Genomic DNA, 115,343 nt, shown 5'->3' with positions numbered 1-115,343 from the left:
TTGTATGGTTAAATTTCTAGCTTGTTCAGTCGAGAGTCCGCCTTGTATTCCGGCTTCGATCATCGATTCGATGAGATAATAGACGTAAGCAGGACCACTGCCGGAAACACCCGTCACGATATCCATCTGCTTCTCCTCAACAATGCTGACGACGCCGATGGCTTCGAACATATTTAACGCGATCTGTTGCTGGATCGCATTCACGCTTGCTGAGAAGCACATGCCCGTTGCTCCAAGCCCAATCGTACTTGACGTATTTGGCATCGTACGAACGATTGGATTATGAGACTCGAGCAGCTCCTGCATAGTTCCGATCGATAATCCAGCAATGACCGAAATGATAAGCTGTTGCGGATTTACGAGTGGGCGTATCTCCATTAACGCCTCGGCTGCATCTTTTGGTTTCATAGCAAGTACGATGATCGATGCTTCGCGTAGAGCTTGCTCTTTTGCCGTGGGTTCATTCGTCGTCTGCACGTGATAGCGCGCTTCAAGCTCATGAAGACGTGCTTGGTTCTGCCGATTGAGCAGGGTCATTTGCTCTGGGGCAGCGATATTTTTATCGAGTAAGCCTCGAACGATTGCTTCCGCAATCGAGCCTGCGCCGTAGAAGCAGATTTGCTGTCCTACGATGGATGATTTCATAGCTACTTCACCTGATTCTTCTTAAAATAGTAAGTTCGATTACAACATAATTCGATATTATTATCGGATCTGGCCCGTGCCGTAAATCCGATATTTCGTCGACGTCAACGCAGGGAGGCCCATCGGACCGCGTGCATGTAGTTTCTGGGTACTAATGCCGATCTCGGCACCGAAGCCGAATTCGTAACCATCCGTGAATCGTGTGGAAGCATTATGGTAGACCGCAGCAGCATCAACTTCTTGCAAGAAACGTTCTGCATGTGCCGTGGTCTCCGTCACGATACATTCGGAATGCATGGTTCCAAATTGACGGATATGCTCCAATGCTTCGTCGAGATCGTTCACTACTTTAATGTTCAAAATATAATCGTTATATTCGGTCGCATAGTCTTGCTCCGTAGCGTTCTGATCGAGCTGGATATAACGCGCTGTACGCTCACAGCCACGTAATTCAACGTTGTTGCTGCGCAATTGCTCCGCAATCGAGGTCAAATGAGCTCCAGCGAAATCTTCATGAACGAGCAGGGTTTCCATCGAGTTACAGACGGAAGGACGTTGGACTTTTGCGTTGATCACAATCGGTGCGGCCATGTCAAGCTTCGCCGTTGCGTCTAGATACGTATGGCAGATGCCTGCGCCAGTCTCGATCACAGGAACTGTCGCGTTCTGGACGACATTTTGAATCAAGGAGGCGCCGCCGCGAGGAATAACGACATCCAGCAGTCCGTTCAGCTTCAGCATTTCATCAACGGATGCGCGATTTGTATCTTCAATCAATTGAAGGGCTGCTACTGGAATGGCTGAATTCGCAAGAGCTTGCTGCAACACCTCGACGATGCGTTTGTTGGAGCTGATCGCAGATGAACCACCGCGCAGAACGACGGCATTTCCCGTCTTAAGACAGAGGCCTGCTGCATCGACCGTTACATTGGGACGCGCTTCATAGATGATCCCGATAACGCCAAGTGGAACTCGAATTTTCTCAATCTTCAGTCCATTGGGTCTCTCGATATGCTCGAGTTCATCACCGATGGGATCCGGTAGTTCTACAATTTGACGTAACCCTTCCGCCATCCCCGCAATTCGGGATTCATTCAATGCGAGTCGGTCAAGTAGCGAAGAGCTTGTGCCATTCGCACGACCACGTTCTAAATCTTCTTGGTTCGCTGCAATAATCGAATGCTGCTCCTCGATCAGCGCGTCTGCCATTTTCATCAAAGCATCATTTTTCTCCGCTGCAGTCAAACGATTAAGTGTAACTAGCGTTCCTTTGGCTAACGACGATTTCTCCCGAACTTCACTCATATTCTTCAGCCTCCCTAATGGTTAATCCTAGTTCATTTCAATGAAATCCATTCATCTCGGTGGATCACTTCGATGCGAGGAACCTCGATACGTTTCTGTACTTCATCGGTGCTCAGCCCTGCGACGTTCCGCATTTGGGCAGCTGAATAATTGACGACCCCGCGCCCCACCAATTGGCTATGGAGATTGTATACTTCGATCACATCACCCGCATGAAAGTCGCCATCCACTTCTCGCACACCCACGGGGAGCAAGCTTTTGCCTCCTGCTAACAGGGCTTGTTCGGCGCCTGCATCTACACAGACTCTTCCGCTCGGTGTGGAATGGAAGCCTAGCCACTGTTTCTTCGTGGAGAGCGAATGGAGCTGTGTATCGAAATACGTTCCACGTCCGTGTCCCTGCGAAGCCATATCGAGGTCACCCGGCTCAAGAACACGACCTACGAATGCCGGCACACCGCCACGCATCGCGATACGCGCAGCTTCAACCTTGGAGCGCATGCCGCCCGTACCCACGAGAGATCCAGAGCCACCGGCACCTGCGATAATATCCTCGTTGATCTCTTGAACACGCTCAATGCGCACTGCATCGGGGTTATTTCGAGGGTCAGCGGTATATAGACCATCTGTATCCGTAATGATTATGAGTCCTGTTGCTCGAACGAGGTTCGCAACCAAGGCTGATAATGTATCGTTGTCACCGAACTTCAGCTCATCCACGGATACGGTGTCATTCTCATTAATGATCGGGATGATCCCTTGCTTCAATAACTCTTCTATCGTCATTTGTGCATTCTGAATACGCTGCCGATTACTAAAGTCCGATCGGGTTAGTAGAATTTGAGCTGCACCGATCTGCTGTGCACCAAATGCCTCCTGGTATGCACGCATTAGCAGTGCTTGCCCGACAGCGGCAGCAGCTTGCTTCTCATGCAGCAGCTTGGGCCGCGTTGTATATCCGATTTGTCGAAACCCTGCGGCCACGGCACCTGAGGTAACGAGTAAGACCTGAGCACCAGAAGCGTGGAGCGCTGCTAACTCGCTGGTGAAGAAGTCGACTTTTGAACGATTCAGTCCACCCTCGTCGGAAGTGAGGGAGCTGCTGCCAATCTTGACTACAATACGCTGCATTTCATCACATCCTTATTCATTTGAAAATCAATGCATATATAACAAAAAAAGCTTTCGTCCTTTACACATAAAGGACGAAAGCTTCTGCTTCCGCGGTACCACCTTAATTGATGAATTGCTCATCCAACTTGAACGCCTTGTAACAGAAGGCACTGTTCAGCTTTTCAGCCGACCGTTCGAGGATAGGGTTCTGAAAGCGTGGGCGGCAAGCTCTTACAGCCGATGAAGCTTGCTCTCTTATCGTCACGTCTCTTTCATACTGGTCCTGTCAATACGTTTAGATCTTCATTTCCTAATAGAATACATGGAAAATTGAGGTTTGTAAAGGGACGAATTCGGCGCTAAAAAAGGTCAAGTCGACCGATCCGTTCCACCGCTTCTTCAAGTCGAGATTCTGATGCCAAGAGACCAACGCGGACATAACCTTCGCCATGTTCACCGAAACCAATGCCAGGTGCGACGACGACATGCGCTTGTTCGAGCAGCAGGTCAGCGAATGAACTAGATGTATATCCTTCGGGAACCGGCAGCCAGCAGAAGAAGGACGCAGGCGTACGCACGGCTCTCCAGCCAATACGATCTAGCGCATCGTAAAGTGCATTCCGACGGCTTTCATACGTAGCGACAAGCTCTTCCACACAAGTCTGAGGAGCAGTAAGGGCCGTCGCTGCGGCCGCTTGAATGCCACCGAAGAGACTCACATAATAATGGTCCTGCATGAGATTAATTAGCTTGATGACTTCCGAATTGCCAAGTGCAAAGCCAACGCGCCACCCTGCCATATTATACGTTTTGGATAGTGTATAGAATTCGACGCCGACTTCCTTGGCACCCGGTAATTCTAGGAAGCTCTTCGGTTTTTTGCCGTCGAAACCGATCGCCCCATAGGCGAAATCACTCGCTACAACGATATTGTGCTGCCGAGCGAATTCGATGGTCTTTGTATAGAATGCTTCATCTGCGATGGCTCCGGTAGGATTGTTCGGATAATTTAAGAACATCAATTTGGCTTTTTCCAGCGATTCTGCAGGGATTGCACTGAAATCCGGAAGGAATTGATTTTGCGCAACGAGCGGCATGAATACCATTTCCGCACCTGCTAGTGCAACGCCGGACCAATAATCAGGGTATCCCGGATCAGGAACGAGACACACATCACCGGGATTGAGAAGAATTTGACTGATCTCGACAAGGCCTGTTTTGCCGCCGAATAGAATGGCAACCTCCGTCTCCGGGTCGAGCTCGACACCGTAATCTTCACGGTATCTTGTTGCAATGGCTTCTTTCAAGAAGCTGTATCCGCTAAATGGCGGGTATTTATGATACATCGGATTTGCAGCAGCTTCCTGCAAGGCCGATACAATGTGGGTAGGTGTAGGTTGATCAGGATTTCCTTGCCCTAAATTAATGACATCATGGCCTTCTGCTGCTTTCGCATTCGCGCGTTTCACAAGATTAGCGAAGAACTGGGTGGGCAGTCCTTGCATTCGCTTCGCGGGTTCAATGTGGACCGATGCTACGTTATCGCGTCTGTCCGGCTGCTCGCTTTTCTCTGTCGTTAACATGTCTTACTTCACTCCATATCCTTCGAGATGTACAATACACCTAATTTAGCACGATTTACCTAAGGTGTATAGAGTGAGAGACAAGGGTGAGATGCGGCATTACTGGGCTTTATCGACCATGGTAATGAACGGCTTCACATCTGCACTGAACGTGAGCAAGAAAGGTTTGCGTTCTTTATTAAAGACGAGGATAAGCGGATCTTTGGTTGGGCAATAGATCAAGAATATTTCGCTCACGACAAATGTGAGTCCTTTGAACTCTTTGGTGATTTCTTTCTTCAACGGCACTTTGTAAATAGATCCGCATTTGTCATCCAAGCTGAGCTGCGTCGATAATCCTGTTGCGGAATTCAGCCAAGACAGTGCTTCTTTCTGAAAGGCGTCATTGTTCGGAACAACCTTGACAATTTTCTCTGATTTCAACTCGAACTGCTGGACGGGCTGTAACTCATTGGGTTGAGCGATCGTTGCGGCAGCGTAGGATGGGGGCATGAACATTCCCATGCCTAACGCCATCAATAAGAAGCATAGAGCTAATGATTTGTACCATGGATTTCGTATCATTACATAGTCTCCTTTAGTCAGGTTTACAGGCTTCGGTTCTATAGTACCCATCTTGACAGTGAACCATCACACGTTATGATTATTACAAAGCATATTGGCATTTTTTATAAGGAGTTCGTATGGAACTAAGGGAAGGACGAGATCAATGAGCGAGCAAAAATGGAAGTTGTCCGTTCTGCAAATGGATGTTGCGATTGGGCAGCCAGATGAGAATTATAAGAAGGTGGAGCAGCTATTACAACAAGCAGTTCAGGTTGATGTGAAGCCGGACTGCATTCTATTACCTGAAATGTGGAATACAGGGTATGCCCTTGAGCAAATTCATGAGCTTGCGGATGTCCATGGGGAACGTACGAAGGCGTTAATTTCTTCATTCTGTAAGGAACATGAAGTGCATGTGATCGCAGGTTCCATCGCAGAACGTCGTGATGATCAGATCTACAACACGATCTATGTCTTTGACCGCGCTGGTGAAGTGGTGGCGGATTACTCCAAAATTCATTTGTTTCGTTTGATGGATGAAGAGAAGTATCTAGCTGAGGGCAATCATATCGGCATATTTGAAGCTGAAGGCGTGCAGGCTGGGATGATGATTTGTTATGATATTCGATTCCCGGAACTAGCACGGAAATTAGCTTTATCAGGTGTGAAAATATTGTTCGTGCCTGCTGAGTGGCCCAACCCGCGTCTGCATCATTGGCGTACCTTACTTACAGCGCGCGCCATTGAGAACCAAATGTACGTTGTATCCTGTAATCGTGTCGGTACGAGTGGTACAACGGAGTTTTTCGGTCATTCGATGATCATCGATCCGTGGGGCGAAGTATTGGTAGAAGGGCAAGGTCATGAAGAGATTCTTACAGCGACGATTAATTTGTCCTTAGTTGATGAAGTACGTGGCAGAATTCCTGTGTTCGAAGACCGCAGGCCGCAGCATTATTAGAATCGTATTGTTCCACACCAAAAAAGCTGCAATCCGCTCGCGGATTGCAGCTTTATCTTTATCATTGTTGCTTAACCCAAGCGTTAAGCGCTTCATGCTGCTGCCAGAGGTGCATATGTGATTGCACATATTGTACCATTTCATTTTTGAAGGCAGGCATTTTCTTCGATTGCAGTAAATGTTCAGACACGATTGGATGAGCTTGAACTGCCTCAGTCCACAGCGCAGTAAGCTGCGGTGTAATGCCATTCGCTAAATATTCGACGAGTACACGATTATAGACGAACGCAACTGATTTGTCCGAAGCGTAGGTCTCAATGAGATGTGTTGCGGATTTCAATTGATTCATTTCGACAAAAGATGTAATTAAAGGATTATGCACATGCAGATGATCTGTTGGATCAAGTCTGATAATTTCTTCGTTATGCAGAATTGCTTCTTTCATACGTCCAAGCTCCATGCACTTGCGAGCAAACCCTGCTTTGGAACGAAGGTATGGGCGAATTCGAACACTGCCCCATGCTTGTCCCTTGTTCTGTTCAATAAATGATGCTCCTAGTGCACTTACGCCAACGCGCATTCCTTCTTCATAATATCCGATAGCTTCCTCAGGTGTTGTCACAGCGCTCTCTGCAAGAATGTTGTATGCATCGCAATTATTCGCATCGAGCTCGAGCGCCTGCTTCGCAAGCTCCGTACGACGAGCAGGTGAAGGCTCTTCCCAAGCTTCGTAGAGCAATTCTTGTGCTTCTTCAGCAACAGTTTCCGTCTTCATGCCTTGAGTTATCTTCCCTTGATTGATAAGCTGTAGCATATAGTCTTTGGCTTCATCAATCGAAGCGAATTTCTGCTCTGCAAGAAGCTTTTCGATATGATGCATTTTAGACTCCGTTAGCATATGACGAAGTTGTGGGATGCGTTGATCTAACGGATCATAGCACGGATGCTCATTCATATATTCGCGAATTTGCTGAACGCGTTGGGACACGGTTCCTGGGGATACACTATATTTCGTGCCAAGACTGGATTGAGTCACTTGCTCAAGACCATGCGTCTGGGCTACATAATATTCGATCGCCGCGGTTAACGTTTCTGCCTTCCGAATCGTCGGAGACGTCTGGGTTGCATAAGCGTGCCAGATATGAAGTGCTTCAGTTATTTGATCCCAGCTATAGCTGTCTTGCATATGCTCGACAATTTGCTCTGCGACCGTGTTGTAGGAAGGAGATTCTGCGAACCATTCTTCCACAAGAGCTTGGACGCTTTGAGCATTCTTCTGAGCGACAGGGATAATAATCTTCGTATCCTGACTTTGCTCCTCACTCTTGTTCATACAACATTTTTTGTACTTCTTACCGCTGCCGCATAGGCAGGGGTCATTTCTTCCAACTTTATGAATCACGAGTACGAGTACCTCCTAGAAAAAAGGGCTAAAAGGAAATTATAGCATATATTCCGATTTAAATAAATTCATATCGTTAAATCTTGTCGAAGGATGTGGGAAAATTGCGAAAAATAATGCTTATCATCGCGAGTGTCTGTCTTATAGTCGTCATCTCGGCCATGGTTTATGTACAAAAGCCTGCGTGGATATTCGGTCAGACGGCAGCACAACAGCCGACGATTCCGAATCACTCGGAACACACGGGGAACTCTTCTGTGAACCAATCTGATGAGGCAGTAGAGCCTGACCCTTCACCATCACCAGATCCCGCGGATCTTGAAATCCAAGCCCAGCTTACGTCCATGACGCTTGCTCAAAAAGCTGCTCAAATGATGATCGTCGATCTAGACACGCTACAACGCGAAGCCGATCAGGCGGCGGGATCCCAACTTAGGAAACAGCAATATGCCGGGGTGATCTTGTTCCAACGCAATCTGAAATCAGCAGAACAGACCGTAAAGCTGATCACGGATTTGAAATCCGCTTCAACGAAGGTGCCGATCTGGGTTGCTATTGATCAGGAAGGCGGTGTGGTGACACGTCTCCCATGGCTGCCGCGATTTGCAGGCAATATGGCGCTAGGAGCAACAGGGAATGCGGACTACGCGGAGCAGACGGGTAAATTGATCGGGGAGCAGATCGAGTCGTTCGGGTTCAATCTCAACTTCGCGCCTTCATTAGATGTTAATAATAATCCCGACAACCCGGTCATTGGCATTCGATCGTTCGGCTCAGAGCCTAAAGAAGTTGCTGAGATGGGGATTGCTATGGTGAAAGGTTTGCAAGAGGTAGGGATGCCTTCCGTTGTGAAGCATTTCCCAGGGCATGGCGATACTTCGATGGATTCACATCTTGGACTACCCTCCATTCCATATGATCGAGATCGTCTAGATCAAGTAGAGCTTGTTCCATTTCGTGAGGCGATGAATCAAGGCGTGGATATGATGATGACAGCACATATTACATTCCCGAAGATTGAGAAGAAGACGGTTATTTCGAAAAAAGACGGCGCAAAAGTTCACATTCCTGCGACATTATCGCATACGTTTCTAACCAAGATTCTTCGAGAAGAGCTTGGATTTGAAGGCGTTATCGTAACTGATTCCTTAGAGATGCAAGCCATCTCATCGAATTTCGGTGATAAGGAGGCCATACTGCAGGCGGTTCAGGCTGGGGTTGATTTGTTATTGATGCCACCGAATCCCGATGCCTCCGTCAAGTGGCTAACAGACGCGGTAAAGCAGGGCGTCATTACAGAGGATCGTATCAATGCCAGTGTGGAGCGAATCTTGAAATTGAAACAAAAGTACGGCTTGCTAGAAGCCCATAAGCCAACCTCGTATGTTGATCAATTCCGCTTAGCTCAAAAGGCGATGCAAGACCAAGAAGCAAGGCAGACAGAGCTTGCAATTGCCGAGCATGCTGCGACACTGCTCAAGAATCAAGATCATCTATTGCCTTTCACGATCAATACAAACACTACATTATACATTCTAGGTCCATCGTCTTTACTGCCAGAAATGCAGCGACAGTTTAGTGCGATTATTGCGAAGGAAGGACAGGCTCGATTCAAGAAAATTGTCACCCTTCCTATCACAGGCGGATTAACAGCCGCACAGCAGCAGCAGATCGGAGCATCGGATTCGATCCTCCTCGTAACAAGGAATCTGAACACGGATAAGAAGCAGCGAGATGCGGTGCGCAAGGTATGGAATCAGCTTCGAAAAGCAAAGCAAAAAGCGGCCGTCCTCGCAGTCGGCGCGCCTTATGATATTCGATATATCCCTGATATTCCTGCATTCGTCGCTGTCTACGGGGATCGTGCAACGGCGAATCTGCCCGCAGGTGTTCGTACATTGCTCGGTTTGAATATGCCGACGGGTAAGCTACCCGTTCGAATTCCTGATCAAAGCGGTCAGACGTTGTTTGATGTAGGTTCAGGTTTATCTTATGAAGATTGAAATTGTTGTTGAATGGTCGTCTTGAACACTTCAATGAATGCTTCGGCGGCTTTGGAAAGATAACGTCCCCTCCGATAGGCAATAACGAGCGTTCGTTTGGGCGACGGATCTTCCAGCGGCAGATAGGTTGGGATGAACTCACTACGACGCGCACGTGCGATGAAGTGAGGGACGAATGCAATGCCCATGCCGGCGGCGACGAGCGACTGTACCGTCTCCATATTGCTGCTCTCAAAGACGATACGCGGTGTAAATCCAGCCGCTTGGCATAATTCAATCGTAATCTGACGGAAGCCTTGCCCTTTCTTCAGGATGATGAATGGCTCGTCCTTCAGATCTTCGATGCGGATGAGTCGTTCTGGATTGCAATTGGAGAGAGCAGCAAGGATGTGGTTCGGCGGCACGGCCAGATCGATTTTTTCCTCAATAACAGGCTCGTATGCCAAAGACGGCTCTTGGAGAGGCAAGGATAGCAGTGAGAAGTCGGTCTGACCGTTGGCCGTCAATTTCTCCAAATCTGCGGATGTATCCTCGACAAGAACCATTTCGATATCGGGATATTTCTCCTGAAAGACGGGCAGCACATGCGGCAAAATATGAGAACCCGTGATCGGCATACTTCCAACGACAACTTTTCCCGTTCGTGTATTGGAGATATCTGCCATTTCTTGCTTCAATTGATCGACGGCATCGATAATTTTCTGTGCTTGATTGATAAACGCTGCACCGGCATGCGTTAGCTCGACGGAGTTGGTGTTTCTTTGAAAAAGGAGGACGCCGATTTCCTTCTCGAGCTTCGAGAGCTGTTGACTAAGGGAAGGCTGTGCGATATGAAGCTTCTCGGCAGCCCGGGAGAAATTTCGCTCTGCGGCGATTTGAATGGCATATTGTAATTGACGTAATTCCATCTTAAGGGTCCCCTTCTTCGAATTGTTTACCACAATAGAATGGAAACTCGTCTAAATAAAACGGTATCGTTAATTCTATTTGGCATTAAAAACTATCTCTTAACGCGGTCACTCCTCTGCGAAGTACATCGAAAGAGTTTTTGTTATAACGAAAACCTATAACACTTATAGTTATTATATCTTGGAGCAATCGAAATGGAAATGCTATGATTCATTCAAAGAAAAGATTTGCGTACGGAAATCAGCAATAACCGCAAATCTATATGGTTTCGATTCGATGAAGAGGTGAATGATAATGGCGAAAAAGACGATGTTTGAGAAAATTTGGGAAAATCATGTGATTCATCAAGAGGAAGGCAAACCAAGTGTTTTGTATATTGATCTTCATTTGGTTCACGAAGTAACATCTCCACAAGCATTTGAAGGACTTCGCTTGTCCAATCGTAAAGTACGCCGTCCAGAGCTGACTTTTGCAACGATGGACCATAACGTACCGACGAAAGACCGTTTTAACATTACAGATCCCATCTCGAAGCAGCAAATCGATACACTATCGAAGAACTGTGCAGATTTCGGTGTCACTTGCTTTGACTTGAACAGCTTGGATCAAGGGGTTGTTCACGTAATGGGTCCAGAGCTTGGATTAACGCATCCAGGTAAAACGATCGTATGCGGCGACAGCCATACATCAACGCATGGCGCATTCGGCGCATTAGCATTCGGGATCGGTACGAGTGAAGTAGAACACGTACTTGCAACACAATGTCTACAACAAGCGAAAGCCAAAACGATGGAAGTTCGATTTGTCGGCAACCGTAAACCAGGCGTAACTGCGAAGGATATGATTCTTGGCGTTATCGCGAAATACGGTACAGACTTCGCAACAGGCTATGTTATCGAATACACAGGTGAAGCGATTCGTTCCTTGACGATGGAAGAACGTATGACGGTCTGCAACATGTCTATTGAAGCGGGTGCCAGAGCGGGTCTCATCGCACCGGATGAAGTAACATTCGAATACCTGCGCGGCCGTGAATACGCACCGCAAGGTGAAGCCTATGATCAAGCGGTAGCGGCTTGGAAACAGCTTGCATCCGATGATGGCGCAACGTATGACCTAGTTGTTGACTTCGATGTCGACAGCCTGATCCCTCAAGTGACTTGGGGAACAAGCCCAGGAATGGGTACAGATATTACGGCAACGGTACCGAATCCGAATGACTTCTCTTCCGAGAATGAACGTAAAGCAGCTGAAAAAGCTCTTGAATATATGGATCTGAAACCAGGTACACCTATTTCTGAGATCGGTATTGATTATGTCTTTATCGGATCTTGCACCAATGGTCGGATTGAAGATTTGCGCGCAGCAGCAGAAATTGCTCGGGGTTACCAAGTATCGAGCCATGTAACTGCGATTGTCGTTCCAGGTTCTGGTCGTGTTAAGATTCAAGCCGAGAAGGAAGGTTTGGACAAAATCTTCACAGCGGCAGGATTTGAATGGCGTGATGCAGGATGCAGTATGTGTCTTGCGATGAATCCAGACGTATTACAACCTGGACAACGTTGTGCTTCGACTTCGAACCGTAACTTTGAAGGACGTCAAGGACGCGGTGGTCGTACGCACTTGGTATCTCCAGCGATGGCAGCAGCAGCGGCTATCAAAGGACATTTCGTTGATGTACGTGATTGGGAACTAAAAGCAGCGAACTAATAGAATAGATTCGGAAGATGATGGACGAGAGGGGAAATAACGATGGAACCATTTAAACAGCTAACAGGGATTGTCGGACCGGTCGATCGCGTAAATGTGGATACGGACGCTATTATTCCAAAACAATTTTTGAAACGTATTGAGCGCTCTGGCTTCGGTCAATTTCTATTCTATGAATGGAGATTCCATGAGAATGGCGATGTGAATGCAGCGTTTGAATTGAACAAACCGCGCTACGAGGGAGCTTCCGTTATGGTCTCTCGCGTGAACTTCGGCTGCGGATCATCCCGTGAACATGCACCGTGGGCAATCTTGGATTATGGCTTCCGCTGCGTAATCGCGCCGTCTTTCGCAGATATTTTCTACAATAACTGCTTTAAGAACGGGATTCTACCAATCAAATTGTCAGAAGAGCAGGTGGAAGATTTGTTCAAGCGTACAGCGGAGCTCGAAGGTTACCAGCTGTCGGTTGATCTTGAGAATAAGAAAATTACAGATGAGTTCGGTCTGGAAATTCAATTCGACTTGGATGAGCATCGCCGTCAATTCTTGCTTCAAGGACTTGACGATATCGGTCTAACACTGCAGCACGAAGATAAAATCTCAGCTTACGAGCAAAAGCGTAATCTTGCATAAACGATCAATTTTTATCTATTGAATAGAAAGAGTTTCAATCCTTTCACAATTAGAGGGTTGAAGCTCTATTTTTTTTGTTTTATATTTACTATAACGCGCAACTTTTGTAAAGTTTTGGATGTCTATTCTTGTGAGAAGGTGTCATGTCTTATCATTTTTGTGTTGATAGAATATAAATCTATGAAGATCAGGAGAATCGGATGAGAAAAATAGGCGCTGTCGTTTTGTTCTGTTGGATGTTGTTCTTGTTGCCGAGTATGATGCATGCGGAAGCGGGGTTGCAGTTATATCTCAATGGAGAGTCTGTCTCGCCGTCTGCAGAAGCGCAAATGATTAAGGGGTCAACGATGATCCCGATCCGGGTTGTCGTCGAAGAGCTTGGCTTCCAGGTAGATTGGAATAAGAAGACGCGTATGGCCTCTATACATAATGATAAGAAGACGATTCAGCTCGTCGTTGATCAGAAATGGGCGACAGTGAACGATAAGAAAATCACACTGGATATGCCGCCGTCACTCAAAAAGGATACGACGCTTGTTCCGCTCCGTTTTGTCGGAGAACAGATGGGTCTCGTCGTCAATTGGGAAAGTGAGAGTAAATCGGTTTTTTTATTTTCCTCCGACTTTGGTTCCGATGTGACACAGCCCACGCCACCGACAACATTGCCAGAGCCAGACCAGGGCGGTGTAGTAGATCCTGCAAATTCAGGAGCATCGAGTGACAAGGATTTATCTGAAGAGGTGAAGATGGGTGAACTCACAGACGTACAGTCTGTCACATTCGAGGATAACCGTCTTATTATCGGCGTCAGTAAAGGCGGGTTACTGCCTAAGCAGGAACGGTTGACGAATCCGGATCGTGTTGTCATTGATGTGCCGAACGCGAAATTTGCAGATTCGTACTTCAAAAGCGCTACTTTTGGCATGAACGGACAAGGAGAAATCCAAGTGCCAAATCATGCCGTTGTCAGTAAAATCCGTTTCTCGCTCTTCTCCAACAATCCATCGACCGTGCGGATCGTGCTGGATTTGAACCAGAACCAAAATTTTAGTCTATATACCGCGAATGATCCCAACACAATCATCGTTGATTTTAATCAAGCGAATGTTGACGTAGGTACAAACCCAGGTGCGGGACAGCCTGTTACTCCAACGCAATCAGGCAAATATATCGTCGTCATAGATGCAGGGCATGGCGGTAATGATCCGGGCACGAGCAGCCCGAACAACCGACGCGAGAAAGATTTCAATCTACCAGTAGCCCTTAAAGTCGCAGATTTATTCCGTGATGACCCGAATGTTCAAATTATTCTGACGAGATCAGACGATACATATCCAACACTGACTGATCGTGTAGCGTTAGCGAAACAGGTTCAGGCGAACTTATTTGTGTCTATTCATGGGAATAGTATAGAGAACAAACCTACAATATCCGGGACAGAAACCTATTATACGCGAGAGGATGCCAGTAAAGCATTCGCACAAGTCATGCATGCCAAGCTGGTACAAGCGACACAGCTTCCTGATCGCGGTGTACGCCAGAAGAGCTTGCATGTGACGCGTGAGACGACTATGCCAGCCGTGTTGTTAGAGGTTGGGTACTTATCGAATCTCTCGGATGAGGCGGTGTTATTTACGGAAGAGTTCCAGAATCGCGTTGCGCAATCGATTAAAGACGGGATAAATGTGTATCTAGGATTTCAAGCATAATTTGATTTGATAGATTATGGAAGAGCTTCAATTCCTTTGGAGATAAAGGGTTGGGGCTCATTTTTTTGTTGAGTTACCGCAACTTTTGTCGACAAATGGACGTCTAATAATTTGTTAGGTGTCGAGGCTTTCGATACCGTTGTTCACGCAAGTAAATCTATGAAAAGCAGGGGTGAAGGATGAAGAAAATTGGTACATTGGTGTTTTTTTGTTTGATGTTGTTCATGTTACCGAGTTTAAGTCATGCGAGTGCGGGATTGCATTTGTATCTCAATGGTGTGTCACTCTCTCCGTCCGCAGAAGCGCAGATGATTAAGAGTACGACGATGATTCCAATTCGTGTAGTCGTTGAGGAACTTGGCTTCCAGGTTGACTGGAATAAGAAGACGCGCACGGTAACCATACATAATGACAAGAAGACGATAGAACTCGTAGTGTCCCAGAAATGGGCAACAGTCAATGGCAAGAAAGTAAATCTTGATGTAGCTCCAATCATTAAATCAGATACAACGCTCGTTCCCCTTCGTTTCGTTGGTGAGACGATGGGACTTGTTGTAGATTGGGAGAATGAGACCAAGTCGGTTTACCTCTTCACATCGGATTTTGGATCTGAAGTAACGCAGCCGAAGCCGCCGGTAACACAGCCGGACCCAGATCAAGGCGGTTCGACAGGTACAGGTGATTCAAAAGTTGAATTGTCCGAAATCCAGACGATGTCCTTTGAAGATAACCGATTGATTATTGGGGTGAGTAAAGGGGATCTGAAGCCAACACAGCAGCGGTTGACCGGTCCTGATCGTATCGTCGTCGATATTCCGAATTCAAAGTTCTCGGATGCCTTCTCGAAGACGCAGAATTTCGCCTCGAGTGGACAAGCTGAATTCATTGTTCAGGATCATCCTGTTGTTGAGAAAATCCGTTATTCGCAATATAGCGATAACCCAGCCACAGTTCGGGTCGTCATTGATATGAAACAAAGTCAAAACTTCTCCGTATATACAACGAAGGATCCTAACACAGTTGTCGTTGATCTGAATGGCAGCAGTCCGGATCCGGGAAAGGACGATGGAACGGGAACGCTCCCGCCGCACTCCGGCAAATATATCGTTGTGATTGATGCAGGGCATGGTGCGAAGGATCCTGGAGCGATCAGCCTTAATAAGCGGAATGAGAAGGATTTCAATCTTGCACAGGCGCTGAAGGTGGCAGAAGTGTTCAAGAACGATCCTGACGTAGAGATTATTCTCACACGTACAGACGATACGTTCTTGGAGCTTAAAGAGCGTGTTGCTTTTGCAAAGCAGCATCATGCGGACTTATTTGTTTCCATTCACGCGAACAGTATTAACAAGTCATCGATCAGTGGTACGGAGACGTATTACTCCAGAGATGATAGCAAGGCATTCGCGCAAGTGATGCACAACAACCTTGTAAAAGGCACCAGACTACCGGATCGAGGCGTTCGCAAACAAAGTCTGCATGTTACGCGTGAGACCAATATGCCGGCAAGTTTGTTAGAGGTAGGTTACTTAACGAATCAAACCGATGAATCGGCTCTCTACCAGGAAGATTTCCAGTATCGTGTGGCCCAATCCATTAAAGATGGGATTAAACAATATTTGGGATTAAAGTCCTAATACGAGGTGAGAATTTTGAAGAAAACGATTCTAGTACTTAGCACATTATTATTAACGATAGCCATTGCGGCTGGATGCGGACAGAAATCTGCCGATCCACAGCCGGGAGATCAGACTGAGGTTGTGCAGCCAGCTGAGCAGACATTGAAAATTCAATCATTCTATACGGATGATCAGATCTTGAATCTCGTACCGAAGGACACGGAAATCAAGTTCAGCGATGCGAAAGCTAAGTATCTGGCCGCATTGAAGACTTTGCAACAGACGGATGACGAGAAGCTGATTGCATTGTGGGATAAATCCGAATTCCTATCTGCAACGCTGAAAGATGATGGTGCATTAACCGTTGATGTGAAAATTCCGGAAGATGCGCATTTGGGTGCATCTGGAGAAGATTTGGCGCTTCAAGCGCTGCTCAAGACGAGCTTTCAGTTTGATGAAGTAAAAACAGTAGATATTCTTGTCGATGGAAAATCTGTCGATTCTTTGATGGGTCATGTCGAATTAGAACATCCTTTTAGCAGAAATTAAGAGAAAGAAGCAGGATCTTCCTGCTTCTTTGTTGAATTTATTATACTTAGCATTTTTTAATAGGTTACATAGAGAGAGGAGTCACATCATGTCTAAAAAGTTCGTCACATTGTTTCTATCAGCGGTTCTCGTATTCGGTGCGGCAGGAAGTGCATACGCAGCGGTAACACCGGCTAATGGAAATTCATCTACTTCGACAACGAATAGCAAAGATAATTCGACATCAGATGCGAATAAAGGGAACACAAGTAACACAAATAACAACACAAGCAACACAGGAAATACAAATAACACAAGTAATACTGGCAATACTGGAAATACAGGTACTACAAACGGATCTTCAACCAATACATCTATAGGCAGCGGCAGTGCCTTGTTTAGCGATGTCAAGAGTGGGTTCTGGGCAGAAAAGCATATTACGAAGCTTGCGCTAGAGAAGATTCTTCTTGGAAATAACGGCAAATTCAGACCAAACGATCCGGTTACGCAGCAAGAAGCGGTCACGATGGCGATTCGTTATATGAATCTAGAGAAGGATTTGGATGCGACTTCGTCTGTAGCGTTCCAGAGCGGATTCGTCGTGGACAACTACTTCAAACCGTATGTCGCGCTTGCGTTCTCCAAAGGTCTTCTTGATAAAAATGAAGAAATGACACCTGCAGGTTCGAAAGAGGCATGGGGCTCGAAAAAAGCTTCACGCGAATGGATCACGAAAATTCTCGTTCGCGCATTGAACAAACAGGCTGAAGCAAAGGTTGCGATGAATAAAGCAACGACATTCGCAGATAACAGCAAAATCTCCCCTTCCATGCTTGGCTATATTAATGTAGCCCTTGATCTGAAGCTCACGACGGGGATGGAAGGCAATAAATTCAACCCAGCAGGGAATGTAACGCGTGCGCAATTGGCTACTTTCTTCAGTCGTGGGGATCAACATACGAATATCAAATATGACAATGTCTATCAGGGTGTCATTACGAGCTTGTCGGATTCCGAGCTTAGCTTGTATGGAGAGGATGGCAAGATTCATAACTTTACGTTAAAAGGAACTTCCTATTACACAGCAGATTCGGAGACATCCGTACCTGCATCGACCGTACAAGCCTATACGAAAGTGAAAGTGATTGATACCCAAGGTACAGCAGGCTATGTTGAAGTGATCGATTCGAAGATTCAACTGGAATCCGTAGAGGGTAAATTCCAACGTCTGCATAGCACAGGTACGAAATTTACTGTTCTGAGCAATGATGATTATGTTACGTATGATTTTGATGCAGGCACAGCATTCTTGGATCAGAATGGCAAAGCGATGTCTGCGAAGGATATTGCGCCAGACAGTACGTTAGATATTAAGCGTGAGACGTTCTCCGGTCAGAAGAAAGTTGTTCTTGTTCAAGTGAAATCTGCACCCGTGAATAAGACAGGCGCAGGTACTGTGACGTCGATCGATGTTGCGAAACAGACATTCAAAGTAAGAGATGCATCCAACGTGGAAGAGACCTTGACGCTCTCGCCGGATGCCATGTTGCTCTATCAAGATCAACGTCTGAAAAGTCTAGCTGAAGTGAAAGTGAATGACGTTATTTCCTATGTCGTGAAGAATGGTCAAGTGACGCAGCTTGAAGTGAAGCAGACCAGTGCGAGAACCGTACGCGGTACATTAATCAACATCAGCACAGCGAATAAGCTGGTGACTTATGTGAAGGAAGGGACTTCCCGTCCGGAAGTGAATCTCCTCGCAGACAAAGTTGAAGTTGTAGTTGACGGCATCAAGACACCGACGATTGCAGATTTGATCGCGGATGATACGAATGGTGACGTGATTGAAATGACCATTACACCGGATGACCGTATCTCGAAAATCCAAGTCGTTGGTCGTAAAATGGAGCAGCTGCAAGAATTAACGGTAGCTGGATACAATCCCAAATTGCAATTGTTGACGGTAACGAATGCGAAAGGTAAAGCCTTCTCCTTCTACGCGACAGAGACGACGAAATTTGACTTTGGAACAGGGAATATTACGCTCAAAGATCTTGAAGCACAGCTTCCAGAGAAGACGAAAGTCAATCTGACTGTTCTTGGCGATAAAATTCTAACGTTGCAAAAAGTATATAAATATGATGGGAAATTACTCAGCTTGGATTCATGGAAACAGACGTTAACGCTTATGACAGATGCGGGTCAGACGATCACATTGCCATATGATAGCTCAGCGGTAGTATTCGTCTATGGTAAGAGCAGTGGCACATCGTTATCGGATGTGAAAGTTGGCGATATAATCTCGGCACAACTTCGCACAACGCAAGATAAAGTCGGCCGTATCTCCATTAAATCGCAAGCGCAATTCGAAGTCTATTCGGTTGATGCAAGCAGAAATATGCTCAAGATTAAATCCAGCACGGGATATATCGAACAAGTGAATGATGGTGTATCACTGCTCGATGAGAACGGTACAGCGCTCAAAGCATCGGATTTTGCTCCGGGCCAAATCGTAAATGTGAATTTTTCAGGAAATGTTCCTGAATTGGTTCGCAAAGTAACACTCACTTATGGTAAAGTGGAATCTATTGATGCTGCGAACTCCAAGATTACGCTGAAAGACTTCTCCGGTCAGAAGAAAGAAATGAAGCTGACGGCTAGCTATCAGATTATTCGCAATCAAGCGATCAGTACGAACATCAATAGCTTATCGACATCAGATCGTGTCGAAGTGCGTCTTGATGCGGATGGAAATACGGTTGTGCGTGTCTTAGATACGTTAAGCCGCAAATTCGCTCGCTACACCGCTTCTGCGAATGAAATTTATGTACAACGCGCGTCACTATCGGATAATAACTATAAATTCAATTTTGTGACGAATGTTTATGTTCATAAAGGGGATTCCCTATTAAATCTGCAGTCCTTGACTGATGCAGATCAAATTCTACTCGTCTTCAACAATAATCAGGTCATCGAGATTGAGAAATTGTAGGGATTAAATCAAATTACCTTTAGGCTGCATCTGAATGACCGTCTTGATGTGGAAGCCCCGCGTCAAGGCGGTTTTATGTTCAAGTAGAGGGGAGAATGAGACATGAATAACGCGACCGTGAGGCATATTTTGGATACCATTGGTGAAATGTTCCCTGATGCGCATTGTGAATTGAATCATTCAAATCCGTTCGAATTAGTGATTGCTGTATTGTTGTCAGCCCAGTGTACCGATGAAACGGTGAATAAGGTGACTGTGAATTTGTTCCAGAAATATCGGAGGCCTGAAGATTATATCGCGGTGCCGATCGAGGAATTAGAGCAAGATATTCGCCGCATTGGATTATTTCGCAGCAAAGCAAAACACATTCAACACTTGTGCATGATGCTACTAGAGCGTTATAATGGCGAAGTGCCCAAAGCGCATGATAAGCTTGTGGAGCTCCCAGGTGTGGGTCGAAAGACAGCGAATGTTGTCATGTCGAATGCATTTGGTGTTCCGGCGATCGCTGTCGATACGCATGTTGAACGTGTATCGAAACGACTTGGCCTTGCGAATTGGAAGGATTCCGTGCTTGAAGTGGAGAAAAAATTGATGCGACGTGTGCCCGAGGAAGAATGGACGCTCACGCATCATAGAATCATATTTTTCGGTCGATATCACTGCAAAGCGCAGAACCCGAAATGTGAAAGTTGTCCGTTGCTCAGCATTTGCCGTGAAGGCAAAAAACGTATGAAACCTATCCAAGTAAGGAAAGATAAGGATTAAAGCAATCTAACAAAGAAGAGGATGAATGACATGAAATGCATCTCAGTGTACACGGACAATTTCGAATTGTTCTCTGACATCTACGAGACCGTAATGGGGACGAACTTACAAGAAAACGAAGAGACTGAAATTGAAGGCGTAACGGTGAGTGATTCGGGAAGCGTGCCTGAACATTACCTTGAGAAAATGAAAGCAAAGCCTGAAGTTGTCGTGATGAAAGTCAAAGCGGGCAATATTACGATTCTACAACATGGAAAAGTTTTTGAAATCTTTATTCCAGAAGAACAAAATATGGTACACTAGAAACCGAAATCTTACGGAAAATTCAGGGAAACCGAATGCCGTGAGATTCGGTTTTATTTTTTGTCGGGGAGAATAGCGATGCGTGTACTTACTACTAACGAATTACAAAATGTTTACAAGTTAAGTCTAGAGCCGCTCGCAGCGCAGCTAGCAGAAGCGGGCGATGAGGTTCATGCAGGGAAAATGAAGGACCTGATGGAGAAGTGGGGACAGGCACAATTTACGATTGCGTTCTGTGGGCATTTCTCGGCAGGGAAATCGAGTCTGATTAACCGAATCTGCGGGAAACGTATTCTACCTTCGAGTCCGATCCCGACAAGCGCCAACTTGGTGCGGATTCACAATGGCCAGCCACAAGCGATAATTACGAAGATGCCGACGAAACCAGGCGCAGTAGGGGAGAAAATCTCTGTACCTCTCAATGATCTGGAAGCGTACTGCGTGAACGGGGTAGAATTTGAATCCGTTGATCTATATGAGCAAATTGCAATCCTTGGCGAACATGGGACGCTGCTCGATACGCCTGGTGTGGATTCAACAGATGATGCGCACCGGATGTCGACGGAGTCGGCACTGCATCTGGCTGACGTTGTATTCTATGTCATGGATTATAATCATGTCCAGTCCGAAATTAATTTTACGTTCGCGAAGCAATTGGCGGATTGGGGCAAGCCGATCTATCTGATCGTGAATCAAATTGACAAGCATCGAGAACGGGAGCTGTCCTTCGAAGCGTACCGTACGGGGGTGGAGCAGGCTTTTGCGGCATGGAACATTAAGCCGGCGGGTATTCTCTATCTGTCTCTGAAGCATCCAGAACATCCTCACGATGAGTGGGAGAAGCTAAACTGGTTGATGAGTGCCTTGATGACACGTCAGGAGGCATTGCGAGAGCATAGTATCATAGGTTCTGCGGCACAAGTCGTTGAAGCGCATTTGCGACTCTTTGCTTCGCAGCAGGAGCCAAAGAAGCAGGAATTGATGGATCGAATGGGAGGGTCCGAACAGGCATCTCGACTTGCAGAGGAGCTCGCAGCATTAGAGGCGGAAGAGCAGCGGTTAGCAGGTGAAGCAAGCAGCGTTCAAGCGCAGTTTAGGGAAGAACTGAATCGACTATTGGATCAGGCGAACATTATCCCTGCTCAGACGCGTGATTTGGCGGATACGTATCTGCAAAGTCGTAAACCGGGCTTCAAGGTCGGATTCTTGTTTACGGCGGGTAAGACGATCGAAGAGCAGACACGGCGCTTAAAGGCGCTGTATGATCATTTCATGGAGCAGGTTACTGCCCATGTTGATTGGCATGTGGGGGATTTGCTGCGGAAGCTCTCGGATCTATCCGGTGTGCCGGAAGCGGACTGGGCGTCGACGTTCGCTCAGGTGTCGAGGGAACTGACCCCGGAGTGGCTTGCAGCCGGTGTCAGCGAGGGTGCCTCGTTCACGAATGAATATACAATGAATTATTCGAAGCAGATCAGCACAGACGCCAAGGCGCTCTATCGCAAGCAGGCGCTAGCGATTGCGGAAGATTTGCTCGAGCAGCTGCGCCGAGGGCTGGAGGCGCAGGCTGCTGGTGTTCGCGAGCAGCATACGCAGCTGCTCGCCCGCTCGGCTGCGCTCGCAGAGCTGCGCAGCCTTGAGCACAGCGAGCGCGCGCACGCGAAGCGCATGCGTGCGCTCGGCGCGGCGCCGCAGGGCGCAGCCACATCCGGCATGCTGCCGGATGTGGCGCAGGCGCCTGCGCGCAGCAGCGCCGACGCGGCCGCTGCTGCGCCTGGCGCAGCTAGCGCTGCGGCACCGGCCGCGCCAGCGCAGCGCGCCACAGCGGCGCAGGCCGCGCCTGTGGCGGCGCCCGTGGCCAGCGCCGCTGCCCCCGCACGCGAGCACGCGCGCCAAGCGGCAGCGCGGCTGCGCAGCGCGCAGGCGCTGCTCGCGCCCTACCCCGCGATGAAATCGCTCGGGGCAGGGCTTGCGCGCAAAGCAGAGCGGCTCGAGGATAGCCGCTTCACGATCGCGTTGTTCGGCGCGTTTAGCGCAGGGAAGTCCTCCTTTGCCAATGCCCTCATTGGCGAGGACGTCCTGCCGGTATCGCCGAACCCGACGACGGCTGCCATCAATCAGTTGATGGCGCCAACCGAAGACTTTCCGCATGGAACCGCTGAGATTATCATGAAGACTCGCGATGCGATGCTCGAAGATATCGCCTTCTCGTTATCCATGCTTGGTCTTGAGATGCCGTCCGAAGGACGCCTGCTGGAGATCATCCGCAGCCTGAAGCCAGAGCAGGTACAGCCAGCGGGCCGACCGCATTACAGCTTCCTGAAGGCTGTCGCCAAAGGTTGGGTTGCTTCGGAATCACTTCTCGGACAGAGCTTCCAAGCGGATCTGCCGCGTTATCGAGCTTATGTCGCAGAGGAAGATAAATCCTGTTTTGTTAGCGTGATTCATCTGCATTACAGCTGTCCACTAACCGATCAAGGGATCGTCTTAGTGGATACACCGGGAGCGGATTCGATCAATGCGCGTCATACAGGTGTGTCGTTTAATTATATAAAGAATGCGGACGCGATTCTTTTTGTTACCTATTATAATCATGCATTCTCCCAAGCGGATCGGCAGTTCTTACAACAGCTTGGACGGGTGAAAGATGCATTTGAGCTTGATAAAATGTTCTTTATTGTAAATGCAGCGGATTTGGCGGGTTCTAATGACGAATTGCAGGGAGTATTAACTTATGTTGAGAACCAACTTTTGGAATATGGCATTCGGTTCCCAAGGTTATACCCTGTCTCTAGCCTTCAAGCCCTTGACGCAAAATTGAACAGCGATGAACCGGGATATATCGCATCGGGCCTACCTGCATTCGAGCAAGAATTTATTCGGTTTACGATTGAGGAGCTGGGACAATTGGCGATTCAATCGGGTGAGCAAGATCTTGTCCGAGCAGAGCGAATGATTCGTCAATGGATCGATGCGGCACAAGCGGATGAGCAAGAGAAGCAGCGCCAGCTTGCAGAGCTCCAACTTAGCGAACAGCAAGCGGGACAATATTGCGCCGGGTTACAACGGCAAGCTGCAGTCGATGCGCCGCTGCTGTCCAAAGAAACGCAAGAGCTGCTCTATTACGTGAAGCAACGGATTCGCTATCGGTTCAGTGATTTGTTTAATTATGCATTCAACCCGGCTACGCTGCGAAGTGACAGTCAGGATCTGAAGCTCGCGCTAAAGAGCTGTGTCCTTGAAATCCATCGACTGATCGCGTTGGAACTGTCTCAAGAGCTGCTTGCAACGACGATCCGAATTGAGCAAGCTGCGTTAAAAATGGCTGCACGCCATGCCGAACAAGCGATCCAAGACGTTCAGACCGTGCTGCCGTCCTTCGAGATGGGTGCGTTACTGTCACCACAGAGTTCTCCACCCGTTGTGGATGAGAACTTGCGTTCACCGGAAGTGGATTTCAGAGAAATCTGGTCCATTTTCAAAAATCCGAAGTCATTCTTCGAAGGGGAAGGCAAAGCGCGTCTTCGCCAAGTGATGGAATCGGCCTATGTGGATTCAATTCAAGCAGCTGTTCAGGAACATGAGCGTGGATTCGTCACCCATTACTCGGCATTCTCGGAACAAGTCCTTGAGCATTATGCAGCGCAAATGCATGATGCAGCATTAGAGCAATGCGAAGGGATTCGAAGCTCGTTAGTCCAACAGACGGATACGGAAAGCCTTGAGGAGCTTATACGAGCTCTTCGAACGGCATTATGATTTTAACCCAATTTTCAAAATGTCAAAGCCTCGTACAAAGCGTGTATTTGTACGGGGTTTTGTGTTTTTATGAATTGAATGTGCCAAAGAAAGCGATGTATTTGGATGATTTAAGAGAACATCGTACATTTGTTCCTTAATTCGCCATCACAATCTGGTTACAGGGATTAAATGACCTCAGATGCTCTTTGAAGTGATCTGAGCATGATGTTAAACTGCATGAAGTTAAAGAAGTTTTAACGAAAAAAGGAGAGAGAGAATGGACGTTTTCAGGAGACTTAAAACTTTTTACTGGCCGGAAAGACGTTTTCTCGGGTTATCGATTCTTTGCTTGGTTGTAGCAACGGCGTTAGGTCTGGTGTACCCCAACTTGCTGCGGATCATGATTGATGATGTGATCGGGAAAGAGAATTATGGCATCGTGTTACCGTTATCCCTAACCGTACTTGTTGTTGTCAGCATTAAAGGCTGCTTGCAATTTCTACACGGTTTCTTTGGAGGAAGATTAGGCAACCGGGTTGCTTACTCCATCCGCAACGCTTGTTATGAGAAGCTGCAGTATCTATCTTACCAGTACTATAACACGGCGAAGACTGGGGACTTGATGTCGCGTCTTACCGCCGATTTAGAAGCCCTACGTAACTTTGTAGGTTTTGGATTTGCCCAAATTCTTAACATGATCTTGATGGTCTTGTTCGGTACGATCATGATGGTGTCGATTAATTGGCAGCTCACGTTAATTACCATGGTCTGTATTCCATTGCTTGTCTACACGGCCATTCGATTCGAGAAGAAGATTCACCCAGCATTCCGCGAAATGCGTCAAGCGATGAGTCAGTTGACAACAGCGGTACAAGAGAACATTACAGGTGTTCGTACGGTGAAATCGTTCGCGCGTGAAGCACATGAAGTTGATAAGTTCGGTACGAAAAATGAACTGTACAAAGCGAATCAAATTCGTACTGCGATGCTCTGGGGAACCTACTTCCCTGTGATGGAAATTCTCGCTTGTATGAGTGTCGTCATCTTGTTAGGGTTTGGTGGCGTACAGGTAATCCAGAAAAGCTTGACACTTGGTGAGCTGGTTGCATTCTTCAGTATGATCTGGTACATTATCGGACCGATGTGGGGGATTGGATATCACATCAACAACTACACGCAGTCCAAAGCGTCCGGTGAGCGGATTCTTGAATTGCTGGATCAAACAGTCGATGTAGAGAACCGCGAAGATGCGATTCAATTGCATCCTGATCAAGTCAAAGGTCATGTCCGCTTTGAGAACGTTTCCTTCGGATACGGCGATGCACCGCATGCGGTACACAATATCTCGCTAGATGCGTCGCCTGGCAAAATTATCGGTCTACTCGGCGGTACGGGCGCAGGGAAATCGACGATCATCTCGCTCATTATGCGAGCTTATGATGTGCAAGAAGGTCGGGTAACACTCGATGGTGTCGATCTTCGTGATCTAGAAATCGAGAGCTTGCGCAGTCAAATTGCAACCGTATTCCAAGAAACATTCCTGTTCTCAGCGACCATCCGCAGCAACATCGCTTACGGGCTTCGTGATGTGACCGAAGAGCAAATCGAACGTGCCGCAAGACTTGCCAAGGCTCATGAATTTATTACTGAACTTCCTGAAGGCTACGACACGGTAGTTGGCGAACGGGGGATGGGACTTTCAGGCGGTCAGAAGCAGCGGATTGCTATTGCGCGTGCGATCCTGATCAATCCGAAGATTTTGATTCTTGACGATGCGACAAGCGCCGTTGATATGGAGACAGAGCATGAGATTCAAGCTGGTTTCCGTGAAGTGATGCAAGGCAGAACGACATTTATTATCGCGCATCGGATTTCCTCGTTACGTCATGCGGATGAGATCCTCGTCTTGGATCAAGGTCACGTCGTACAACGTGGTCGTCATGAAGAATTGATTGCAAAATCGGGTCCTTACCGTGATGTCTATGATATACAGTATGCGGATCGCGCGGAACTCGAAGCGATTGCATTAGGGAAGCAGGTGATATCATGAGTGTACAGGCGGAGAAGGCACAAACGAAGCGAGGCGTGAATCAGCGATTCATCTACCAAGATGATGACCAGATCGAGAAGTCGTTCAACTGGGCGCAGTTCACGAGATTATTCGCTTTTATGAAACCGTATGCGAAGCAGATGTTGCCGGTTATTATTGTGATGATGATTCTAGGAACCATTACACGACTTGCCGTGCCGCTCTTGATCAGTCTCGCGATTGATAAAGCGATTACGCCACAAATCGGTATCGATAATCCGAGTTATTCTTTGCTCTATACTTACACCGGTGTTGTGCTCGTGCTCTATATTATCCAATGGGCAGCGAATACGTACCGCATAAAATTTACGAACATTATCGGACAGCGTGTCATTTATGACCTACGTTCAGCATTGTTCAAGCATATACAGAAATTATCGTTCCGTTTCTATGACACAAGACCTGCGGGCTCCGTACTTGTACGGATAACGAATGACGTCAACTCGCTGCAAGACTTGTTCACGAACGGGGTCGTCAACTCAATGATTGACTGCGTGCAGCTCGCTGGGATTATCGTGATCCTATTGTTCTTGAACTGGAAGCTAGCGATTGCCGTGATGATTACAGTTCCGCTTATGTTCATCGTCTCGACGAAGCTGCGGAAGAAAATCCGTATGGCGTGGCAGGATGTTCGTGTGAAGCAATCACGTATTAACTCACATTTGAACGAAGCCATTCAAGGGATTCGTGTTACTCAAGCGTATACACAAGAGAAAGAAAACATCAGCTTCTTCACAGAAATGAATACCGTTAACCGCAAATCTTGGGACAGAGCTTCGGCGATGAACCAGACGTTCGGTCCTGTCATTGAGATCACCGGTGCGATCGGAACGTTCATCTTGTTTTTCTACGGGGCGTATCTTCTAAAGTCAGAAGCGATGACTGTAGGTTTGCTCGTAGCCTTCGCGAACTACGTCGGGAACTTCTGGGATCCGATTAACCGTCTTGGACAATTGTATTCGCAGCTGCTTGTTGCGATGGCATCTTCGGAGCGGATCTTCGAATATTTGGACGAAGTGCCGAATGTTGCGGAAGGCAAGGAAGCGAAGGAGTTACCGCCAATTCGCGGGGATGTGAATTTCAAGAACATTGTATTCGAATATGAGAAAGGCCGTCATGCCTTGAAAGGGATCTCCCTCGATGTCACAGCAGGTCAATCGATCGCTCTCGTCGGTCATACCGGTTCGGGTAAGAGTACGATCATCAACCTGTTAAGTCGGTTCTATGATCCGGTTGAGGGGCAGATTCTCGTGGACGGCATCGATATTCGCGATGTCACGATCGAGAGTCTACGCTCGCAAATCGGGATTGTGATGCAGGATACGTTTATTTTCTCCGGGTCGATCCGGGATAATATTCGATTCGGACGGTTGGATGCGACGGATGAGGAAGTCGAAGCGGCAGCCAAGGCGGTTAACGCACATGAGTTCATTACGAACATGCCTGACGGTTATGGTACGCAAGTCGAGGAACGTGGGAATGTCCTCTCCATGGGACAACGTCAGCTCTTGTCCTTTGCACGGGCTTTGCTAGCGAATCCACGTATTCTTATTCTGGATGAAGCGACTGCAAGTATCGATACCGAGACCGAAGTGAAAATTCAAGAAGCGCTGAAGACATTGCTGCAAGGACGTACATCCTTCATTATCGCGCACCGTCTCTCCACGATTCGTCATGCGGATCATATCGTTGTACTAGATCACGGAAGAATCCAAGAGCAAGGTACACATGAATCGTTAATGACGCAGCGAGGAACGTATTTCGGATTGATTGAAGCACAATATCGATTCTTATAGCATCATACGAGTTACTGAGACGCTTACCGCCCTCCTATGGGACGGTAAGCGTTTTTTGTCGTGCGATGCTTATGATCGAAAGCGCTGCCGATATTTGCTAGGTGAGATGCCTTCCAGCTTCGTGAAGCAGGAGGTGAAGTAAGCGCCTTGATTGAAACCGACTTCTTCAGCGACTCTCGCGATGGAGTCATCCGTCTGCAAGAGCAGCAGCTTTGATTGTTCGATGCGGTATCGCTGCAAATACTCCGTAGGTGAGCAGCCAAATTGCCGATGCATACAACGAGCGATATAGACAGGATGGAAATTCGTATCCTCACCGAGCCTGGCTGCCGAGATCTCCTCACGATAATGCTGCCTTAGGTAAGCGGCGGCAAGCTCTGCACAGTGCGTTGAAGTATTCGATCCCTGTGCTTTCATGGAAGCATAGAGGTGCTGAAGCAATTCTTGAAATACGACCTGCTGCTGCCAACGAACCTGCTGTGAATCAAGCCCTTGATCTAATGCAATCAATTGTTCGATCATGCCAAAAACTTTACTGGGTTGATCGAGTAAGGTAAATTGCGGCAAATACAGGTCAAAAGTACGAGTAAGAAATTTGGATACGGGTTTTCTGGAGATTTCGTCCGTGACCGGATCCATATGCTGGTGCTGCAAAAGTGACCAAGACCCGTCCGTCTGGAAATGCAGCCAGTAATAATCCGTAGCTACGTCACATGCAGCCGTGGCGTAATGATAACGGTCAGGCAGCAGAATGAGTGCATGATCTTTGCGTACCTCGAAGGTCTTTTGCTCCTCTCCCATATACAAGCAGCCGCTTTTAATGACGAGTAGGTCAAATACTTGGATATTCGAGCGGCTCGGGTGCTTCTGGCCTTTCAACAGGGTATGTGGTCCGCTTATTATATAATGCGGCAGCGGCGGGGCAATAAATTTAAGCATAGGCATCGGATCCCCTTTTTCGAGTCAGTTGCTAGGTTTGAATTTTATAAATTTACGTTGGTATCTTAATATTCAATTCACAGTATACCATTTATAATTTAGACGATCTATCATGTGCAAGATGAACATCAGGAGGTTTGTATTATCGATATGGAAGAGAAGAAATTTACATTGTGGGTGCTAGCTTGGCCTATATTTATTGAGGTTTTCTTGCAGTTTCTGCTGGGTACAGCAGACACGTTAATGGTGAGTCGGATATCGGACGATGCTGTTGCCGTTGTCGGCTTTTCCAATCAATTATTTAATGCGCTAATGATTCTGTTCACGACGATCGCGAGCGGCGCCGGGATTCTCATAGCTCAGAAAATCGGCTCAAGGCAGCAAGAGCATGCACGCACCATCGGTATGATGGCCCTGAACGTCGGGACTGCGATAGGGCTGCTGCTTAGCCTGCTGCTTATTTTCTTTCCTGTTCCGATTGCAAGAATGCTCCAAATGCCCGAACCATTGCTGCCGCTAGGGAAAATCTATATCTCCATCGTTGGTGGGGGGATGGTCCTGACGGCGATCATGTCGACGTTAAGTACGGTCATTCGCAGTACGGGGAATACGAAAGGCCCGATGTTCACGGCCATTGGGATGAATGTTGTTCATATCTTTTTTAACTATGCATTCATATTCGGCGCGTTCGGCTTCCCACAATGGGGGTTAACCGGAGTTGCGATCTCCACCTTGCTGAGCCGTATATTGGGCACGATATTGCTGTTCATGATGTTCTTGAATGCGTTTGAACGGCGGGTAAATTGGCGGGATTTATGGAGTTTCGATTCGAAGCTGTTCAAGGATGTCATCCGAATTGCTTGGCCGTTAGGCGTGAATATGGCAAGTTGGGTATTCTCGCAGCTCATTATTTTTTCCTTTATTTCGATGCTGGGTCCTAAAGAAATGGCAGCACGAACCTATATGAACACCCTTGAGTCCTTCTGCTTCTTGCTTGGATCCTCCGTCGCGATGGCATTGCAAATTCAAGTTGCGCATCTGTTTGGTGGTAAACGTACGGATGAGGCCTATCGGAGTGCTTACCGGGCACTGGGAATTGGTCTTGTACTTGTAACGGTGAATGCGTTCATTATTTATTTGTTCGGGCGACAATTTCTTGGCATTTTCACAACCGATCATGAAATTATTGCGCTTGGTGCATCGCTTCTTGGACTGAACCTGATCTTGCAGCCAGGCAAAATGATGAATATGGCGATGGGGAACTCGCTGAATGCGGTGGGGGATTCCAGGTATACGATGACGATTGCGATCCTCTCCATGTGGTCGATTGCGACAGGGTTGTCTTATGCTCTTGGCGTACATCTAGGATGGGGGCTCATCGGTATTTACTGTTGTATGATCACAGATGAGTATTTGCGGGGCATTCTGGTGTTGTTTCGTTGGAAAGGACAAAAGAAACTACGACATGCGGAACGGCCGGATCCTGTTCCACGTACGAAACGTATGCAATCGGAAGTGTTATAAGGCTTGCGCAGATGATAGAATAAGAGAAATGTTAATCTTATCAATTGCGAGGAACTTATGAATCAAATGAATCGAACAAAGATGACAAGTGAACTAATTATGGAGTTATGCGGGGCGGCGTCATGGAAACGGGGACAGGATGATTATGAAGCAGGGCGTGTCCAGCAGCTCACTTACCATGCTGAGATTATGAGTTATGAAGCCATCGTCTCTGGCAAAGCTAAGTACCATGTACAAATCCAGCTGGATCCATTCGGAGATATGGAGGCTGCGTGCGAATGTGCTGCATTCCAAAAGTATTATACCAACTGTCAACATATCGCGGCGGTAATGTTCGGCATGATGGCCTCTGAGCAGAACGGGGGAATGATCGACAATGGAGCAAATGACAGTCGAAATTCTCTTCCGTCGCAACGGCAGCTTATCCAGCAGAGGGATTTGCAAGGGAAGCGTCTACTGACGGATCAATTTCTAGCATTATTTGATTCACAGGAGCGGAAGGAATCGAACATCATGCCGCTTGAGATGCTGCAAGTTGAATTTGTATGTCATGCGATAACAGATCCTTTGCGGCCGTCGATTGTAACCCTTCAAATGCGGATGGGTCCCAAGAAGCTGTATACGGTGCAGACGATCAGGGAGTTCCTGAGACATCATGATGAAGGAGAACCTTTGGAATTTTCTCGCATGTTCACGTACGATCCAGCACAGCATTTTTTTCATGAACACGATCAAGCCGTCATTCAGATCTTAATGGAAATTGAACGGAATGAACGAATTTACCGAGACAGCTGGGGTGTAGAGCCGGCGTTGACTTCATATGATCAGGAGCGGGAACTAATCGTTCCGCCCCATCTGTGGGAGCAATTACTGCCTAAACTAGTGGATGCCGGAGCGATGTATGAACAGAACCATGTTAAGAAGGGTCAGCTCAACCTCGCGCAACCGGATGAACGACTACCGATGACGTTTCTGTTTCAAGATGGGGCCGCGAAGGGGTATTATTTGAATGCATTAGGGATTGATCAACTCCTGGTACTTGCGCCTTATGGATATGCCATCATGGATGGCAAATGGTACGCCATCAGGGATAGAGACGTGCAGCAGCTTGCGAGATTGCAACAGGTGATTCAGCACGAATCCACACTTCTCATATTGAAGGAGCAAATGGGTTCGTTCATGGAACGCGTACTGCCATTTTTGGATCACGTAGGCACTGTGCAGATTGAGGAGGGAATGAAGGACAAGCTCCAATACCTCCCTCTGCAAGCAAAAATGTATTTGGATCGCAGCGCAGAAGATCAGTTGATTGTGCGTGCGGAATTTGTATACGGCAGTCAGGTCATTGCACAGAAAACAGGCGAATCAAAATCTGCCATAAGCTCAGACGTCATTTTGTTACGCGATTCGGACAAAGAACGTTTGATCACGGCCTTAATCGAAAGTATTCCGGCGAAGCCATATCGGCAGGGATATTTGTTCGAGCATGAAGAAGATACGTACAACTTCTTGTATCATGTACTCCCTGAGCTTGAACGTTATTGTGAGATCTATGCGACAACCGCGGTGCAGGAAGTCATGTACACACCAAGTCGCTCTACAGCAGGTCCGCGAACAACTGTGAGCATGAAAGGGGAAGGGTCGTGGCTTGAAGTCGGGTTCCAAATGGATAATGTGGATCGGGAGGAAATACAGCTTCTGGTGCAAGCAATTATAGAGAAGAAGAAGTATTATCGTCTGAACAAGGGAACGTTCGTGAATTTGGATCAAGAGGCATTCCTTGAAGCAGGCCGTCTACTTGATCAATTGGGCGTTACCACATCCGATGTCCGCGGACCTCAAATTGCGCTGCCAGTGTTACGCGGATTACGATTACGCAATGAAGAAGAATATCAGGGTGTTCGATTCGGCAAGGAATTTCGTAACTTTGTGGACCAACTCCGGCATCTAGAAAGGCTGGAATTCGAAGTTCCAATGGGACTTGCTGCGACGCTTCGCGATTATCAGCACGATGGGTTCCAGTGGATGAAGACGCTCGATATGTATCAATTTGGCGGGATTCTTGCGGATGATATGGGTCTTGGGAAGACACTACAAAGCATCACCTTCATGTTATCTGAACAAGAGCAGGAGGAGGCGTTGCGGCGACCGATCTTAATCGTATGTCCAGCGTCCCTCGTCTATAATTGGGAACGAGAATGCAAGAAGTTCGCACCGAGCCTGCGTGTATCCGTCGTTGTTGGTGACAAAGAGGAGCGTGGAGCACAGATTGATACGTTGAACTCCGATCTGATCGTAAACGGTGGTCAGCGTCCTGATGTACTCATTACTTCGTATCCGCTCTTGCGGCGTGATATCGAACAATACGAGCAGCATACGTTCAGGGCTCTTTTCCTTGACGAAGCTCAAGCGATTAAGAATCATGCGTCCTTGACATCGAAGACCGTACGGCAGTTGAAGGCGCAGCAAAGATTCGCATTAACGGGTACGCCGATTGAGAATTCGCTTGAAGAATTATGGTCGATATTTGATGCTGTTTTCCCGGAATTATTCGGTTCTAAGCAAAAATTTCAAGAGCTTGCAACGGAGCAAGTTGCGCTTATGGTTCGACCATTTATCTTGCGTAGAATGAAGCGGGACGTTCTAACTGAGCTGCCAGAGAAAATTGAGACGCTGCAGGTCACGGAGTTGTCTGCGGAACAGAAGAAATTGTATACGGCTTATTTGGAGAAGCTGCGCAAGCAGACGAAGCAAGACATGCAACAGGAAGGCTTCCAGAAGAATCGGATGAAAATATTAGCCGGTCTGACGCGGCTCCGACAATTATGCTGCCATCCGGCGTTATTCGTCGAGGATTACGAAGGTTCATCGAGCAAAATGGAGCAGCTCTTCGATATTATTGAGGAATGTCTTGGCAGCGGCCGCAGAATGCTCATTTTCTCGCAATTTACAGGAATGCTCGATCTGATCAACGACATGTTAAGCCGAATGGGATTATCCTGCTTTTATTTGGCGGGTGATACGCCCGTGGAAGAGAGGCTGGACATGTGCAATCGATTCAATGACGGTGAGCATGACATCTTCTTGATTTCGCTCAAAGCAGGGGGGACCGGACTCAATCTGACAGGCGCAGATACGGTGATTTTGTATGACTTGTGGTGGAATCCTGCTGTCGAACAGCAAGCGACTGACCGAGCTCATCGTATGGGTCAGAAGAATGTGGTCCAAGTGATTCGCCTCGTATCGCAAGGCACGGTTGAAGAGAAGATGTATGAATTGCAGCAGAAGAAGAAAGATCTCATCGACGAAGTGATCACGACTGGCGAAGGTGCAGTTTCTTCTTTAACCGAAGATGATATTCGTGAATTATTGATGATATAGCATGATGTAGCCCCCTCCTATCTTAGTAAGATAAGCGGGGGCTATTCGTTGTTAAATAGCACGAATTAATCATTAAAGTCTACACGGTAGATGAACTCGAGCTGTTTATTGTTGAAGGAAGCGGGAACCATGGGCATAACGAAATTGCGCACGGATGTAATGAATTCGTTTTCAATTTGTGCTACGACACCAAGCATTCGTGATACGCGGGTGATCTTGTTCACACGCTTCATACGTAATTGTTCGAACCGTCTCAGCGCTTGCTCTACGGTTGACTGACGCCCTATTTCTTTGGCTAGTATGACGGCATCTTCGATGGCTTGGCACGCCCCTTGGCCTAAATTTGGTGTTGCAGCATGCGCTGCATCCCCGATCAGAGCAATTCGCCCTTTCGTAAATTGAGGCATCGGCTGTAAGTCCATGATCGGCTGATAAGAGATTTGGCCCGGGTCGCTTGCCCGCAGGACGTCGATCACACTTGAATGATACCCTTTAAAATGTTCGATTAATTCATCTAAAGTCTTGATTGCCATCTTGTTCATATGATCGTTGATACAAATGAACCAATAAGCTCTGCCACCTGAGAGCGGCACAATCCCTATACGACCGGCTGATCCCCATGTCTCTGTAGCATACTTATCATCAATCCCATCTGGTAATTGTGATATGACGCATGTCCAACAGCTGTACCCTGCCGAACGTATACGGGAAGTCGGGAATAATTGACTTCGAATCGAAGAATGGATGCCGTCAGCGCCAATGACAGCGTCTGCTTCGGCTGTTGTGCCATCCTGAAATCGTAGTATGGCTTTATTTTGGTTTTGTTCAATACCGATACATTTTTTCTCATATTTGATCGTATTCTTCGGATCGTCGATTTTACTTCGCAGCAATTCAAGCAGCTCCGATCGTAAGATGGAGATGTATTGCGCTTCATTCGAAGGCAGCAATGCGAAATTCGTTGTGTTCAGTTTGCGGCCTTTGGCGGAAATGAATTGTATTGAAGAAAGAGAACGACCTTGCTGCATGAATGCGCTTTTAAGATTAAGTTTGTCAAGGGCTTGAATGGCGTTTGAACCGATACCGAGCCCTGCGCCTGGAACGTAATTAGGATCCTGAGCATCATAGACAGTGGCTTGTATTCCTTGCTGCTGGAGCGCAATCGCGGTGCTTAACCCTGCAATGCCGCCGCCAGCAATGACGATGGATGGTTTTATGTTGATCGCCCACTTTCTTGTCAACGAAAATCTATAATTCTATCATATCATGAACTTGCAATTTTGGGGCATTCGAAGGACAATGGAGAATATTACGGTGTGGAGGTTCAGGAACAATGCTATCATCGCCTTATTCGAAATCCGCTACAAGAATGTTATTGCTCGGCTCAGGTGAGCTTGGCAAGGAAGTGATTATTGAAGCTCAACGTCTCGGGGTGGAGACGATTGCTGTGGATCGTTATGCGCATGCCCCCGCCATGCATGTCGCGCACCGCAGTTATGTTGTGAATATGCTGGATGGTGAAGAAATTCGCCGCATCATCGAAGCCGAGAAGCCAGATTTTATCGTCCCGGAGATTGAAGCGATTGCTACGGCGACGTTAGTGGAGTTAGAGCAAGAAGGATATCGTGTCATTCCTACAGCGAATGCAACGCGTCTGACAATGGATCGGGAAGGGATTCGTCGATTGGCAGCGGAAACGCTTCAGTTGCCTACGGCGAAATATGAATTCGCAGATAGCCTTGCAGAGCTACAAGAAGCTGTGGCTAAGATTGGAACGCCATGTGTGATCAAACCGCTTATGAGCTCCTCTGGCAAAGGGCAGAGCGTCTGCAGAACGCCAGAAGATGTGGAAGCTTGCTGGAATCTCGCGATGGAGGGTGGACGTGCGAAGAAAACCCGCGTTATTATCGAAGAATTTATAGCTTTTGAATCGGAAATTACGTTACTGACGGTTCGTTCTGTATCGGGAACAACCTATTGTCAGCCGATTGGGCATATTCAGAAGGATGGCGACTATGTCGAGTCATGGCAGCCGCATGCGATGACACCGGAAATGATCGCAGAAGCACAGCAGGTTGCGAAGACGATCACGGACGCGCTTGGTGGATATGGATTATATGGTGTTGAATTGTTCGTCACGAAGAATGGCATCGTATTTAGTGAAGTATCGCCGAGACCTCATGATACGGGTCTTGTTACGCTTGTGACCCAAGATCTCTCGGAGTTCGCACTGCATGTGCGTGCTATTCTTGGGTTTCCAATTCCTTCGATTCGCCTTCTAACGCCAGGGGCGTCGGCCACTGTAAAAGCAGATCGTGAATCCGATACGTTTTCTTTGCATGGTGTTGAAGAGGCGCTAGCGGGTGTGAATACGCAAGTCCGGCTCTTTGGCAAGCCGCAGACGAAGGTTGGTCGCCGGATGGCTGTCGCGCTTAGCTCGGCAGAGGATGTTGAGACAGCACGGATACAAGCGAAGGCAGCAGCGAGCAAAATAGAAGTAAAGTATGAATAATTAGTTATTTGCGATTAGAGGAGCGATCTCAAGAAGAAACAGTGCTTGGATGGCTCTTTTTCTTTTGCAAAACGGGAATGTATGTTCTATACTGAAGACCCAGACCTTTATTCATCAGCAGAATTTGCAAAATGCTGAAATAACGATTATTTTTAAATTTAAGTGCGTGTTCAAAAAGTCGGCTTTTCAGCACCGAGAAGGTTGCGAGAATCCGAAGAAGGAGGAACGGAGTTTAGGCAAAACCTAAATGAGTACCGGACTTCAAGGATGAACGCAAGATTCGATGTCGAATACGCTCCATGAAATACTACGTGATCAAAAGATGACTTTTTGAACAACCTCTTTAAAGATGGATTAGTTTAGTGTTCGCTGATGTGCTAGGAGGGATAAGATGAAATCGAATCGGATTTGGCGGTTGACGGCCATTACCGGTGTTGTATCAACTTTGCTATTAATGGTTGGATTTGGTTATGGTGTGAATGATATCCTGAACCCTAGGGGCGTCACGATGACAGATGAGGTGGCCCCGAAACCGCAAACGCCAACATCATCTGATTTATCACAGAAATCCACGATTCAAGTCACATCGATCGGGGATTCCTTGACACGCGGCACGGGTGATTCAACAGGGAATGGCTACGTTCGCAATGTTATCAGGATGCTCGGGGATAAATGGAATAAGCCTGTAAAATTGCTTAATAATCTAGGTATCAACGGACTGCGTGCGGATGAACTTGTACATAAATTGCAAGAGAAGGGCTTTAAGAATGCCATCATGGAATCGGACCTTATTTTGCTTACCATTGGCGGGAATGATCTGTTCAGTGGTGCAGTTGAGGGAGACTTTTCCTCTGAGTCCTTTGAGCTTGACAAGATGCTGGTGAAGGTCGATGACAGTGCGAAAGATTTGAAAACGATTCTTCTACAAATATCAGAACTGAATCCGAATGCCCGAATTGTCTATGTTGGATTATACAATCCATTAGCCGATATGAAAGATATGCGCCAAATTGGGAACACGGTAGTACAGCGATGGAACAATCTCGCGTATGCGACGATTAATAAACATCCGAATATGACATTAGTACCAACAGCGGATCTGTTCCAGAGCACGCTCTCCCAGGTGATGTCATCAGATCACTTCCATCCCAATGCGCTCGGATACGAACAAATTGCTACACGAATCGTACAAGGCATTGCGCCGTGAGGAGGGGGAAAATCTGTGCTTAAGGACGAGAATCCAGTAGTATTACAAGTTGATCAGGTGAAGAAACGGATCGGGAAGAAATGGATTATTCACGGCGTTTCCTTTGATGTGCGAGCAGGAGAAATCTTTGGATTTCTAGGCCCGAACGGATCGGGCAAGACAACGACCATTCGAATGTTAGTCGATTTGATCAAACCGACGGAAGGCCAAATCGAACTATGTGGTTACAATGTAAATCGTGACCCGGAACAAGCCCTCCAATATGTTGGTTGTATCGTAGAGAATCCTGAAGTGTATACCTATTTGACAGGTTGGGAGAATTTAGAGCATTTCGCGCGGATGCAGCCCGGGATTGATCATGTTCGGATTCAAGAAGTGGTCGATATCGTACGACTGGAGGGCCGTATTCACGATAAGGTGAAGACATACTCGCTTGGGATGCGGCAGCGTCTTGGCATTGCACAGGCATTGCTCGGTAGACCTAAGCTTCTTATCTTGGATGAGCCGACGAATGGTCTGGATCCGAAGGGCATCAAGGAGCTTCGTGCATTTATCCGTGAGCTGGCAGATCAAGGCATGGCTGTATTCGTCTCGAGTCATCTCTTGTCGGAGATTCAATTGATGTGTGATCGTGTTGCGATCATTAATCAAGGTCGAGTTCTTGCTGTAGGCGAGGTGAATGAGCTTATTGAAGAAGGAAGCAATTATGTGGTGTGGCATCTTGAGCCGGCGCAGGAAGGTCGAGTGATACTCCAAGCGCAACAAGGAATAGAACTCGTCCATGTGGCAGATATTCAGCTGGATGAAGCGATGCTCGCTGGGATGGATAGTGATGTATGGGTAACCCAGATGGATGCAGATCGCATCTCCGATGTGGTGAAGGTCCTTGTTGGATCAGGAATTCAGGTGCACTCCGTACAGAAGATGAATCCCACGCTTGAGCAATTATTCTTGCGAATGACAGAAGGTGAATCCATTGAATAGAATCTTGCCTCTAGTCCAGAACGAGACCATCAAGATGATGAAGAAAAGAAGGTTTCTTGTTGTTATTCTAATCTTGCTCGTGCTAATTCCGGTGTTTACCTATGCACAGATGAAGGTTGCGCAGAATAATCGAGAGAAATTCAAGGATTGGCGTCATACGTTGCAGCAGCAGATTACGGACAATCAGAATTCCTTAGCAAGTGATCGTGTGCCAGAGGAATGGAAAAAGTTCCGCCGGATTATGGTGCAGCAATGGCAATATTATTTAGATCATGATGTTGATCCCAGCTCACCGAATGGCGTTACCTTTGTGAAGTCTTTTATGGAGAACTCTTCATCGTTATTTATTCCCTTACTCGTGATGGCAATAGCATCAGATATTGTTTCCTCGGAACGGACGACGGGGACGATTAAAATGCTTCTAACGAGGCCAGTCCGAAGGTGGAGAATTTTGCTTAGTAAATTATTGACGTTGACGATCTTCGTCGGATTGATTATATTGACAACATTCGTGCTCAGTTATTTGATCTCGGGTAGTGTATTTGGATATAATGGCTGGAATCAGCCTGTATTTACAGGATTTCAGATTAGCGGTGTCGAAGTGGATACGACAGGCGTACATCCGGTGCCGCAGTGGCTATTTCTGATTATGCAATGCGGGTTAATTTGGTTCTCCAGTATGGTTGTGGCGATTCTGGCATTCATGATTTCGGTGTTGGTACGCAGTACCGCAGCGAGTATTGTAACCATGATGGCAGCGATTATCGCAGGCAGCATTCTGACGAATATGGCTTCATCCTGGCCGAGTGCCAAATATTTATTTATGGTGAACTTACAATTAACGACTTATTTGGCCGGTTCACCGCCGCCGATTGAAGGAATGACATTGCCGTTTTCCTTGATGGTTCTAAGCATATGGGCATTGGCAGCGCTCTTTATTAGCTTCCGTGTCTTTACGAAACAGGATATATTGAATTAGAATGAACAATTATGACGTTTAAAGGGGGAGCATGAATGGTCGAACAGATCGATTTGTTCAACAGTGAATCTGCACAGGGCGGAAATTCCGTGACTGGCTACGATGCTGACGACATTCAAGTGCTCGAAGGGCTGGTTGCCGTACGGAAAAGACCGGGTATGTATATCGGCAGTACCAGCACATCGGGATTACATCATTTGGTGTGGGAAATCGTCGACAATGCGGTCGACGAGCACTTAGCAAAATATTGTTCGAAAATTGACGTTACCTTACATAGAGACAATTCCATTACTGTCTTTGATAATGGTCGCGGTATTCCTACGGGGATGCATAAGACAGGGATTCCAACCCCGCAGGTTGTCTTCACGATACTGCATGCGGGTGGTAAGTTTGGCGGATCTGGGTATAAGAAATCTGGCGGGTTACACGGGGTTGGTGCTTCGGTTACGAATGCATTATCTGAATGGCTCGAAGTCGAAATTTATCGGGACGCGAAGATTCATCGCCAACGGTTCGAATATTGGGTTGATGCAGACGGGAAAGAACATGTTGGCGAACCACGTTCGGGACTTGAAGTGATCGGTAACACGAACCGTACGGGGACGAAAGTAACATTCAAGCCGGATATTCGTGTATTCCAGGGTGGAATTCAGTTCAATTACGATACATTAGCGGAGAGATTGCAAGAAATTGCTTTCTTGAACTCGGGATTGAAAGTAACGATCAAGGACGAGCGAAGTGATAAGCAAGACGTGTTCTATTATGAAGGCGGCGCGAGTCAATTTGTTCAATACTTGAATGAAGATAAATCGGTATTGCATGAAGTGATTCATTTTGCAGCGGAGAGAGAAGAGATTGAAGTCGAAGTCGCACTTCAATACAATGACGGTTATACCGAGACGATTGCTTCATTCGTTAACTCCATTCCGACGCGGGGTGGGGGAACGCATGAGACTGGGTTTAAGACCGCATATACACGTGCGATGAACGAGTACGCGCGTAAGAATAATTTCCTGAAAGAAAAAGAGAAAAATCTCGATGGGAATGATCTTCGTGAAGGTATGATGGCGGTCATTAATATTAAAATGTCTGAAGTTGAATTTGTCGGACAGACGAAGGACCAGCTCGGAAGCGTATCTGCTCGTAGTGCGGTAGATGCTGTCGTATCAGATAAAATGGCATTGTTCTTAGAGGAGAATCCTCAGGTCGCTCAGACACTTATTAAGAAAGCTGTTCAAGCTTCGAAAGCCCGTGAAGCCGCACGTAAAGCGCGCGAGGATGTTCGTAATGGTAAAAAACGCAGTGAAAGCTCGAATCTGAATGGTAAGCTGACACCAGCGCAATCCAAAGACTATTCACGAACAGAACTCTTTATCGTCGAAGGGGATTCTGCGGGCGGTTCAGCGAAGCAGGGCCGCGATTCGAAGCTGCAAGCGATCCTTCCGCTTAAAGGGAAACCGATGAATCCAGAGAAAGCAAAGCTAGCTGATATTCTGAAGAATGACGAGTATCGTGCCATTATTAGCGCGATTGGCGCTGGCGTTGGAGCAGAGTTCGAGAGCGAAGAGAGCAACTACTCCAAAGTCATTATTATGACGGATGCGGACACAGATGGTGCGCATATTCAGGTATTACTATTGACATTCTTCTATCGGTATATGAAGCCGTTGATTACTTCTGGACGTGTATATATTGCTCAACCGCCGCTATACAAAATCACGCGGAAGACTGGAAAGCTGGAGACGGTACGTTATGCGTGGACGGATGAGCAGCTAACGAATTATTTGAAAGAATTCGGCAAGAATTACGAACTGCAGCGATATAAAGGACTTGGGGAGATGAACCCTGATCAGCTATGGGAGACGACGATGAATCCAGAGTCGCGTACCTTGCTGCAAGTGCAGATCGAGGATGCTGCGAAGGCAGAGCGCCGCGTATCGACACTCATGGGCGATAAGGTCGATCCACGTAAGCGTTGGATCGTCGAGAACGTTGATTTTACAGAGTTTGAAGAGTAGAAGGGGGAGAACTGATGAGTTTATCGGAACAGTTTTTACCTGCATTTTTAGAAGAAGTTGTCGGTGATCGATTTGGCCGATATTCCAAATATATTATTCAAGACCGTGCCATTCCCGATGTGCGTGATGGGCTCAAGCCTGTACAACGCCGGATTTTGTATGCGATGTATGATTCTGGCAATACGCCGGACAAGCCATATCGCAAATCTGCGAAGACAGTCGGGGACGTTATGGGTAACTATCACCCACACGGGGACTCTTCGATCTATGATGGTATGGTGCGTATGGCACAGCCATGGAAGATGGCGCATATGCTCGTGGATGGACACGGGAACTGGGGATCCATCGATGATGATCCGCCAGCAGCGATGCGTTATACCGAAGCAAGACTTTCGCCGATTGCGATCGAGCTGCTTCGTGACATTGAGAAACGTACGGTTCAATTCAAAGATAATTTTGATAACACGACCAAGGAACCTGTCGTCTTACCAGCCCGCTATCCGAATTTGCTCGTCAATGGGGTGAGCGGGATTTCAGCGGGTTTCGCGACGGAAATCCCATCGCATAATCTACGAGAAGTCATTGATGCATGTATCGCGCTGATGGAGAAAGAAGATATGACGGTTGAGGATCTGATGCAGATCGTAAAAGGTCCAGACTTCCCAACCGGCGGGATTATTATGGGTGAGGAAGGAATCCGTGACGCTTACCGTACAGGGAAAGGCCGGATATACGTTCGCTCGAAGACAGAGATTGAAGATTTACGTGGCGGCCGCCAACAAATCGTGATTACGGAAATTCCTTATCAGGTTGTGAAGGTACGCCTTGTCACGGCGATTGAGAACATTCGACTCGAGAAAAAGGTTGAAGGGATCACCGAAGTTCGAGATGAGAGTGGACGCGATGGGATGCGAATTGTAATTGAGCTGAAGAAAGATGCGGATGCGCAAGGCATTCTAGCCTACCTGCTGAAGAAGACGGACCTACAGGTTACATACAACTTCAACATGGTTGCGATTGTGAACAAGACGCCAATGCAGCTTGGCATTCGGTCTATTCTGAGCGCGTACATCGATCATCAGAAAGAAGTTGTGACCTTTCGGACACAGTACGAGCTTGAGAAAGCAGAAGACCGGGCTCATGTGCTCGAAGGCTTAGTGAAGGCGCTCGATATTCTGGATGAAGTCATCGCGACGATCAAGGCATCGAAGAATCGCCAAGATGCTCAGAACAACTTGGTAGCTAAATTCCAATTCACAGAACGCCAAGCAGATGCAATCCTAACATTGCAGCTCTATCGTCTGACGAATCTAGAGATTACATCGCTTGAAAAAGAACATAAAGAATTGATGAAGAAGATCGCTTACTTGCGTTCGATTTTGGATAGCAGCAAGAAGTTGATCGGTGTTATCAAGAATGAATTGTTAGAAATTCGCGAGAAATACGGCATTGATCGCCGTTCTATCATTCAAGGTGAAGTGGAAGAAATTAAAGTGAACCTTGAAGTGATGGTGACACCGGAAGATGTCCTTGTGACCTTGTCGAATGAAGGGTACTTGAAGCGGACGAGCATGCTCTCCTTCACCCGTTCAGGAGGCGAGCTTGAGAGCTCAGGGGTCAAAGAAGGCGATTACGTGAAGTATCTGATGGAAGTGAATACGATTGACTCCATGCTGTTATTTACGGCGAAGGGGCAATACTTCTCCCTGCCTATCCATCTAATTCCAGAGTTCAAGTGGAAAGATAACGGAACGGCGATCGTCAATGTCATTCCTATTGCCAAGGAAGATCGGATCGTGAATATGATCCCGGTCAAGAACTTCGAAGAAGCAGGTCAATCGCTTGTATTCGTCACCAAACGGGGACAGGTGAAGCGGACCGAGCTGAAAGAATATATGACGAATCGTTCGAGTGCGATTGCGGCATGCAAGGTGAGCGATCAAGATGAAGTGATCTCGGTAACCCTTAGCGATGGTGCGAAGGAACTGCTGCTTGTTACGAAGGAAGGCATGAGTATTCGCTTCAAAGAATCTGAAGTGAACGGCATGGGTCGTGTATCCGGCGGTGTTCGAGGCATTCAGTTGAAAGACACAGATGAAGTGGTATCTGCGTTATGGGTCGATAGTGACGAGGGTGAAGTGATTGTTGTCTCAGACCTAGGTTATGGCAAGAGGTCGTTACTCGCTGATTATCCTGTGCAAGGCCGCGGCGGCAAAGGGATTATTACGTTTGAATTCAAAGAGGGCAAACGTGTGCGTCCGAACGGAAGTGAGATCGTAAGGGCATTCTATTGCAGAGAATCATATGTATTGACGGTTGCAACAAGTGAGCATAAGTTGCATACCTTCTCAACTGAGCAGCCACCGATTGATGAACGCAAGTCAGTTGGTAAATCGTTGGTGCCTCTGGATAAGAAAGAGACCATCATTGATATCTGGCGTGTATAGACTGCATTCCATGTCATGAAGAACCCCTAAGTACGGTTTGGATTAGAACATAACGTTCTAGTTCCAATCCTGCTTAGGGGTCTTTGATGTTCATCTTTTGTTTATGCTTTACCGATATATTAATCAAATGGTTTATGTGGAGGGTCCAAATCTTCTTTCAGCTGCAGTGCAATGTTTAGGATGAGCCACAACGGGGCTGGTTCATCCAATCGATCTAACCACTCAGGGTCCTTAATGAGTCCGGCTTCGATGGCTTTTAAGCCGATTGTACGTTTCTTCAGGTCCATATTGTGAGCCCTCCTTTAACCTTCGCCTGATGCGTTGAAAAACATTATTACAGCGTTAATGACCTCGATATAGGTTTTTATCACATCTTATGTTAAAAAGTTCAGTTATGTTCCAGTGACACCTTGTGGTATAATTTGGAGAATAAGACGAGCTAGAGCTGCCGCAGAATATGTTCTAGGGGGAGAGGTATCAAATGCATACGTCGGACTTTGTAAAGCTTTGGTCTAAATTATCCAAAGACTATCAAAATCATATGGAGGATCATCTTGCGCCTACACTGACGGAATCTCAACTCGAAGTGCTGGAAGTGGTTGCGCAGCATGAGCAGATGAAACCATCCGATCTATTACCGTATTTAGAAACAACACCAGCTGCGATCACGACATTGCTCGACCGGATGGAGAAGAACGAATTAATTGAGCGTGTGCGGGATTCCAATGACCGTCGTATCGTCTGGATTCAGATTACAGACCGCGGCTTGCATGAGAAGAGCCGAGGCTCGCAACTTCGCAACGAATACATAAGTAACGTCTTGAATCGCATCTCGGCTCATAATCAGCAATTATTTATTTATCTATTAGGCAAAATATCGAATAACGCTTAAGACTCAGCTTGGACTTGCACTGGAACTGCAAGAGAATGAATATGTTGGTCTAGTTCCTTCTGTTTCTTTTTCAATGCTTGATACGTTGAAACGGATAAGTTGAGTTGATGTTCTTGGATTGTTTTTTCTACCGGCAGGACAACGTATTTACGTACGTTTCCTTTGCCGGTTTTTTGTGTCCAGGTAAGCTGGGTATCAACATTGCGGATCTCGACTTTGCCGTTAGGGAACGTCTTCTGAATATCGGCGCTAAAGATGACACCATAGTCCGTATATTCGTCATTCATGTTCGAGATGAAGTTGCCCATGGAGTAAATGATATATCCCCTACGAATCGATCCATCGGATTCGGTAACTTTGACTTGTTCTAGCGGTTGAATGACGTGCGGATGTGATCCCAAAATGATATCTGCACCAGCTTGAATCAGTGACCTTGCAAGCTGTTGTTGGGTGCTATTCGGCTCCCGTTGATATTCAATACCGAAATGCAGAGCAATTACGACGACGTCAGCTCCTGCTTCTCGGAGTGCTCGAATATCTTCCTTGATGCGAAGGGGGCTTAGATGAGAGACGAGATAAGGTTTATCTCTGGGGAGTGTAATCCCGTTCGTACCGTATGTATAAGCAAGAATGCCCATTTTGATATCGTTTTTCGTCATGATGGTTAATTTCTTGGCTTCATCCTCGGATGCAGCGGTGCCTTTTGTCACAAATCCTTGTTCTTTCAGACGCTTTAATGTACGAATAACGCCTACTTCCTTACGGTCCATGGCATGATTATTCGCTGTTGTAACGATGTTGAACCCCGCATATTTGAGCGCTGCGGCCAGCTCTGGCGGTGCATTGAACATCGGGAAACCTGAGTAACGTAAATCGGCACCAGCGATTGGGGTCTCTAGATTCGCCCAGACGAAATCGCCCTGCTCCAGAATCGGTTTGACTTGGGTGAAATAGGGATTGAAATTGTATTTCCCCGTCGACTTGTTATAATATGCAGGCATCTGCGGCATATGCATCATGATATCACCGACGGCGATAAGTTTGGCTTCCTTCGTATAGGATTCTACAGGTTGGTCTTCCTCGGACGAGTCAGGCTGAACAGCTGTATCCTCTGGCTCCTGCGTCTCAGCCGGTGTTGGCGGCACAGGAAGAGGCTCGACCTGCGCACTTGTAGTTTGCTGAGGTTGAGCCTCTTGAGAAGGCATCTGACAGCTTACTAGCAGCAAGATCATCCCTAGAAAGATACAAAAAAGCGCAAGTCTGGACTCGCGCTTATTAGGGTTGTTCAAATTAGACATGCAATTCACTCCAACGATTCCATGGGAACATGTCTGGAGGCGGGGAATGAAATAGCAATGGTTCTTTGGTGACCGGATGTGGAAATCCGAGTTCATAAGACCATAGTGCAATTTGCTGCCCCGGCTTATTGAGATGTGCCCCGTATTTTTGATCGCCAATTAATGGACAACCGATTGTATTCATTTGTACACGGATTTGATGAGGACGACCCGTATGAAGCGTAATACGTACCAGACTCATCTGATCCTTCGAGCTCAGTACTTCATAGTCCAAGATCGCTTCCTTAGCATCGCGTGTACCCTTCGGAACGACGGATACGATATTGGTTCGTGCATCTTTGAGTAAATGATGAACCAACTTGCCGCTCATGGCAGGGGGAGCTCCATGGACGACTGCCAGGTATTGCTTGTGCAGTGAACGATTGCGTACATTCTCTGATAATCGTGATGCTGCCTTGGAAGTCTTCGCGAAGACCATAGCGCCACCGACAGGACGATCCAAGCGGTGAACGAGCCCGAGATAGACGTTCCCAGGCTTGTTGTATCGTATTTTGATATCCTCTTTGAGGAGGGTTAGCAGGTCGGGATCGCCTGTTGCATCCTCTTGCGAAGGAATATTAACGGGCTTCTCCACGACGAGCAGATGGTTATCTTCAAATAATATATGCACTGGCTTCAAAATTAAGCCTCCCAACGACCCAATATACCACAAGGCAAAGTGAGTCCGGATCGGGAAATTGGTAACCCAATCTCACCGGATGTAAGCGTGCCGCCATAGCGTGATTTCATTGTCATGCTAAGCAGATTATGCAGTACGGTAGGTGATAAGCCTGTCGTATACGAGTTCACGAGTACAAACAGAGGGTTGTCCGACATAATCTGTGTGCAGGATTGCAGGAATGGATAGAGGTTGTTCTCTAACTTCCACATTTCTCCGTTAGGTCCTCTTCCATAGGAAGGAGGGTCCATAATAATCGCGTCGTATTTATTGCCACGGCGTTCTTCACGCTGCACGAATTTGAAGACATCGTCTGTAATGAAGCGAACAGGGCGCTCGCCAAGTCCAGAGAGTTGAATATTTTCTTTGGCCCATTGGACCATGCCTTTAGCCGCATCGACGTGGCATACTTCAGCACCTGCCGAAGCGCATGCAACAGTCGCTCCGCCCGTATAGGCGAATAGATTCAAGACTTTGATTGGTCGTCCTGCATTCTTGATTTTGTCCATCATCCAGCTCCAATTCACCGCTTGCTCAGGAAATAGACCGGTGTGCTTGAAGCTTGTTGGTTTGATATGAAAGGCAAGATCGCCGTAACGAACGGTCCAGCGTTCTGGAATTTGCTTCTTCCAATCCCATTGACCGCCGCCCGATGAGCTGCGATGATAGTGACCATGAACTTGACGCCATTCATTCGTTTCTTGTTCCAGAGGCCAGATGATCTGAGGATCCGGACGACGCAGGATGATATCTCCCCAGCGTTCCAGCTTCTCACCGTCCCCCGTATCGAGTAGTTCATAATCTTGCCATTGATTTGCTAAATGCATGTTATTGCCCCATCCTTCAGTTAAAGTAGTCTTTGTTGTCATCTGTTTAAGATATTTCACTATTGAATTTGTAGCCTACACCGCGAACGGTGATTACATAAGTAGGGTTAGCTGGATCTGGTTCAATTTTTTTGCGCAAATTGCTGATATGTACCATGAGTGTTCGAGTATCTCCAAAACTCTCCGAGCCCCAGATATGTTGGAAAAGGTGATCGATTTTGACGACGGTGTTCGGTGTCTGTGCTAAATAGACCAATAAATCGAATTCCTTCGTTGAGAGCGATACCGCCCGGCCTTCCTGTCTGACGGATCGACTTGCAAGGTCAATCTCCAATTGTGGAAATGATAACACTTGCTGCGGCTGACGTTCACGGTTGATATATGGGAAACGATTGCGTCTTAATTGTGCCTTGACCCTAGCGACGAGTTGGCTTGGGCTGAAGGGCTTTGTAATATAATCATCCCCGCCAACGGTTAAACCGTGAATAATATCTTGATCCTCGCTCTTACAACTCAGAAAGATGATTGGTACCATGGAGTGTTCACGAATTTCTTGACAAATTTCGATGCCGTCCTTATCTTTCAGTAGAATATCCAATATAATTAAATCCAGCTCGGATGTATTCACTATGTTGAGGGCTTCATCACTGTGATGCGCTACATAAACCTGATATCCTTCTCTTCGTAAATATAAAGAGATGAGTTCTGTTATTTCGATTTCGTCATCGACGATAAGAATGTTCATGGGACCCAATCACTACACCTCCGCTAAAACATTATAGCGAATTGTGGGATGGGAAGGCAATGTATACGTCGAAAATTTAAATAAATTGTGGAAATTTAGGTTTATTCTAATACAATAAGTAAAATGCAGGAGGGGAAAACGGGATTGATCAGACGTTATCTAGGACTATTTGCATTGCTCTTGGTTTTCTTTCTAGTGGGTTTAACCAGCTGCAGTGCTAAGCAGCATACAACACCATTTCCTGTTGCAGAGTCGGGGGTTCTTGATTTAAGAGGCTGGAATTTCGATCAGCAGGGTACCGTGATGATGAAGGGGAAGTGGGAATTCGTGTGGAACAAGCTGCTGGAACCGACGGATTTCAAGACACAACAGCAGCAGAATTTTATCCAAGTACCAGGTTCTTGGAAGTTCCAGGGCAAGGAAGTATCTCCACAAGGTTATGCTACTTATCGGTTGACGATTCTGCATCATCCGATGGATCGTACCCTTGCGATTCGCATTCCAAATATTTTGACTTCGTATCGGATGTGGTTGAATGGGAAGGAAGTGGCTTCGGCTGGCACAGTAGGAACGTCGGTAAACGAATCGATTCCGGAGCAAATGCCCAAACTTGTATTTATGTCCGGGGACCGTGATCAAGATGAGCTTGTGATTCAAGTTTCTAACTTTCATCACCGAAGAGGTGGGATATGGAAGGAATTTGAATATGGAGCAAGTGAACAAGTCGTACATCATCAATACATTGTCTCATCACGTGACATGCTGATTCTCGGCATCATCCTCATGATGGGTGGATACCATTTCTGGTTGTATTTCTTGCGTAGACAAGAACGAGCGGCGCTATACTTTGGTCTCGTCTGTCTTATTATAGTCGTTCGGATGCTCACATTAGGAGACTGTTTCCTCGTTCAATGGTTCCCTTGGATTCCGTGGCAAGCATCACTTCAAGTGGAATACATTTGTCTTGCGTTAGGACCGGTATGCGGGATGTACTATGTTAGTGAAATGTTTCCGCAGGAAGCCTACCCGCGAATGAATAAGATCTTACTCGCGGTGGCAGGAACCTTGAGTTTATTCGTTCTGGTCACAGAACCGATTGTATTTTCAAAATATATTATTATCTTCCAAGCATCACTCGGATTGATTGCGATTGTATCTGTCATCATCATGATCGGTGCGGTCAGACATCGTCGTCCGAATGCCGTTCTTGCGCTCGGGGGAGTATTCATCTTCGCAGCTTCTACAATCAATGATGTGCTCTATTACAATGAAATCTGGTACACCGGTGATATTACACATTACGGATTGCTCCTATTCGTTATCATGCAGAGTATGATTGTCTCGAAGCGTGTCTCTCAGATGATGAATGAGTTAGAAGATGTAACAAGTGAGTTGCGAGAATTGAATAATAGCCTGGAGACGCGGATTGAGAGCCGAACCGTGGAATTACGGCAGATGAATGCTAGCCTAGAACAGTCGAATCTGGATTTAGAGCGTATGGAGGATGCAAGGCGAAGGTTACTTACGAATATATCGCATGATTTACGTACGCCGATGACATTAATTCAAGGGTATCTTGAAGCGCTTCATGATGACATAATCGTAGACCCCGATGAGCAGAAGAAATATATGCAGCTCATGCTGCGCAAAATGACAGGACTGAATCATTTGATCTACGATGTGTTCGAATTATCCAAATTAGAATCTGGACAAGTACCGATTCATATCAAGGAAATGCCCATTGAAGAGTTCATGGATCAAGTAGAACAAACCTATGCATTTGAAGTGGAAAATCGGGGGTTGCATTTTTATAGTGTAAGGCATTTCGAGAATGTCGAGCGAAATCGTCAATTGGTTATCCATATCGATCTGGAGCGGATGTTCCAGGTATTTAACAATTTAGTCTATAATGCGGTGAAATTTACACCGATCGGTGGCGAGATACGCATGCATTTCAGTTATTTGGAGGAGGAGCAGAAGTTCTGTATTCAATGTATGGATACCGGGATCGGTGTGTCGAAGGAAGATACGGTCAAAATATTCGAGCGTTTCTATAAAAATGATTATTCTCGTAATTCGAAGGGTGGGGGAAGCGGGATTGGATTATCAATCGCCAAAGAAATCATAGAGTCCCATCATGGTGCAATTTGGGTCCAGAGTGAACTGGGACAAGGCTGTCACTTCTACATCACGCTGCCAGCAACATCTCATTAGCCTATTACATAACATTATTATTCTTTTTTAGTACGTCCATCAACAAGTTTATGGTGTTTTTTCTCTTAACATGATCCATCGTATCCAGCATGCGGATCATCTCATGTGTATCTTTGGAGGCTGGGCCGAATGCATCTCCACCGACGATATAATCAAGAGACACCTCGTAAAAAGTTGATAGTTTGATGAGCGTCTCATAGACAGGCTGGCGATTGTTAATCTCGTAATGACTGTAGGCAGAGCGAGTGATTCCGATCGTGCGTGCGACTTCTTCTTGCGAAATTTTCCGTTGCAATCGTAGTTGTCTGAGACGTTCACCCATTGTCATGATTGGCATACTCCTTCATCGTTATTAACGAAAAACCTACTATTAGTAATTTATGATACAATTTGTATCGTGTCAAGTGTAAATTCATATAAAATTCAAAATAAAATAGTGTTAGTTACGTAATGTATCGCAAAAAGAGAGCTCTTTGAAGAGCTCTCTTTTTCATGTGAGACTATAGTTTCTTGCCAAGGACATGGGAGAGTGGAATGAAGCCAATATCCCGGCTATCTTTACTATGATTGCGATTGTCACCCATAACAAAGATGTGATCCTTAGGAACAACGAAGGTTTGTTCCGATAGGTCTAACATCGTCTCCTTAATATAAGGTTCCTTCAGCAATTGGCCATTACGATACACATGATGATCTCGAATCTCCAACGTATCGCCTGGCTTGCCAATCACACGCTTGATGAAGAATATCTCGTGTTCATCATTATGGGTTAGGAAATTGAAGAAAGGGTTGTCCAGAAACTCGTCTGAGAAAGTACGATTTCGGTCGATCCTGCTATCAATAACAACAATATCTCCATAATTCGGGGTCATCGAGAAGGTATGTGTCCATTTGAGAATGAATAACCGCTCGGTGTCGTGCAGGGTCGGCTCCATGGAATGTCCACTCACTTTGGTCGGTTGGATAATATACGTGCAAACGAATAGAGCTAAGATGAAGGACACCGCGATAGAGAAAACCCATCGCATGGCCTCTCGAAAGATACGCATAAGTACTTGTGCTCCTTTCCACGAGGATAATTATTCTTTATACGTTTCGTACACCAATTAAGTTTCGCAGATCCCGACATGAATCAGAATTGCTTGCGCCATTGAACATCACGGTTAAGCCTGCTTTTTCGGCGGATTAACAGATAGATCAGGCAGAAGATGAGTAAAGCGACGAATTCTTCAGCAATTAAATAATAGGGATAGGGTCCCAGAAAATCCAAGATGGATGGTGTATTGGGCTTGTAGGCAAGGAACATATAGTTGGCATCCAAGATCCAGTTCACCGTTCCAACGACAATGACAAGGATATTCAAGAAGAGCATCGTGATGCCAATCGAACGAAGTCGCGGCCGATAATCCTCGACCCAAGTCATATATAATGAAGCTAGTACAATGGCAAGATGACAGATAAAGAAGTGAAAGTAGATGAAATGCGGATAAGGTACGAGCAAATTGGGCGTCAAGATCGCTTGCATAGCTCCACCGATCCCTGCAAACACCATGATCTGATACAGAAAATAACTGCGAGTCATGAGCATGAGGCACGAAAGATATAACGAAATACTACATAATTCAAGCGGTAAATGAACCTGCAGGTCCCATGCTCCACGTATCGTGTAGATGCTATATAAGATGAGTTCTGGAAATATCATAGCGCCAATTATGCCCCAGCGAATCAAGACACGGATAGGTTGGTTCTGCTGAATGACCCTTCTGGAGAGCCATAGGATAAGCATGAGGGCTAACAGCAGGATGATCCAGACGAGATGCGGCCAATGATACATTCGAAAGCTGGGATCGGACTGAACCGAGGTGTAAATCATAGGATTCAGTTGCACAATAGTTCACTCCTTTTCATTGAATTCAACTCATTCTTTACAGTTATTGTAGAAGTTCCGTCAGGATGGTGACAGTCCTAACTTTGCATGGTACCTCTTAGGACTTTATCAGCATGCACGCTTAGGGTTGAATGGAACAGGAATGGGTACACTAGGCAGGAAGTACAGTGATGATGAAATGAAGGAGGCATAGGGATGAACACCCATTCCACACACCTAATCCCGGCGGACCTGGATGAATCGACGATTACACAGCTGCAATCCCTCGAGTCGAAGATTCGGGATAAGACAGGATCTGAAGTTGTCCTGCTTGCTTATCGTTCTACGGAACACGATGCTTCTGATGCAAAGGCACATGTGTAAATTCGAATAATGAAGATCAGGGGTTCAAAGCATAAGTTTTTCCACCAAAAGCAGGAGTCATCCACGTTTCATGGGATGCCGCTTGCTTTTTTGCGTGAGAATGAAGGACTTCAGGTTTGCGCTTTTTTTCAAGGTGGGTTAAAATGATCCTTTCTAACCCTATCATATTGATACAGACTAAGGACGCGCAGGTGACGAGCATGATCGAGATTAAGCAATCTAAGTTAAGCAAAGGCGAATTCAATCGAGGTGTATTCGCAACTTGTGATATACCCAAAGGTGTTATTTTTCATGAAGCACCTGTTCTTCCATATCCGGAAGAAGAGCATAAGCACATCGAGCAGACCGCTCTCGCAGACTATGTATTCGAATTTGGTGTGAACCATTCGGCAGTTCTGTTAGGCTACGGAAGTTTATTTAATCATTCTTATGAGCCCAATGCCTCGTATGATCTCAATTTTGATCAACTTACCGTTGATTTCTATGCGTATAGGGACATTAAGGCAGGGGATGAGATTCTGATCAACTATAACGGCGATGAAGACTGTATGGACCCATTGTGGTTCATGGAGGACGCTGCGAAGTCTGAATAGAATATAGAGCATGATACGAAGAGGCAGAGGGAGAGATTCCCTTTGCCTTTTTTGTTATATCATGAGCATTAGTGATTATAACTGAACAAAAATGAAACTGTTATTGCGGAAAAGGAAATATTTGGTTGATAAAATGAACAAAACAGAATATAATTGAGATTAATTAGGGAAAAATATGAAAATACAGGAGGAATACTGCATGACAATTGAAGGAACAGGCATGTTCGCAGAGGAGCGTCGTGAGAAAATTCTTGCTTTATTGCACCAGCAGAAGCGGGTTTTGGCGAAGGAATTGGCCGAGACCTTCCAAGTATCGATTGATTCGATTCGTCGCGATCTGTCGATGATGGAAGAGCAAGGACTGCTGCAGAAAACGCATGGCGGAGCGATACCTGCGATGAAGGTTCGGCAATCGCCCCAGCCGCCGGAACAACGCTATGGAGAAGGTTCACCTGAAGCGAATGCGATTGCGAAATTAGCGGTGTCGTATATACGAGATAAAGATACGATATTTATCGGGAGCGGGTCCATTGCTTATGTGCTGTTACAACATTTGCCTGATCACATGCCGCTCACGATCGTGACGAATTGTATGCGTGTAGCTGACGAATTGCGTGAACGGGAATGGATTGATACGTATTTTGTTGGCGGCTTGGTCAAGGCATCAGGCAATATTACAGATGTGCTCGCTACTGAATTTATACGGCAGTTCAAGTTTGATATGAGTTTCGTAACAGGTGGAGGCATATCCGATGAAGGGATTTTCGTGGCTACGCCAGAAGTCGCTGCCTTCGCTCGAACAGTATCGTCGTTATCTCGAAGACGCATTGGTATCGCGACACATCAAGTCTTAGGAAATGATGGGTTTGCGAAAGCGGGTAAGATTGAGGATCTGGACGTCCTTATTACGGATGATAAGGCGGATCGAGAAGTCATTGAACGTATTCAATCGCTGGGCGTGAAGGTGATTACTACGCAAGGGATGGAGAATGATAAGCTCGAATTTACCGTGGAATTCCAGGATCTTAACGGAGTCACGTACTACGAGAATGTATGGGCACCAAGTTCAGCGGATGCGCAATTGCAAATTCAATTCAGACGCTCTGATGTTCAAGTTCGGGCGGTGACACAAGTGAGTCAACCATAAATCCTAAGTCTCTGCAAGGGGGATCTAATTATGAGTGACAATCTATACCATTTGGAAATTCAAAAATTATGCGACAAGCTGCATCTTGGCGCGCTGATACAAGCTCCTGAAGCGATATCGGGCGGGTTCCTACATCGCATGTATTCGATATCGACCACACAAGGAAAATACGCAATAAAAGCCTTAAATCCCCAAATCATGCGAAGACCTGCTGCAATGCATAATTTTAATCGCTCAGAACGAATAGCTACGATGGCAGCGAGCCATATACCAGCACTTCCAGCGATTCAATCGAATGGATCAGCTATACACGAAATCGATAATCAATTCTTTCTCGTGTTTCATTGGATGGAAGGTAAGAGCCTAAAACCTAGTGAAATTACGGGTCTCCATTGCGAAAAAATAGGTTCTATCCTGGCAGATATCCATCTTACGGATTTCTCAGCGTTATGTCTAACGCAGGAGGGGTTTCATGCAACGTTAATACCTTGGGATGATTATGCTCATCAAGGACATGAAAATAACTCGGTGTGGGCGAACCAACTGCTTCAAATCAAGGACTCGTTGTACGTATGGAATGCTGGGGCCAATCAATCAGCACAATTCCTTGCATCAGATCGAATAATTAGCCATAGGGATTTAGATCCTAAAAATGTATTGTGGGATCATGACAAGCCTATCCTGATTGATTGGGAGTCGGCGGGGGAAATCAACCCTATGCAAGACTTGATTGAAACGGCGCTATATTGGTCAGAGGATGAGCTCGGTTGCATTGATAAAGACAGATTTTTAATAGTTATCCGTAGTTATAAGAAGAAGGTTGGAGCCATTCAAGCGGATTGGCGGAAGGTGTTAGAACATGGTTTTATCAGCAAATTAGGCTGGCTGGAATATAGTTTGAAGCGGTCTTTGTGGTTGGAGTGCTCGGATGAGGAAGAACAGCAGATGGGGACATTGCAAGTTACAGCGACGATCAATGCGATTATACACTATGCGGAAATAATTCCTCAGGTAGAGAGTTGGTTACATCAGGAGAGTGCTACGATTATACACGAAAGTAACCAATCGTCATAATAGCTGATTAAGCTGGTCCAGGTCTTTACTGGAACCAGCTTTTTTGTGATGTTAGACCCTTCAAAATGGTGCACGTAATGTCGGACCTGCGCAGATGACTTCTGCTATGCTAGAAATGTAGAAGGGAGCTGATCATGAATTTGTTGGAGAATATGAATAACGCATTACGGTATGTTGAAGAACACCTGACGCAGGAGATCGATTTTCAGGAAGTCGCGAGGATCGCCATGTGCTCGGAGTACCATTTTAAACGTATGTTCTCGTTTCTGGCTGGGGTGTCGCTATCGGAATATATTCGCCGCAGACGACTTACGCTTGCTGCATTTGAGCTGAACAATCCACACAACCGAATTATCGATATTGCGTTGAAATTCGGATATGAATCGCCGGATTCTTTTACAAGAGCGTTTCAAAGTTTACATGGCATTACACCATCTGAGGCTAGAAATCGAGGTCAATTGCTCAAATCGTATCCCCCAATGACCTTTCAATTAACGATTCAAGGAGGCAGTGAAATGAACTATCGGATTGAGGAGAAAGAAGCATTTCGTATTGTTGGGATCCAGAAAAGAGTTCCGATCATCTTCCATGGCGTGAACCCGGACATTGCTGCGATGTGGAATACCTTAGACGAAGCGGCAATTCAAGCGTTGAAGGAGCTGTCGAATATCACGCCACATGGCTTGCTTAGCGCATCCACGAATTTCTCTGAAGAGCGAATGGAGGAGAAGGGAGAGCTCGATCATTATATCGGCGTGGCAACAACACATCCTTGTCCAGCCCATCTGTCACAGCTTGAAGTCGCATCTTCGACATGGGCTGTCTTCGAAGCAGTGGGCCCATTCCCGGAGACGCTTCAGAACGTATGGGGTCGTATCTATTCGGAATGGTTCCCATCTTCAAGCTATGAATTAGCCATCGGGCCAGAGATGTTATGGAACGAGCATAAAGATATCACATCGCCGAATTATCGAAGCGAAATATGGATTCCTGTCGAGAAAAGATCATAGCAGTATACGTGAGAGATGCCTGGTTCCAGGCGTCTCTTTTTTAGTTCGATCTCCCTCTGGAAGAATACGCTCGTTCCACTTTACAAATTTTCACCTCATAGTGCTCATACCATTCTTTCTTACCACGCTGCTGGGCGACGAGATGAGATTCTTCTCGCTTCCAATTGCGAATGGCTTCAAGGCTGTCCCAATATGAGATTGTAATCCCTGCGCCTGAAGCGTCTCTTACACTATCTGCGCCGAGAAAACCTGGCTGCACGGAAGCAAGACGGTCCATTTGTTTAGCCATGTCATGATAGCCGTTATCCCCAGGCGTGCGCTGACTTGTAAAGATAACCGCATAATGTGATTCGTTCGGTGTATGTTCGTTGTAATTCAATGGTAGAACTCCTTTTTATAAGATAATAATTGATTAATTCGATTATACCGATACAATATAGATAAATAAAATGAATGTTTATCAAGTAATGCATGAATAATTTTCATAAGTCATATGGAGGTAAGTGTGAATCTGATCAAATACGAGATCTTCAGCAAGGTTGTTGAATGTGAAAGTCTTACAAAAGCCGGAGAGCGATTGAATTTAACTCAATCCGCAGTGAGCCATGCGATTTCAAGCTTGGAACGTGAATTTGGACTTAGCCTTCTGATGAGGAATCGATCGGGTGTTCAGTTAACGAATAATGGAGAACGCCTCATCCAACCTATCCGAGAGATCTTACAGTTAAATGAGAAGCTGAATCAAGAGATTGCTGCGATTAAAGGGATTGAGAGGGGGACGGTGAAAATAGGAACCTTCTCCAGTGTATCCATTCAGTGGCTGCCTGGGATCATGAAGCAATTTCACGAACTATTCCCTCTGATCGATATCAAGTTATTCGATGGCAACTATCATGAGATTGAAGCATCGATTGCAACGGGGATCTCGGATTTTGGATTCGTTAATCTGCCGACGACAGATACATCGCTCGAAGTGATTCCTCTACAACAGGATCGGATGCAGTGTGTATTGCCTATCGACCATCCGTTATGCAATGAATCCACCATTCGCATCGATCAAATAAAAGATGAGCCTTTCATCATGCCTATTGCAGGATGTGATAACGATATTAAGCGGATATTCACCCAGAACCACATCATTCCCACCATCAAGTTCGAATTAGAGGACGATCAGGCGATTTTGGCGATGGTGCAGAATGGATTAGGAATCAGTATCCTTCCCGAATTGATACTTTTCAGCTTTTCACACCATGTTTGTATTCGCCCCTTGGAGGGAGAGTATCATCGTTCGATTGGGATCGCGGTAAAATCATTGAAAGATTGTTCACCAGCAGCTCGCAAAATGATTGAATTTATTACAAGTTGGGTTGATCGATCATACGATTAAAATACAGCTATAAGTAGGAGGGCGGTAAGTCATGGAGAGAAACGAACTTTCACCCGCACAATATGCAGCTCTGGCATATGTGACGGATTACGCGAGAAACCGTACAGAGGGGGCCTGTCAAACGATTCATGACATTCTGCAAATGTCGAATATCGGCCTTGATACCTACGAAGATGCTGTCGCTAAAATGAAGTCTCATGCGAGGATTGCGTTGCACTTCCATCCTGATCGCTTAGACCCATCGGATAAAAGTGTTGCAGAAGCGTTATTGGAGCAAGGCGTGTATAAGAGCCAATTCGAGACTTTATTATCCAGTGGCAGTGTATCAGCCTATCCTGGTGGGCAACGTGATTTGTGGGAGGATAGATTATTTGGTGGCGCATATCAACAAGAGGGTACAACGAATAGCGAACGTCCTAAATATGGGGCCCTTGATCTGATGCGTCATCCGGATGGGCCGGCTCCGCGCTTTGGCTCATGCTATTTCCTCCTATCCCCGAAGGTTTCTTACCGTAGTACATACACCTATATGGATTCGCATCAAAATCCTGTGCAGAAAGGGACATATGCAGCATTTGATGATATGATGGCGGCGTTACTAGAGGAAATTTTCTTAAGAGATTCCGCGCTAGGTGAAGCAAATCTTCGACCACAAAAATTAGTCGACCACCTGCGTGTGAACCTCTTGAACGCCTTCCGTGATCCTTCTGAAATGGAGCCCAAACGTAATCTTAATCACTATATTGAAGCGCAGGTGCATGGGGATATTCGTCTAGAGAACGATGTAGAAATACTTGTTGCTGATCCTTCATTCCAGGGTACGCCGACTGGGCGAATTTTGGAGCAATTATGTGTGAAGTATTCCATTGATCTTTATTGGCATGGGGGTTTTGCGTTGTCGGTGGACGAAGTGCCTTTAGATTTTAGAGGTCCTGCGATGCCTTCTTTGGCTGTGCGTATTGCTCACCACGGTTATATCGATGCAAGCATGATTGGCTCAGCTGCTAAGCACTTAAGGCAAGATTCTGCAGCATGGCGCGATCGGGGTACTCATGCGGAAGTGCTTCAGGAATTAAAGCTCCTGTGGCATGTTCTAGTGAGGTGCGGGAAGCCGTTACGGAACTTGAAACAGTAAGGTTTTTCTTCGAGCAGTGTTCGATCTGTACAAGCATGATGAGATGTTGTTGCTTCATTCTAAGCGACTATTAGGTGCTAGTTTAAGGCTTTTTGTGCAAGATTCAGCCCTCTAGGTATCCTGGAGGGCTTTTTTTGGTGTTTACGAACTGTTGTGCTTTGGAACAATAGTAAGAGGTGATATGAATGATGATGGAATTGGAAATGGTGATGAAACTGAGTCTTTCTTTGTTATTCGGACTCCTTATCGGAATTGATAGACAAATAAAACAAAAACAGCTTGGATTACGGCCCAGCATGGTGATCTGTATAGCTAGTTGTCTGGTAACAATCGTGTCGATCGAAGCGTTCGGGAAATTTGGTGGCCCGAATCATCCGAATATGGATCCCATGCGTCTGGCCGCACAGATTGTGAGTGGCGTAGGTTTTATTGGGGCAGGCGTCATTCTTCGGAGAAGTAATGAAGTCATATCCGGACTGACTTCCGCAGCACTTATATGGTCCGCTTCGGCATTAGGTATCGCGATCGGAGCGGGGTTTTACATCGAAGCGGTCACTGGAGTCCTTTTGCTGATGACAGCAGTGAATATCATTCCTTTTCTCATTCGAACGATGGGACCCGAAAAGCTGAGTCGACATGAGGTGGCCGTTAAAATTGTCGTAGAACCGAACTACCGCATGACGGAACTGATTAAGATGATTGAGCGAAAAGGGCAAGATCATCAGTCCGGCAAAAGGGAGTTCAAAATTCGGTATATGAAGCTGAAGGATCTCGAGAATAACTGTCAGTTAATCAATCTAACGCTATCGGTTCCAGATGACCAATACACAACAGAAATCTATTATTACATCAAAAAAATTGAAGATGTGCTAAGCGTTGAGGTCGAGCAACTTTGAAGAAAAGCTGCGGCATACGCTATGATGCAGACCTTTTAACGCCTGATGGAAAGCGTGAATGCTCCCCTAGTCGCTTCGGGCATCTGTCGGATTTGGTGGATTGGAGAAGATCTTAATGAACCCATAAAGATTGGATAGCGAAGTAGACAGCGGCAATCATCAATATCACACCGCCTAACTTGCACATGAAATAGTGAAAATCGCTAGGTTCCGCGTTATTCACCCATATCCAGCGCAGCGAGATAACGAATAGGAAATTTTGAAATTTCTCGTATCGGAATCCGCACCACCCATAAATAAATAACAGGAGGGAGAGGATAAAAAGGCCCGAACTGCCTTGTGCGGTATGATATTCCGAATAGGCTGCTGTAACAAGCTCATTTGGGTAATATTCCTCTTCTCCATCCAGAAGACGTCTCTCTCTGCCAATATAGACGGGCGGCCCCACGATTTCTCCCTTCGCATCAAAGCTCATAAGGTAGCCGGATTGATCATTGACTGTGTATTGATGCCCGTTCGGGTAAGTGAGGCGATATTGGTTGCTTCCATAGGGACCTAAGCTCTTGTGAATCGAATAGGTTTCTTGATGAATAATGACATTACGATTCTGGCCATCGATTTGCACGTCGATGGATGGAACGGGTCCGGCCGTATAACGCACCAGATTCCCTTGTTCATTCGCTTGTTTATATTTGTAATCATTGACATAAAACACGGATTCAGAGAAATAAGCGTTGGCGAAGGCCGTGACGCAACCAACTAAAATGACTAGTCCTAGGATGATGAGCGCACAGGAGAACTTGATACGATTGAGACTTTCCAGCTTCACAAAGATCGACCGCCTTTTCCTTATATATCCATTAGATAACGCTGAAATAATGGAAAAAGTTGCTGCATTGACGATGGCATGAAATGTTCAAATCTAATGTGTGTGTAATCACAATTCACGCTAGGGTGCTCTGCTATGCTGTGGGTAACAAATGATGTTCTTGAAGGAGGACAACGATATGTTCTGTTACCAATGTGAACAGACGCCAAGTGGCGGTTGCACCGTCGTTGGGGTATGCGGCAAGGATGAGACCATCGCGAGCTTGCAGGATACGATGATTTTTGCGTTAAAAGGAATTGCAGCCTATGCGACCCATGCGAGACAGCTAGGATACACGGATCCCGAAGTCGATCGGATTACACACGAAGCCCTGTATATGACCTTAACGAACTCTAACTTTAATCTGCAAGAGCATCTGGACATGGCGATGAAAGTCGGAAATGCTGCCGTTCGGATCATGGACGTCTTGGATCATGCCCATACGACTCGATTTGGTATTCCACAGCCGATTACGGTTAGTCAGAATAAAATTGAAGGTCATTGCATCGTCGTCACAGGACATAATCTATATGCGCTGGAGGAATTGCTGCGCCAAACCGAGGGTAAGGGGATTAACATTTATACCCACTCGGAAATGCTGCCTGCCCACGGATATCCAGCGCTCAAGAAATACTCCCATTTGAAAGGCAATATCGGCAAGGCTTGGTACGATCAACGCAGACTGTTCGAACAGTTCCCAGGTGCGATTCTGGCGACCACAAACTGTGTCATGCCGATTAAAGGCACGTACGCAGATCGCTTCTACTCTTATGAAGTTGCAGGCCTAGAGGGTGTTACGAAGATCGTGGAAGACGATTTCTCTCCACTTATTGAACGGGCATTATCGCTGCCAGAGGCGAATATCGAGTCCGAGCAAGTGCTCACGACAGGGTATCACCATGAGACGGTGATTGGCCTTGCGCCAGAGATCATTCAAGCCGTCAAAGACGGGCATATTCGCCGCTTCTTCGTCATTGCAGGCTGTGATGCACCGGGAACAGGCGGGAATTACTATCGTGAACTCGCGACCTCTTTACCGAACGATACGGTCATCTTGACAACATCTTGCGGCAAGTTCCGCTTTAATGACGTCGATTATGGTACAGTTGGAGATACAGGCATACCGCGTTATATCGATCTTGGTCAGTGCAATAACTCCGGATCTACGGTCAAAATTGCTCTTGCATTAGCAGATGCTTTTGGTTGTACAGTGAACGAGCTCCCGGTCAGCATCGTATTGTCATGGTTCGAGCAAAAGGCGGTAGCGATTCTTCTTGGCCTATTCAGCCTTGGCATTCAAGATATTCGGATTGGACCAAAACCGCCGGAGTTTATCTCGCCCGGTGTACTCGATGTCCTAGTAGAGTTGTTCGGATTGAAATTGATTACAACCGCTGAGGAAGATATGCAAGCGATGTTAGCTTCGTCCTAAGCAAGATGTAGTACCGAAATTATTAGCAGACTCTGACGAATTGTCAGGGTCTTGTTTTTATTTGCGCGCTTCATAAATTTCCTTTGGTTGGCACAAGGTAATGGTGGAAGGAGTGTGGGCGTTGAACGACCAGGAGGACATTGTCAACATCGTAACGAAATCGAAAGGCAGAAAATCGCTATATCATTTTACAAGAGGACAGAATTTGAAGATGATAGCTCAATTGGATACGCTGTGCTCCAGTTATCACATACACCCATACGATGCAGGAGAGCGCCGATTACATCCTAAGGAAGTAGCATTTCGTGAAAATCTTGTCATGATCAATGCTCATCTTCGCATTCCTGAGCAATTGATCGATGCATCGACCACGATGCAGGAATTCCGGGCAACACTGGATCGACATGTCTTTTTCTGGCCTACCAGGAGGGATTGTCTGAAGATGCTGGATACCTATACCCGAAGAGAACCGAGCGAAGCATTTGCGATTCTGGAATTCGATGCTCACGATCTATTGTTAGCTCATTTTTCAGTGGTGAAGCTGTCCAAATATGACTCCGGAAGCTCGCCGAGGTTCCCCAAGCATTGTACTTATAAGAAAAGTCCGAACATGTTCCTTCCTTTGAACGAATTCCTTCATGTAGAAGGATCGAATACAATTTGGCCTTCCAGAGCATCCGACATCAAAGAAATATTAATAGAGGAGCGGGTGACGAATATATCTCAGTATATACGAAAGGTATATATCCATGATCGTGCATCGATCCCTGACGGCTGGAAAGGTTTTGCGAAGCCTTTGCAAGATTTTATAGCAGGACGCTAAATAGTCGTGTGCAAAGCAATCCAGCCAGTAAAAATTGCGCCCCCCGTCTGACTGTGATTCTGAGCCGTGAGATCGCCTTTGTGTGCTCTTAGAATACGCTGTGCAATCGTGAGTCCAAGCCCGGTACCGCCGTATTCTGGATTCCTTGAAGCATCGCCCCTGTAGAAAGCTTCAAAAATATGAGGCAATGCGTGCTCAGGAATTCCCGGACCCGAATCTTCAATGGTGAAGAGGACTCGTGTGTCCTCCACGTGCAAGCGGATAACAATGATGCCGTTACTATGTGTAAAACGAAGGGCATTATCGATCAGATTTCCGATCGCTCGCCTTAGCATATGAGCATCGCCATGGAGTACATGTTCCGTCGCCGATGCATTGTACACCAAATCTATTTCTCTTTCCTTGGCTACCGGCAAATATTCAGTAACCATGTCTGTGAGAAGAGCAGTGATATTCAAAGGCTCATGTCGAAGCTGTTGCTCCAATGATGCCAGCTGGCTATAAGAAAAAAGATCAGATACAAGATGCTCCAACTGTTCTGCCTTTTTGCTACAAATGGCAGCATACCTAGAAGCCTTCTCTGGATGGCTTGCTAGACCGCGTTCCAATCTATTTAAGAATCCTCGCAAAACAAATAATGGCGACCTTAAGTCATGTGCAATCGAGCTAATAAAGAAGCGCCGTTCTTCTTCTAATTCCGACTGACGAATCAGTGAATCACGAAGTCCCTTGCCCATCGCATGGAATGCGGCACGTACATCGGCTACTTCCATAACGGTAGATTCGGGAAGATGAAAATCCAGATCTCCGCCAGCGATTCGTCTAGCAGCAGCACTCATCGCTTCCAATGGTTTCACGACCACACGTCCCATTTGCCATCCGATAAATAGAATGGCGCATAATCCTGCGATGATGGCGAATGCTGTCGCCATGTGGCTCGTCTGCATCGGAACGTAGAAGAGGGCTTTCCCCCGCAATTGACCTTGCTCCATGACGCTTAATTCACGATACGCGGTAGATTCATATCCTGCAGGGACGGAATGATAGATTTCATGATCAGAAGTGTCGAGTAAGATGATTCCCACATGCGAGGTGGCGATCATGTTCCCGAGTGTTGACTGCCAGCTCGGATCTCGCCAACGTGAGATGTCTTCCTTGCCAACCTCACGCATTAAGGTGTCCAAGGCCGTCTCCTGCCGTGAATGCTTATTGCTCTCTCCGATATAACGATCGAACAGACCTGGAATTTCATAGAATAACCGCGGTAGGATCAGCACGATAAGCATTCCGATGACCATCCATTGGCGAATTCGGAGCGCCTTCATCTTCGCACCCCTTCAAACCGATAACCCACGCCCCACACATTGGTAATAAATGCTGGCTTTCTAGGATCTTCTTCGATTTTTTCTCGAATCCTTCCAATATGTACAGTGACGGAATGCTTGTCACCGATCCCCTCCCAGAAGCGCTGCAGCAGCTGTTCATACGTGAATACTTGACGAGGATACTCTGCGAATAAGCAGAGAATATCGAATTCTTTGGGCGTCATGGATACTGGATGACCATCAACTCTTGCTTCATGTGCCTTTACATCAAGGACAAGTCTGCCGAAGTCGAGCACGAGTTGTAGACCTTTTTCATGCTTGCCAGACCGGCGGAGCACTGCTTTAATGCGGGCGACGACTTCCTCGGGCGTAGCGGATTTCACGATATAATCGTCACCACCTATGCTGAGGCCGCGGATTTTGTCCACATCCTCTCCCCGTGCGCTAAGGAAAAGGATCGGCGTATCTTGTGTCCTCCGAATTTGTCTGCATAGCTCCAGCCCACTCTGGCCGGGCATCATTACATCCAGCAGAATGCAGTCGACACGCTGACGATCCAATGCTTCTATCGCTTGTGCACCGTTATATGCTTCAAGCACTTCAAATTGCTCATCTTCGAGGAAATCCCTCATTAATTCCACGATTTCTTTATCGTCGTCAACGATCAATACCGTCCGTCTGCTATTCATGTCGTTTCCTCCAACCATGTAGTAAAAAACGATTTGGCAATATTGTAGCATATCCTTTATCGCTCGTGGTCTGATTGACTGGAATGTACCTGTTCGTTGATCGTTTTGTGACTTTTTCACCCCATATTTCGTGATTTTCAGAAGGTATTGTAATACCTATTGATACACGAAAATCTGAGGGGGGAGGGGTTAAATCATGCAAGTTGGGAGCACCATTTACAAAATATTAGCTTGGCTATTTTTAGCTTGTATTGTGGCGCAAGTATTCATTGCCGGGATGGCGACGTTCTCAGATACCGCAAATTGGTCGGTGCACAAATCGTTTGTAAAGATGTTCGCTTTGGTTCCATTCATCATGTTCCTGCTAACGTTCGTAAGTGACATAAAGGGACTTAAGCGATGGATCAGTTTAGGTTTATTTGTGCTCGTCGTGGTGCAGTTTCTGACGATTCAAGTATTCTCATCCGTCGATGTGATTGCAGCGCTTCACCCGGTCATCGCATTGCTGATGTTCTGGGGCTCGGTCAGAACGGTGAGAAGAGCATCGTAAGGAAAATAGCGAGTCCAATTTACAGGGAGGGTTAAAGATGAATATACATTTAGACGGACAACTGGTACTTGTAACGGGAGGAAGTGGAGGCATCGGAAGCGCAATCGCAGAGCGACTTGCATCCAGCGGAGCGATTGTCGCTGTCCATTACTTCCGGAATAAAGAGGGGGCAGATGAGACGGTTCGTATGATCCGCGAGGCTGGTGGAAAGGCTGAGTCCTTTCATGCCGATCTTACCGCGATTGATCAGATGAACACCTTGGTGATTCAGGTTCAAACTGCATTCGGTGCATCTATTGACATTCTGGTTAATAATGCTGGTCAGATGAGCCGCCGGACACCGTTGATTGAATTGACGGAGGACGATTACAACGAGATGCTCAATGTCAACTTCAAGTCTTGCGTGTTCTTATCCCAAGCAGTTCTTCCTGCGATGATAGCAAAAGGAAGAGGGAATATCGTGAATATCGCTTCGCTTGCAGCTGTGAGTGGTGGAGGTCCGGGCGTCGCGATGTATGCGGCTGCGAAAGGCGCAATGCTCACCTTTACGAAAAACATCGCAAAAGAATATGCCAGTAAAGGCATTCGCGTAAACGCCATTTCACCCGGTGTGATTGCCAACACTTCGAACGATCGGTTCAAAACGGAGGAGATTCGCAAGTTCATTATTGACGGTATCCCACTCGGGCGGGAAGGGCTGCCAGAAGACGTGGCTGATGGCGTGCTGTTCTTGGCTTCAGATCTTTCCTCTTTCATTACTGGAGAGACGCTTGAGATCAACGGCGGCATGTACATGCGATAAGCCGTGCAAACGAATAAAAGAGATTCATATAAAAAGGAGAATCGTGAGCGATGGAAACTTCATTAAACCCGCAATGGTCCAAACTGATTCAAATGCAGCATCCTGATAAGCTGCTGAGCTTTGCGCGTCATCTCGACGACAAATTGTTAGCAGCCATTTACGGTATGGATTTGGCATCGTTCCAGGTTGTCAAAGATCAATTGGTTCAGCAGGCAAGAGATGCAGCGGAGCAACTGCTGGAACTCCCTGATTTTGCCGATCGGATCGATCGATTACCATTCAAATCAGGTGAAACCGTTATCGGCGTTGGCGAGAGTACGACAGATGATCTGCTATCATGGTTTGAAATTCTTAGGCACCTGCTTGAACTGCAAAGACCACAGGACGAGATACAACTGATCAATGAAGGGATATCAGGCAACACCTCAACCCAAGTGCTCGGTCGGTTCAGCGGCATTGTCCAGAAGCAGCCGAATTGGATCCTTTGTATGATCGGGGGCAATGATGTGTTGCGCGTTGGGCCTGAGTCAACCAAAACGCAAGTCAGCTTAGAAGAAACCGCCAAAAACTTAGTTGAGATTCGGCGGATTGCTGCAGCGCGTACGCAATCTCAATGGGTATGGATTACACCGCCGACTTTCGATGAAGAGAGAATGGACGCGTTCCCATATTTTAAGATGGGGCAATTAAGCTGGCGTAACAAAGACATACGCTCGGTCGGCGACATGATCCGCAGCTTGCCTGATGTTGTTGTAGATACGCAAGTAGGATTCGGACAACCGGCACAGGCGAAATTCATAGGATGGGATGGCCTCCACCCTACGATTGAAGGGCATCAAGCCATCGTGCGCTGGCTTGTTGAAGATCTTACCGGGGGCACAGCAGGATGAAAATCGTCGTATTCGGAGCTACAGGTGGCACCGGACGTCAAGTTGTCATGCAGGCACTTGAGTTCGGTCACGAAGTGACCGCAATCGTTCGCAACCCAGAAGCGGTTGACATTCGCCATGAACAGTTGGAAGTCGTTCAGGGAGATGTTCTGAACCTATCTTCGTTCAGTCCATGGATCATCGGCAAAGATGCGGTACTATCGGCGCTTGGCGTAAATCATCGCAAACCCACGACAGTCTACTCAGAAGGAACAGAGAATATCGTCAAGGCAATGGAGGGAGCAGGCGTGCGTCGGTTGATCGGCTTATCCTCTGCGGGATTGGTGGTTCCATCCGATACTCCTTTGCTGCAACGGCTAGTGATCCGGTTTGTAATTCAACCTATGTACAAATACGCTTATGAAGATATGGCACGAATGGAGGATATGGTACGGAAATCAGGGTTGGACTGGACCGTCATTCGTCCTCCCCGGTTAACGAACGGATCAAAGACAGGAACGTATCGGACGGCTCTTAATAAGCCACTGCTTAAGGCACAAGGGATTTCACGCGCGGACTTGGCCGACTACATGATGAAATCGATTCCGAATTCGTCGTCATTTCAAGCCGTTGTTGAAATATCAAATTAGTCAAGGAGGAGCATATGTCGAACGTCCCTAAAAACAAGATCGGGTGGATGATTATCGTTGTGCTTACGTTTGGTGCCGCCGGTTTTGCCATAGCTCCTTATGTCTTATTTGATCCTGAGCAAAGTCGAGTATCGCTTAACCCTTCGTTTAATCTACATTACCCGCTGCTGCTCGTCCATATTTTCGCATCGCTGTTTGCTCTTATTGTAGGGTGGCTGCAATTTCTTCCCGGCCTGCGAGCCAGACGACCCTACGTCCACCGGATCGTTGGACGAAGTTATTTGGTATTCGTAGCCATAGGCAGCATAACCGGTTTGATTGTGGGGATGTATACGTCAAGTTATATCCGGCAAATGGCTTTTTTGAGCTTGGTGGCGTTATGGCTATTTACCGGGTGGCAAGGATATCGGTCAGCCCGTCATAGAAAATTCGAGGCCCACGGTGTATGGATGACCCGCAATTATGCCATGACCCTTGTCGCTGCTAGTGCACGCATCGTTACGCCAGTGTGCATATTGATCTATCTCGCAGGACATAGCGGCGTGCCGTTCCAAGGCGTTGAACCTATACTGAATCAAGTGCTTGAAGTCAATATCTGGGTTGGATTGGTCATCAATATCGTTATTTCGGAATGGGTGATTGTAAACCGTTTGAAGAAGCGAGGACATGATTAACGACCTACAATCCGTGAGGATTCTATCACTTTATATGAGAGCCCTTCGTCCTTCATTGGATGGGGGCTTATATGCGTTTGTTTCTCCTTCTTTCTTAGGTTTTCGGTGTTTTTACAATGGGACATGGTAAGTAATATTTTGGTTGTCACGATTTCGTGACTATGGTAAAATTTTCATGTTCTATTACCATCACTTGGAACGATCATGGAGGAGTTTATGGGGCATCTGTTGTGTTTTCAAGTCATTTTGTCGAATGGAGAAAGACTGTGGCCCGCATCCATTTTTCCTGCCCAGGAGGAGAATGCAGCGTTAATAGATTTGCTGACAGTTCGTCAATGTGTAGAACGTGATGGAGAAGTTAGTATTTCTGTTATTGCTTACGATGCGCAAGGGGAACGGTTGCAAGGCCATACACGGGTATATGCGCAAAATGAGCTCTCGATCATTCAAGGTCCTATTCCGTCCTACCCCCCGAATGGCATCAGCGTCAATGAAGTATTCGGCTTATCGGAAGCGGCCCGATTGTGGGGGATTGAAGGCGGGGGTGCGACCATTCGCAAAGCGCTAGAGCGAGGGGAGTTTAGTCCGAGTGAGATTCGTAAATCAGATGGCATATTACTTGTGACTTTTTCTGGTATGCAACGTAGATACAATGCAATGATGAAAAACCAATGGATGGAAATACATACGTACTTCGTTCAGGAAGGTGCTATTCTCGAAGAACCTGAGTCTGAGTATCATCAGGGATCCAGTATGGAATCTTTATCGACCATAGCAAGGCGCCATCGCAAGGCAGCGGAAGTCTAGCATATTTGACGTGTAACTCATCCTGAAGAAAGGCAGAGGAGGATTAAATATTGTCGAGTACAAATATCATTAAACTCATTGGTCTTATGGTTAGCGTAGCTGCTGTGAACATCCTCGTGCTTTCACCAGGATTTATAGGTGTTCAGATTGGAGCAAGCGCCCTATCCACAGCAACGGGAGTCACCTTATTGTTTGCCAGCGTAGGGGCTCTTATCTATGGCATTTATCATTTATTGTTCAAGAAACCTGTTATTATTCCTGTTAAGGAAATCAAAACGCACGAAGAATATGTCGAGAATTTATCTCGATATCGCCATGTCAAAGGAATAGAAAGCGATATGAACCTAGCCTTAGAGCAAATGGAGCGGCTGCAGAAGCGGAAGAATACCTTACTCCAGGTTCTGAAGCAGCGATTTGAAGAGACGGAGATGAGCTTTAAGAAGTTCGCAGCCGTATCCCAAGCCGTTGAGAATCTATTCTATCTAAACATCAGGAATATATTGAACATCCTTAACGTCTTTGATGAATCGGAATTTAATCGTATGATTCAGCGCAAGTCATCCAGTTTTTCCACTGAACTTCTCCAGAAAAAAGCCAACGTGTATAACGATTACCTCACATCCATGAAGAGCTCCATTGCGAATAACGAAGAAATTCTAGTAAAGCTCGATCAACTCCTCTTAGAAATTTCAAGCCTAGATCATATTGAGCCCGGTGAAATTGATCAACTGTCCTGCATGCAGGAATTGGACGCATTAATCAAGCAAACCAAATACTATAAATCGTGAGAGGTGCAGCGAATGACTGGAAAGAGTAAGTTACTATTATCTGTCTTTATTTTGGTAGTTGTATTTATCCTTGTCTATCTTGGGGTGAACTTTACCTCGAACTTGGGCAAAACGAAATCTCAGGTCACTGCGGAAGACGCAAGCAAGCAGCTTAGCAAGCTCTACAACAACATATCTGTGACGACCGATACCCCGGTAAAAGGTCAAATCGATATTAATCCTGCGGATATTGGGGAGACGCTGCCGGATATTTCGAAGTTTCCGGTTACAGTGAACAATACGACCAATAATTTCGTTGAAATATTCTCTTCGACGGAAAAGTCAGGAACAGGGATGGATAGTTGGCTAGCGGATGTTGCAACAGAATTCAATCAGGCGAATATCCAAGTGAACGGAAAGCCCGTCTCCGTCAAAATTCGTAATATTGCGTCTGGTACAGCTGCCGATTATATTAAATCCGGCAAATATATACCTGATGCTTATACCCCTTCGAATGAGTTATGGGGCGAAATGGTCAAGGCGAGTGGGGTTAAAACGCAGCTTATAACCAAGCGGCTTGTAGGCAACGTTCCTGGGATTGTGATTACGAAAGCCAAAAACGATGCGCTTGTCGCTTCTTATGGATCTGTGAATGTTAAGACCGTGACGGAAGCGATCGCGAATAATGAATTCAGCATGGGCTATACGGATCCTTTTGCAAGCTCAACAGGGTTGAACTTCCTGATCACAGCCCTTAATACGTTTGACAGTTCGAATATTCTAAGTGATAAAGCGATCCAAGGCTTCGAGAAATTCCAAGCGAATGTACCATTTCTAGCCTCGACCACGATTCAAATGCGCGATGCGGCGAAGTCCGGAATGTTAGATGGGTTCGTGCTCGAATATCAGTCTTACCTGAACACAGCTGATTTGAAGAGCGGGTACGTATTTACACCCTTTGGGATGAGACATGATAGTCCGTTATACGCGCTTGGCGATCTCCCGAAGGACAAAATCGATCTCATTAAGAAATTTGCTGAATTTGTGACGCAAGACAAATATCAGAAGATGGCGCAAGATAAAGGATTCAATCAATTAAATGATTATAAATCCGAAATTGCAGTCGTGGAGGGTGGACTCCTCTCCTCCGCACAGAAGGTATGGAAAGAGAAGAAAAACGGAAGTAAACCGATTGCCGCTGTGTTCGTAACGGATGTTTCGGGCAGCATGGCGGGAGAACCGATAAATCGATTAAAGGAATCGTTACGCAAAGGACAAAAGTATCTAGGAAAAGACAATAGCATCGGGCTTGTCTCTTATTCTAATGATGTCACGATAAATCTTCCAATTAAGAAGTATGACACGACACAGCAGTCGATGTTCGTTGGGGCGGTAGAAAGTCTACAAGCAGATGGCGGGACGGCTACATTCGACGGCATTATCGTTGCGTTAAAAATGCTTCAGGATGAGAAAGCCGTAAATCCATCGATTAAGCCGATGATCTTCGTGCTGAGTGATGGGGAGACCAATCGCGGGAATTCCCTCAAAGATATCAAGGATCTGATTGCAACCTACAAAGTGCCGATCTACACCATTGGCTACAATGCCGATATTCAAGCGCTGCAGAGCATATCGAGTATTAATGAAGCAGCGAGTATTAATGCCGATACCGATGATGTTGTCTATAAAATTGCAAACCTGTTTAACGTTCAAATGTAACTTTTTATAATCAAAGGAGGATTCCTATGTCATTTTCGATGGAAGTCGTAAACCCGGAAGAAATTCAAGCAGCGATCGAGCAAGAGGTTAAACCCGTTCCCGAGGAAGTCGCGAAGCTACAAGCATTGGCTGATTCCAATGTTGCCTCCATTATGTCGTTAGATCTGGATTCACTGGAGAAGCGAAAAGAGATCTTGCAATCGATCGATACGTTCGGAATGAATACGATGCGAACCTCTTCGAATAAAAACAATTTACTTCAGGTATCGGTGGGTAACTTGTCCAAAACGGGAGACGACGGCGGCCAAGTCGCGAAGGGTTTAACAGAGCTGCATATGCAACTAAAAGATCTGGACCCCAGCGTCATTGATTTTACGAAAACAGGCTTCTTAGGCAAACTGTTCAATCCGTTACGTGCGTATTTCTTGAAGTATGAGAAAGCGGATGCGATGATCGCCGATATTGTCGTCTCGCTAGATAAAGGGAAGACGACCCTGAAGAATGACAATACGACGCTTGAAATTGAGCAGCAGGCGCTGCGCGATCTGACGAAGAAGCTTCAGAAGGAAATCGAGCTCGGTACATTAATGGATACATCCATTGAAGCACAGATCGAAGCGGCCAAGGCACGTAATGAAGACCCGGATAAAATTCGCTTCATCACCGAAGAGGTGCTGTTCCCACTACGTCAACGGGTCATGGATATGCAGCAAATGATGGTCGTCAATCAGCAGGGGATAATGGCAATTGAAGTGGTCACCCGCAACAACAAAGAATTGATTCGCGGTGTCGACAGAGCCAAGAACGTGACCATCTCGGCCTTGAAAATTTCTGTAACGGTTGCGAGCGCGCTCTATAATCAGAAGATCGTCTTGAAGAAGATTGAACTTCTCAATCAAACGACCAATGAACTAATTGCCGGCACGTCGAGGATGCTCAAAGATCAAGGGGCTCAAATCCATAAGCAATCGCTCGAAGCCAATATCAATGTGGAGACGTTGAAACAAGCATTTACGGATGTGTTATCGGCGCTAGATTCCATCAGTACCTACAAACAGGAAGCACTGCCGAAGATGCGAGAGACGATCAGTCAGTTCCGGGAACTAGCAGACACAGGGGAACAGCAGATTCAGCGCTTGGAGAAGGGGCATAAGTTGGGGTTATAAAAGAAAATAAAAAGGTGGCCATCTCGATGCAATCGGTTTGCGAGACGGTCACCTTTTTCATGTTCGATCGAACTTATTGCAGGATTTCTTCAATGCGATTGAGTACGTCTTCGCTTAGTTCGATGCCTGATGCTTTCGCATTTTCAGTTACCTGATCCGGACGGCTGGCTCCGACAAGTGCACTTGCTACGTTGTCATTGCGTAGAATCCAGGCCAATGCGAGATTTCCAACGGAAATCTCGAGCTCCGCAGCAATTTCTGCAAGCTGCGCTACTTTAGCAATTTTCTCATCCGTGATCCCCTCGCGCACCCATTCCAATTTGGCGGCACGACTGTCCTGCGGGATGTTGGTGATGGACGTATATTTGCCGGTCAACAAGCCTTGTGCAAGTGGACAGAAGACGACTTGACCGATACCGGAACGTTCACTGAGCGGGATGATTTCCTTTTCGATATAGCGATCGAACATATTATAGATGGGTTGATTAACGATGATACGGTCCAATAGATATCGGTCGGCAACCCCGAGTGCCTCCGCGATTTCGGATGCTTGCCACTCGCTTACGCCGGCATAGAGCACTTTGCCTTGGCGAATGAGATCGTCGATGGCCCGCAGTGTCTCGTGCAGCGGTGTATCTGGATCGTGGCGATGGCAGTAGAAAATGTCGACGTAATCATGATCGAGACGTTTCAAGCTTGCGTTCACTTGCTCGGTAATGTGTTTGCGCGATAATCCGCGGTCGTTCGGACCGTCTCCCATGGGCCAGAATGCTTTGGTAGCCAGTACGTAGGATTCGCGCGGATAGTCCTTCAGTACTTTTCCGACGAGTTCTTCCGCGGCTCCATTCTCGTAGACATTCGCCGTATCGAAAAAATTAATACCCAGATCGTAGGCGGTTTTAATCGAATTCACTGCATTTTCGCGTTCGACGTAACCTCCATAGGTAAGCCAGCTTCCCAAGCTGATTTCACTGACTTTAAGTCCGCTTCCGCCTAATCTTCTGTATTTCATTCGGTAGTCCTCCTTAACTCGTATTCCTCGTGTACTATACCAATTTATATACAATTGAAGAGGTGAGATGCTCAAAAATCGTATATGTGCTTAAAATAATATTTTTTTCTGTACATTCAAACCTCTTGGTTCATTCCAGCGTTACCTTTTAATAACATCATATTTTCATAGGAGGTTGTCAAAGGATGAAAAAAATGGGGAAGCTGCTTCTTGCAGTTACGCTAAGCGCAATGCTGCTGGTACCGGGGCTCGCTATGGCTGAAGAGGCTACAGTAGGTAAAGGTGACGTAAAAACGGAAGCACCGACGGCGGCTGAGTTTGGTTTACTTAAAGGTGACCGTAATGGAGTTGACGCTGAATATTTAGCCAAGAGCACGACTCGTATGCAAGCGGCTATTATCTCGCTGCGGCTGCAGGGGAAGCTTGATGAGGCAAGCGCATATACGGGGAAGAAGAACTTTGACGATGCGAATCAGGTAGGAGCAAACAACCAAGCTATTCTTGCTTATCTGAACAGCAACCCTCAATACGGTTGGAAGGGCGATGGAGCGAATCATTTCAGTCCACTAGCACCTGTAAGCTCACAACAGTTGTATAAGGTGCTGCTTGAGGTTCTAGGTTATAAATCGGATAAGGACTTCGCTTACGAGGATACAGAATCTTTTGCTGCAGACAAAGGGATGAACCAAATCTCTGGTGTCTCCGCGTTGATAAATAATCATGTCTCCACAGCACTTGTTGAATCCTTATATGGATCGATGTCTGATGGACAGAAGCTTTTTGATAAATTACAGAAGGACGGAATCATTCCTGCTTCCGCGAAGCTGCCTGAGCGAATTGGTATGCGTACGGACGCCAAACTTGGAACTGTCCTCGTAGACGGTAAAGGACGCACACTCTATTACTTCTCCAAGGATGCTCAGAATTTAGATGCCTGTCAAGGGCCGTGTCTTGCAAATTGGCCTATCCTAAGTGCGGATCAACTGCAGATTCCAGCTTCGATGAATCCTGAGGATTTTACCGTTGTGACGCATGCGGGAGGTGCGAAGCAGTGGATGTACAAAGGCTGGCCTCTCTATACGTTCGCAAAAGATAAAAAAGCTGGCGATACGCTGGGTGAAGGCGTTATGGGCGTATGGTTCGCGGCTAAGCCGGACTACCGTGTTATGCTTGGTTCCAACGCAGAGTTAGGTCCGTATCTGACGGATGATCAAGGCCGCACATTATACTATTTTACGAAAGATAAGCCGCAAATGAGCGCTTGCGAAGGCGAATGTCTTGCCATTTGGCCGGTATATATGACAATTGAAGGCAGTGTGCCATCAACCCTGAATAAGGATGACTTCGGCGCTATCACTCGTCCTGACGGCACCAAGCAAGCGACCTACAAAGGCTCCCCGCTGTATTACTTTGCGAAAGACGTCAAGCATGGCGACACATTGGGTCAGAAAGTGAAGGATGTATGGTTCGTGATTGATCCCAGTAAATTCAATGGTGTACCAGCGGCTAAGTAGACTGTAACCAGAACATAAGCTAGTGATATCATAGACTATTCAGAATCGTAATGACCCACATCAGCAAGGGAACTGTAACATTGGTTTCCTTGCTGATGTCTTCTTGTTTTTAAATTGCGCGTGTAAAACCAGGTTGAAATATTGAACCGGTGCGACCAAGGAGGCCTCGTCCGTATGCACCATCTATCTGACTACGAATTAATGCTGCTCGTGAAACAGAAGGAACAGGAAGCGTTGTCCATTTTATATGATCGTTACGTGTCCCTTATTTATTCCTTCGCCTGCAAAGCGACTCGAGACGAACAAGCCGCACGGGATATTGTCCAATCCGTTTACGTCCGGCTCTGGACGACGGATTCGGGATTCAATCCAGATAAGGGAAAGTTCACAAGTTGGCTAATTACAATCACCCGAAATTTGACGATGGATTGGTTGCGTCAGCAGCGCAGGCACACCAATGGGCTCATTCCTTATCTCCCCGAAGAAATGGAAAGCATCCCTGATCAAGCGGCCACGCCTGAAGTACATGTGGAGAGAGAGTCACTCAAGGAGCAAATTCGCAACGCCTATCGCTTTTTGTCTAAGCAACAGATCGAGCTTCTAGAGGATTTTTATTGGCGAGGTTACAGCCTGAGAGAATTGGCCGAGCACTATAGGGAGCCTTTGGGCACCGTGAAGAACAGGCTGCATCAGTCTTTGAAAATATTGCGCAGACATCTGGTCGTAGAAGGAGAAGGATGACCTTGAACGAGAAAACACAATCCGTTTGCGAATTGTACCTGGATTATTTATCTGGTGTATGCACTGAGGAAGAGCGCATTGTCTTTGAGCGTCATCTGCCAGGCTGCGAAGCCTGCCAAGCGGAGACCACTGAACTGCAACCCGTATGGGAGAGGATGTCCGCAGATATGGAACAAATCGAACCGCCAGAAGATTTGAAGCAGCAAGTGATGAAGGCGGCTTTTGCTGCTGAGGATACGACAAAAGCTCAACCTGATGCTGAGACAAACCGTCGAAGTGTAAAATTACGCTGGTTGAGAAAAGCTCCAGCCGCTGCAGTGATTGCTATGTTCCTTTTCGGTTCGGCATGGAACTTCTGGTTGTATCGTGAACGTATAAATATGTCAACGACTGCTGAAACGCAGTATGTAGACCCATCGCAGATCAAAATAGCTATTCCGCTGCAATCTCAATCTCTTGATGATTCCAAGGCTTCCGGCATCGCCTACATCCTCGACAAAGGGAAGAGCAAGCAGTTCGTGGTATATGTCTACGGAGCCACGCCAACGACCGGTGATCAAGCCTATCAGGTCTGGCTCATTAAGGATGGTATTCGCTCCAGCGCAGGAACGTTTCGGGTTGCATCTGAAGGTGCCGGTGTCGGCATGCTGACGTTGCCGATGGAATCTGATACGCCCAATTTTGATCGGATCGGGATTACGCTTGAACCGGACGACAAGGGAGACCAGCCTCGCGGTAAAAAAATGTTCGGATCAGTGTAACACATTGAAATGAAGCCCTTAGAGGAGTTACAGGAAAGGTTAGCGAATAATATTGAATATACTAAATCGAAGGTGAAGTTCAATGAATTTCTGTCCAAACTGATGTGTTACTTCAAATTGCTATACAAGGAGAAAACACAATGGATTTCGAAAAGATCAGAAAATCTTTGACATGCTCGGATTGCCCGGGAAGCGAGATCAAGATCGCACACAGCTTTAACGAGGGTGGCATCTATTCACGGACACCGATGAAAAGACCGGAGCGTACGGAATACCGGCACCTTAGCGAACGGATTCTATTCGTTTGCGGCCAATGCGGTTGGATTCTTCGGGAATATGCCGAAGACACTGGTAAGTTAAAGTAGAACTTGAGTTGGAAAATAAGAAAGTGAAGGAGCTGCTTGCTTGCAGCTCCTTTCTCGTTTATTGAAGTAAAGGGCAGGAGAGTTAAAAAACTGAGCGAATACTACTAAATACGATTAATTTGCAAACTAAACTTAGATGGAGACATTACAATGAAGATTTTTTTAGTAAGGCACGGCATGGATGAAGATGGATTTCGAGGAGGTTGGAGTAACAGGGGATTAATTGACCAAGGCGTCCTTCAATCGAGGAAGCTTGGTGAGGATCTATATCGTCATCCAGGGAAATACGGTATTCATACAATTCTGAGCAGCGATCTTGCACGTGCTATTGAAACGACGAGGGAAATTGAACAAATTCTTAAAATAGAGACCATTTACTCAGAAGAATGGAGAGAAATGAATAACGGAGTGCTAGCTGGAATGCCTAATAAAGAAGCAGAGGAAAAGTATCCAGGGATTTACTTTAATACTCTTCAGATGGATACTCCTTTTCCGGGAGGCGAAACTCCAATACATTTTTATAACAGAATTAGAAATTCATTTGATAACTTATGTATGAAGCTTGAAAATCAAGAAATCCGGTCGAATGTATTGATAGTCACACATGGAGGTGTCATTAATATCTTGTATTATTTTTTAAACGGTCAGGAATGGACCAACCAATGTTCATTCTTTCCTATTGATAATACAAGTGTACATACGGTTGAGAAGATATGCAACAAATGGAAAATTACTGAAGAGAATATAACTAAACATTTATAGAATTTTTGAAAGCTTCTGAAATTCGTTAGTAACGGGCCAATCGACAGAGGAGAAACGATTAAGGTGAAATTTAAAAAATATAGTGGTGTGATGCTGGCTTGGACAGCTGTGTTACACACGGTCGTCGGAATTGTCGTTTACTGGCAGCAGATCATTGATATCGCGAATGACGGTTTTATAAACGCGGTTGAACCTCAACTGCACGCCAACAGAGCTGCTGCTTTCTGGTTTTTATGTTTGGTCTTCTTTTGTTTATGCTTGCCCGCTTAATGAACTGGCTTATTCGGGTCAAGGGGACGGATGTACCAAAATTCATCGGCGTCCACCTGCTGGCACTTAGCTTGATTGGTGTATTTTTCATGCCGATATCTGGCTTCTGGCTCGTCATTCCTCAAGCAATCATTATCATCCGCAGGTAAGAGTCTATTTTGTCGCGTCACGTGAAAACACGAAAACGAGATCAAATAAGTAACGAAGACGGGGCTGCCGGCATGGATCGGTAGCCTATTTGCGCTAACTGGCAGGTTAATGTAGTGTGATATAATTTGTTGAATATGGAAACATATTCAAGTATTTAGCGTCTAACATATTAAACGCAGACCGCTATATATCGGCTGATTGGACACAATTGACGTGATAACGGGGGCGCTACAATTGTTCGATGGGGGAAAAACACAAGTGAAAAAGTTGCTATATACATTTGCAATGATTGGCGCAATATCTATAGGTTCAACTGCATTCACCGAGCATGCACCAATCCTGCGTGCCATTAATGAACTGTAAGATCGTTTGGCAAGCCTGCCTTTTCCCCGCTAACGGGTAGGGAAATTGAATGGAATCCCGAATAGTCCATAGTGAAATGTTCCTCATTCAGGTCAGGAGGGTTAGAGTGATACAAAGGCATGAAAATCTAAAAAGTGTATCTGTTAGCACCCGCTTAATCGCCTTTTTGTGGGATTATGTTATCATTTTGGGTTATTTCTTCCTGTTGTTTGGAGTATCTTTTCTGGTAAAACCGTTGCTGATTCCACTGTTTATGGCAAGCCCTTTATCGGCGGAAATTACAGGGTTTCTATTGATTACGTTGCCTGTATATCTTTATTTTGCCTTAAGTGAGGGGTCGAAATCGCATGCGACATGGGGAAAACGAAAGATGGGGATTGTGGTTACGGACGTGATTGGTAAACCAATCGGACTTGGAAAATCTCTTTTCCGCTCTGCCATAAAATTCATCCCATGGGAACTGGCTCATTTCACCATTTGGCATATTGTCATCCCTACTGATTATCCAGATTATTTAATTTATTCATTATTTACTACGGTTTATGGACTGGTGTTTATTTACCTGATAAGTCCCTTATTGAACAAAAATAGACAAACTATTTATGACTTTATTGCGGGGACCGTTATTAGGCACAAGGATTAAGGATGTTATTATGCCTAGCTTTAAGAACACGACTACACGTCTAAATTAATGAATTTAAGTTAAAATATAGGAGGCGAGATATGAAGAGGAAAAAAGTTATAACAGTTGGGACGATGGTGATGATTTTATGTGGAACGATTTTCATTGCTAGATCCTCTCCTGAAATAATAAGTACAAATGTAGTTGACGAATCACAGCTCATTTCAAAAGATGAATATAAAGAAATGAATAAAATTATTGCCGATTACAATCAAGGTTTGATTCCTGAGTCTGAACTTGCAAAGGCTGAAAAATTACTTAAAAAGCATCCGGAACTAAAATATAAGAATCCGAAGCCTTACAAACAAAAATAAAAATAGAGGGACCAGGCTACAAACACAAACCACTCCTGACACAAGATTGGAGTGGTTTCTTTAATAAAACAAGTTAACACAAAAAAGGCTGCCTCAAACGCCATCTTGGATGACTTTTTGGCAACCTCCTCCTTAATCCCTTATCATTTATGGTTCTGGCATACCGTAATCACATTAAAATCATCATCACGCATATTGAAGAAAGATACGTACTCGTTCCGGATAATCCCACCATAAATGATTTGGAATCCCAAGCTTTCTATTAAAGCAGCCGCTTCATCAATATCATCAGCGGGTACGAAGCAAAGCGGCGGAGCCTTATCCGGAATTGGAACATTGTCCATTCCATTGGAATCGATCATAACGTCCGTTCCGTTCGGCAAATGCAGGACATGCATGTGACCGAAACGCTCCTGCTGCTCGCTTGAAAGGTTAAATAGTCTGCTGTATTGCTCTGCCGACTTATCCAGATTTCTGGACCATAGAATTACGGAACTGATCTGACTCCGAATGGGATTCTTACTTTCTACAGGTCTCATCATTGTGGTCTTCCTCCTTGAATTGGAATAATTTTACTTAGCATGATCTCAGTATAATTTCGTCACATAGAAAGGAATACCTGCATAATCTACATGCTTACTTGTGGAATTTTAACCAAAAAAGTTGCCGAACCATTGAGCTAACGGAACACGAGAGTTGAGGAGCTTGCTTGAGGGCGGCTCCTTTTTGATATGTTAAAGTAACGGACAGGATTATTTGAAATAATGTAGAAAGGCTAGGTAAACAAATTAAGAGATCATTCAAAAGAAGTGAGGTGCGATTTGAACTTAATACAAACGATCATAAGAAGATTTAACCTTAATGTTTTAAGTATAAATAATGTTCCTGAGTCTTTTAGTTCACAAGTATATAAATTGAATCTTTCTAGTGGTGAAACTGTATATGCGAAGATCCCTTACAATAGGGATAAATTGTATCGTGAATATCGAATGCTTGAAATGTTGAGCGAGGTATTACCGGTACCAAAAGTATTAGACTTCTGGAGTGGGGATGACTTCATCTCTGGTGCCTTACTTTTATCTCAGATTCAAGGAATACCGTGTACAGGTAATATTGACGTTGAACTGGCATTTCAAATCGGGGTGTATCATGCAAAGTTGCATGAAGTTAAAATGCCGAAATATGGTGTTGAAGGAATAGACGGTTATCAATCTCTTCATCAGAACAATTGGAGACTTTACATAAAAAATAACTTTGAAAAGTTGACAGAACCTTGTAAGGAAATCCTTGAGAGAGGGCTTTTTGAAAAATGTATTAATCACTTTGAGAGCGCCTTCTCCATATTACCTCATCCTGATGGCCCCTGTGTTGTTCATATGGATTTCAGACCAGGTAATATACTAAAAAATAATAATGAGATCGTTGGAATTATTGACTTTGAGAGTGCACGGGGAGGATCCTCTGAAATAGATTTCACAAAAATTAATCGATATGTTTGGGAAGTAAATCCTCAAAGTAGAATTTCGTATAAAGAGGGGTATTCAACAATTCGTCCCTTAATGGAGTTGAAGACAATACTTCCCTTTTATGATTTTTACGACGCTTTCAGCGCTGTTGTCTGGTGTAAAAACAGGGGAATTGAAAAAAATAAAGCGTTCCTCCAGGAAAGCATTTCTATATTGAAGAAATCCGTAAGTTATTAAACTGGCAGGATTGTTGAATAAATGTTTAATGTTTCTCAGGAAGTTAGTAGATACATAGTTATTACAAGGGTGCGTCCGACACAAAAAGTTTTTCCTAAACTACCCAACCTTTTTCGTTTTCGCTGCAGTATATATTTGAGTGCCACCCGATAGAAGGAGCTTTTAGAACATGAATAAACAACATGCTGACCGTGTCATCAAGGATTACATCAAGCCGCTATATGGTTTTGCTTTGAACAAAACGGGAAAGATCGCCGAAGCCGAGGAGCTGGCGGGAAGAATTACGCTGGAAGTATACCAAGCACTTCTCAAAAAGACGGAGTTACTGGATCTGAACAGCTACGTCTTTAAGATTGCGCATTATGTGTGGGCGAAATTCGTAGGCGAGAAAGTGAAAGCTTCCAACCAAATGCGGATTGATGACAATGAGGTGATGTCCAGAGACGAGGGCTTCGACGAGATCATCCGTCAAGAAACGGCTGGCGCATTGCGGCGGGAAATAGCTTTTTTATCTCACCAGCAACGGGAAATCGTTGTCAAGTACTATTACGGTGGAATGAAAATTAGCGAAATCGCGGCTGAGATGGGTCTTTCTAGCGGCACGGTCAAATGGCACTTATTCGAAGCGAAAAAGGAGCTGAAACACAAGATGAACACAATTCGATCGATGGGTAATCTCGGCATCAATCCGATTCGCATGACAGGTTTAGGGCATAGCGGATCCCCTGGCAACAAAGGTGACACCGCCGACTTCTTGGCGACAGCGATCAGACAAAATATCGCATTCTCCGCCTATCACAAGCCGCTCACGGTTAATGAAATCGCCGAAGAACTGGGCATTTCACCAGTATTTATCGAGGATGAAATCGAAACGCTGGAAGAATACGGTTTCATGGATCAACTAAGGGGTGGAAAATATCGTACAAATATGTACATTGAAGATCCGTCTCAGACGAAAAGAGAGGCACAGTTCCGTTTGTTCAAAGAGTATGCTGAGATTGTCGTCGAGCATTATTTTAAGTCGTTTTTCTCAATGGCTGACGTGTTCCAAGAGACGGGTGTCTACATTCCAGGCGGGGATGTCAATCTGCTGTTGTGGAGTCTCATTCCGTATGCTGGTCAACAATTGAGATTCAAAGAACTCAATAGGGTTAGCGATGAAGAGGTCTCCGTCAAACGTAAAGATGGCGGTCATTACGCCGCTTTTGCAACGATACACAGAGAGTTTGACGTCAGTTTTGACTCCAAACAATATTATTTTTGTGGCGATATGAATCGGGATTCCGTAGAGCATGCACTAAAGGCATGGCAGGGCGATACGTGGTGGTGCGGCAGACAGGGCAGTTGGCGAGATAATCTGAGTTCGGATTTCATCAGTCTGATGCATGTGATCAATGGAGATTTGCCGCAAAACGATGTGAACATCGACGCGTATCGCCGTCTTTTCGACAAGCAGTATCTGCTGCGAACGGAAACTGGTCTTGAAGTCAATATTGTTTATTGCAAAGATATGCAAACAGGAGAACGTCTACATGCGGCGATTCCGCAACCGTCCGAACAAATCAAAGAAGCCGCTATGAAATTGGATCAAGCTGTTTATCAATTGATGCTCGCGGGCCAGCCAGAACATGCGCACAAATATGTACGATACTGGTCACAAAACAGCATGTCGTCGGGAATAATGCGCGCCTTCGTACTTAAACATTTAGTCGACATCGGCATGTTAAAAGTACCTGATCCATATCGGCAAAAAGGCATTTCCACGATCATGTTCATGAATCAAAACTAGTTTCAAATTAATCACAAGAAAATGAAATATTTTGTTAAAGTTATCAGGAAACGATAGCTTAATAAATAAGACGCGGCTGCCGGCATGAATCGGCAGCCGTGTTGCGCTAACGGGCAGGAAACTTCCATTATCGTACCAAGCATCATTGAAGTAACTGGCAGGATTACGTAGCTCAAGGGCGAATAGAATAAGCAAAAAACTGTTTTATCTAAATCAGAAATGGAAGGATGAGCAGTATGAGCCTATCGGCAACAATCAGCAATTTGGAAAACGGGAAACATCAGCACATCGTCGTTTATGGAACCAGTCTGACCGAAGGCGGCGCTTGGGTCAACGGATTAAAGGAGATTCTGGAGCGTCGATTTCCAGGGCAAGTTAAGTTGACCAACAGCGCCAAATCTGGACAATGGTCTAGCTGGGGACTTGAAAATTTGGAGGAACGTGTAACCGCTCTCGCTCCTGACGCCGTGTTTCTGGAATTCGCCATAAACGACTCATTTTTGCCTTACCAGACGAGTGTTACGAAATGCGGTGCAAACCTGAATGCTCTTATCGATCGAGTTCAAGCTGCCAACAAGAATTGTGAAATTCTGTTGATGACCATGAATCCACCGGTTCGGGAACACCTAGAAATCCGTCCTCTGATTGAGCAATATTATCAGGTGTACAGAGATACGGCTCGCAAGCGCGGACTTTTGCTCATAGACCATTACCCAGTTTGGCAGAGCATGTTAGACGAAAATCCCGCCGAATTCGACCGACTTATTCCGGATGGACTTCACCCTTCGGACGAGGGCTCGACTAAAATAACGCTTGCCGAAATCGTTAAGACCTGGTTGTAGCAACATAAGGTATTTATCATTGGAATAGAAATCATTATGCTCACGGGAAACATTAGTTAAACTAAACAAGGAGTAGATTGCCGCGGCAGCTGCTCCTTGTTTTATTAAGCTAGTGGGCAGAAGGGTTGAGAAAGTTCAACCTTCACCCTTCTTTTACTTGTAGTCACTAAGCTAACGGGCAGTTTAGTGCGTTGGGAGGATTAATTAGAGGTAGGCGTATGGTATAATTTTACAAAATGGTGATTTGGAGTGTATGACGAATGAATGCTGGTTTAATTATGGCTGCATGTGTATTAATTGGTGGTGCGATTGGATATTTTACAGGACATGTTGAAGTATGGGGGGGACTCGGAGTCGTAGTCGGGTTATTAGGTATGGCTTACATTCAGATGAATAAGAAATCAAAGAAAAAAATGACTCGATGTGATACTCAGCATGGCCTCGTACGGCAGCAGCTCTGGTGTTGTTTATGTCGGCAACCGGGTAGGAAACTCATTCAATTTATATAAACAACATATTTTTATGGAGGTATAGAGTATGAAGAGTATGTTTACAAGAAGAATAGGAACGGTGAAACGTTTTACTCTATTTGTAGTCTTTTTCCTCTGCACAGCGATGTTGATTCCCATCACAGCCAGTGCAGCATATTACAACACCTACAACACCGTCGCAACGCTCGACAATGCAAATAATTCTTACGCCGCACAGGGATTTGCAGTGGGATCTTCCTACACCTATTCCGTAAAAGTCAACAGTGACAACACTAAGGCAGTCATTTACCGTACTAAAATGAGCGATGGAACCACTATGCTCATGACAAACGGTGATAATGGGACATCTTATACTACCTACTTGGGCCATGCCAACGATTTGGTGCTTAGCACAATCGACGGAAATTATTATATGTTCGTCGTCACGATGAACGCCGGCAGTATGAGTCTCGTGAAACTGAAGTATGTAGGAACGACATATTACAAAATTGGTAACTACACAATCAAATACAAAGGTGTAGACAAGTCAATGTCGGGTGTGAAAATTACTAGCAAAGACGCTAACAGCATATACTTTCTTTTCAAATCAGGACGAACCTTATACAGGGGTTCACTCCCACTGACCGCAAACAGCGGTACAATTAATGTAACCGATGGCTTTAACCTAAATATTGTAGATGCACGGGTCAACGGCAGTACCATATCTAACATCACCTCGTATGCTTTCCAGGGTTTCGGTTATTATAACGACACAATATATGTTCCCCTGACATATAAAAACATCAGCATTGTACTTGTTTATCGTAATATATCTACTGCCTCGGGTACAAAAAATGCAGATAATAATCTGTCATTCCGCGTTACGTCCGCTGCATACCCTGACCTTTTTGAGATAGAGGGTGTCGGAATCGCCAACGGGGATAAACTCTGGTTCAACACCAATCGAAGAACAAAACCGGGTGATACCGCTCACGACGGAGTACACTATTTCAACGATTACAGCGCCTCCAAATAATAAAATAGCCTCCCGGCATTCGCCGAATGCGGATGGTGATCGAACTATACAAACACGCCCGCTTTAACGGCCTGGCTTGGGTTGGGTTTATTTATCAAAAGTATCACAAGTCATGGAGATGTTGTTCAGCTAACGGAGTACACTAGTTCAATACAACAGATTAAAACCTCTCATTAGAAGAAAACCTAGATTTAATAGGACTAATGGGAGGTTTTATTGTGAATATAAGCCAACTGTATGAAGCCGATAAGCGTATCCAGGGATTCAGTCCAAATACACTAAAACCCTACTCCCAGCAGCTAAAAATGTTGGTTAATGAACTTGGCGATATCCATATTTCAGATGTTACTCCACAGCTGTTAAAGGAATACTTAGCAAAACAATCTGATCGATTGAAGCCAAGTAGTTTATGGCATCATATCCGTTTAGTTAGATCTTTGTTTCGCTTTGCTTACTATATATAACAGAATTATCATTGGAAATTGGTGGTACAATATTCTATGTACGATTATCATTACGGGGAGGTCAATACAGTGTTACAAATTGTCCTGCTGGTTCTACTGCTTGTTATCATTATACTGCCGCCGATCATTTTTATCGGTTATATGTATGCCTTATCTAAAAAACCGAAGCATTCCATCATTCGCTCACACCCGTTTCTTGGCTGGGTACGTTATTTGCTTGAAAAGTTGGGGCCTGAGTTCCGTCAATATTGGTTTGACAGCGATACGGAAGGGAAGCCGTTCTCGCGGGCCGACTTTGTCGGTCTCGTATATGCTGCGAAATACCGGACGGATCTTATCTCCTTCGGTGGAAGGCGCGATTATGAAAAGCCCGGCTTCTATTTATCCAATGCCATGTTCACGAAATTGACAAGCGAGCTAAGGGTAGATAACGAAGTCCTCGTACCAGGAAAGAAATATGTCATTACCGACGAAGGGCTGTTTACAAGGAAGGAAAAATACGTAGAAGAACAGGTCAAACTATGGCTTCTACATGACGATGATGTCATTATGGTCGGCGAAAACAGTGAACACCCATGGCGGCTCAAAGGCATGTTCGGCGCTTCAGCTACTTCCTACGGAGCAGTAGGTGAGCATTATATTCAGTCTACGGGAAGCGGCGCATTCATGGCAGGCGGCTCATGGATCAATACAGGTGAAGGAGGAGTTGCGGATGTACATCTTGCCACAGGCGTCGATATCGTCTCGCAAATCGGGCCAGGCTTGTTCGGCTTCCGTGATGACACTGGCCGCTTCTCTATTGAAGCATTCAAGCACAAAGCTAACATCCCGAACATTAAGGCGTTCGAACTGAAATTTCATCAGGGTGCCAAAATACGCGGCGGGCACCTCGAAGGATCTAAGGTCACCGAAAAAGTCGCTGCAGCTCGTTTAGTGCCTATCGGGAAAACAGTGAATTCACCGAACCGATTCGAATTTCTAACCAATCCAGAGGAAGCGCTTCGTTTCATAAGCACCTTGCAAAAAGAAGGCGGCAAACCAGTGGGCATCAAAATCGTTGTCGGCGATCCGAAGCGGCTCGAGCCGTTTTTTCAGACTATGCTTGAGCTAGAAATTTTCCCGGATTTTATTACCGTAGACGGTTCTGAGGGAGGTTCTGGAGCTACGTTCAAAGCAATGGCAGATGGCATGGGATTGCCGCTCTTTAACGCGTTGCTTATCCTTGACGACATCGCAAGGAAATTCGGCGTGCGCGAGCGATTCAAAATCTTCGCTTCCGGCAAACTCATTACGCCTGACAAAGTGGCAATCGCCCTGGCGCTGGGCGCGGACTGCGTCAACTCTGCACGCGGCTTTATGATGGCCAACGGCTGCATCATGGCTCTGCAATGTCATACGGGCAAGTGCCCAACAGGGATTACGACTACGGATTCTAAGTATCAAGAGGCACTGGCGCCCGAAGAGAAACAGTGGCGCGTAATGAACTATATTCTTCAGATGAGGGAAGGCTTGTTTTCTCTGGCTGCCGCCTGCGGCTTAGAGAGTCCCCGTGAATTAAGGCGAGAACATGTGGTGTTTACGAACGAAAGCGGACAAAGCTTCCGAATCGTGGATTTGTTTCCTTATCCGGTATCGAAGTAAGTATACGTTCATGGCAATATCAACACCCAGGAAAGCTGTTGATCCATATGCGGCAAACTCGCTCGAATTTGGGTCGGTTTGGCACGCACCAATTTGATGCATGTAGATTAGCGTGGAGTGTGAAGAATGCTTGCAGGACCGAGTTCGTGCCCGATAAGGGCTCAGCCCCGTCTGCTAAACGTTATCGGTCTCCGCCGTGTGGAACTCCTCGATTTTGAAAAGGACTTGTCGGATGCATTTGATCTTACGGTCGGGATAAAAGAAATGGAGAACTAAAACGGGGAACGAGCGTTGAGGAGCTTGCTTGAAGGCAGCTCCCTTTTGCTTGTTGAAGTAACGGGCAGCATAGTTGAAAAGATACCCTTTCAGTTATTAATATGACACAAGGTGACATATTAAAGGTCTATAATGGGTGGTAGATCAAAGAAAGGAGTAACCACTCATGAAACGAAAAATAATTCTAGATCTAGCCGTTACTTTAGATGGTTTTATCGAAGGGAAAAATGGTGAAGTTGATTGGTGCATTATGGACGCTGATATGGGGTTTATTGATTTCTTAAATCAAATTGACACGATTCTATATGGGCGAAAAAGCTATGATTTATGGGGACAATTTACACCAGAAATGGAACACTCTGATAATGAAAAAGAAATGTGGGGACTAGTTCATAGTAAAGAAAAATATGTGTTTTCCAGAACGCAAAAAGGGACGGATAGTAAAGCAATATTCATAAACGATAATATTCTTGAAGAAGTAATAAAATTAAAGAATAAGCCTGGTAAGGACATCTGGCTATATGGTGGAGCAAGTCTTATTACAACTTTTATCAATTTGGGGCTTGTTGATGAATTTAGATTATCTGTTCACCCTGTTATTTTGGGAGAAGGAAAACCGTTGTTTATTGATATTAAACAGAGGTTGAATTTAAAAATGGTTACTACAAGAACATTCTCCTCTGGCGTTGTGCAACTAATTTATCATTTTGATGGGAACTAATAATATTGCACATTCCAATAATAAAATATCATCAGGAAATACTGGACAGTAATTGTCACTTCTTCAGCTAATAGGACACGATAGTTCGATACATTAGGGCTGCCAAGTGGCAGCCCTTTGTTCTGCTAACGGGGTATACATACCCGGATCCGCTGGCGGGATGAGGGAGCCGCTATAGCACTTACCTCTTTACGCCCCGCCACGCATCCAACTGCTTCTGCACTTCTTTCCGTACCTCTTCGATGCCTGCTTGCTTGAGCTCCTCGTTAAACTTAGGGAGGATCGTGTCAACTTCGACGGTACCAGTCATGAGGCTTGGATAGTATTTCTTCCAAATCATCTCGATGTTATCGGTTTGGGCGGTCAGCTTGGATAGATCAGGCGTAAAGCCGAGAACGGTGGACTTGATTAATTCAGCGTTGTATTTGCGGAACTGATCCCATTTGTCGAGGGGTTCCGGGTTATCACCGCCCATGGTTTTCAGGATAAACCAGTTGCCCAGTGTGTATTGTACTCCTGCATAGCTTGCTGGTGCATCCGGGATCGGGTCGCCGTGGCTGTCTTTGCCGGGAATTGGGGCAACTTGCCCATGTTCATCTAACGTGTAATGCACTCCTTCAATACCATAATTAAATAAGTTTCGTATTTCAGGGTCGGTATTGAGAAGATTCAGAAACTTAATACACGCTATGGGATGCTTGGTATTGGCATTAACAGCCATGATTCCTCCACGGACTGATTCCGTGGTGACGACGCTAGGGGTTACGGGATTCGATACAACCTTGTATCCGCGATCCTTACTCCAAGTCGTCTCTGAGAGTGGGCCACCACCTGAGGACTTCCAGAACACTTTATCCCAACGCTTAAGTCCGCCAGTCTCCCGCAGGGCGGCGTCCTTGTTAATGAAGCCCTCCTTATAATAACGCCGTAATGTGTTTAATACCTGCCGTGCTTCCTTCGTTTCGAAGATATTCACGACCTTAGCGTTAGGGTCCAGTGATTTCACCATCAAGGGAACTTTATGGTTCACAATATATTCATAGCCATAGAGAGCGAAGAAATTCTGTGAATCCCGATCTAATTCCATAGGGACATATGCAGGCTCATTCTGTTGAATCATCCGGAGCAACGGTTCAAGCGATTCCAGCGTATTGTATTTGGTAATATCGATATTGTACTTTTTCACGATGGAAGCAGGGTACATCCAATGATCACGCACGGCCAGCTCTTTATTGGTCGGTACACCATAAATGCCTCCATCATTCATTCGTACTCCTTGCCAAAAGGTTGGGTCAATGGTGTCGTACAAATCCTTACCCGAACTCGTAAGATAGTCATCAAGTCTCAGCCATGCGCCGCGCATAGCGGTGGTTGCATAATTGGGTGCAAAAGCAATGTCGAAAGGACTTCCTGCGGATATAAGTGTGTTCAGCCGATCTTCATACTCCTGCCAACCTACCTTGATATAGGTGATCGTCACGCCAATTTTACGAGCCATGATTTCATTGATTTTATCATTTACGAGCTGCAGATCCTTGTCAGGCTCTCCAATCGTGTAATAAATCAGATTTACGGTGTCACCTTGATATTTATCATTGTTGTTTTTGCTTGGCTGCCGGGAGCAACCGGTCGTATACGCTGTGAGCAGCAGTATAAGACTGATTGTCATGAAGATACATCTGTGTCTAGAGCGCTTTAGCATCGATATCCTCCTTTCTGCCGAGTTCGTTGTTAACCTTTTCCCCGCAGATCAGAGGGAGATTTTCCGAAAAAGCTATGGAAATGCGTATAAAAATAATTGAGGTTGTTATAGCCAACGGAAAGTGCGATATAAGAAATCTTCTCGTCTGTCGATTGAATTCGTTCTTGTGCGAGGAGCATTCGGTAAGCCATGAGGTATTCTGAAAATTTCATGTTGGATTCTTTAAGAAATAATTGTCCAAGGTAGGTACTGTTCATCTGGAAGCGCTCTGCCACTGATTTTAAGGTGATATTCTGAGCATATTCCGTCTTGATCATCAGCAGAATGCGGTTGACCAGCTTGGATAAGTTGTCATAACTTACACCCAGCACCGGATCCTTGTTCATACTCTCGCTGTTCATATTTCCTACCGTACCATGGAGATCTTCCACGATAATCTTCTCAATCACTTGCTGCAGCTTCGTTCTTTCTATTGGTTTGAGCAGATAGTCTTTGACACCACAGCGAATGGCTTCTTGGGCATACTTGAATTCACTATAGCCGCTCATAATAACATATTTCGTAGGGATTTGGAGCTCGTTGAGTCTATGGATCGTTTCATATCCAAGATTCTTGCCAACACAGACATCAAAAATTGCGACATCTGGCAGCAGGTCTACAGCCTTGGATATGGCCACCTCCGTAGATTCGCAGGTTTCGATCCGACTGAAGCCGTATCGTTTCCAGTCCAGGATTCGCTTCATTCCCTCCAAAATCTGAGGTTCGTCATCCACAATCATCAGCTTGTACATGTTCAATCACCTCTTTTGAAATACGTATTGAAATCTTGACTCCAGCTTCCTCATTGTTCTCAATCTCTATAGAAAAGTTGTTCCCATAGAAGTAATGAAGTCGTGTGTATACGTTGCGCAGACCAATACTATTGGAAGAGGTATCATCATGGCTCAAGAGTGTGCATCGAACTGTATTTAAACGCTCAGCGTTCATTCCACGTCCATTGTCTACGAATTCCAATACATAATGGTCTTCAGCTTCCCAGCCGTTAACGACATACAGGTTAAATTCATGACTGGCGTTAAAGCCATGAATGAAAAAATTCTCAGCCAATGGCTGCATCCAGAATTTCACGGTAGGGATCGAGAGGAGGCCCTGCTCTACATTGACTTGATAATAAAAACGCTCTGGATACTTAAACTCCATAATCTCTAAATACTTCTGCAGCAATTCCAGCTCACTAGCAATCGAAATAATATTCTCCTTTTTGACCATATCACGATAGAGCGCCCCTAGGGTAGCAATGGCATCAGCGGTGTCCATATCCCGGTTTACAAGAGCAGTAGAGCGGATAACCTCTAACGTATTGTAAAGAAAATGGGGGTTGATCTGGTGCTGAAGCGCTCTCATTTCGGTTTCTTGCTGCTTAAGCTTAAGTAAATATTCATTACGGATATATTTATCTAATTGTTGAATCATATCGTCTAATTCCCTTGCGATCATGCCGTATTCATTTCGACGATAACGAGCAGGGCGATTAGGGGTAAAGTTGGCTGTTTTTACGCGTCCAATCGATTGAATAATACGATGCAGGAAGCGGGAATCATCTCGCAAATTGTACACAATGAGCAGCATTACGCTAATGATGGTCGTTAATACGATTAGAAAGATGGTGATTAACATACTGGCATGCTGCCGAATCAGCATGGATAAATCCACGATGCTAACGAATTTGAAATTGAACTTGGTGGATGGAAAGGTGACGAAAAATATATGCTTGAAAAAACCCTTCGAGATATAACCATGACTGCGTCCATTCGCCGTCGCAAGACGGGATAGTTCCATCAAGTCTTGGTCCGGTCCATTACCGATAAGGTATATCTCACCAGAAGCACTGACTGCAGCAGCCTTTCCTAATCGATAATTTTGTATAGATTTAAAGATTTGATCACTACTGACCAAGAAGCGCAGCTCCCCGAATTCCTTAGGGCCCAGTGCTCCATCCGATAGTTTCTTGCGATATACGAATCCCTTTAGAATGGTATCGTGAAAAGCCTCATCTGTATTTGGAAGACCGAACATGAAGCTTGCAATTCCGTTATCGTTAAATCGTACGACATTGCCATACTGGTTGGTATGCAGACTAATCTGCGTTATTTCACCTCGCGCCCAGCTGTACAGGTAGGTTTTAATATCCTCTGGAAAGGATACCAGCGGCTGCGAGAATTGGCTCTTCTGCAGACTATTGGTTAAGTATCCTTCCACACTGCTACTTAGGAAGCTGCGAGCATCCGCCATCAGACTATGATTGGAGTATATCCGCTGCATGTAGGATTCAATGCGGTCGGCATCATACTGCAGCTCATTCTCTACACCAGCGAAAGCATTAGCAGCCTCTATACGGGCGTCACCAACCCATTGATTGAGCAGCATTGCACAGGTAAGAATGCCAAGCGTGAGTCCAATGGTCACGACGAAAATGACATAGGCAATAAACTTATGACGATAAATTTTGATTTGTAAAAATGAGCTCATTTCGACACCTCAATGGCCGCATCGTGTTGAATGTAAGCAGTTACATTCCCACTTTAACACGATTCAGCAAAGCTTCATAGATAGCAACAAAAAAGCATCCCGTACAGATTGTCTCTATGCGGGATGCTTATGAAATTATTCTTACTTGAAGTAATTATTTATTTGCTCTTGAGCCGTTTTCATAATCGTGTCCATCCCAGCGGATTTTAACTCAGCCGTAATCTTCGGAATCATCTTCTCTGGATCGGATGCGCCCGTAATGAGTTCATATTTGTATTTATCCCATACCGCTTGGCAATTCGCCACTTCGGTCTGAAGATTGCCGATATCCAGTGCGAAACCAAGTATCGTGGAAGATGTTGCAACATCATTCAGCTTTTTAACTTGTTCCCATTGATCTACGGGAGCACCTTTAGTTACCGCTAGATTAAAGAATGTGCCTTGCGTGTAGGCAGCTAGCGGCCAAGTATCGGAGGTACGCTCAATTACCTTTTCGCCATCGACATTGCTGTAATCTACCCCAAGTTCACCGAAGGCCAACATGTTGCGCAGTTTTGGATCTGTGTTGACGAGTTCGAGGTATTTAAGAGCTTCCTTCTTATATTTCGAATTCGCAGAGATCGCGTTAAGAGAGCCTTGGATCGTGCTCGTCGTATAAATTGGTCCATAGTGTTGAACCATATCATACTTTTGAACCGCATCATTGATTTGCCAGCTTACTTCTGCCCCGGGGAATGCCTGTGCTGCGAAGAATGGTCTGCCTTTCTGATTCTCTGTTTTCGTCGGAGCATCCGGGTTGATGATACCAGCCTGATACCATTGATGCAGGAGCTTCAGGTTAGCCACCACATCTGGCTGCTCGAGAACGGAGACTACCGTGCGCGATGCATCGTCAGCCTTGACGCCAACTGGAGCGAAGCCGAGGGTTAAATCGTCATAATCGTTAAAGAAACCATTCAAGCCTTCACTTTGCGTCATTGGCAACGGGTAGAAGCTCTTGCCTTCGCCAGCTTTTATCGCCTGCAGCGGCTTATCCAGATCCTGCAATGTTTTGATATTGTTGATATCGATATTATACTTTTGCACATATTTATCATCGTATACCCAATACTGCGTTAACGATGAATCCTTATAGGTAGGAACCGAATAATACTTGCCGCCAATTTTCGTGCCTTCCCATACTTTTTGAGGGATCGTTTTGTATAATTCAGGCGTCTCGCTCTGCACCAAATCCGAGATATCGGCAAAGGCTCCCAGAGCAACTTGTTTGCTGTATTTACCGCTATTCGTGAACATGATGTCGAATGGTTCGCCCGTGTTGACGATCGTGTTTATTTTGGTATCCCATTCACCCCAGCTGGCGACCTTGATATCAATTTTTACGCCAATCTTCTCGGCTGTGTATGCATTCATTGCATCAATCGCTTTACTGAAGTTATTAGGGACTTGGCTGCCGATCGTCCACCAGACCAATGTCGGAACTTCCTTGCTGACTGCTGGGGTGTCCTTTGGTGTATCTGTCGTCTTCGTAGAACCTTCTGTTGTAGAATCAGTCTTCGTACCGCCACAAGCCGCTAAAGCCGTCGCCATGAGTGTAAGAATACACATTGTAGAAATTGATTTCCAAGATTTCTTCATTTCATTTCCCCCTTTTTGAAGTTATATCACCGTGAATGCTGTACAGTGATCTATCATAAACCAAGCTTGCTTGGCTTACTTCGTACCTTATCCTTTGACAGCGCCGATCGTTAATCCTGAAATAAAATACTTCTGGAAGAACGGATAAGCGAAGGCGACAGGCAGAACAATGAGAATGGCCACAGCCATGCGAGCAGATTCCTTCGGCATCGTCGCGACAAGTACGGCATAGCTGACGCCCATGCTTGCAGCATTCTTTGCTAGCGCATCCACATTGCTCATCAAGCTATTAAGAAGGGCTTGCAGAGAATATAGGTTCTGGTTGTCGATATAGAGCATCGATTGGAACCAGTCATTCCAGTAGGCGAAGCAGAGGAACAGTCCGATGGTCGCGAGTACGGGCAAAGAGATCGGCAGGATGATAAAGAAGAAAATTCGCAGCTGACTTGCGCCATCCATCTCAGCGGATTCGATCAGCCCATCAGGAATCGTACTCTTGAAGAAAGTCTTACAAATGATTACATTGAACGATGAGACAGCCAGCGGGAGAATAAGTGCCCAGACGCTATCTTTTAACCCTAATAGGTTCGTATTGATGAAATAGCTGGATACCAGACCGCCATTGAAAATCATGGGGATAAACACGACCCAGGTCAGAAAGCCTCTCAATTTGTACGATGGGCGAGAGAGCACGTAGCCCATGGAGGTCGTCAGCAATACACCGAGCACCGTACCAACCACGGTTACGAGTACAGATACGCCGAGCGCTCGCAGAATCATGGTGCCTTGGTTGGCGATATAGGCGTAAGCCTCTCCTGACCATGCAACCGGAATCAAGTGATAACCTGATTCACGTATGGAGGCCTCACTAGAGAACGAAATCGAGAGAACGACAATGACGGGAATGATGCAGATCAGCGCCAATAGGATAAAAATCAGATGGAAGAAGACGTTAACGACGTTACTGGTACGGTTAAATTTATCTAGGCCTGTGGTATATTCAATTTGAGTTGCCATCGATTTACCTCCTTACATCATCGCGCTCTCAGGATCAATTTTGCGTACAATCCAGTTAGCGATTAGAATCGTTGCACAACCCAGGACGGACTGTACGAATGCAGCAGCAGATGCCATACCTACCGTAGCGGACTTCAGTTGTTTGAATACCATGACATCGATGGTGGTCGATACGTTGAATAGTGAATTGGAATCTCGCGTGACCTGATAGAACAAGCCGAAATCGGTGTAGAATATGCGTCCAACGGCCAAAATGAACAGCATGACGATGACGAGCTTGAGCATAGGCAACGTAATATATCTCGTCTGCTGCCAGATGGAAGCGCCATCCATTACAGCGGCTTCATAATAGGTGCTGTCAAGGCTTGTAATGGTTGCCAGATAAATGACCATGCCATAGCCTAAGCCTTTCCAGACATTTAAGAGAATCAGAAAGAATGGCCAGTATGCCGGTTCCATATACCAGTTAATCGGATCGCCGCCCATACTGACGAGCATCTGATTGACAATCCCTTTATCGAAGCTCAGGAACGCCCAGCCTACTGCGGATATGACAACCCAAGATAGGAAATAGGGGAGGAACATCATCGTCTGATAGACTTTGCTGGCTTTGCGGCTGTGGAGCAGTCCGATCATAATCGCGAAAAGAACGGGCAGCACAATGCCTAGGACGATAAAAATAATGTTATATCCAATGGTGTTCCGAATAATGATCCAAGCGTCATTCGACTTGAACAGGAACTCGAAGTTCTTGAAGCCGATCCAGGGACTATTGAACACATTGCTGAAGAAGCCGCCGCTAATTCTGAAGTTTTTGAAGGCAATAATGATCCCGAACATCGGTAAGAAACAAAATAGGATGTACCAAATCGTCGTCGGCAATGCTAGGAGGGTTAATTCCGTATCCTGCTTATGCCATCGGATTTGTAAGCGCTTTCGTTTAACTTTTTGTTCAGCTGCAGAGCTCATGTTTGTCACTCCTTCCGGTGTTTTCTCGCTTGTATTTCACTTGTTAAGTTCATTGTATATTAGGAAGATTCGATGCTTCTAGATAACAAACTTGATACTATAGTCAACAAACGTTAGATTCGAAAAATTAAGAATGGGAAACGAGAGATACAAGAACCCATTAGATGGAGTAAATTAACTTTTGACTATTCCATCTAGACTGTGTAATATGAAGTTAACTTCATGTGAAATAAACTTCACATTATAAGATGTTAGGGGTGACTTGCTTGAAAAATAAATTTACAGAGCTTTATTTATTCGCATTGGTTAGTATTATCATGGGTATATTTGAAATCATTATGTATAATCCGAAGGCTAATACAGCAGAAGGACTTCTATCAGGGATATACTTGTTATTCGTAGGCGTGGGGTTATTCGTGTGGGGTATAACTTCTCATGTTAAATATAGGGCGAATAGAAAACAGATGGACCGAGAAATGTCCAAAGAATATGACGAACGGGATGATATCATCGAAGGAAAAGCTTCACAATTTACGATGAGACTAGTCATGTTGGTGACGCTCCTGATGATGTTTCTTACCAACTGGTATGTAATTCCAACGGATACGGTTTTAATTCTGATTATAATCTGTTGTGCGGGTGCGAACCTATTAGCCAAAAAATATTATAATCATGTGCTTTAATTAGGAGCAGGCGATGAGAAATAGAATAAAGGAGTTACGTATAGAACGTGGTATCAAACAACAAGAACTAGCTGATAAAGTAAGTGTTTCTTCAAGAACAATAATATCTTTAGAGAAACAGCAATATAATCCATCTGTTTTACTAGCCTATCGAATATCTTCAGTTTTTAACTTATCGATCGAAGAGGTTTTTATATTTGAGGAAGATGACTGATCATCGTATGCAAATATAATTAGTGGGAAAAATTAAATAAAGAAATCATACATCATGGGGGTCAAAAATATGGCATTAAAATTATTGTTTATACTATTTGGAGTAGTCTTAGTATTATGGGGCATCTATAGAATGAAAACGGATGATGCGTTTGTCGGAAAGAATCAGAAGAGAAAAAATTTATTTAATCTATTAATACTTGGACAAGCCTCAGGGATTGGACAGTTATTAAGTGGGATTTTATGCATAATATTAGGGATTGTATCCTTTATCATTAAATAATGATACACATGCGTGCCCTCGGGCTGTCGAGAATTTGAGATTATCCCCTTTAAGTAGACACATACAAAGTAAGGCTGTATGGTGTTCACTTAAGGGGGATTTTTTCAATTATTGAGTTGCCAAGCAAGCTATGATTGGAAGATAGCTAAAGGGCAGAGTGACATGGAAATACATGTTAATAAAGTCATTTACAATTCGGAACATACGTTCTAATATGGAGGGGTGATCGTATTACATAGGAGGTTCATGATATGATAAACCGGATTTCAACACCGTTTAGCTACTCAGCAGCTGTTTCGGCAGGAGATTATGTGTTTCTTGGATTACATAGAGGTTTTGGACATACCTTTACTGAGCAAATACATGATACTTTTTCACATTTAAAAGACACACTTAATCAACTTGATGGACCACTTCAAAACCTTGTAAAAGTTAATGTCTACCTCAAAAGTATTAAGGATTTACCCGAAATGGAACAAGTATTTTTTGATTATTTTGAAAAGGATAATTTCCCTGCAAGAATGACATCCACAACAGAGTTCATTGGTTCAGACTGTCTTATGATGATTGACGGTATAGCATACACAGGATTGGGACGGAAAGCGAATGCATAATGAGAACAGGCTGTCGGCACAATTGGCAGCTTATTCAGCTAACGAGCAGGATTGTTTAATTAAAATCCAAATGATAATTCCAACCAAAGAGGACGGTCAGAAGAAAATGGTCACAACAATTGTTTCATCATTTGTCGCGTTCGTATCTACTAACGTCGACGATATTTTTATCTTAATGGCTCTCTTCTCACAAATTCGAGCTGGCGTTTTAGGCGGAGATGAAGCAGCAACTCTTGCAAAATCGGGCATGCAAGCAAGGCATATTATCTTGGGGCAATATCTTGGATTCGCAGCTCTCGTCGCACTTAGTATCATCGGTGCTCTTAGTTCCTTTTTCATTCCGGTTCCCTGGATTGGTCTTCTTGGATTGGTTCCGGTTTACATGGGAATCAAAGGGCTGCTCGCTCTCCGAAAGTCTGATTCGGACGACGAGGAGGAAAGCGTGTCGGGAGCAGGAACAACTCTCAAAGTTGCCGCGATTACGGTTGCGAACGGTGGCGATAATATCGCGATTTACATCCCAATATTCGCAAGTCAAACACTTAGTAATAACCTTATTACATTGATTGTGTTCTTTGCCTTAGTCGCAGTGTGGTGTTATCTTGGATATAAGCTAGTTAGAACTCCTGTGGTTGCGAGTGTCTTGGAGAAATACGGACATGTCGCCGTTCCGTTTGTACTAATCGCACTTGGGGTATTCATTCTTTACCATAGCGGTAGTTTTGGGTTGTTACCTTTTTAACAGTCATTAGCTTTGCCCCAAGCGTTAAACTAACGGGACACGATAGTTGAATATCATACATTGTAGAGCAGGCTGCTAAGCCTGCTTATTTTATTGAACTAAAGGGCAGTTTATTTCCAATTTGTGCTAATATTAAGGGAGATCTATGGTTAATAGATTAACAGGGGAATCCCAAGTGATTAATGAGTCACCAGTGTTTTCTTGTTAGCAGCGATTTTGAGTTTAATGATAGATATAATTGGTACAGTAATAATTGGTTTATCTGAAGGAGTGATGCTGAATGAGTAGTACTGATCGCGTAAATGAGACTGAATCGTTTACATTTGGAGTATTTCCACTCGCGCTGGCAGGCGGCCCCGACGGGGTTGCAGCAGGCCCGCCCGATGATTTTGAGCAGATGGGTCTCGCAATGAAACGGTTGCAGGGAGATGGCGTGCCGCTATTTAATCCGCTGGTATATAATTTGGACTGGAACCAAGTCGACGGAGGCGGCTTTACAACATATTGGTCAGATGGCTTCGATTCCAGCATCATGGGATATGGTCTTATGCTACAGAGATCCACGCGGCGACGTCGATGCTTGGATCGATTTCGTGGAACAAGCTGCCGACGGTAGTTCACCGAGAGCCCTAGAAGCTCTGGTTAAAGGGGTAATTGCGGCAGGACAGGCAAAGCGCGGATCCGATAGGAACGCTTCGATTAGCTTCGCCGTTGTTCCGGAGATTGATCCGCACTCATGGACCTTTTGGCCGAGTCTAGCCAAACTCGGCGGAACAGAGTTCGTTGATTCCTTGGACTATGTCGGACTGGACATGTATCCGGATGTATTTGGCGGTCGTATTGTTAAGAACGAACTGGCCAGTGCTACCGAGCAACTGCTGCGTTCTTTCCGTGAGATCGCCTTGCCGATTCATATTTGTGAGACCGGCTGGCCTACCGGTCCCGAACGCTCAGAAGAACATCAGTCGCATTAGAGACCGTTCTACGCACCGCATACGCGAACCGGTTCGAACTTAACGTAACGCATTGGGAGTTGTTCACGCTTCGCGATGCGGACAGCAGTAAGGACAACATGTTCTATCAGTTTGGAATCTTACGAGACGATTATTCGCCGAAACCCGCCTTTGAACGACTGTGTCAGGTACTCGCTGAGCTGCGCTGACTTTTATTTTCGAGCAAGATAGGCGTATGAAACTTTCTGGCTGTTTGGTGCTTAAATTCGTGATATTTAAGCTTCATTTCTCCGCTAACGGGACACTTTAGCTTAATAAAATACTAAAACGCGGCTGCCGGCATAGATCGGTAGCCGCGTTTCGATAACGTGCAGCATAGTTGAACAGTGATAAGGTGAAGCAGCATCAGAAGTAACGGTTAACTATAACGGTATAATACAGGGCTACTTTCTAATAATTATTATAGTATTCGATCTGCAGGTGATTGAAGCAACCAGCATGCAAGAAGACCAGTATCACGAGTTTAAAGCCACTTTCCCTCATCCAGATGCATTCTGTGACGGCATCACATCATTTGCTAATAGTCATGGCGGGGACCTCATTCTAGGAATTGAGTAGGTTGGGCGCTAGGTTTTGGTCGGCTCGGAGCCATCTCTGGTCCGATCACTGGGAAACGGCGAGCAGATCTTCGGGGGAGACCTGACGACCAGCTATCAGGACAAGGGGCTGGAATCGTGCGCTCCGATTTAAGAGAGTATGTTGTCACTGACCATATGTGGGGGTATATAAAGATGTAGACTGGCGCTAGACAGTAACGGAAGCTCGCTCGAGCAGTAGCAGCTCACGTCCCTGGTTCTACCGGACGTTGTTCGCGCAGCGATCGGCGTGCAGGTGACATTCTATGATTCAGTCTAATACCCGCTTGAATATCAATTGGCGTATGGTATCCCGATTCAGTGAATCCCAAATTCGGGTTAATCAAATGGCCGTAAGCAAATCAACAATATCCAGCACCTTAATATACAAATTAAAACAAATAGTTTTCTAAAGTGAAGCGTTTTCATAGTTTTTTAAAAAATTTTACAAATATATTCTATATATATTAGAAAGTTTTCCAAAGAAAATTCCGATATAGTAAGGAGTAAAATTCTTGAGGAGTTGTTAGTGTTGGAGAATTACAAGGAATTAGATCTTCTATTTGAAGGTCTCAATAAACTAACTGGTGTTCGGGACATTGCCTATCATCGCTTTGGAGAAGGCCGCATTAATCCAGTCTTAAAGACGAATACAGACATCCTAGGAATTGAAAAATGGAAAAATGCGCATGCAAATAACCCGGTATACATCCAACATGATCAGCTGCTTAGTGATATCTGCAGAGAACCGAGGACACTGGTTGTACAGGATGTAAAAAATGATCCTCGTTCGGCAGATGAATTTTTTCTCTTCGGTATTGACAGCATCATGATTATTCCAGTGTTAGTTCAAGACGATTTAAAAGGGATCGTAGTAGTTGCCTCTATCGGGGAACTCCACTTCTTTGATGATGAGGAGATCGAAAAGTCAGAACAAATTGTTGAGCAGTACATAAACATCTTCTAACAAGATATAGAGGTAATGGATGGGAGCGTGGGCTTTGTGAAGATAGCAGAAGCAATTTTGAATTATCTAAAAGCTGCTGAAGTTGAATATCTGTTTGGGATTCCGGCAGGGATCATTGGACCGATTTATGATTCTTTAATTGAAGCGGGTATCACACCAATCATTACGAAAAATGAAGCTGGAGCAGCATTTATGGCTGCACGCTACTCTAGTACTTCGGGTAAGCTTTCCGTTTGCGCTGGAGCAGGTGCCGTGGGCGTTAGCAATATGATGAACGGGATTGCCGATGCGAGTCGTGCTAAAGCGCCTATGCTCATAATTGCTGGCTATATCAATCGATGGCAGATGGGTAAAGGAGCTATTCAAGAGCTTGATGGGGAGCAAATGGTTAAACCTGTAACCAAATACAGCAAAACGGTATTGAATGAGAGCGACGTTATTGCTGAACTGGATAAAGCGGTACGCATAGCTTTGACTCCACCATATGGCCCGGTTTACCTCTCAATTCCAATTGATGTTCAACGAGCTGAGTTCACTGGTATTATACCGAATCCACCTGTCCAAGGGGAGCTTCAAGGGTTAGAATCGAATGCTGAAAATTTGTATCAAGCTGCTGTATTGATAAACAGTACTACCAAAGGGTTGATTATGGTCGGTCGTGGCGGTCGTGGATTCTCAGCAGAGATTATGCAACTCAGCCAAAAACTCCAGTGGCCTATCATTACAACACCAGCAGGAAAAGGGGTTATTCCTACAGATTACCCTTTAAATCTAGGGAATTACGGATTTTCCAGTACCGATACTGCCTTGGAATATGTAAATTCGGATGACGCTTCTTGTGTTCTTATATTAGGGACGAGTCTTGGTGAAGCTTCAACGCTTAACTTTAATGAAGTGCTGGTGAAAAACAGAAAGGTAATTCATATTGATCGGGATGTCAAAGAACTCGGAAAGGTTTATAAAACTGACCTCTCCATCCATGACGATCTGATGAATGCGTTACCGTTTCTGATTAATAACACTAAAACTTCATCATCAAAATTCACGAGAAGACTGCCTTTGAACGAACCATATGAGAAGAATCATACTGGGTTGTCACTCCGGTTATTCTTAGAAAAGCTAAAATCAATAATGCCATCAGATATGAGGTATGTCTGTGATATTGGTGAGTTCACGAACTTTGTCTTGAAATTTCTCGAAATTCCTACAGGTGGCGATTTCGAGATTAATCTAGATTATGGTGCAATGGGTTCTGCTATTGCTGGGGCCTCCGGATTATACGCTGCGGACCCTACTCGCCCTGTTGCGGTCTTCGCTGGGGATGGCTGCTTTTTCATGAATGGTATGGAGATATTCACTGCTAAGGAATATGGAATTCCTGTAATATTTATCATTATCAATAATGCCATGCTCTCATATGTAGAACGAGGGCAACAGTATTTGTACAAACGTTCAATCCCTGATTACAAGCAAGAGAGAATTTCTATTGCTTCTATGTTGGAAGTAGCCGGCATTCGTTCAATTTCAATTAATCAACTTGAAGAAGTCGAAAGTATTCCATCGTTTTTACAAAATCTAACTGGGCCTGGTGTTATTGAAGTTAATACGGATGGAAGTGAACCAGCTCCTATTTTGGATCGTCTTAAGGCACTTGTGAAATAATCATCACTCTAACAATAACAATACAAATATGAAACTATTGGAGGAATAATATCATGGGAAGCTTTAATATTCAGATTAATAAACCGAACAAAATTTTTAACGCCGAGGTAGAGGGTACTTTCTCGCCTGAAGACGGAATGAAATCAATCGAGGCCTATCAGAAGGAAATTTCAACTATTACTCCGAGTGAATACGAAATCCACATTGACTGCACAAAACTGAATGTCTCTCATCCGGATACACTGCCGATACTGGAGGGATGCTTCCAGCTATATAAGAAAGACGGATTCAAAGAAATTAAACTTACGATTTCTAGTAACCCTATTCTGAGCATGCAGCTTAAGCGAGTTAGCCGTAAGGTTGAACTGACAAACCTCGAAATTATTGAAGTCTAATCTATTACATTAATTTCTCAGAGGAGTGGTTTAAATGACAGCGGTACAAATTCGTGATATTGCGATTTACCATCCGGAAAAAGAAGTGGCCAACGATTATTACATTGAGAAATTCCAAAAACAAGGATCAGACGTTACCGGTTTACTCCAAGCGCTAGGGCGTAACAAGCGGTTCATTATCGATAATCCTACTGAAAACTCACTGACCATGGCAGAAGAGGCAGCTAAAAAAGTGCTACTGAGTTCCGGACTTTCTGGTCCGGACCTGGATTTAATTATTTTCACATCTCAAACTCCGGAGTATTTGTTACCTAGTAACGCATTAAAGCTGCATAATGCTCTTGGTGGGGATTTAAACACGACTTGTTTTGATATCAATGCAAATTGCGCAGGTATGCTTGTAGCTGTGGAACAAGCGGCCCGATATATGATCAGTAACCCTCGAATTGAACGGGCTTTAGTCGTTGGAGCAGATCATTTTTCAGTGCATACACCGGATAATGCGGTGTATCATTCCAACTTCGCTGACGCAGCAGTAGCGGTTATATTAGACCGTACTACAGGTTCGAAAGGATTTATTGATTCTGTTTATCAGACGGATACATCCGTGATTAACAACTCGTTGTTCCCGGGTAATGGCCTTTCGAATCTGTACCGCGAAGAGTTTTCAGCAAAGGACGCACAAGTTCAATTCACACCGTTTGATGACTCTGTATGTGTTAATTCTGCATTGGATTCGATTCAAACTTTGCTTAGGCGCAATGAGGTAAGCAAGGAGGAGGTAAGTGCTTTCTTGTTCTCCCAGTTCTCTTTGGGTAATGTGAAGTTAGTATCTGAACGGCTAGAGCTTCCAATGTCTAAAATACCGTACATCGGTGACAAGTATGGGTATACTGCTACGAATAGCCCGTTCTTGGCTTTATATGATGAAATAAAAGCAGGTAAGATAAAACGAGGCGACTATTGTTTGTTCTGGACTGTTGGAGCAGGTTGGCAAAACGTTTCAATTCTAATCCAATATTAAAATATAAAATACCACCCACTATCAAGAACTTAGTAAGGGGTGGTATTTTTCTTTATAAGTATCATAGGTGTGTAATACAACGTAAAAGGGGGCATTATTGTTTCGATTATGAGGGGAACTTTGTGTCAGACTGTCGGGTGACAAAATCATAGTAACATTAGAAGCCGCTGATTATGCGGCTTTTTATTTTTATGATATCAAGTTCTTGTCAAAACATAATGACAAGAACTTGATATCATTCCCGATAGGATCTCATCGGCAGCAGGCAAGTTGAAAAGATGCCATTTTTGTTAAACTAACGGGCAGATTAACTCAATAAAACAAATAATAATTGATAAAAAAATACATACTGACATCAAAAAATGAAGTTATAATCTGAAATAAAGGAGATGGTATTTTTGGGTGATGCTTTCCCTAAAAACTTGGAAAACTATAAACCCGTGGTTTTCCCCCAATCACTAAGAGTAATTAAGGGAGGAAGTGTAGATATGGAAACCGAAAACTTGCTACCAAAAATCCTGGAGTTTGAAGCTCGTAAAGTAGTTGAACTAGGTAATATTGGTAAAGAACATGTGAACATTCCTGAAGTTTGGCCATCTTTTCTCTCAAGAATTCATGAGATACGTGGCAGAAAAAATGAATTGGAAACAATAGGAACAATGATATTTGGTGATTTAGGCTATCTAGCATGTATAGAGGTTGATATGTTAGAGGACGTTCCAGATGGAATGTTTTCATTCGAAATTCCTAAAGGCAAGTATGTCCTGCATACTCATAAAGGGCCACTCAGTAAGATTGGTGAAACCTTCGATAAGCTTATGAGCTGGATTAAAGTAAATAATTTCGAGGAAAGCAACATTGTAACGGTGGAAGTATATGATCATCGTTTTAAAGGTGAAGCTGAGGATAGTGAGTTTGACTCGTATATTGAAATTAAACAAATCAATTCCTGAACTAACGGGTACGATAGCTCAAAAATCAACAGAAGAAGCTGCCGGCAAAAGACCGGCAGCTTTTGTTACGCTAACGGGCAGGATAGTTCAAAAGTTTCGCGAATACCCTCCATATGGAATTATTTACAAAGTTCATGAATAAGACGTTTTGTGAAATTACCGAAATCTGAAATAAATGAGGGAGAAACATGTTGCAATTGCACCCATTACCAAGAGGGATAACAGGATTTTCTTGCACACCTAATTCATTAATCCTTCAAGATGGTAAGTCATTTATTAGTTTGCTTTATTCTATTTTACGAGGGACATTGGAGTGTGAAGACACGAACCTTCAAGGGAAGAATTATTACTACTTTTCAATTAAATCAACTGATCAAGAATATCATGTCTTATTAAATGCTTTTTTTCCTATCGTAGCAATTTCATGTGAGCTCAATTACAATAAATTCATTTTTAGAAGTTCAGAAGAAATCATGAATCAATTTAAACTACTATCAGAATGCAATTACTTACTTCTTGGGAAAGAAGAACTTGAAAGTGACCTTGCAAATTCAGATTACTTAGATTTAGACAAAGCTGAATTGAAGCAAATTGAATATTGGAAACCAAAAAATTTAAGTGAAATTGTTTTTAATAATTGGGATTGAATATTCGAGAAGTCGGTCACTTCACATAACACCGTAATCATGCATTCGGCTCATTCAGCCTTCGGTCCGCCCGAGGAATATCGGAGAAGTGTAATCAGGCATACAACCCTACAAGGCTATGTCCGTCGGACCCGGCGCGTAATGTCTATTAAGCTAACGGGACACTATAGCTTAATAAATACCTTAGACGCGGCTGCCGGCATGGATCGGCAGCCGCGTTGCGCTAACGGGCAGATTAGTTCAACAAAGAATGATAAGATGAAAATAAAGGAAGGTGAGATAGTGATAATCCCTGAGTTAAAGTTTACGCATGTTATGTCGGAGGAATGGATTGATTCCGATGATTTCTATATATGTTTAGATGCATTTGTTGGAGAAGTAAACTGTGAAGGAACGGAAGTTTTTAGATTTCATATCGTTAGCCCTAAGCGACTATTAAGAGTTCTTGAAGGTTCAAACGAAATAGAAATTGGACGTGGATACTTAATAACGACCGACTACAGTCATTCTAAAATAGAAGCCCGCTTAAGTACGCTTTTAAGGAATTGTGGAAGAACAACTTGGGATGATGTAATACAAGCGATTTGTCGATATGGCTATTGGGAATCAGAAACGTAGTCATTAAGCTAACGGGACACTATAGTTAAACGAAACAAGGAGCTGGATACCGCTGCAGCTGCTCCCTGTTCGCGTTAATTAACGGCTGTCATCGGACAACTGCCTGGCATCTTTGATCATTATCCTAAGAAATGAAGTAATGTTTATCCTCCTCCGGTAAGCTCGAATGGGTCTGCAGGGATTCTTTATTTTTATGAACCTCAATTTGCTACTCTTTCCAAAGTCTTTCTCTCAAATCACTAACTTTTTATTTTTCTATATTTGTAACATTTTCCAGAACGTTAACGTCTAGGGGAGAAATAAAAGATATACGGAGGGTAACAAGATGAGAAATGTAATGAAAAAACCACTGATGCTACTTATGTTAATCGCCATCTTCAGCATGGGCATTAGCGGTTCTGCTTTTGCTCATAAAGGGAACAATCAGAGTAAAAAGGACGGAAAGGACAGCTTGAACGCGGCAACAGCAGTGACCATGATCGTAAAAGGCTTGGATTTAAACATCGACAATATTAAATTTATCAAGCAACCGGAGGCGAGCGACTATTTTACGAAGGTTAAAAACGACTCCTCATACGCGGAATACTTCATCATCGCTCAAATAACCGGGCTAGCAATTCCGAAAGACATTAATCCTTCCGCTAAAGTCACCCGGGAGCAATTCGCCAAATGGCTGTTTGGGGCATTAAGCCATAAGGGAGATTATGCATGGATCGAAATTTTCCAAAGCGTTTCGGATGCCGACCAAGTGACAAACGGGTACATGGATAGTATTCAGAAGTTGCTCACTGCCAAGATCGTATCCCTAGACAGCAAGCAACGCTTCTATCCTAAGAGCTATATCACTCGCGCTGAAGCTACCGATATGATAAGTAAAACGTTAAAATTCATTCAAAACACAAAACCGGAAACATCTGATCCTTCTTTCGGCCAAGTAAAAATCACTTCGGACAAAGAAACAGATTCTGTCACCCGAGTTACGTTATCCACTCTGGCTCCTCATTCTGGATATGGACTCGAGATTACGGGCATCCAATTCTCGAAAGGCATAGCCACGATTCAATATAGAGTCGTGCAGCCTGATCCTGACAAAATGTACACCCAAGTCATCACGGAGTTGAAAGCCGTGACTTATATCCCTTCGGACCACAAAGCTGTACTAGGGGCAGTACAACCCACAGCTCCATTCCAAGGCTAACCCGTTTAATCCCGACTGTCAGATTCAGAGAGTCTTTGTCGGTTAAGGTGGTTCGCATTCAAAACACGATAGTTGAATAACACATAATGTTGAGCAGGCTGTGGCAGCCTGCTCATTTTATTAAGTGAACGGGCAGTAAAACACATACTTACAGAACTATATAATATGCACTTCAAACTTAGGTAAAGTACTTTTAGAAATGTATTATCTATATATTTCTTTAACAACCTTGATTATGATTACATTCGAAGTCACCAAGGTTTTACTTGCTAGGAAGCGCTATCAATCAATCCGAATTGAGGAGAAAAATGAAAACATCTATCCATACTGAAGTAAGTGAAAAGTTAAATACTTACATGAATACATTAGAGGATCAAGGATATTTCAATGGAGCGGTACTGGTTGCCCAGGAAAACCAGATATTATTGAGTAAAGGTTTCGGTATGGCCAATTTCGAGCATGATATACGAAATACTTCAACAACGAAGTTTCGTCTCGGTGCAATAACCAAGAGTTTTACAGCAATAGCTATAATCCAGTTACAGGATCAAGGATTTCTTAACGTCAATGATCCAATCGATTTGTACATACCGAACTATCCAAATGGAAATGTCATAACCATAGATCATTTACTTACCAACGCATCGGGAATTCAAGATTATCCAACTTTCCCTTACTATTGGGAAAAGACAATGAGACTTTATTCGACTATAGAGCAAACAATTGAATCGTTTAAAGATAAACCGCTGCAATTTGCGCCAGGGGAAGGCTACAATTACACAAGCTCTCCCTTCATTTTGTTAAGTTACATCATCGAAAAAGTCTCAGGGATGTCGTATCAAAAATATATAACAGTTAATATATTAAGCCCTTTGAATATGAGAAATACGGGGGTTGAAGATGGCAGAACACTCCTGAAACATTGCGCTTCGGGTTACTCAATATGCAAGGGAATTATCCCAACCGAGTATGTAGATATGTCATTGCATGCAGGGGCCGGAGGGATGTATTCCACAGTCGAGGATCTTTATCTCTGGGACCAGGCTTTATCTAGGAACGGAATTCTCAGTCAGCAGCAATGGGAGCAATTATTCGGGAGTAATACCTCGCCATTTGGCAGCTACGGTTGGGTAGTCACAGAACAATTCATCAACAACAAGCCAAGAAAACGGGTATGGCACAGTGGGACCATGAATGGTTTTTATTCTGAGTTTAATTTCTATATAGACGAGAATATCACTATTATAGTATTGAGCAATGTGAACCTTACACCTGTAGATGTCATCTGCGAGTGTTTAGCGAAAATAGTGATGGGTGAAGAAGTTCTTCCATCAAACCCCTTCTCTCGTATAACCGTAGCCTCCGATGAATTAAGAAAATTTGCTGGAATTTATAACATTGGTGAAGAGGAGACAACTAGTAAAGACTTTGCAAGGGCGACTGGGTTAAGGGAAGCCTTGGATAAACTATCAAGTATCGATAAGCCTAAATTCGCCGTCGGATTGTTTTATGAAATATTTGACCAGCACGGCATCGACCCTTCAAAAACCGTTGTAGTAACCTATGAAGATGATACTATTTACTTGTTTATGCAAAAAAATAAAGGAGCATGGTTTAAGTACGAAATCGTTCCGATCTCAAAACAAGATAACATCCTAAGATGTACTACGTTACACGTAAAAGAACAGATAGAGTTCCGAATTGAACCAAACGGACATCTAAGGTTAATTCATATAGATCCGCATGGTCATCGTACTGATGCGATTAACTCATTTCCGATGCATGGTGGCTGAAAGGATATTCTTCCAAGGGTAGCGAAGTCATAAATATCTACAAATGTAAAATGACTAATCTTTAGGAATGGGTGACGAAGTGATTGGCTTTGGCTGTGCTCAAAGTTTGAAATCATTTTGTTACACTGAAGCTTATGGTGAAATTACTGAACTGTATGTTAAGGAATCTGCTCGAAGGAATGGAGTTGCTACTTCTCTAATTTCCTTTCTGGAAAATCAACTTCATTCTCAGGGTGTCAAATCAGTTAAGATTTTGACTGGAAGAGATAACAAGTCAGCCATTAAAGCATATGAACTGAGCGGTTATGTTAAGGATGATGAAGTAATGTTAAAGAAAAAGCTTTCATAAGTTCCACATACAATGTTCAATAAGCCAAAGGAGAATCATCTGATATTTTGCTGCATGAAAAGTCAGGAGACTTGATTTACCCCATGATATGCTCCTATTGAAAGGAGGGATCGCCGTGGATTGGCTTCAACGTATGAACCATGCTATTGACTATATTGAGGATAACTTAGAAAATAATATTGATTATGAACAGATTGCTAGAATTGCTTTATGTTCCGTTTATCAATTTCAACGTATGTTTTCATTTGTACTTGAGATACCTTTATCAGAATATATCAGGCGTAGAAGGCTTACGCTTGCGGCCTTTGATTTACAAAACAAAACGAATAAAGTGATTGATATAGCCTTGAAATATGGATATGAAACGCCAGAATCATTTTCGCGAGCATTTCAGAATATGCATGGCATGACTCCTACATCAGCGCGCAATGCCGGGAGTCAGCTAAAAGCCTATCCTCGCATCTCCTTTCAAATTATATTAAAAGGAGTTGTAGGGATGAATTATCGAATTGAGAAACGGGATGCTTTTCAAGTTTTTGGAGTAGAGGATATATACAATTTCGACGATATTGCGAACCAACAAGGAGTATCTATCCCAGAAGTTTGGCAAAACATATGTAAGAATGGCGAGTTTGACAGATTACGCCAGTCGGTAACTGGGGATTGGTGGCGTGAAGGCAATTTCAGCAATGAAATTGGAGCAGTTTTTGCATACGATTCTTACAAATTCACAAGTAAGACCACTTTCCCTTATCTTATCGGGTGTTATAAATCGGAGAATAGTAAGGTCGATGGATATACCGTTGTTGATGTTCCAGCATCGACTTGGGCGGTATTTTCAACATTAGATGATGGAAATGGCAGCGGCAACTATGATTTGCGCTCATTAAAAAATCGGATATTTTCTGAATGGCTACAAACATCAAAGTTTAATGTTTTAGATGGCGGCAATTTCGAAATGTATTGTACAAACGAAGACGGTTTTGAGTATTGTGAGTTATGGTATCGAATTGAGGAAAAGCAAATAGGATAAGCACAAAGCTCGCTCCGCTAATGAAGCACGATAGTTCAATGCTTAAAGGCTGCCATATGGCAGCCTTTAAGCATCTAACAGGAGTTTAGTAAATTAGATAGAAGGTACTTTTTAGATTGTATCGAATTATTAACTGTTTAAAAAATCTTGGAGAGTAAGAATAGCTGAAGATGCACTTTGCTTAATTATTACCCTGCAAAAATTGAACTGGAAAAGTCGGATGTCAAATATGGGACCCTGCTAATCTATAGCAGAAAGGAGGCCATTGAATGAATATGCTGGAAAATTTGAACGGGGCATTAGAATACATTGAACAAAACCTTGAGAATGGAATAGATGAACATGAGGTGGCTAAACGCGCTTATTGTTCTGTATATCATTTCAAGAGGATGTTTTCATATTTGGCGGGTATTCCTCTCCAAGAATATATTCGTCGTAGACGCCTTACACTTGCAGCTTTTGATTTGCAAAATAGTAGGCTCAGGGTGATCGACATCGCAGTAAAATACGGATACTGTTCACCCGATGCATTTACACGTGCTTTTCAAAGCTTGCATGGAACAACCCCAACCGAAGCGCGGACTAACAACCGTTCATTAAAAGCATATCCTCCAATGACCTTTCGATTATCTATAGGAGGTAGTGAGCCAATGAAGTATAGGATTGAGAATAAGGATTCGTTTCAGTTGGTAGGGATCACTAATCGTGTTACAGCAGTAGATGTTGGAGAACATCCAGGAGTAGAACAGGTTTGGAAAACAATAGATCTTGAAACGTATACCACACTAAAATCCCTTAACAATCAAGAACCCTATGGAATTCTTCATGTGAGTTTTGCGGGAGGTGTACGTGAGAAGCGAGATTATGATTATTACTTGGCCGTGGCTACAACGACACCTTGCCCCGAATCATTCTCACAATTAATTGTGCCAGCAAAGACATGGGTAGTATTTGAAATGAAAGTTCCTTGGGAAAAAGAAAAATGGCATCGCATCTATGGGGAATGGTTTCCTTCCTCAGGTTATGAGCAAGTTGAAGGACCTATGATACAGGTTGGTCCTGAGATCCAAATTGGCATTGAAAAACAGGTGTTTACTGAAGAAGTGGAAGTCGAATTATGGATTCCCGTTACAAAGGTATAGCAGAATATATAATTGCACAGACTGCCGACATTGAACGGCAGTCTTGCTGTGTTTTTAGAAATACTCATTGAAGTAACAGGCAGTTTAATGAAAAGATATTGAGTAATTTAAAAGCTATTAAGCTAGCAGGACACTATACCGCAATAACCATTCTAGTCGTCGTTTTGACCATGCTGTTCAACGTTGGATTTACCCCGACTTGTCTGGTAGTCAAAAACATGCATTTGCTGAATACGATCTGGTCCGTTATTTTGACTCGTTTATCTTGATCATTACAAATTTGGATCCAAAAACCCGTTGACAAATGGTATTTTGTCCAATTATGATTGCTGTGTCAAGGGGTAATTGTGGCAAAAAAATGAATGAGGTCTGACTGATACGCCAAATGAAACCAAGATGTGTTTTTCAAGTAAGGATGAAAAGGAGAGGATCGAACATAACGTAACTGACAGAGATGGGCATATAGCGATAATAAGTGTAAAACAATGAGGTGAGCGCTTGTCGACGACTACTGAAGAAATAACTAAAATGTCATTTATTTCAAAGTTTAAACATGATTGGAAATGTAACCGCTTTCTACTCCTGATGTCGCTTCCAGGGTTAATCATGATTGCCTTGTTTGCTTATTATCCCATGGTCGGTATCGTAACTGCTTTTCAAAATTACAGTTTGTTTTTAGGAATTAAAGGCTCTGAATGGATTGGATTTGACAACTTTGTTCGGTTTTTTAATGATCCAAACTTTTTTAGAATTATAAAAAACACGTTTGTTCTAGGTCTTTTTAACTTGCTTTGGTCTTTTCCCGCACCTATTATTCTGGCTTTGTTGATTAACGAAGTGATACATCCAAAAATTAAGAGATTTATTCAAACCGCTACGTATTTACCTTATTTTATTTCGGTTGTTGTCATTGTGGGCATTATGAAATCCATTTTTAGTGGTAATGGTATTGTCAATGAATTGTTAGCAAATTTCGGTGCTGAGCCGATCCAATTTTTTAACGAATCCAGTTACTTTAGAAGCTTGTATGTTGGCTCAGGTATTTGGCAGGAAATTGGTTATTCCAGCATACTCTACTTGGCGGCCATTACAGGGATTGACGCAGAAATGTATGAAGCGGCTAAGATGGATGGCTGTTCTAAGTTTAAACAGGTTATTCACATTACCCTGCCCAGCCTCCGCCCAACCATCATTACTTTGTTAATATTAGCCATTGGCGGTATTATCAGCGTTGGATTCGATAAAATTCTGTTAATGTATAGCCCTGCCACATATGATGTTGCCGATGTTATCTCTACTTATGTTTACCGTAAAGGTATTATCGACCAAGATTATGGATTTTCAAGTGCGATTGGGTTGTTTAACAGTTTAGTTTCCATTGTTTTTGTATTTGGAGCAAACTATTTCTCCAGAAAACTTCTAAAGGAAAGTTTATGGTGATGTCATGAAAAAGAGTCCTTACAAAATCAAAGAACCAATGGGAGATCGGGTCTTTCTTTCCGTTGTGTACGTCATTTTGGCTATTGTTGTACTAGCGATGCTCTATCCCTTTGTTTACGTTGTGTCTGTGTCGATTAGCGATCCTGCAGAAGTCATTGCGGGGAAAGTTGCCTTTTTTCCAAAAGGTTTTGACCTAGGTGCATTCAAGACCATGATAAACCATCCTATTTTTTTTACGGCATATAAAAATACGATTGTGTATACTGCGCTTGGAACGTTTTTCACCTTATTTTTCACAGCTATAACAGCATATCCACTTTCCAAAGATAAGTTTCAAATGCGTTCATTTCTCTCCAAAGTGTACCTTATAACCATGTTTTTTGGTGGCGGTATGATTCCAACTTATCTGGCTTATAAGTCCCTGGGTATATTAGACACCATTTGGGTTATGGTTCTTCCGGGAGCGTTGTCCGCATGGAACATTATTCTCATGAGATCCTTCTTTAGGAATATACCGGAAAGCCTAAGTGAATCTGCTTACATTGATGGGGCCACGGATCCTCAAATATTAGTAAAAATCATTTTGCCACTC

110 protein-coding genes, 1 pseudogene and 1 other annotated feature (1 of these 112 running past the window's edge) are annotated in these 115,343 nt (G+C 44.9%); of the genes and pseudogenes, 82 read left to right on the top strand and 29 right to left on the bottom strand.

Annotated features, from left to right (window positions below; translation table 11 throughout):
• The 5 genes from proC to ACFQZR_RS17510 form a co-directional block, all read right to left on the bottom strand.
• Positions 1-645, bottom strand: partial view of a pyrroline-5-carboxylate reductase gene (proC, locus tag ACFQZR_RS17530; protein WP_379348090.1) — the 5' portion only. 204 nt of this gene lie to the left of the window's left edge; the window shows 645 of its 849 coding nt (coding positions 1-645); its start codon is at positions 643-645; its stop codon lies beyond the left edge, outside the window.
• 60 nt (positions 646-705) lie between these two features.
• Positions 706-1,950: a glutamate-5-semialdehyde dehydrogenase gene (locus tag ACFQZR_RS17525; protein WP_379348088.1), complete on the bottom strand. Its 1,245-nt coding sequence runs from the start codon at positions 1,948-1,950 to the stop codon at positions 706-708.
• A gap of 32 nt (positions 1,951-1,982) precedes the next feature.
• Positions 1,983-3,080: a glutamate 5-kinase gene (gene proB / locus ACFQZR_RS17520; protein ID WP_379348086.1), complete on the bottom strand. Its 1,098-nt coding sequence runs from the start codon at positions 3,078-3,080 to the stop codon at positions 1,983-1,985.
• 67 nt (positions 3,081-3,147) lie between these two features.
• Positions 3,148-3,361 (bottom strand) — a binding site (T-box leader).
• A 60-nt stretch (positions 3,362-3,421) separates the two neighbouring features.
• Positions 3,422-4,645, bottom strand: coding sequence for a pyridoxal phosphate-dependent aminotransferase (locus ACFQZR_RS17515; RefSeq protein ID WP_379348084.1), 1,224 nt, complete (start codon positions 4,643-4,645; stop codon positions 3,422-3,424).
• Between the two features lie 99 nt (positions 4,646-4,744).
• A complete protein-coding gene (locus ACFQZR_RS17510) occupies positions 4,745-5,209 on the bottom strand; it encodes a hypothetical protein (protein ID WP_379348082.1) in 465 nt (154 codons plus the stop codon).
• A 145-nt stretch (positions 5,210-5,354) separates the two neighbouring features.
• On the opposite strand from ACFQZR_RS17510, the gene ACFQZR_RS17505 reads away from it, so the two are divergent.
• Positions 5,355-6,152, top strand: coding sequence for a carbon-nitrogen family hydrolase (locus ACFQZR_RS17505; RefSeq protein ID WP_379348080.1), 798 nt, complete (start codon positions 5,355-5,357; stop codon positions 6,150-6,152).
• A 61-nt stretch (positions 6,153-6,213) separates the two neighbouring features.
• Here the strand turns inward: ACFQZR_RS17505 and ACFQZR_RS17500 are convergent, their stop codons facing one another.
• Positions 6,214-7,554 (bottom strand): SEC-C metal-binding domain-containing protein, encoded by a 1,341-nt coding sequence (locus tag ACFQZR_RS17500; RefSeq protein WP_379348078.1) that lies wholly within the window; start codon positions 7,552-7,554, stop codon positions 6,214-6,216.
• 104 nt (positions 7,555-7,658) lie between these two features.
• On the opposite strand from ACFQZR_RS17500, the gene ACFQZR_RS17495 reads away from it, so the two are divergent.
• On the top strand, positions 7,659-9,557 hold the full coding sequence (locus tag ACFQZR_RS17495) for a glycoside hydrolase family 3 protein (RefSeq protein ID WP_379348076.1): 1,899 nt from the start codon (positions 7,659-7,661) through the stop codon (positions 9,555-9,557).
• On the opposite strand, the gene ACFQZR_RS17490 is transcribed toward ACFQZR_RS17495, so the two are convergent.
• Positions 9,545-10,465: a LysR family transcriptional regulator gene (locus ACFQZR_RS17490; protein WP_314585493.1), complete on the bottom strand. Its 921-nt coding sequence runs from the start codon at positions 10,463-10,465 to the stop codon at positions 9,545-9,547. The two genes, ACFQZR_RS17495 and ACFQZR_RS17490, sit on opposite strands and share 13 nt — an antisense overlap.
• A 289-nt stretch (positions 10,466-10,754) precedes the next feature.
• Between ACFQZR_RS17490 and leuC the strand changes: the two genes are divergently transcribed.
• From leuC to ACFQZR_RS17435, 11 genes are all read left to right on the top strand, one after another.
• Positions 10,755-12,176: a 3-isopropylmalate dehydratase large subunit gene (gene leuC, locus ACFQZR_RS17485; RefSeq protein WP_379348073.1), complete on the top strand. Its 1,422-nt coding sequence runs from the start codon at positions 10,755-10,757 to the stop codon at positions 12,174-12,176.
• A gap of 42 nt (positions 12,177-12,218) precedes the next feature.
• The gene (leuD, locus tag ACFQZR_RS17480; RefSeq protein ID WP_379348071.1) at positions 12,219-12,812 is read left to right on the top strand and encodes a 3-isopropylmalate dehydratase small subunit; all 594 of its coding nucleotides are present in this window, start codon (positions 12,219-12,221) and stop codon (positions 12,810-12,812) included.
• Between the two features lie 200 nt (positions 12,813-13,012).
• Positions 13,013-14,521 (top strand): N-acetylmuramoyl-L-alanine amidase family protein, encoded by a 1,509-nt coding sequence (locus ACFQZR_RS17475; RefSeq protein ID WP_379348069.1) that lies wholly within the window; start codon positions 13,013-13,015, stop codon positions 14,519-14,521.
• A gap of 179 nt (positions 14,522-14,700) precedes the next feature.
• Positions 14,701-16,158 carry an N-acetylmuramoyl-L-alanine amidase family protein gene (locus ACFQZR_RS17470; RefSeq protein WP_379348067.1) on the top strand — a complete coding sequence of 486 codons (1,458 nt, stop codon included), beginning with the start codon at positions 14,701-14,703 and terminating at the stop codon, positions 16,156-16,158.
• Between the two features lie 15 nt (positions 16,159-16,173).
• Positions 16,174-16,689, top strand: a complete 516-nt coding sequence (locus ACFQZR_RS17465) for a GerMN domain-containing protein (RefSeq protein WP_379348065.1) — start codon at positions 16,174-16,176, stop codon at positions 16,687-16,689.
• An 88-nt stretch (positions 16,690-16,777) separates the two neighbouring features.
• Positions 16,778-19,660, top strand: a complete 2,883-nt coding sequence (locus tag ACFQZR_RS17460; RefSeq protein ID WP_379348063.1) for an S-layer homology domain-containing protein — start codon at positions 16,778-16,780, stop codon at positions 19,658-19,660.
• A gap of 102 nt (positions 19,661-19,762) precedes the next feature.
• A complete protein-coding gene (gene nth / locus ACFQZR_RS17455; protein ID WP_314585503.1) occupies positions 19,763-20,428 on the top strand; it encodes an endonuclease III in 666 nt (221 codons plus the stop codon).
• Between the two features lie 30 nt (positions 20,429-20,458).
• A complete protein-coding gene (locus ACFQZR_RS17450; protein WP_379348061.1) occupies positions 20,459-20,731 on the top strand; it encodes an NAD/NADP transhydrogenase alpha subunit in 273 nt (90 codons plus the stop codon).
• 78 nt (positions 20,732-20,809) lie between these two features.
• Positions 20,810-24,490 carry a dynamin family protein gene (locus ACFQZR_RS17445; protein WP_379348059.1) on the top strand — a complete coding sequence of 1,227 codons (3,681 nt, stop codon included), beginning with the start codon at positions 20,810-20,812 and terminating at the stop codon, positions 24,488-24,490.
• A gap of 259 nt (positions 24,491-24,749) precedes the next feature.
• Positions 24,750-26,522, top strand: a complete 1,773-nt coding sequence (locus ACFQZR_RS17440; protein ID WP_379348057.1) for an ABC transporter ATP-binding protein — start codon at positions 24,750-24,752, stop codon at positions 26,520-26,522.
• Positions 26,519-28,357, top strand: a complete 1,839-nt coding sequence (locus tag ACFQZR_RS17435) for an ABC transporter ATP-binding protein (protein ID WP_379348054.1) — start codon at positions 26,519-26,521, stop codon at positions 28,355-28,357. Before ACFQZR_RS17440 ends, ACFQZR_RS17435 begins: the two co-directional genes overlap by 4 nt.
• A 69-nt stretch (positions 28,358-28,426) precedes the next feature.
• On the opposite strand, the gene ACFQZR_RS17430 is transcribed toward ACFQZR_RS17435, so the two are convergent.
• A complete protein-coding gene (locus ACFQZR_RS17430; RefSeq protein WP_379348052.1) occupies positions 28,427-29,302 on the bottom strand; it encodes an AraC family transcriptional regulator in 876 nt (291 codons plus the stop codon).
• A gap of 144 nt (positions 29,303-29,446) precedes the next feature.
• Here ACFQZR_RS17430 and ACFQZR_RS17425 point away from each other — a divergent pair, with 144 nt between their 5' ends.
• Complete coding sequence (locus tag ACFQZR_RS17425; protein WP_379348050.1) at positions 29,447-30,820, top strand: MATE family efflux transporter; 1,374 nt, start codon at positions 29,447-29,449, stop codon at positions 30,818-30,820.
• 66 nt (positions 30,821-30,886) lie between these two features.
• Positions 30,887-34,201: a DEAD/DEAH box helicase gene (locus tag ACFQZR_RS17420; protein WP_379348048.1), complete on the top strand. Its 3,315-nt coding sequence runs from the start codon at positions 30,887-30,889 to the stop codon at positions 34,199-34,201.
• A 65-nt stretch (positions 34,202-34,266) separates the two neighbouring features.
• Here the strand turns inward: ACFQZR_RS17420 and ACFQZR_RS17415 are convergent, their stop codons facing one another.
• The gene (locus ACFQZR_RS17415) at positions 34,267-35,442 is read right to left on the bottom strand and encodes an FAD-dependent monooxygenase (RefSeq protein WP_379348046.1); all 1,176 of its coding nucleotides are present in this window, start codon (positions 35,440-35,442) and stop codon (positions 34,267-34,269) included.
• A gap of 92 nt (positions 35,443-35,534) precedes the next feature.
• Between ACFQZR_RS17415 and purT the strand changes: the two genes are divergently transcribed.
• The 6 genes from purT to gyrA all read left to right on the top strand — a co-directional run bounded on the left by purT (position 35,535) and on the right by gyrA (position 44,348).
• Positions 35,535-36,713: a formate-dependent phosphoribosylglycinamide formyltransferase gene (gene purT / locus ACFQZR_RS17410; protein ID WP_379348044.1), complete on the top strand. Its 1,179-nt coding sequence runs from the start codon at positions 35,535-35,537 to the stop codon at positions 36,711-36,713.
• Between the two features lie 391 nt (positions 36,714-37,104).
• Entirely contained in the window at positions 37,105-37,920 is an 816-nt protein-coding gene (locus ACFQZR_RS17405) for a GDSL-type esterase/lipase family protein (protein WP_379348042.1), read from the top strand.
• Between the two features lie 15 nt (positions 37,921-37,935).
• Entirely contained in the window at positions 37,936-38,904 is a 969-nt protein-coding gene (locus ACFQZR_RS17400) for an ABC transporter ATP-binding protein (RefSeq protein ID WP_379348040.1), read from the top strand.
• Positions 38,897-39,883, top strand: a complete 987-nt coding sequence (locus ACFQZR_RS17395) for an ABC transporter permease (protein ID WP_379348038.1) — start codon at positions 38,897-38,899, stop codon at positions 39,881-39,883. Before ACFQZR_RS17400 ends, ACFQZR_RS17395 begins: the two co-directional genes overlap by 8 nt.
• A 35-nt stretch (positions 39,884-39,918) precedes the next feature.
• On the top strand, positions 39,919-41,901 hold the full coding sequence (gene parE / locus ACFQZR_RS17390; protein ID WP_379348036.1) for a DNA topoisomerase IV subunit B: 1,983 nt from the start codon (positions 39,919-39,921) through the stop codon (positions 41,899-41,901).
• A 14-nt stretch (positions 41,902-41,915) separates the two neighbouring features.
• Complete coding sequence (gyrA, locus tag ACFQZR_RS17385) at positions 41,916-44,348, top strand: DNA gyrase subunit A (protein WP_379348034.1); 2,433 nt, start codon at positions 41,916-41,918, stop codon at positions 44,346-44,348.
• A gap of 119 nt (positions 44,349-44,467) precedes the next feature.
• On the opposite strand, the gene ACFQZR_RS17380 is transcribed toward gyrA, so the two are convergent.
• A complete protein-coding gene (locus ACFQZR_RS17380) occupies positions 44,468-44,635 on the bottom strand; it encodes a hypothetical protein (protein WP_018755412.1) in 168 nt (55 codons plus the stop codon).
• 194 nt (positions 44,636-44,829) lie between these two features.
• Here ACFQZR_RS17380 and ACFQZR_RS17375 point away from each other — a divergent pair, with 194 nt between their 5' ends.
• Positions 44,830-45,240: a MarR family winged helix-turn-helix transcriptional regulator gene (locus tag ACFQZR_RS17375; protein WP_018755413.1), complete on the top strand. Its 411-nt coding sequence runs from the start codon at positions 44,830-44,832 to the stop codon at positions 45,238-45,240.
• On the opposite strand, the gene ACFQZR_RS17370 is transcribed toward ACFQZR_RS17375, so the two are convergent.
• The 4 genes from ACFQZR_RS17370 to ACFQZR_RS17355 are packed head-to-tail and all read right to left on the bottom strand — an operon-like array spanning position 45,237 to position 48,837.
• A complete protein-coding gene (locus tag ACFQZR_RS17370; protein ID WP_379348031.1) occupies positions 45,237-46,538 on the bottom strand; it encodes a CapA family protein in 1,302 nt (433 codons plus the stop codon). The genes ACFQZR_RS17375 and ACFQZR_RS17370 overlap by 4 nt on opposite strands.
• Positions 46,531-47,217 (bottom strand): RluA family pseudouridine synthase, encoded by a 687-nt coding sequence (locus ACFQZR_RS17365; RefSeq protein ID WP_379348029.1) that lies wholly within the window; start codon positions 47,215-47,217, stop codon positions 46,531-46,533. The genes ACFQZR_RS17370 and ACFQZR_RS17365 overlap by 8 nt, the downstream gene beginning before the upstream one ends.
• Before the next feature lie 2 nt (positions 47,218-47,219).
• A complete protein-coding gene (locus ACFQZR_RS17360; RefSeq protein WP_018755416.1) occupies positions 47,220-48,083 on the bottom strand; it encodes a class I SAM-dependent methyltransferase in 864 nt (287 codons plus the stop codon).
• Positions 48,084-48,129: 46 nt separating this feature from the next.
• The gene (locus ACFQZR_RS17355) at positions 48,130-48,837 is read right to left on the bottom strand and encodes a response regulator (protein WP_379348026.1); all 708 of its coding nucleotides are present in this window, start codon (positions 48,835-48,837) and stop codon (positions 48,130-48,132) included.
• A gap of 135 nt (positions 48,838-48,972) precedes the next feature.
• Between ACFQZR_RS17355 and ACFQZR_RS17350 the strand changes: the two genes are divergently transcribed.
• Complete coding sequence (locus ACFQZR_RS17350; protein ID WP_379348024.1) at positions 48,973-51,042, top strand: sensor histidine kinase; 2,070 nt, start codon at positions 48,973-48,975, stop codon at positions 51,040-51,042.
• Between the two features lie 4 nt (positions 51,043-51,046).
• Here the strand turns inward: ACFQZR_RS17350 and ACFQZR_RS17345 are convergent, their stop codons facing one another.
• From ACFQZR_RS17345 to ACFQZR_RS17335, 3 genes are all read right to left on the bottom strand, one after another.
• Positions 51,047-51,370, bottom strand: a complete 324-nt coding sequence (locus ACFQZR_RS17345) for a helix-turn-helix domain-containing protein (protein WP_379348022.1) — start codon at positions 51,368-51,370, stop codon at positions 51,047-51,049.
• Positions 51,371-51,542: 172 nt separating this feature from the next.
• On the bottom strand, positions 51,543-52,091 hold the full coding sequence (lepB, locus tag ACFQZR_RS17340) for a signal peptidase I (protein ID WP_379348020.1): 549 nt from the start codon (positions 52,089-52,091) through the stop codon (positions 51,543-51,545).
• Positions 52,092-52,174: 83 nt separating this feature from the next.
• Positions 52,175-52,930, bottom strand: coding sequence for a YwaF family protein (locus ACFQZR_RS17335; RefSeq protein WP_379348018.1), 756 nt, complete (start codon positions 52,928-52,930; stop codon positions 52,175-52,177).
• Between the two features lie 195 nt (positions 52,931-53,125).
• On the opposite strand from ACFQZR_RS17335, the gene ACFQZR_RS17330 reads away from it, so the two are divergent.
• The 5 genes from ACFQZR_RS17330 to ACFQZR_RS17310 all read left to right on the top strand — a co-directional run bounded on the left by ACFQZR_RS17330 (position 53,126) and on the right by ACFQZR_RS17310 (position 57,117).
• Complete coding sequence (locus tag ACFQZR_RS17330) at positions 53,126-53,293, top strand: hypothetical protein (RefSeq protein WP_379348016.1); 168 nt, start codon at positions 53,126-53,128, stop codon at positions 53,291-53,293.
• 200 nt (positions 53,294-53,493) lie between these two features.
• Positions 53,494-53,886 carry an SET domain-containing protein gene (locus ACFQZR_RS17325; RefSeq protein WP_379348896.1) on the top strand — a complete coding sequence of 131 codons (393 nt, stop codon included), beginning with the start codon at positions 53,494-53,496 and terminating at the stop codon, positions 53,884-53,886.
• A gap of 199 nt (positions 53,887-54,085) precedes the next feature.
• Positions 54,086-55,033 carry a DeoR/GlpR family DNA-binding transcription regulator gene (locus ACFQZR_RS17320; protein ID WP_379348014.1) on the top strand — a complete coding sequence of 316 codons (948 nt, stop codon included), beginning with the start codon at positions 54,086-54,088 and terminating at the stop codon, positions 55,031-55,033.
• Between the two features lie 30 nt (positions 55,034-55,063).
• The gene (locus tag ACFQZR_RS17315; RefSeq protein WP_379348012.1) at positions 55,064-56,107 is read left to right on the top strand and encodes an aminoglycoside phosphotransferase family protein; all 1,044 of its coding nucleotides are present in this window, start codon (positions 55,064-55,066) and stop codon (positions 56,105-56,107) included.
• 134 nt (positions 56,108-56,241) lie between these two features.
• Positions 56,242-57,117: an AraC family transcriptional regulator gene (locus tag ACFQZR_RS17310; RefSeq protein WP_379348010.1), complete on the top strand. Its 876-nt coding sequence runs from the start codon at positions 56,242-56,244 to the stop codon at positions 57,115-57,117.
• Between the two features lie 40 nt (positions 57,118-57,157).
• On the opposite strand, the gene ACFQZR_RS17305 is transcribed toward ACFQZR_RS17310, so the two are convergent.
• Positions 57,158-57,496: an antibiotic biosynthesis monooxygenase family protein gene (locus ACFQZR_RS17305; RefSeq protein ID WP_379348008.1), complete on the bottom strand. Its 339-nt coding sequence runs from the start codon at positions 57,494-57,496 to the stop codon at positions 57,158-57,160.
• Between the two features lie 126 nt (positions 57,497-57,622).
• Here ACFQZR_RS17305 and ACFQZR_RS17300 point away from each other — a divergent pair, with 126 nt between their 5' ends.
• The 3 genes from ACFQZR_RS17300 to ACFQZR_RS17290 all read left to right on the top strand — a co-directional run bounded on the left by ACFQZR_RS17300 (position 57,623) and on the right by ACFQZR_RS17290 (position 60,535).
• Entirely contained in the window at positions 57,623-58,504 is an 882-nt protein-coding gene (locus ACFQZR_RS17300) for a LysR family transcriptional regulator (protein ID WP_379348005.1), read from the top strand.
• A gap of 31 nt (positions 58,505-58,535) precedes the next feature.
• A complete protein-coding gene (locus ACFQZR_RS17295; RefSeq protein WP_379348003.1) occupies positions 58,536-59,639 on the top strand; it encodes a DUF3626 domain-containing protein in 1,104 nt (367 codons plus the stop codon).
• Between the two features lie 185 nt (positions 59,640-59,824).
• Positions 59,825-60,535, top strand: a complete 711-nt coding sequence (locus tag ACFQZR_RS17290; RefSeq protein ID WP_379348001.1) for an MgtC/SapB family protein — start codon at positions 59,825-59,827, stop codon at positions 60,533-60,535.
• A gap of 112 nt (positions 60,536-60,647) precedes the next feature.
• Here the strand turns inward: ACFQZR_RS17290 and ACFQZR_RS17285 are convergent, their stop codons facing one another.
• Complete coding sequence (locus tag ACFQZR_RS17285) at positions 60,648-61,364, bottom strand: DUF6199 family natural product biosynthesis protein (protein ID WP_379347999.1); 717 nt, start codon at positions 61,362-61,364, stop codon at positions 60,648-60,650.
• 178 nt (positions 61,365-61,542) lie between these two features.
• Between ACFQZR_RS17285 and hcp the strand changes: the two genes are divergently transcribed.
• Both hcp and ACFQZR_RS17275 read left to right on the top strand, forming a co-directional pair.
• Positions 61,543-62,835 carry a hydroxylamine reductase gene (gene hcp, locus ACFQZR_RS17280; RefSeq protein WP_379347997.1) on the top strand — a complete coding sequence of 431 codons (1,293 nt, stop codon included), beginning with the start codon at positions 61,543-61,545 and terminating at the stop codon, positions 62,833-62,835.
• A gap of 121 nt (positions 62,836-62,956) precedes the next feature.
• Complete coding sequence (locus ACFQZR_RS17275; RefSeq protein ID WP_379347995.1) at positions 62,957-63,658, top strand: DUF7002 family protein; 702 nt, start codon at positions 62,957-62,959, stop codon at positions 63,656-63,658.
• On the opposite strand, the gene ACFQZR_RS17270 is transcribed toward ACFQZR_RS17275, so the two are convergent.
• Together ACFQZR_RS17270 and ACFQZR_RS17265 are read right to left on the bottom strand one after the other, a co-directional pair.
• Positions 63,655-64,983, bottom strand: a complete 1,329-nt coding sequence (locus tag ACFQZR_RS17270) for a sensor histidine kinase (RefSeq protein WP_379347993.1) — start codon at positions 64,981-64,983, stop codon at positions 63,655-63,657. The genes ACFQZR_RS17275 and ACFQZR_RS17270 overlap by 4 nt on opposite strands.
• Complete coding sequence (locus ACFQZR_RS17265; protein WP_379347991.1) at positions 64,980-65,672, bottom strand: response regulator transcription factor; 693 nt, start codon at positions 65,670-65,672, stop codon at positions 64,980-64,982. The genes ACFQZR_RS17270 and ACFQZR_RS17265 overlap by 4 nt, the downstream gene beginning before the upstream one ends.
• Positions 65,673-65,868: 196 nt before the next feature.
• Here ACFQZR_RS17265 and ACFQZR_RS17260 point away from each other — a divergent pair, with 196 nt between their 5' ends.
• The 9 genes from ACFQZR_RS17260 to ACFQZR_RS17220 all read left to right on the top strand — a co-directional run bounded on the left by ACFQZR_RS17260 (position 65,869) and on the right by ACFQZR_RS17220 (position 73,676).
• Complete coding sequence (locus ACFQZR_RS17260) at positions 65,869-66,222, top strand: DUF6220 domain-containing protein (protein WP_379347989.1); 354 nt, start codon at positions 65,869-65,871, stop codon at positions 66,220-66,222.
• 37 nt (positions 66,223-66,259) lie between these two features.
• Entirely contained in the window at positions 66,260-67,024 is a 765-nt protein-coding gene (locus tag ACFQZR_RS17255; RefSeq protein WP_379347987.1) for an SDR family NAD(P)-dependent oxidoreductase, read from the top strand.
• Between the two features lie 50 nt (positions 67,025-67,074).
• Positions 67,075-67,914: an SGNH/GDSL hydrolase family protein gene (locus ACFQZR_RS17250; protein ID WP_379347985.1), complete on the top strand. Its 840-nt coding sequence runs from the start codon at positions 67,075-67,077 to the stop codon at positions 67,912-67,914.
• Positions 67,911-68,543: an NAD(P)-dependent oxidoreductase gene (locus ACFQZR_RS17245; RefSeq protein WP_379347983.1), complete on the top strand. Its 633-nt coding sequence runs from the start codon at positions 67,911-67,913 to the stop codon at positions 68,541-68,543. Before ACFQZR_RS17250 ends, ACFQZR_RS17245 begins: the two co-directional genes overlap by 4 nt.
• 14 nt (positions 68,544-68,557) lie before the next feature.
• On the top strand, positions 68,558-69,217 hold the full coding sequence (locus ACFQZR_RS17240; protein ID WP_379347981.1) for a DUF2306 domain-containing protein: 660 nt from the start codon (positions 68,558-68,560) through the stop codon (positions 69,215-69,217).
• 216 nt (positions 69,218-69,433) lie between these two features.
• Complete coding sequence (locus ACFQZR_RS17235; RefSeq protein WP_379347979.1) at positions 69,434-70,024, top strand: helix-turn-helix domain-containing protein; 591 nt, start codon at positions 69,434-69,436, stop codon at positions 70,022-70,024.
• Between the two features lie 50 nt (positions 70,025-70,074).
• Entirely contained in the window at positions 70,075-70,812 is a 738-nt protein-coding gene (locus tag ACFQZR_RS17230) for a hypothetical protein (RefSeq protein WP_379347977.1), read from the top strand.
• Between the two features lie 12 nt (positions 70,813-70,824).
• Positions 70,825-72,510 carry a vWA domain-containing protein gene (locus tag ACFQZR_RS17225; protein ID WP_379347975.1) on the top strand — a complete coding sequence of 562 codons (1,686 nt, stop codon included), beginning with the start codon at positions 70,825-70,827 and terminating at the stop codon, positions 72,508-72,510.
• 26 nt (positions 72,511-72,536) lie between these two features.
• A complete protein-coding gene (locus ACFQZR_RS17220) occupies positions 72,537-73,676 on the top strand; it encodes a toxic anion resistance protein (RefSeq protein WP_379347973.1) in 1,140 nt (379 codons plus the stop codon).
• A gap of 73 nt (positions 73,677-73,749) precedes the next feature.
• On the opposite strand, the gene ACFQZR_RS17215 is transcribed toward ACFQZR_RS17220, so the two are convergent.
• The gene (locus tag ACFQZR_RS17215; RefSeq protein ID WP_379347971.1) at positions 73,750-74,688 is read right to left on the bottom strand and encodes an aldo/keto reductase family protein; all 939 of its coding nucleotides are present in this window, start codon (positions 74,686-74,688) and stop codon (positions 73,750-73,752) included.
• Between the two features lie 185 nt (positions 74,689-74,873).
• On the opposite strand from ACFQZR_RS17215, the gene ACFQZR_RS17210 reads away from it, so the two are divergent.
• The 8 genes and pseudogenes from ACFQZR_RS17210 (at position 74,874) to ACFQZR_RS17175 (ending at position 80,610) form a co-directional block, all read left to right on the top strand.
• Positions 74,874-76,202, top strand: coding sequence for a hypothetical protein (locus ACFQZR_RS17210; RefSeq protein ID WP_379347969.1), 1,329 nt, complete (start codon positions 74,874-74,876; stop codon positions 76,200-76,202).
• Positions 76,203-76,376: 174 nt separating this feature from the next.
• Positions 76,377-76,943, top strand: a complete 567-nt coding sequence (locus tag ACFQZR_RS17205) for an RNA polymerase sigma factor (protein WP_379347967.1) — start codon at positions 76,377-76,379, stop codon at positions 76,941-76,943.
• Positions 76,944-76,945: 2 nt separating this feature from the next.
• Positions 76,946-77,704 carry an anti-sigma factor gene (locus ACFQZR_RS17200; protein WP_379347965.1) on the top strand — a complete coding sequence of 253 codons (759 nt, stop codon included), beginning with the start codon at positions 76,946-76,948 and terminating at the stop codon, positions 77,702-77,704.
• A 140-nt stretch (positions 77,705-77,844) separates the two neighbouring features.
• The gene (locus tag ACFQZR_RS17195) at positions 77,845-78,069 is read left to right on the top strand and encodes a hypothetical protein (RefSeq protein ID WP_379347963.1); all 225 of its coding nucleotides are present in this window, start codon (positions 77,845-77,847) and stop codon (positions 78,067-78,069) included.
• Positions 78,070-78,219: 150 nt separating this feature from the next.
• Positions 78,220-78,831 carry a histidine phosphatase family protein gene (locus ACFQZR_RS17190; protein WP_379347961.1) on the top strand — a complete coding sequence of 204 codons (612 nt, stop codon included), beginning with the start codon at positions 78,220-78,222 and terminating at the stop codon, positions 78,829-78,831.
• A 90-nt stretch (positions 78,832-78,921) separates the two neighbouring features.
• A pseudogene (locus ACFQZR_RS17185) lies at positions 78,922-79,250 on the top strand (DUF6463 family protein).
• 470 nt (positions 79,251-79,720) lie between these two features.
• The gene (locus tag ACFQZR_RS17180) at positions 79,721-80,257 is read left to right on the top strand and encodes an RDD family protein (RefSeq protein WP_379347959.1); all 537 of its coding nucleotides are present in this window, start codon (positions 79,721-79,723) and stop codon (positions 80,255-80,257) included.
• An 80-nt stretch (positions 80,258-80,337) separates the two neighbouring features.
• Entirely contained in the window at positions 80,338-80,610 is a 273-nt protein-coding gene (locus tag ACFQZR_RS17175) for a hypothetical protein (RefSeq protein ID WP_379347957.1), read from the top strand.
• A 143-nt stretch (positions 80,611-80,753) separates the two neighbouring features.
• Here the strand turns inward: ACFQZR_RS17175 and ACFQZR_RS17170 are convergent, their stop codons facing one another.
• The gene (locus ACFQZR_RS17170; RefSeq protein ID WP_379347955.1) at positions 80,754-81,152 is read right to left on the bottom strand and encodes a VOC family protein; all 399 of its coding nucleotides are present in this window, start codon (positions 81,150-81,152) and stop codon (positions 80,754-80,756) included.
• A 279-nt stretch (positions 81,153-81,431) separates the two neighbouring features.
• On the opposite strand from ACFQZR_RS17170, the gene ACFQZR_RS17165 reads away from it, so the two are divergent.
• From ACFQZR_RS17165 to ACFQZR_RS17130, 8 genes are all read left to right on the top strand, one after another.
• Entirely contained in the window at positions 81,432-82,313 is an 882-nt protein-coding gene (locus tag ACFQZR_RS17165; protein ID WP_379347952.1) for a phosphotransferase, read from the top strand.
• A gap of 169 nt (positions 82,314-82,482) precedes the next feature.
• Positions 82,483-84,102, top strand: coding sequence for a sigma-70 family RNA polymerase sigma factor (locus ACFQZR_RS17160; RefSeq protein ID WP_379347950.1), 1,620 nt, complete (start codon positions 82,483-82,485; stop codon positions 84,100-84,102).
• Positions 84,103-84,338: 236 nt separating this feature from the next.
• On the top strand, positions 84,339-84,944 hold the full coding sequence (locus ACFQZR_RS17155) for an SGNH/GDSL hydrolase family protein (RefSeq protein ID WP_379347948.1): 606 nt from the start codon (positions 84,339-84,341) through the stop codon (positions 84,942-84,944).
• A gap of 260 nt (positions 84,945-85,204) precedes the next feature.
• Positions 85,205-85,453, top strand: coding sequence for a hypothetical protein (locus ACFQZR_RS17150; protein WP_379347946.1), 249 nt, complete (start codon positions 85,205-85,207; stop codon positions 85,451-85,453).
• Positions 85,454-85,481: 28 nt separating this feature from the next.
• Positions 85,482-86,450 carry a hypothetical protein gene (locus tag ACFQZR_RS17145; protein WP_379347944.1) on the top strand — a complete coding sequence of 323 codons (969 nt, stop codon included), beginning with the start codon at positions 85,482-85,484 and terminating at the stop codon, positions 86,448-86,450.
• A 218-nt stretch (positions 86,451-86,668) separates the two neighbouring features.
• Complete coding sequence (locus tag ACFQZR_RS17140) at positions 86,669-86,914, top strand: site-specific integrase (RefSeq protein WP_379347942.1); 246 nt, start codon at positions 86,669-86,671, stop codon at positions 86,912-86,914.
• A 36-nt stretch (positions 86,915-86,950) separates the two neighbouring features.
• Entirely contained in the window at positions 86,951-88,555 is a 1,605-nt protein-coding gene (locus tag ACFQZR_RS17135; RefSeq protein WP_379347940.1) for a glutamate synthase-related protein, read from the top strand.
• A 442-nt stretch (positions 88,556-88,997) separates the two neighbouring features.
• Positions 88,998-89,552 (top strand): dihydrofolate reductase family protein, encoded by a 555-nt coding sequence (locus tag ACFQZR_RS17130; RefSeq protein WP_379347938.1) that lies wholly within the window; start codon positions 88,998-89,000, stop codon positions 89,550-89,552.
• 181 nt (positions 89,553-89,733) lie between these two features.
• Here ACFQZR_RS17130 and ACFQZR_RS17125 read toward each other — a convergent pair whose 3' ends face one another.
• The 6 genes from ACFQZR_RS17125 to ACFQZR_RS17100 all read right to left on the bottom strand — a co-directional run bounded on the left by ACFQZR_RS17125 (position 89,734) and on the right by ACFQZR_RS17100 (position 97,407).
• Positions 89,734-91,254, bottom strand: coding sequence for an ABC transporter substrate-binding protein (locus ACFQZR_RS17125; protein ID WP_379347936.1), 1,521 nt, complete (start codon positions 91,252-91,254; stop codon positions 89,734-89,736).
• A 29-nt stretch (positions 91,255-91,283) separates the two neighbouring features.
• Entirely contained in the window at positions 91,284-92,045 is a 762-nt protein-coding gene (locus ACFQZR_RS17120) for a response regulator transcription factor (protein WP_379347934.1), read from the bottom strand.
• Positions 92,020-93,783, bottom strand: a complete 1,764-nt coding sequence (locus tag ACFQZR_RS17115) for a sensor histidine kinase (protein WP_379347932.1) — start codon at positions 93,781-93,783, stop codon at positions 92,020-92,022. The genes ACFQZR_RS17120 and ACFQZR_RS17115 overlap by 26 nt, the downstream gene beginning before the upstream one ends.
• A gap of 141 nt (positions 93,784-93,924) precedes the next feature.
• Positions 93,925-95,421, bottom strand: coding sequence for an ABC transporter substrate-binding protein (locus ACFQZR_RS17110; protein ID WP_379347930.1), 1,497 nt, complete (start codon positions 95,419-95,421; stop codon positions 93,925-93,927).
• A gap of 87 nt (positions 95,422-95,508) precedes the next feature.
• Complete coding sequence (locus tag ACFQZR_RS17105) at positions 95,509-96,438, bottom strand: carbohydrate ABC transporter permease (RefSeq protein WP_379347928.1); 930 nt, start codon at positions 96,436-96,438, stop codon at positions 95,509-95,511.
• A gap of 12 nt (positions 96,439-96,450) precedes the next feature.
• Positions 96,451-97,407 (bottom strand): ABC transporter permease, encoded by a 957-nt coding sequence (locus tag ACFQZR_RS17100; RefSeq protein WP_379347926.1) that lies wholly within the window; start codon positions 97,405-97,407, stop codon positions 96,451-96,453.
• Positions 97,408-97,664: 257 nt separating this feature from the next.
• Between ACFQZR_RS17100 and ACFQZR_RS17095 the strand changes: the two genes are divergently transcribed.
• The 24 genes from ACFQZR_RS17095 to ACFQZR_RS16980 all read left to right on the top strand — a co-directional run.
• Positions 97,665-98,090, top strand: a complete 426-nt coding sequence (locus ACFQZR_RS17095) for a hypothetical protein (RefSeq protein WP_379347924.1) — start codon at positions 97,665-97,667, stop codon at positions 98,088-98,090.
• Positions 98,091-98,103: 13 nt separating this feature from the next.
• Positions 98,104-98,304, top strand: coding sequence for a helix-turn-helix transcriptional regulator (locus ACFQZR_RS17090; protein ID WP_379347922.1), 201 nt, complete (start codon positions 98,104-98,106; stop codon positions 98,302-98,304).
• Between the two features lie 69 nt (positions 98,305-98,373).
• Positions 98,374-98,586, top strand: a complete 213-nt coding sequence (locus ACFQZR_RS17085; RefSeq protein WP_379347920.1) for a hypothetical protein — start codon at positions 98,374-98,376, stop codon at positions 98,584-98,586.
• A gap of 251 nt (positions 98,587-98,837) precedes the next feature.
• The gene (locus ACFQZR_RS17080; RefSeq protein WP_379347918.1) at positions 98,838-99,200 is read left to right on the top strand and encodes a RidA family protein; all 363 of its coding nucleotides are present in this window, start codon (positions 98,838-98,840) and stop codon (positions 99,198-99,200) included.
• 106 nt (positions 99,201-99,306) lie between these two features.
• Positions 99,307-99,942: a cadmium resistance transporter gene (locus tag ACFQZR_RS17075; RefSeq protein WP_379348894.1), complete on the top strand. Its 636-nt coding sequence runs from the start codon at positions 99,307-99,309 to the stop codon at positions 99,940-99,942.
• Positions 99,943-100,222: 280 nt separating this feature from the next.
• Positions 100,223-100,558 (top strand): hypothetical protein, encoded by a 336-nt coding sequence (locus ACFQZR_RS17070; RefSeq protein WP_379347915.1) that lies wholly within the window; start codon positions 100,223-100,225, stop codon positions 100,556-100,558.
• Positions 100,455-100,916 (top strand): hypothetical protein, encoded by a 462-nt coding sequence (locus ACFQZR_RS17065; protein ID WP_379347913.1) that lies wholly within the window; start codon positions 100,455-100,457, stop codon positions 100,914-100,916. Before ACFQZR_RS17070 ends, ACFQZR_RS17065 begins: the two co-directional genes overlap by 104 nt.
• A 477-nt stretch (positions 100,917-101,393) precedes the next feature.
• Positions 101,394-101,513, top strand: a complete 120-nt coding sequence (locus ACFQZR_RS17060) for an AlbA family DNA-binding domain-containing protein (RefSeq protein WP_379347911.1) — start codon at positions 101,394-101,396, stop codon at positions 101,511-101,513.
• A gap of 549 nt (positions 101,514-102,062) precedes the next feature.
• Entirely contained in the window at positions 102,063-102,497 is a 435-nt protein-coding gene (locus tag ACFQZR_RS17055) for a GAF domain-containing protein (protein ID WP_379347909.1), read from the top strand.
• Positions 102,498-102,533: 36 nt separating this feature from the next.
• The gene (locus ACFQZR_RS17050; RefSeq protein ID WP_379347907.1) at positions 102,534-104,159 is read left to right on the top strand and encodes a thiamine pyrophosphate-binding protein; all 1,626 of its coding nucleotides are present in this window, start codon (positions 102,534-102,536) and stop codon (positions 104,157-104,159) included.
• A gap of 53 nt (positions 104,160-104,212) precedes the next feature.
• On the top strand, positions 104,213-104,554 hold the full coding sequence (locus ACFQZR_RS17045) for a hypothetical protein (RefSeq protein ID WP_379347905.1): 342 nt from the start codon (positions 104,213-104,215) through the stop codon (positions 104,552-104,554).
• A 34-nt stretch (positions 104,555-104,588) separates the two neighbouring features.
• The gene (locus tag ACFQZR_RS17040) at positions 104,589-105,578 is read left to right on the top strand and encodes a ketoacyl-ACP synthase III (protein ID WP_379347903.1); all 990 of its coding nucleotides are present in this window, start codon (positions 104,589-104,591) and stop codon (positions 105,576-105,578) included.
• A 398-nt stretch (positions 105,579-105,976) separates the two neighbouring features.
• Entirely contained in the window at positions 105,977-106,531 is a 555-nt protein-coding gene (locus ACFQZR_RS17035; RefSeq protein WP_379347901.1) for a GyrI-like domain-containing protein, read from the top strand.
• Positions 106,506-106,673 carry a hypothetical protein gene (locus ACFQZR_RS17030; protein WP_379347899.1) on the top strand — a complete coding sequence of 56 codons (168 nt, stop codon included), beginning with the start codon at positions 106,506-106,508 and terminating at the stop codon, positions 106,671-106,673. The genes ACFQZR_RS17035 and ACFQZR_RS17030 overlap by 26 nt, the downstream gene beginning before the upstream one ends.
• A gap of 46 nt (positions 106,674-106,719) precedes the next feature.
• Positions 106,720-107,178, top strand: a complete 459-nt coding sequence (locus ACFQZR_RS17025; protein WP_379347897.1) for a hypothetical protein — start codon at positions 106,720-106,722, stop codon at positions 107,176-107,178.
• Between the two features lie 201 nt (positions 107,179-107,379).
• Positions 107,380-107,796, top strand: coding sequence for an Imm8 family immunity protein (locus tag ACFQZR_RS17020; protein WP_379347896.1), 417 nt, complete (start codon positions 107,380-107,382; stop codon positions 107,794-107,796).
• Between the two features lie 325 nt (positions 107,797-108,121).
• Complete coding sequence (locus tag ACFQZR_RS17015; protein ID WP_379347895.1) at positions 108,122-108,994, top strand: S-layer homology domain-containing protein; 873 nt, start codon at positions 108,122-108,124, stop codon at positions 108,992-108,994.
• A gap of 308 nt (positions 108,995-109,302) precedes the next feature.
• Positions 109,303-110,787 carry a serine hydrolase domain-containing protein gene (locus ACFQZR_RS17010; protein WP_379347893.1) on the top strand — a complete coding sequence of 495 codons (1,485 nt, stop codon included), beginning with the start codon at positions 109,303-109,305 and terminating at the stop codon, positions 110,785-110,787.
• Positions 110,788-110,854: 67 nt separating this feature from the next.
• Entirely contained in the window at positions 110,855-111,136 is a 282-nt protein-coding gene (locus ACFQZR_RS17005) for a GNAT family N-acetyltransferase (RefSeq protein WP_379347891.1), read from the top strand.
• Between the two features lie 115 nt (positions 111,137-111,251).
• Complete coding sequence (locus tag ACFQZR_RS17000; protein WP_379347889.1) at positions 111,252-112,169, top strand: AraC family transcriptional regulator; 918 nt, start codon at positions 111,252-111,254, stop codon at positions 112,167-112,169.
• A 269-nt stretch (positions 112,170-112,438) separates the two neighbouring features.
• Positions 112,439-113,311, top strand: coding sequence for an AraC family transcriptional regulator (locus tag ACFQZR_RS16995; protein WP_379347887.1), 873 nt, complete (start codon positions 112,439-112,441; stop codon positions 113,309-113,311).
• Positions 113,312-113,409: 98 nt separating this feature from the next.
• Complete coding sequence (locus tag ACFQZR_RS16990; protein WP_379347885.1) at positions 113,410-113,580, top strand: hypothetical protein; 171 nt, start codon at positions 113,410-113,412, stop codon at positions 113,578-113,580.
• A gap of 229 nt (positions 113,581-113,809) precedes the next feature.
• Positions 113,810-114,751: an ABC transporter permease gene (locus tag ACFQZR_RS16985; protein WP_379347883.1), complete on the top strand. Its 942-nt coding sequence runs from the start codon at positions 113,810-113,812 to the stop codon at positions 114,749-114,751.
• Between the two features lie 4 nt (positions 114,752-114,755).
• The coding region (locus tag ACFQZR_RS16980; protein WP_379347881.1) for a carbohydrate ABC transporter permease at positions 114,756-115,343 on the top strand (588 nt) is incomplete at its 3' end.

It is taken from the genome of Paenibacillus sp. GCM10027629 (assembly GCF_042676425.1).
GTDB classification, from domain to species: domain Bacteria; phylum Bacillota; class Bacilli; order Paenibacillales; family Paenibacillaceae; genus Paenibacillus_K; species Paenibacillus_K terrigena.
Note: the sequence above shows the minus strand (reverse complement) of the source record. Positions and strands in the feature narration are given on the sequence as shown.

Excerpts from the sequence above, each read along its gene's own strand:
- ACFQZR_RS17525 (WP_379348088.1), bottom strand. The coding sequence starts at position 1,950 with ATGAGTGAAGTTCGGGAGAAATCGTCGTTAGCCAAAGGAACGCTAGTT.
- proB (WP_379348086.1), bottom strand. The coding sequence starts at position 3,080 with ATGCAGCGTATTGTAGTCAAGATTGGCAGCAGCTCCCTCACTTCCGAC.
- ACFQZR_RS17515 (WP_379348084.1), bottom strand. The coding sequence starts at position 4,645 with ATGTTAACGACAGAGAAAAGCGAGCAGCCGGACAGACGCGATAACGTA.
- ACFQZR_RS17510 (WP_379348082.1), bottom strand. The coding sequence starts at position 5,209 with ATGATACGAAATCCATGGTACAAATCATTAGCTCTATGCTTCTTATTG.
- ACFQZR_RS17505 (WP_379348080.1), top strand. The coding sequence starts at position 5,355 with ATGAGCGAGCAAAAATGGAAGTTGTCCGTTCTGCAAATGGATGTTGCG.
- ACFQZR_RS17490 (WP_314585493.1), bottom strand. The coding sequence starts at position 10,465 with ATGGAATTACGTCAATTACAATATGCCATTCAAATCGCCGCAGAGCGA.
- leuC (WP_379348073.1), top strand. The coding sequence starts at position 10,755 with ATGATAATGGCGAAAAAGACGATGTTTGAGAAAATTTGGGAAAATCAT.
- leuD (WP_379348071.1), top strand. The coding sequence starts at position 12,219 with ATGGAACCATTTAAACAGCTAACAGGGATTGTCGGACCGGTCGATCGC.
- ACFQZR_RS17475 (WP_379348069.1), top strand. The coding sequence starts at position 13,013 with ATGAGAAAAATAGGCGCTGTCGTTTTGTTCTGTTGGATGTTGTTCTTG.
- ACFQZR_RS17470 (WP_379348067.1), top strand. The coding sequence starts at position 14,701 with ATGAAGAAAATTGGTACATTGGTGTTTTTTTGTTTGATGTTGTTCATG.
- ACFQZR_RS17460 (WP_379348063.1), top strand. The coding sequence starts at position 16,778 with ATGTCTAAAAAGTTCGTCACATTGTTTCTATCAGCGGTTCTCGTATTC.
- nth (WP_314585503.1), top strand. The coding sequence starts at position 19,763 with ATGAATAACGCGACCGTGAGGCATATTTTGGATACCATTGGTGAAATG.
- ACFQZR_RS17450 (WP_379348061.1), top strand. The coding sequence starts at position 20,459 with ATGAAATGCATCTCAGTGTACACGGACAATTTCGAATTGTTCTCTGAC.
- ACFQZR_RS17445 (WP_379348059.1), top strand. The coding sequence starts at position 20,810 with ATGCGTGTACTTACTACTAACGAATTACAAAATGTTTACAAGTTAAGT.
- ACFQZR_RS17440 (WP_379348057.1), top strand. The coding sequence starts at position 24,750 with ATGGACGTTTTCAGGAGACTTAAAACTTTTTACTGGCCGGAAAGACGT.
- ACFQZR_RS17435 (WP_379348054.1), top strand. The coding sequence starts at position 26,519 with ATGAGTGTACAGGCGGAGAAGGCACAAACGAAGCGAGGCGTGAATCAG.
- ACFQZR_RS17430 (WP_379348052.1), bottom strand. The coding sequence starts at position 29,302 with ATGCCTATGCTTAAATTTATTGCCCCGCCGCTGCCGCATTATATAATA.
- ACFQZR_RS17425 (WP_379348050.1), top strand. The coding sequence starts at position 29,447 with ATGGAAGAGAAGAAATTTACATTGTGGGTGCTAGCTTGGCCTATATTT.
- ACFQZR_RS17420 (WP_379348048.1), top strand. The coding sequence starts at position 30,887 with ATGAATCGAACAAAGATGACAAGTGAACTAATTATGGAGTTATGCGGG.
- purT (WP_379348044.1), top strand. The coding sequence starts at position 35,535 with ATGCTATCATCGCCTTATTCGAAATCCGCTACAAGAATGTTATTGCTC.
- ACFQZR_RS17405 (WP_379348042.1), top strand. The coding sequence starts at position 37,105 with ATGAAATCGAATCGGATTTGGCGGTTGACGGCCATTACCGGTGTTGTA.
- parE (WP_379348036.1), top strand. The coding sequence starts at position 39,919 with ATGGTCGAACAGATCGATTTGTTCAACAGTGAATCTGCACAGGGCGGA.
- gyrA (WP_379348034.1), top strand. The coding sequence starts at position 41,916 with ATGAGTTTATCGGAACAGTTTTTACCTGCATTTTTAGAAGAAGTTGTC.
- ACFQZR_RS17380 (WP_018755412.1), bottom strand. The coding sequence starts at position 44,635 with ATGGACCTGAAGAAACGTACAATCGGCTTAAAAGCCATCGAAGCCGGA.
- ACFQZR_RS17375 (WP_018755413.1), top strand. The coding sequence starts at position 44,830 with ATGCATACGTCGGACTTTGTAAAGCTTTGGTCTAAATTATCCAAAGAC.
- ACFQZR_RS17370 (WP_379348031.1), bottom strand. The coding sequence starts at position 46,538 with ATGTCTAATTTGAACAACCCTAATAAGCGCGAGTCCAGACTTGCGCTT.
- ACFQZR_RS17360 (WP_018755416.1), bottom strand. The coding sequence starts at position 48,083 with ATGCATTTAGCAAATCAATGGCAAGATTATGAACTACTCGATACGGGG.
- ACFQZR_RS17345 (WP_379348022.1), bottom strand. The coding sequence starts at position 51,370 with ATGACAATGGGTGAACGTCTCAGACAACTACGATTGCAACGGAAAATT.
- lepB (WP_379348020.1), bottom strand. The coding sequence starts at position 52,091 with ATGCGTATCTTTCGAGAGGCCATGCGATGGGTTTTCTCTATCGCGGTG.
- ACFQZR_RS17330 (WP_379348016.1), top strand. The coding sequence starts at position 53,126 with ATGAACACCCATTCCACACACCTAATCCCGGCGGACCTGGATGAATCG.
- ACFQZR_RS17325 (WP_379348896.1), top strand. The coding sequence starts at position 53,494 with ATGATCGAGATTAAGCAATCTAAGTTAAGCAAAGGCGAATTCAATCGA.
- ACFQZR_RS17320 (WP_379348014.1), top strand. The coding sequence starts at position 54,086 with ATGACAATTGAAGGAACAGGCATGTTCGCAGAGGAGCGTCGTGAGAAA.
- ACFQZR_RS17315 (WP_379348012.1), top strand. The coding sequence starts at position 55,064 with ATGAGTGACAATCTATACCATTTGGAAATTCAAAAATTATGCGACAAG.
- ACFQZR_RS17310 (WP_379348010.1), top strand. The coding sequence starts at position 56,242 with ATGAATTTGTTGGAGAATATGAATAACGCATTACGGTATGTTGAAGAA.
- ACFQZR_RS17295 (WP_379348003.1), top strand. The coding sequence starts at position 58,536 with ATGGAGAGAAACGAACTTTCACCCGCACAATATGCAGCTCTGGCATAT.
- ACFQZR_RS17290 (WP_379348001.1), top strand. The coding sequence starts at position 59,825 with ATGATGATGGAATTGGAAATGGTGATGAAACTGAGTCTTTCTTTGTTA.
- hcp (WP_379347997.1), top strand. The coding sequence starts at position 61,543 with ATGTTCTGTTACCAATGTGAACAGACGCCAAGTGGCGGTTGCACCGTC.
- ACFQZR_RS17270 (WP_379347993.1), bottom strand. The coding sequence starts at position 64,983 with ATGAAGGCGCTCCGAATTCGCCAATGGATGGTCATCGGAATGCTTATC.
- ACFQZR_RS17265 (WP_379347991.1), bottom strand. The coding sequence starts at position 65,672 with ATGAATAGCAGACGGACGGTATTGATCGTTGACGACGATAAAGAAATC.
- ACFQZR_RS17260 (WP_379347989.1), top strand. The coding sequence starts at position 65,869 with ATGCAAGTTGGGAGCACCATTTACAAAATATTAGCTTGGCTATTTTTA.
- ACFQZR_RS17255 (WP_379347987.1), top strand. The coding sequence starts at position 66,260 with ATGAATATACATTTAGACGGACAACTGGTACTTGTAACGGGAGGAAGT.
- ACFQZR_RS17250 (WP_379347985.1), top strand. The coding sequence starts at position 67,075 with ATGGAAACTTCATTAAACCCGCAATGGTCCAAACTGATTCAAATGCAG.
- ACFQZR_RS17245 (WP_379347983.1), top strand. The coding sequence starts at position 67,911 with ATGAAAATCGTCGTATTCGGAGCTACAGGTGGCACCGGACGTCAAGTT.
- ACFQZR_RS17240 (WP_379347981.1), top strand. The coding sequence starts at position 68,558 with ATGTCGAACGTCCCTAAAAACAAGATCGGGTGGATGATTATCGTTGTG.
- ACFQZR_RS17235 (WP_379347979.1), top strand. The coding sequence starts at position 69,434 with ATGGGGCATCTGTTGTGTTTTCAAGTCATTTTGTCGAATGGAGAAAGA.
- ACFQZR_RS17225 (WP_379347975.1), top strand. The coding sequence starts at position 70,825 with ATGACTGGAAAGAGTAAGTTACTATTATCTGTCTTTATTTTGGTAGTT.
- ACFQZR_RS17220 (WP_379347973.1), top strand. The coding sequence starts at position 72,537 with ATGTCATTTTCGATGGAAGTCGTAAACCCGGAAGAAATTCAAGCAGCG.
- ACFQZR_RS17215 (WP_379347971.1), bottom strand. The coding sequence starts at position 74,688 with ATGAAATACAGAAGATTAGGCGGAAGCGGACTTAAAGTCAGTGAAATC.
- ACFQZR_RS17210 (WP_379347969.1), top strand. The coding sequence starts at position 74,874 with ATGAAAAAAATGGGGAAGCTGCTTCTTGCAGTTACGCTAAGCGCAATG.
- ACFQZR_RS17205 (WP_379347967.1), top strand. The coding sequence starts at position 76,377 with ATGCACCATCTATCTGACTACGAATTAATGCTGCTCGTGAAACAGAAG.
- ACFQZR_RS17195 (WP_379347963.1), top strand. The coding sequence starts at position 77,845 with ATGGATTTCGAAAAGATCAGAAAATCTTTGACATGCTCGGATTGCCCG.
- ACFQZR_RS17190 (WP_379347961.1), top strand. The coding sequence starts at position 78,220 with ATGAAGATTTTTTTAGTAAGGCACGGCATGGATGAAGATGGATTTCGA.
- ACFQZR_RS17175 (WP_379347957.1), top strand. The coding sequence starts at position 80,338 with ATGAAGAGGAAAAAAGTTATAACAGTTGGGACGATGGTGATGATTTTA.
- ACFQZR_RS17170 (WP_379347955.1), bottom strand. The coding sequence starts at position 81,152 with ATGATGAGACCTGTAGAAAGTAAGAATCCCATTCGGAGTCAGATCAGT.
- ACFQZR_RS17160 (WP_379347950.1), top strand. The coding sequence starts at position 82,483 with ATGAATAAACAACATGCTGACCGTGTCATCAAGGATTACATCAAGCCG.
- ACFQZR_RS17155 (WP_379347948.1), top strand. The coding sequence starts at position 84,339 with ATGAGCCTATCGGCAACAATCAGCAATTTGGAAAACGGGAAACATCAG.
- ACFQZR_RS17150 (WP_379347946.1), top strand. The coding sequence starts at position 85,205 with ATGAATGCTGGTTTAATTATGGCTGCATGTGTATTAATTGGTGGTGCG.
- ACFQZR_RS17145 (WP_379347944.1), top strand. The coding sequence starts at position 85,482 with ATGAAGAGTATGTTTACAAGAAGAATAGGAACGGTGAAACGTTTTACT.
- ACFQZR_RS17135 (WP_379347940.1), top strand. The coding sequence starts at position 86,951 with ATGTACGATTATCATTACGGGGAGGTCAATACAGTGTTACAAATTGTC.
- ACFQZR_RS17130 (WP_379347938.1), top strand. The coding sequence starts at position 88,998 with ATGAAACGAAAAATAATTCTAGATCTAGCCGTTACTTTAGATGGTTTT.
- ACFQZR_RS17125 (WP_379347936.1), bottom strand. The coding sequence starts at position 91,254 with ATGCTAAAGCGCTCTAGACACAGATGTATCTTCATGACAATCAGTCTT.
- ACFQZR_RS17120 (WP_379347934.1), bottom strand. The coding sequence starts at position 92,045 with ATGTACAAGCTGATGATTGTGGATGACGAACCTCAGATTTTGGAGGGA.
- ACFQZR_RS17115 (WP_379347932.1), bottom strand. The coding sequence starts at position 93,783 with ATGAGCTCATTTTTACAAATCAAAATTTATCGTCATAAGTTTATTGCC.
- ACFQZR_RS17110 (WP_379347930.1), bottom strand. The coding sequence starts at position 95,421 with ATGAAGAAATCTTGGAAATCAATTTCTACAATGTGTATTCTTACACTC.
- ACFQZR_RS17105 (WP_379347928.1), bottom strand. The coding sequence starts at position 96,438 with ATGGCAACTCAAATTGAATATACCACAGGCCTAGATAAATTTAACCGT.
- ACFQZR_RS17100 (WP_379347926.1), bottom strand. The coding sequence starts at position 97,407 with ATGAGCTCTGCAGCTGAACAAAAAGTTAAACGAAAGCGCTTACAAATC.
- ACFQZR_RS17090 (WP_379347922.1), top strand. The coding sequence starts at position 98,104 with ATGAGAAATAGAATAAAGGAGTTACGTATAGAACGTGGTATCAAACAA.
- ACFQZR_RS17085 (WP_379347920.1), top strand. The coding sequence starts at position 98,374 with ATGGCATTAAAATTATTGTTTATACTATTTGGAGTAGTCTTAGTATTA.
- ACFQZR_RS17080 (WP_379347918.1), top strand. The coding sequence starts at position 98,838 with ATGATAAACCGGATTTCAACACCGTTTAGCTACTCAGCAGCTGTTTCG.
- ACFQZR_RS17075 (WP_379348894.1), top strand. The coding sequence starts at position 99,307 with ATGGTCACAACAATTGTTTCATCATTTGTCGCGTTCGTATCTACTAAC.
- ACFQZR_RS17070 (WP_379347915.1), top strand. The coding sequence starts at position 100,223 with ATGAGTAGTACTGATCGCGTAAATGAGACTGAATCGTTTACATTTGGA.
- ACFQZR_RS17065 (WP_379347913.1), top strand. The coding sequence starts at position 100,455 with ATGGCTTCGATTCCAGCATCATGGGATATGGTCTTATGCTACAGAGAT.
- ACFQZR_RS17060 (WP_379347911.1), top strand. The coding sequence starts at position 101,394 with ATGCAAGAAGACCAGTATCACGAGTTTAAAGCCACTTTCCCTCATCCA.
- ACFQZR_RS17045 (WP_379347905.1), top strand. The coding sequence starts at position 104,213 with ATGGGAAGCTTTAATATTCAGATTAATAAACCGAACAAAATTTTTAAC.
- ACFQZR_RS17040 (WP_379347903.1), top strand. The coding sequence starts at position 104,589 with ATGACAGCGGTACAAATTCGTGATATTGCGATTTACCATCCGGAAAAA.
- ACFQZR_RS17025 (WP_379347897.1), top strand. The coding sequence starts at position 106,720 with ATGTTGCAATTGCACCCATTACCAAGAGGGATAACAGGATTTTCTTGC.
- ACFQZR_RS17020 (WP_379347896.1), top strand. The coding sequence starts at position 107,380 with ATGGATCGGCAGCCGCGTTGCGCTAACGGGCAGATTAGTTCAACAAAG.
- ACFQZR_RS17015 (WP_379347895.1), top strand. The coding sequence starts at position 108,122 with ATGAGAAATGTAATGAAAAAACCACTGATGCTACTTATGTTAATCGCC.
- ACFQZR_RS17010 (WP_379347893.1), top strand. The coding sequence starts at position 109,303 with ATGAAAACATCTATCCATACTGAAGTAAGTGAAAAGTTAAATACTTAC.
- ACFQZR_RS17005 (WP_379347891.1), top strand. The coding sequence starts at position 110,855 with ATGGGTGACGAAGTGATTGGCTTTGGCTGTGCTCAAAGTTTGAAATCA.
- ACFQZR_RS16995 (WP_379347887.1), top strand. The coding sequence starts at position 112,439 with ATGAATATGCTGGAAAATTTGAACGGGGCATTAGAATACATTGAACAA.